This window comes from Halobacillus sp. B29, assembly GCF_052246755.1.
Lineage (GTDB): Bacteria > Bacillota > Bacilli > Bacillales > Halobacillaceae > Halobacillus > Halobacillus halophilus.
Map to the genome: position 1 here is coordinate 1 of NZ_JBQQCM010000007.1, position 115,343 is coordinate 115,343.

Sequence of the window (115,343 nt, forward strand, 5' to 3'; positions counted from 1 at the left end):
TTGACGTACTGGTTGGTTCGTTCAGTTTTCAAAGATCAAAAGTTTTCGTTTGCCGCTTCAAAACAGCGACTTAATAATCATATCATTGTGACTCGTTTAAGTCAACAACTTTTTTAAATGATTTTTTGCTTGCCGTTTCCGGCTTGCCGCTCTGTCTTAATGCGACAAGTAATAATATACCACGCTGAAATAATGTTGGCAACACCTTTTGCATATTTTTTTAATTTTATAGTTTCATAGAAGTATCACTGATGTTTAAAAGGCTGAAATCCCCCTTTAAACAAGTGAAGAGCCAGGGGAATCTCCCTGACTCTTCCTATATTATAATATCCATAGATGAATCGCTGTTAAGGATATTACCCCCGGAACTCCTAATAAAGCTGAAGCAATAGCTGTAAAACCGTTGATAGGAATGTGTAATCCAAATTGTGCTCCAAATAAATTAATGAAAAACAACAAAATCACTGCAATAATTAAACGTGTTACTGCCTGCCCCACCCATTTTATAGGGGCAGAAGGCAAACCTATAATGAGAAGAAAAGGGATGGTCAGCCCTAATAATAGAATAACGAGCACCGGATCCATAAAAAAACCCCCTGTCCAATTATGATTCTCTACAATCTATGAGTCTGGACAGGGGGTTATGAGTAGAACAGTTAAGAAAGTGCATTGAGACCGCGGTGGCGAGCTTCCCTAAGAAGATATAAGTATTTCGATTTAGTAAGGGCGAGTTCTTTCAAACTTTCTTCGGTTGGTTCAATACTTTGGTCAATAATACTGTTCAGGTTTTCCCATTCCTTTTTTAATTGCCTAATGTTCATGAGGAGCTGCTGGTCCATATCTTTAGCTCTTCTTTTTTTTCTACGAAACATGGCAACCACCTTCATCACAGTTCTCTTCTTCCTTCAAGAGCCTTGGACAAGGTTACTTCATCTGCATATTCCAAGTCTCCTCCTACCGGAAGTCCATGAGCAATTCTTGTCATACGTATTCCAGAAGGCTTAACTAACCGGGATATATACATCGCTGTAGCTTCTCCCTCTATATTCGGATTGGTAGCGAGAATTAATTCTTCAATCCCCTCATCTTTTAACCGATTAATGAGACTTTCTACATTAATATCTTCAGGCCCAATGCCATCCATAGGAGAAATAGCTCCATGCAGCACATGGTATTTTCCGCCGAATTCTCTCATCTTCTCCATGGCTATGACATCTTTAGGATCCTGAACTACGCAGATAAGGGTTTGATCTCTGGATTCATCCTGGCAGATCGAACAAGGGTCCTGGTCTGTAATATGACCGCAAGTAGAGCAGTGTGTAAGCTCTCGTTTTGCATTTACTAATGACTTCGCGAAATCCAGCACGTCATCTTCTTCCATTTCTAAGACAAAAAAAGCCAGACGGACAGCCGTCTTAGGGCCGATCCCTGGCAGCTTTGTAAAACTGTCGATCAGTTTTGATATCGGTTCAGGATAATACATGAATACTCCTCCTAGAACATTCCTCCAGGCATACCTTTCGTGAATTCACCCATTGTATCGTTGGTTTTATCATCCACTTGTTTAATAACATCGTTGGTTGCCGTAATAATCAAATCCTGAAGCATTTCTACATCGTCAGGATCGACCACTTCTTCGTTGATAGAAATGTCCGTAATTTCTTTTTTACCATTAGCTGTTACTTTAACCATTCCTCCGCCTGCAGAAGACTCAAACGTCATCTCATAGAGCTCTTCCTGAGCTTTCATCATTTTCTTCTGCATTTTCTGCATTTGCTTCATCATATTGTTCATGTTTCCTCCACCACGCATGGCAATTCCTCCTTAAATATAATCAACTTAGTCTTGTATTTCTATTAAATCATCACCAACAAGCTTGCGTGCCTCTGAGACAAGGGGGTCCTCTTCTTGAGAAGATTCTCCTTCTGTCTCCACACCTTCCTCATTTCCTTCGCCCGGTGCCGCTTTTTGCTTTTGCACAAATTCTTCCCGGACTTCCTGCCAGTTGGCCTCAGGAATAGGAATGATGGCTAACGGCTTCCCTGTAAATTCTGTGAGCAGGGGTTCAATCGTTTTCTGATGCTCAAGTGCTAAAGAACAGTGAATATCGTACCTGAATGCTAATACGAGCGCTTTAGGAGAGGCAGCTCTTGGTTTACTGTTCAACAATGTGGCATGAGCTGGAGCGTTACTTTGTTTTAAAGCTTCCATAAAGTCCGCCCACCGGTTTTGGACCTTCTTAATTTCTTCTTTAGATGCTTCATTTAAAACTTGCCGGATTCGCTCATATGGAACATTATAACTTCTCCTGCCGGATTTTGCAGGTGTGCGCTTTGGTTTTTGAGGAGTCTGCTCCTGCTGAGACTGTACTCCTTTTTGCTTAAGTGAACTTAATTCCTTCTCAAGTTCATTCAGTTTCTTTGAGAGTTCCCTGACGCTTTCAGAATCCTGAACAGGGGCAGAGGCAGGTGCCGCTTCCGGTTTTACTTCTACCATATTAAGTAGAGCAATCTCTATGAATACTTTTGGACTTGTGGTCCATTTCATTTCTTGCTGACACTGGTTCAGTTCACGGATCGCCTGCTGTATCCAATAAGCGGAAAGTTCTCCGGATAATTTACGAAATGTATCATCGGGTATCGCTCGTTCTAAGTTATGCGCCAAATCTGGAGCACTTTGAAAAAGCAGGATGTCCCTCAAATAGTAGATTAAATCAAAAACGAAGCGTCCAGGATCCTTCCCTTGCTGAATTAAATCATCCACAGCTTCTAACGCATCTTTTACTTCATGGTCATGCAGCGCCTGAACGACCTCTGCCAGTCTGCCTTGAGATACCGCTCCTGTAACGGCAAGCACATCTTCAATCGTTACTTCCTCTTCACTATAAGAGACAGCTTGGTCAAGCAGACTTAAGGCGTCCCTCATTCCGCCTTCCGCCGTAAGAGCTACGATCTCTAATGCTTCTTCAGCAATTGAGATCTGTTCGGAAGCTGTTATTCCTTGCATACGTTCAACCATCGCTTTTTGTGAAATCCGTTTAAAATCGAAACGCTGACAGCGCGATATGATCGTTAAAGGAATTTTATGGGGTTCTGTTGTTGCTAAAATAAATATGACATGCTGAGGAGGTTCTTCCAATGTCTTTAGCAGCGCATTAAAAGCTCCCATGGAAAGCATGTGAACTTCATCAATAATATATACTTTGTAAGTTACCGCACTGGGGGCATATTTGACCTTATCCCGGATCTCCCGAATTTGCTCCACTCCGTTGTTAGAAGCGGCGTCAATTTCAATGACATCGGATATGGATCCATCTTGTATGCCTAGACATGCTGAACATTCATTGCACGGTTCCTTGGCAGGGGAACGTTCGCAGTTAACCGCTTTAGCAAAAATCTTCGCAGCACTGGTCTTTCCTGTACCACGAGGCCCTGAGAATAAATAAGCATGAGAAAACTTATCCTGCTCAATGGCATTTTGCAATGTGCGTGTAATATGAGTTTGTCCAACCACATCTTCGAAGTTTTTCGGGCGCCAGACACGATACAAAGCCTGATAGCTCATATAACCGTTCTCCCTTTTTAGTCTCTTCTCCATTATACCTGATTGGAGGTTTGAATGTGAACCTTAGACATTTGAGTGTTTAAGATATTTCCTATATAAAAAGGCTCTATTAACTCTCAGTGTTGATCTTGCAGTTAAGCTCCCATTACTTGAAGACTCAGTTTCGAGACTTTTGAGAGAATTAGGTCCTGCGGGGGACGATTTCGCTTTCCGGCCCTGCACGATGCAGGGTCGATCGACCCTACTTCGTGTAGGGCCGCAGAAAAGCGAGTTGTTTCCGTAGCCAGACCCTCTCTATATCAGCAACGGACCTAAGATATCTCGAAACTGAGTCTTACAGTAACCGGCCCTTTAGTTTAATAAGTCCCTTTTGAAATAACATAACCACGTTTAACAGAACCTATAAAAAAAGCTGTTATGACATAGTATCATAACAGCTTTCTGGGTAGTTCTTTATGTAATGCCGTGCACCCACCTTCGATGGCGAGGCCCCAAGCGTTACTCATGGTTGTGGCTCTATCCAGGCACTCCCGCGGCACACGAGATGATCAGCTTACTGCTGCTTCCTTCCGGACCTGACAGGGTTCACTGGTTCTCGTTGCGCAGGACCTGAATGTCAACACCACTCACATGAGGCAGGCCTTGAGACCTTGCCACCTCGGGTGGGAATTCGGCCTCGCTATAGCGGATTGCGAGTATAGGGCACCGCTACCTCCCCGCTTAGCACGACATTACTATTATATCGAGCCATGACGAATAATGCAATCCTTTTTTAAAAATAATTATAAACTGGATTTATTCTTTTTCTGAGAACGGATTTTCCGAAAGAAATCAGTCAGCATCTGGCCACATATATCCTCCATTAAGCCAGGGACCACCTCTGAGCGGTGGTTAAAACGCTCATCTTCTAACAAATTCATCAAAGTTCCTGCACATCCGGCCTTGGGGTCTTTAGCTCCATAAACCACTCTCGGTATCCGTGACTGTAAAATGGCACCTGTACACATCGGGCAAGGCTCAAGGGTGACGTAGAGGGTACAATCTTCCAGACGCCAACTGCCGATGACTCCGTTTGCCCGCTCAATTGCAATAAATTCTGCGTGGGAAGAAGCTAACTGAGAACTTTCTCTTTGATTATATCCGCGGGCAATCACTTCATCATGATGAACGATCACAGCTCCAATTGGGACCTCTCCCTCAGCTTCAGCTTTTTTAGCTTCTTTTATAGCTAATTGCATATAGTGTTCATCGTTATTCATAGAGCTCTCCTTCTAAAAATGTAAGTGTTATTCCCCTTTTCCTTCTCATACATTTATAAAGATGAGAAAGGAGTGATCTAAATGCAGATCCACGTGGTCCAATCAGGGGAGTCTGTATTTTCGATAGCTAACCTCTATGATAGTACGCCAAATGCGATCATTGATGCAAACGAACTGGAAACTCCGGGTGATCTGGTTGTAGGGCAGGCCATCGTGGTCCCTATTGTTGGTCAGTTTTATTTTGTCCAGCCCGGCGACAGTTTATATTCCATTGCCAGGCGGTTTGGCACAACAGCTGAAGAACTCGCTCGAGTTAACAACCTACAAGTGAACCAGCCTCTTCAGCCAGGTTTCCGTTTGTACATTCCGGAACAACCGCCTGTTAACATCTCAACAAATGCTTATATTGAACCCTTCGGCGGAGAAGTGTCGGATACTTTACAATCATCTGCAGAAAACCGGGCACCTTTACTTTCTTACTTAGCACCATTCAGTTATGAAATTCAGCCTGATGGCTCGCTGAAAGCCCCTCCTCTGGATGATTTTAAAGCGATTGCTGATAACAATGACGCGTCTTTAATGATGGTCGTCACCAATCTAGCTGAAGATGGATTCAGCGCAGAATTAGGCCGGACGATTTTAACGAATGAGGATCTGCAAAATACTTTGCTCGATAATATTATCCAGACGACCCGTGAAATCGGATTTCGTGACGTTCATTTTGATATGGAATTTCTGCCTCCGGAATTAAAAGAAAATTATAACCAGTTTCTAAGAAAAGCGAAAGAGCGTCTATCGGCCGAGGGGCTTCTTATGTCTACAGCCCTTGCTCCTAAAACGAGTGCCGATCAACAAGGCCTGTGGTATGAAGCACATGATTACAAAGCACATGGGGAAATTGCAGATTTTGTGGTGCTGATGACATATGAATGGGGCTACAGTGGGGGACCTCCTCGAGCGGTATCACCTATAGGACCTGTTACAGAAGTCGTCGATTACGCTTTGACCGAAATGCCTGCTGATAAAATTTTGTTAGGTCAGAATCTATACGGCTATGATTGGACTCTGCCTTATGAACCAGGAGGAGAGTTCGCCAAAGCTGTAAGCCCGCAAAGAGCCATTCAGATTGCACGGGAAAATAATGTGAATATATCTTATGATCAGGAAGAACAAGCTCCCTTTTTCACTTATACAGATACGTCTGGAAGTGAACATGAAGTATGGTTTGAAGACGCAAGGTCAATTCAACAAAAGTTCGACCTTATTAAAAATCGAGGATTAAGAGGAATCAGCTATTGGAAACTGGGACTATCCTTTCCACAAAATTGGCTGCTCCTAAGTAGTCAATTTAATGTAGAAAAAAACCAATAATTATTTCCGCTCCAGACAGGGATCAGAGATGTCTTAGGCTGTCTGAAAGCGGAATTTAAAAGCTTACTTTAATCAGAAGGAACAAAAGCAACCACTCTATGGTTGATTTCTGTCTGATGGTAAGCTTCTTTTAATCCTTTCTTCTCAATATCCTCCTTTGAAACCATACGGTAAGGAATCTGTACTTCAAATGAATACTCGAGAGGAAAAGGTCTTAAAGATACCTGTTTTTCGTCTATCCAATGCGGCATGATGCCACCAGGAGCAAAATCGAAGGACTGCCTGAATCCATTTTTAAACCAGGATACTTCCTCTTCCTTAGAAATACCAGGCTCCTGCATGCAGATATACAGAGAAAGGTCATCACAAAATTGCAGCCTTTCAAAATGGAGCTGATAAATATCCTTAGGAATATCCCTTTTCATTGCCTGGTAAAGGTTCTTTTGTCTCTCCTTTTCATCCGCTAAAAAATCACGAATCTCAGGATCCTCACTATCCTCCGAAAAAAAAGATTGATAGTGCATGCTGCAGAGCATCCCAGCATACAGAGACTGATCAGCAGCCTCCTCGATACCTCGCTGATAAGCCTCAAGTTTCTCAGTGAGGGGATAGTCTATAAACGAGTAAGGTCTATTTTTTTCTTCATTCCATATTGGGTCTTTATCCAGAGGAATCCACGCGCGGTCATGCTGGGAAACCGCCCAGTCCGCTTCTTCTCTAAGTTTGGAACGGAGCAAAAAATCTTTCTTCCAGTTTCGTACGATCTGCCCCGAAATCTTAGCGTGTTCATGTTGTTCAATCATTAAAAAATGGTGTTTCTGTTCATTAACAATCATCGACTTCCTCCTTCATCTCTCACTTATGTACAGCTGTTTGTTAGTGCTATACTCTTAACAGAGGTGATCTAAATGAAATTCCCCGTAAAAAAGAATCCCATTCTTATCCTGTTCGTTTTAGCTTTAATACCTCTTGGCATAATTGGACTATTTACAGAAGGCCTTGCCGAAGGGTGGGTCGGTCTTATCATCATGGTTGTTGTCTCCATCCCTCTACTATGGGCACTCATCCGTTCTTACCACGAAATCACCGAAGAGTCATTGATCGTAACGTTTGGCCCTATTATTAAAACCATTCCCCTATCGGAAATTCAATCTGTTACCTACACGTACAATCCCCTCTCCAGTCCAGCCTGGACCTTTAAAAGAATCGCAATCACCCAGTCTCATTATAAAACGATTTTAATTTCAGTACCACAAGATGATAAAAAATTCAAAAAATTGTTGGAAGCTAAATGTCCTTTGGCAAAAATTGAGTTGCCTGTCTATAGAAAATAAGTCACGAGGAAGAGATCCTCGTGACTTATTCTTTAAGGTGATACGATATTTATTTTAGGAGTTTGAGGGATTCTCGATTAAATGCCGGGATATCATCCGGATTACGGCTTGTAACCAGCTGGTTCCCGCAAACCACAACTTCTTTATCTTCGAAGTCTACTCCTGCATACTCCATATCTACAGCAATAGATTTGAAACCTGTAGCTTTACGGCCTTCCAGGGACTTAGCAGTAATTAAAAGCTGCGGACCATGGCAGATCGCAAAGACAGGTTTTTTCTCATCCATGAAATGTTTAGCGAATTTGACGAACTTTTCATCTCCACGTAATTGATCGGGTGAGAATCCACCGGGAATCAATAGGGCATCAAAATCTTCCGGCTTCACATCATCGACAGAAGCGTCAATTTTAACAGTAGCATCGCCCTGCTTACCTGTTACTTCTTTTCCGGCTTCCCATTCTATAGTGGTCACTTCATGACCTTCACGTTTAAACTCATCTACGGGTTTAGTGTACTCTACATCTTCAAACATAGATGTTACGACACAAGCGATTTTACTCATATTCAATCATCTCCTTGAATGACATAGTTAATTTTTAACACATAGGATGTCTTCCCGTATGGGGTAAAGTTAAACCTGTCCGACTTCAAAAAAATGGATAATCAACCTTCGAAATCTTTCATGGAAAACTGCTGAAAAGTGTTGTCCTGCTGATTTTTATATACCGTTCTGCCTGCGATGGTATTGATAATATGGACGTTACGATGCACAGATAGTCCAAGGTTTGTTGCTCCCGCTCCGTGCGAATGGACCAGGTTGGTTAACGTGAAAAAATGGTGATTGCGGTTATCGTTAAAGACCAGCTGATAATCCCTTGTAACCTTAAATACGTTTTCCCCTTCCCATTCAATGGCGTCCTTAAAACGATTCATAAACCATGATGGAATATGAGGCTTGTATCCAAGAGCCAATACTACTTTTTCGGAATGATACGTATAATCGACATCTTCCTGCCATTGCTTACAAGACAGTTCATACCCGTCTTCCACAGCTTCAATTCCCTGAACTTCCGTCATAGGCTGGATAAGAACCCGACTGTCTCTTTGACCGGCTGTCCGGTGGTACAATTTCGTATAAAGCTGAGTTAATGTTTGTGGATCAATTCCATTCCGAAGCGGCTTCAATGTTTCTAATGTCTGCTCCCGCTGCTCAAAGCTCAAGTTATGAAAATAATCAACATAGGATGGGGTGAAAGCCTCTTGAGCAAATTTAGCTTTATCTAAAGAAAACAACCCCCCTGACCTTGTTAGCAAGGTCAACTTCATGTCCTGGCGTTCCTGCTCCTCTAATAAATCAAGGAACACTTCAACGGCACTTTGACCGGATCCTACCACCGTTACATGCTTTGCTTTAAGCAGGTTTTGTTTTTCGAACAAATATCTGCTGGTGTGAAGAACATCTTCATTCGGTAGATCCTCCATACCGTCTAATACGAGAGGTTCGTTTCCTGTTCCCAGAACGACATGTTTCGATTTCACGTATTTTCTTTCACCTGTTGCTTTCTCTTCTACAATCACTTCGTAATGCGGATGCTCGGCATCTTTCTTATCCATAATGTCAAGCACCGTATGTCCGAAGTACAAAGAACCGAGCTGATTCGCTACCCATTGCATATAATCGTTGTATTCCTGTCTTGGGACTTCGAAATGACGGTGGAAAAAGAATGGGAACATCCGGTCATGCTCATATAAGTAGTTCATAAATGTATAAGGGCTTTTTGGATCAGCAAACGTTGCCAAATCAGCGAGAAATGGAACTTGTAAATCCATTTTTTCGATTAACATACCCGGGTGCCATATAAATTCAGGAGTTCTCTCAAAAAATACCGCCTCTATATCGTCTGTCTGATCTGCCAATGCGGCCAGTCCAAGATTGTACGGACCAATGCCAATGCCAATCAAATCATATATTTGTTCATCCATATAATCACTTCCTCTGTAACCATCACTTTACCCTATGATGATTGGTTTGATTCTTTCCAAAGCTGCTCCATAAAGATAACTAAAACTGTTCCTACTAATAAACCATTACTCATTAAGTTTTGCACAATACCCGGAAGTCCCTGGAATACTTCAGTGGGCAGAAACATTAATCCTATTCCTAATAGAAAGGAGACACATAAAATCGTTAATCGTCTTTCATCCAGGTTTTCACTCGCAATATTACTCAGCCCAAGTCCCATTAATTGAACAAACGTTGCTAATAAAGCAGCGTTTGCCACAGGCGAAGGAATGCCGGAAATAAAGGCGACCAGGGGTGGAAAGAATGCGATGACGACCATCATCATAGAAGCGTATAAAAAAGGTCGCTTCCTCTTTTGCCCTGTCAAATTAATAAAGCCTGACGAGGAAGCAAGCGGAACATTCGCAATGGATGAAAACATAGCGGAGACCCCGTGGGTAACTCCTAAAAAACTACTTCCTTGATTGATTTGATTGTATGTAAAAGTCGGCTTTCCATAAATAGAATGGCTGACAGCCACAACCGAGGCTACGATATTGGACAAAAGAATGACAGCTGTTATAAAAGCAAGAGGAATCACATTCCATTCAAAAACAGGGGGGCCCCAGGCCAGCCATTCCGGAACGGAAAATGCCCCAAGGTTTCCCGTATCCTTCGGAGAAGTTCCAATTATGGCTTCATATACAAGCCAGCCGGCTCCAATCCCGAGCAGAACAGCATAACTCCTCAACCATCCTTTTCCGAATATAGACAATCCTAATACTAATAAAAACGTAAGAAAAGCTACAGCTGCCGGACCCACATGGATGGACTCAACCTCCTGCTGAATTCCTAACATTCCCCTCAAAAAAGTACCGCTCAATTGAACGGTAAGTAAAAACAAAAAAGCACCGGTTACGAGAGGTGTAAACACAAATAAAACCCGGTGAGCCAAGCGGAAAACACCGAATATTAAAAGAAAGCCCCCTGTCCATAACATAGCTGCCTGCAGGGTTTGGAGAGTTTCCATATAACTTTTTCCAGCTTCGGCACCCGAGTAGGCCATGACAGCAAATATACTAATCCATAATCCAGCTGGTCCTTCCATAATAGGCAGCCTGTGGCCAAACATTCCCTGTAAGAAAGAGGTTACGCCAACTACAAAAAAAGTGCGCTGCATTAAACCAGCAACTTCCGCAAAATTCAAATTAAAAATTGATCCGATAACGATAGGGAGTGCCACTGCACTTGCCAGTAGAAACACAAACCACTGAGAGGTCTCAAGGGCTGTCCCTGTAGGAGAATTAGGTCGTTCATTCATAGGTACACCTGCATTTTCTATTCAATCATTTTCCTTTAATTTCTTCTATTATACTAACATAGCGTTTCGCTGAATGTCTTAACCGATGCTCTGTGTTTCACGTGAAACACGTTTCTGCATATCTTCAGAAAAAAAGGTGCACACAGAACTCTGTGCGCACCTTGATCATCAGGATTATTTTTCTATTCTTCTAAAGTTGAAGTATCACCGGTAGGCAGCCCAAGCTCCCAGGATTTCAGTAAACGGCGCATAATTTTACCACTGCGCGTTTTAGGGATTGTATCCTTAATTTCAATCTCTCTAGGGGCAGCGTGAGCGCTTAGTCCTTTTTTAACGAATTGACGAATATCTTCAAGTAAATCATCTGATTCTTCATATCCGTCTCGAAGTGTTACAAAAGCTTTAATGATTTCACCACGTTCAGGGTCAGGCTTTCCAATAACCCCTGCCTCCGCTACGGCTTCATGCTCAATCAATTTACTTTCTACTTCAAATGGACCAACGCGTTCTCCGGAAGTATTAATTACATCATCCAGACGTCCCTGGAACCAGAAGTATCCTTCTTCGTCCTGATAAGCACTGTCCCCAGATACGTACCAGCCGTTTAAGAAGTAACTTTCAAACTTCCCTGGATTATTCCAGATGCCACGCATCATGGATGGCCAGCCTTCTTTAATAGCAAGGTTACCCATTTGATTAGGAGGCAGTTCATTCCCTTCATTATCTACGATAGCCGCAACAATGCCCGGGAATGGTTTACCCATTGAGCCTGGACGTATATCCATAGCCGGATAGTTACAGATCAGCATCGCTCCGGTTTCAGTCATCCACCACGTATCATGGATGCGCAGGTCAAAGGCTTTAAGACCCCAGGTAATAACTTCTGGGTTTAGTGGTTCTCCTACACTTAATACATGTCTCAATGTAGAAAGATCGTGTTTAGCAGCGACCTCTTCTCCTGCGCTTAATAGTTTACGAAAAGCTGTTGGAGCTGAATACCAGACTGTAATGTTTTGCTCTGCAATCGTTCCATACCAGTCATCCGCACTGAACCTTCCCCCGCGGATCACGTTTGTTACACCATTTAGCCACGGAGCAAATATGCCGTAACTTGTACCCGTTACCCAGCCAGGGTCAGCTGTGCACCAGTAAATATCATCCTCTTTCAGATCAAGAACCCATTTTCCTGTCTGATAGTGCTGGATCATGGCATTGTGAACATGATAAACGCCTTTTGGCTTTCCTGTAGATCCAGAAGTATAGTGAAGGAGCATGCCGTCCTCGAGGTCTAACCATTCGATATCAAATTCTTCAGAAGCCTGATCCATTTCTTCTTCGAAAGAGATGTAGTTGCCAGGAGCATCTCCTCCAACGAGCACTATTTGCTTCAAGTTGGGCAGATCTTCGACTGGAACCCTGTCTAGAAGATCCGGAGTTGTAACAAGCATGGTTGCTTCACTGTCCTCCAGACGATCTCTTACCGCTTGTTCCATAAACGCCTCAAATAATGGACCTGCAATGGCCCCGATTTTAAGTATTCCAAAGAAAGCAGCATAGAATTCGGGACTTCTGTGCATAAACAGGAATACACGGTCGCCTTTTTCTATATTATGTTTTTTTAATACGTTCGCAAATTGATTACTCTTTACTTTTAAATCTTCAAACGTCAATTTTTCTTCACGTTCAGGTGATGTATAGATTAAAGCTGCCTGATTTTTCTTCTGTGGATCTTCTGCATGTTTATCAATCGCTTCATAAGCGATATTTACATTTCCAGTCTTACTCCATGTGAAATTACTTTTCACATCATCCCAATTGAATTGTTCGTACGTTTCTTTGTAGTTTTCCAAGTTGTGGTTGCCTGATCGAGCTGGTATTGGTTGCATGTCCATAAGATCACCTCATTAGATTGTTTTTTGTAACCGTTTTCTCAAAAAGGGGTAAGAAAACCCTGAAAATTCAAATCAGAGTTTCTTAGATGTTTTCTGAATATTTCATGATTTATTTACTATTCTAGGTTACTTCCATCTATTTTTAAAGTGTTATGCCCAAGAATTTACATAAAAAAGCCGGGAATACGACTGAAATTGACAGTTTTAAAAGGGATTTATATAATAAAAACAGTGTTAGAGCCTATAAAAATAGAGGTTTCTTAGCCACCCCCTCTATAAAAAACTAAGGAAGCTGAAGAACCAAGCCGCAGCCCTTAGGGTTGCGGCTTTAATAATGGAATTAACTTCCACCTCAGGTCATCCAAAAAATGGATGACCTGAGGTGGCCACTATATTTTTGCTAGGAGTGTTTATAATGCCTGGACGTAATGAAGACGATTTAAACCTTTCTCTGCTCGGAAATCAAGGAACGGCCTATTCCTTTGAATATGATCCGGAGGTACTGGAAACCTTTGAGAACCAGCATCCAAACCGTGATTATTTTGTGAAATTTAATTGCCCTGAATTTACGACCCTCTGCCCCAAAACCGGTCAGCCGGACTTTGCCACTGTTTACATCAGCTATATTCCCGACCGTCTAATGGTGGAAAGTAAGTCATTAAAATTATATTTGTTCAGTTTCCGCAATCATGGCGACTTTCATGAGGACAGCATGAACACCATTATGAATGATTTGATTCAGCTTATGGACCCACGTTATATAGAAGTATGGGGGAAATTCACGCCAAGAGGAGGAATTTCCATTGATCCTTACTGTAACTATGGGAAGCCCTCTACTAAATTCGAACAGATGGCCGATCACCGCTTGATGAATCATGATCTCTATCCGGAAAAGATTGATAATCGGTAACGGTAAAAAGGGGGAAGTCTAGATGAGTGAAAAAGATGTCATCGCACGAACCAGTTCGCCAAATACAATTGACTCATTGACTAAAGATTTATATAAATTAGGGGTAAAACCCGGCGATACGCTGCTTGTTCATGTTTCTATGAAGTCCCTGGGCTGGGTCAGCGGCGGCCCGCAGGCCGTTATTCAAGCCTTAATGGACGCCCTTACAAGTGAAGGTACACTGGTTATTCAAACGCATTCTCCTACTTTGTCTGATCCTGCTGAATGGCAGAATCCTCCCGTTCCTGAACACTGGCACGAGACGATTCGCCAGACCATGCCAGCTTATGATCCTGAGAAAACCCCTTCTACTTATTTAGGAGTCATTCCTGAATTATTCCGGAAGTTTCCGAATGTCCACCGAAGTCAACATCCCGCCTTTTCTATTTCAGCCTGGGGTAAGAATGCCAGCGAGATTACTAGTGAACATCCTTTAGATTATTCATTAAGTGATCATTCTCCACTCGGCAAAACTTATCAATTAGATGCAAAGGTGCTTTTATTAGGTACAGGTTATGACACCAATACCTGTTTTCATTTATCAGAATACCGGTCAGGTACTCGTAAACTGAAAGAAAATGGAGCTCCTCTTCAAGTAGAAGAGGCTGCAAAATGGACTGTTTATAAAGATATTGAGTTTGATGATGATTCATTTGAAGAGATAGGAGAGCACTTTGAGAAAGAAAGAATGGTTGTTACCGGAAAAATTGGACAGGCTCACTCCAAATTGTTTTCCATGCCTGAAGCGGTGGATTATGCCGCAGAGTGGTTGAAAAAGAAAGATCATTAAAAAAAGGGTGCCGACTCCGGCACCCTTTCGTTTTTTATTTTTTATCATTTTTATATTGCATATAAGCGACCTGCGTGACAAGGAAGTCTTCCATTCCATGTTTTCCATCAGCCCCGCCAAGGCCTGACTTACGCATACCTGCGTGATACCCTTGCACTTCTTCAAAGTTCTCACGGTTCACATACGTTTCGCCGAATTTCAGTTCATTGACTACGCGCATAGCTTCATTTAAATCATCAGTGTAGACGGAAGAGGATAGACCATATTCCGTATCATTTCCTTTTTCGATAGCCTCATCGAGTGTGTTGAAGGTAGTGATTGGAATAACCGGACCAAATATTTCTTCCTGCATAATCGTCATGTCATGCGTGACATTGGTTAATATCGTTGGTTTATAAAAATAGCCTTGATCCTGATCGCCGCGTTCGCCGCCAGTTTCCACTTTTGCACCTTCGTCTACGGCTTGTTTTACCATACTTTCCACTTCTTCCAGACGATCCTGGCTCACAAGTGGACCTACATCAGCATCTTTATTCTCACGAGGGTTGGCGAGTGTGCAGGATTCAAATTTACTTTTAAGCTGTTCAATTAACTCTTCTGCTTTACTTTCGTGCACATAAACTCGTTCGGCGTTCGTACATGCCTGACCATTATTGGCAAGTCTTGAAGTCAGAATGCTTTCTACAGCAATATCAAGATCTGCATTGGCCGTTACAATAGCAGGCGCTTTGCCACCTAGCTCAAGATTGACCTTGGTAATATTTTGAGCGGCTGCTTCCATGACCTTCGTACCGGCCCCAACGCTTCCGGTCATCGAGATCATGTGTACATTTTTGTGAGACGCTAACGTATTACCGATTTCTGATCCTGTGCCTGTAATCAAGTTATATACGCCTTTTGGTATTTCTTCCATGCCATCAATGATTTTTGTAAATTCCATAGCTGTGTTCGGGGTCTGCTGACTCGGCTTCAGTACAATTGTACAGCCTGTCACAAGAGCGGTAGCTACTTTCCTTGCCAAAATAAACATAGGGAAATTCCAAGGTACAATCCCGGCTACCACCCCGATAGGTTTTTTATAAATGAATATATTTTCATTCGGACGGTCACTTGGAACGACGTCCCCTTCAATTCTTCTCGCCCATTCGGACATATAACGGAAATAATCTATCGCTAAATCAATTTCTCCGCTGGCCAGTTCATAATCTTTTCCTTGCTCTTCCTGTAAAAGATCAATGAATTTCTCGCGATTTTCTTCGATTTGATCGCCAAGCTTTCGTACAATCTTTCCTCGTTCGATATTTGGGGTAAGTTCCCACTCTTTTTGAGCACCAGCAGCAGCGCTTACGGCACTCTCTACATCATTTTTAGTGCCTTTAGGTATTTGAGAAATAACTTGTTCGGTTGCTGGATTAAGAACTTTAATCCATTCATTGCCTTCAGATTCTATATATTGACCATTAATATATAATTGATGTGTCTGCAAGATGATAACCTCCTGATTCGGTATTTATCCAATGCATTCCACCTGTTTACAAATTATAAACAAGCAGATATGTTATCCTTGAAGGTTTAGTAAAAGGGGTATGAACCCTGAGCGATAAGAAAGGAAGGAAAACAATGAAAAAACAAAATCAAATGTTTATCATTCTAGGACTTGTAGGTATTGGCAACATCATCGCATCTATTATTTTACTGTTCACGATTCAAGATCCGTTGGTATCCATGGTTTTATTCGTGTCTGGAATATTCCTCATTATTGGAGGCTATGCAGACCGTAAAGAACGTATAAAGCAGTCAAAACGTAAAGGGTAAGCTAATTTTCCATTAAAAAAAGCCCTGAAATACAGGACTTTATTTCCACTCCAGTATGTAACCTTTCACTGTTTTCTTCCCCTCTTCCCCGCTGTTTTGTACCGCTTCAAAGTAAGGGTATTCGTTGTCTAAGTGATACTGTATGGTCTCCGGTTGCAGATAAAGCTTGTACTCGAGATCATTCACCTTATGCAAAGTTATATCGGGTACAGTGGTTTGATCACCTTCATCTTCCACGAGAAGGATATCAATGTGATCAAAACCATTGGTAATTAAACGATCTTTTAGATTCATATGCGGGATTCCTCCATGAACTTATTCTATTTTACGATACCCCCGTGCACTCCCCGACAAACTTTCCATTATATGTACAAAGCGGGAGAGATTCCCGCCTATTATTTTAATACCCGTAACCACGGCCACCTACATAAGATGCACCAATGATAACCAAAAGGATGAACAATACTACTAGTAGGGCGAAACCGCCACCGTATCCTCCGCTCATTTCATTCCCTCCTCTCTTGCTTACTTTACTACCATATTCAGTTCCGGAAGGGATGACAGGGCAGGAGCGGAGTTTTTTATTTTTGGGCTCTGTTAGCCCAAATTAAGTAACCGTCCACCTTAAAAATCGAAAAATACTCTAAATAAATGGAAGGTTTCTTTTATAGCCTTTACTCATTATATAGGGAAAAATCGTCTTATTCCGAGCCAGGCAAAGTATAAAGACTGGGCAAAGAAAGCCATTCCCCATAAGGGTGCAGGTATAAATTTTGTAGCACGTGCTAAGTTGGCAGCGTCACCAGCCTGCATAGGGGACACGAAACTAATCCACATAATCTCAAAAGCGCTTGTCACCGCTTCTACAAAAACAAGGGATGCTAAAAATACGAGCACATATTCAATAAAGGTCTGGTTACCACTTCGCAACAGCCAGATAAATCCTGCCCCGAAAGTAATGACCCAGAAGAGTCCGTAACCATTTCGCACCCAAAAGACTAGATTAACCGCTAAGAAAGCAAGAAGAATATAAATCATCCACTTATACTGACCCTTGGAAATTAAATAAAAAAAGAGGAATGCAAAAAAAGAAGCAAAGACATAACCTGAAATACTGGTTAGGAAATGACTGATCCATGACGAATGCCCCGTCAATGTGGTGCCAGAAGTGTTAGGAAGCAAAGAAATTCTGCGCACCTCGCCTCCCGTAATGAGGGCCGTTAACGAATGACCACTTTCGTGAATCATTGTGTTCAGAATCGCAAAGTACTTTCCAACTATAGGCATTTGAGTTAGTAACAAAGCCACGATGAGTCCAAGAATAATTTGTGTTTTCATTGGTGAAATCCTTTCTTTTCGTAATATCTTTTCTTTGTACTTCACTTTTCTCGAGCGATATAATGTTCTATAGCGGAAACCACGATAAGGAGGCAGAAAAGATGCAAATAAAGCTGTTACGTTTACTTGCCTTCCTCATTATAATTGTACCATTCGCCGGCTGTTCTGCTTCTTCAGAAGAGAAAAAGAGCTTGACTATTTCAGCAGCTTCCAGTTTAACAGACGTCATGAAAGAACTAATCGATACATATGAAAGTACTCATAACGTTAGCATTCAATTAAATTTTGCCAGTTCCGGCAAACTGGCCCGTCAAATCGAACAAGGAGCGCCTGTGGACTTGTACTTGTCTGCTAATCAAAAGTGGATGGACCAGCTTGAAGCTGATAAGCAGATTGAAGCTGCAACTCGCCGGAACTTCACTTCTAACCTTCTCGTTATAATCGGATCGAAAAGCAATAACGAATTAACATCCTTGCAAACTTTAGCGAATCTTCCACCTGAAGCACAAATAGCAGTGGGAGAACCCGAAAGTGTTCCTGCTGGTTCTTATACGAAACAGGCCCTCCAAAAGATTCATCTTTGGGAGGTAATCGAAGAGCAACTGGTTTTTGCCAGTGATGTACGCCAAGTCTTAACCTATGTAGCATCCGGGAATGTATCTTATGGAATTGTCTACAGAAGTGATGCTAAAATATCAGACCAGGTTAGAGTGCTGACAGAAATCGATCCTGAATTACATAAACCGATCGTGTACCCAGGGGCTATTTTATCAGACAGTACGCACAAGCAAGAAGCCACTGATTTTTTAAACTTTCTCAGTATGAAAGAAGCAAAAGAGATTATGAAAAAACACGGATTTCAATCGTAAGCAGGAAGTGAATGTTGACTATGAGCTATTCTCCTCTATTCTTATCTTTAAAAATTGCAGCCATCGCCACCCTGCTTGTTTTTATAGTCGGGGTTATACTTGCACGAGTCATTTCCAGGAATTTATTTCCCGGGAAAAGTATTCTAGAATCTGTATTTTTACTACCACTTGTTCTACCACCCACCGTAGTAGGTTTCGGCCTGCTTTATCTATTTGGGAAAAATGGAATACTGGGTAAATGGCTAATGGACTGGTTTGGTGTTCAAGTTGTTTTCTCCTGGATAGGGGCTGTTATTGCTGCAGTGGTGGTTTCATTTCCTCTTATGTATCAGAGCGCTTCGGCTGCGTTTCAAAATTATGATTCAAACGTAGAGAATGCGGCTTTAACGATGGGGGCTTCCAGGCTGAAGGTTTTCTTTACGATATCCTTTCCTTTGGCATGGCCGGGACTGCTGGCCGGAACGGTTCTTTCCTTTGCCCGGGCACTTGGAGAATTCGGGGCTACCTTAATGATTGCAGGATATATTCCAGGCCAGACGGATACCATTCCGTTAGCCATCTATTTCGCGGTTGAAGCTGGACGGATGGAGCAGGCAAAAATGTGGGTTCTTATTATTGTAGCCCTGGGCTTTAGTTCTACCTTATGGCTGAATTGGTGGACTAAGCGCAACATCCTTTCATTCAAAAGTAAATCATAGTGGGAGTTCTTATAGATGCTAAAGCTTAATTTTCAAAAACGACTAAATCAATACCTGCTTGATATTAAGGCTTCTTTTCAAAACGAGATTATCATTTTATTTGGCCCCTCAGGCTCTGGAAAAACGACCACTCTTAACTGTATCGCTGGTCTGAGTCACCCGGATGAAGGCCATATTGAGCTGAACGGAGAGAAGCTGTTCGACGGAAGATCTAAAGTTCCGGTTCAAAAACGGCGTATTGGCTACTTGTTTCAGAATTATGCTCTGTTTCCTCATATGACTGTCCAAAAGAACATCCAATATGGTTCCAATGATGATGAATTAGTCCAGCAATTAACTGAAGTAGTTGGTATTCAACATTTGATGACAAGCTACCCTCATCAAATATCAGGTGGAGAAAAGCAGCGAGTTGCCTTAGTCCGCGCTCTTGCTACTAAGCCCAGGGCTTTGCTACTGGATGAGCCATTTTCTTCTCTGGATCGACAAACGAAGGATCAGTGCCACCAGGAACTACTCCGCCTTCATAGCAGGTGGCAAATCCCTATCATCCTCGTAACTCATGAGGAAGAGGAAGCTAGAAAACTAGGAGACCGGATCCTTCCCATTGATCAGGGTAATCTAGGATCTCCAGACGAATTTTGGTAAGGAATCATTTTTTATTATTTTTAAATAATATGTTATGATAAATTCACAAGACATATACTTCTTTAAATACCTGTAGATTAAAGTATTGTCTCTCTCGGGCGTTGGAACTCTGTTCTAACGTCTTTATTTTTGTATAACTTTTCCAAAGTTTGTTTATATTGAATCTAGGATTGTAATTTGTTAACAATAAGAGCAAATGGCTTACTCCTCCTCCACCATTTCTGCAGGTAAATCTGCGGTTTTTTTGTACAAGAAAAGACCCGGCATCCATGGAAGGATGACGGGTCTTTTCAGTTACGATAATAATGCCCCCGGCAGGATTCGAACCTGCGGCACACGGTTTAGGAAACCGATGCTCTATCCCCTGAGCTACGGGGGCAAAAAGCGTACATGTAATATTATACAAAACATTGGCTTGAATGAAAAGTGAATTCTTCTCAAATTCCTTCCTTCCTGTTACTTCAACTCTACGGATATGATAAAATATAGTTTGTCTGTCTGAACGCTCAGGATAGTTATCATTATAAGCCGTTCCCCCAGGTCGCTTTTCTCTATAGTTTGAAAAGATTCGATAGGGTGTGCGTGCTTTTCTTAATTGAGTTTGAAGGAGGAGAAGAGATGGGACATATACCTTTCATTGCGGTTGAAGGGCCCATTGGTGTTGGGAAAACGTCTCTGTCTAAAAAGCTCGCCTCCCAGTTTGATTTTCATTTGCTCAAGGAAATCGTTGAGGAGAATCCGTTTTTAGGCAAATTTTACGACAATATTGAAGAATGGAGCTTCCAAACCGAGATGTTCTTCTTATGCAATCGGTTCAAGCAGCTGGAGGATATCGAACGGAAGTATTTGCAGTTAGAGAAGCCCGTTATAGCCGATTATCATATTTCTAAAAATATGATTTTTGCACGACGTACTTTAAGAGAAGATCAATTCCAAAAGTACTCTCAGATTTTTGACATATTAACGCACGATATGCCGCGTCCGAATATCATTGTTTATCTGCATGCTGGTCTTGATACCCTGTTAGATCGTATTCGTATGCGGAACAGAGATGTTGAAGCTAATATTCAACCCTCTTATTTAGAGCAGTTATCCAGGGACTATGAGGACTTCATGAATCACTTTGAAGCGGCTCATCCTGATATCCCTGTCATTCGATTGAATGGCGATGATATTGATTTCGTAAAACATCAGGATGATTTAAATTATATTGTTGAACTTGTAGAGCAGCACTTAAATAAAGGAGAAGTTATTAAATGAACGCACGTGAACGCTATGGAATACCACATGACAGCGTCATTACAATTGCAGGCACAGTCGGGGTAGGAAAATCTACCATGACCAATGCATTAGCTGATGCCCTTAATTTTCGTACTTCTTTTGAAAAAGTAGAAACCAATCCTTATCTTGATAAGTTTTATCATGATTTTGAACGTTGGAGCTTCCATTTACAGATTTACTTTTTAGCTGAACGCTTTAAAGAGCAGAAAAAAATCTTTGAATATGGCGGTGGATTCATTCAAGATCGTTCGATTTATGAAGATACAGGAATTTTTGCCCGTATGCATTATGAAAAAGGAACGATGTCTGAAATAGATTACCAAACGTACAAGAATTTATTCGATGCCATGGTCATGACTCCCTATTTCCCTCATCCGGACTTATTAATTTATCTTGAAGGATCATTTGATGACGTTGTCGATCGAATTAAAGAGCGAGGACGTCCAATGGAACAGGAAACACCTGTCGAATATTGGGAGGAAATGTTCAAACGTTATGAGAATTGGATTGAGAATTTCAATTCCTGCCCAGTTCTTCGACTGAATATTGCGGACTATGATGTGTTGAATGATGAAAACAGTATTGAACCGGTTATGGAAAAGATAGGACACTTTATCCAGCAATCCCGCAAATGGCGTTCCAGCCACTTACTCACCTAAACAAAAGCCTGAAGAGATTCAAATCTCTTCAGGCTTTTTTTCATGCCTTATGGACGTGTGGATCAGGTAATATATGGGAAAACACATCCATATAGAAAGGAGAATACATTCCATGAAAGATCGATTCATTCCCGTTACATCCGTGGCTAGTGGAACAGAGCAGCCTGTAGCTGCAGATATCCACTGCCTGCCCATCCAAGTGGTAAATGTATGTTTTGTTGGAGATCTTAATCATCCTAAAGATTGGGTACTGGTTGATGCCGGTATGCCAAAATCCGCCGATGATATTATTTCTGCGGCTGAAGATTTATATGGAGAACGGGCTGCACCTAAAGCCATTATTCTAACGCATGGACACTTTGATCATGTGGGAGCTGTAGAAAAGCTGGTGGATTATTGGGAAGTTCCTGTATATGCGCATGAATTAGAAATGCCTTATCTCACTGGTAAAAAAGACTATCCAGAACCAGACACAAGTGTAGACGGAGGGATGGTCGCAAAAATGTCTCGTATATTCCCTAACGAAGGGATTGATTTAGGAGAACACGTTCATCCACTCCCTACAGATGGCACCATTCCCTATATGTCCGAGTGGAAATGGTTGCATACGCCAGGTCATACGGAAGGTCATGTATCGCTCTTTCGTGAAAAGGATCGTTCCCTGATTGTCGGAGACGCCTTTGTTACGGTAAAACAGGAATATTTGTTTAAAGTACTCACGCAACAACAGGAACTAAGTGGTCCCCCGCGTTACTTAACTACGGATTGGAAAGCTGCCTGGGATTCTATAGCTAAACTTGAATCCTTGCATCCTAAAGTTGCTGTAACGGGACACGGTTTACCAATGGCAGGAGCACAACTCAATGAAGAGCTGGCTATATTAAATCAAGAATTTGATAAGATAGCGATACCTGAGGAAGGAAAATTTGTAGATCAGGAGAAGAATTAATCTGCCGGTGCAATAAGATCTGAGGCCGTTTTTTCTGTTCGCAGGAAGATAAGGCCTTTAGAAGTTTGTTAATTACGGTTACGTATTAAAATTTCACAAACTAAAAAAGCAGCCTTCGAAAAGGCTGCTTTTGTTCTATAAATCTCCAATATTATGCGCTATTGTTGATAATAAAATGGCGGAGGAGGAGGGATTCGAACCCCCGCGGGGCGTAAACCCCCTGGCGGTTTTCAAGACCGCTCCCTTCAGCCAAACTTGGGTACTCCTCCGTGTGACCGACAATGAATATAATATCACGGCTGAGTAAGCCCGTCAATATATATTAAAAACTTTTTTTATTTCTGTAGAAAAGAGAGGAATTTTGTCGTTTCATCTTTTCTCATTATAAGAACCTTCACGTGTATAGTCAATTTCCTTAATTCTAAAAGCCTGTTAAACGTCCAACTTAACCTTCCAGTAAAGCTCCCGTGTGTTGAAGACTCAGTTTCGAGACATTGGAGGAGCGGAAGGTCCGGAGGGGGACGATTTCGCTTTCCGCAGGCATGTGCTGAGCTTCCTCGGGCTTAACAGCCCTGCGGGATCTCACCGATCATGTTCCTCCCGCAGGAGTCTACATCGTCCCCCTCCGGACCTGGCCGAATCAGAAACTCGAAACCATTTAAGACGTCGATGGGTTGATGAGAAAAAAGCATGTAATCATGACCTATTTTTATGCTGTAACGATGTGAAATAGCCTGTCATAAAAGCATTTAGGACCGATTAAAAAGGAGAGCATTCTCTCTTATAAAAGCGTCCGTTATTCTCACTCGGCTGGGTTGGTGGGGAAATGACGAGACTCCCATGGGAGAAGGGACTAGGTGAGATCCCACAGGGAGTGAAACGAGCGAGGAAGCTCACCGTTACCCCATAGGAAAGCGAGTTATTTCCCCACCAGCCCCCTCCTCACAGCGTAACGGGCCCAATTTATCTCGAAGCTGAGTCTTCCACAATCCGGCTCTATAGTGTAATAAGACTTTTATATAAACAAACGATAGCGCTTAAAAGCGCGTTAAAAAAGCCGCTCCGGCAAGTTTGCTCGGTGCGGCTTTTTTATAGGATATAGGCTTTATATTATCGAATGAACTCTTTACCACCCATATATGGACGAAGTACTTCAGGGATCTCTACAGAGCCATCCTCCTGCTGATAATTCTCAAGAATCGCAGCTACTGTACGTCCCAGGGCAAGCCCAGAACCATTTAAAGTGTGAACAAATTCCGGCTTTCCTTTCTCTTCACGACGGAAACGAATACCAGCGCGGCGAGCCTGGAAATCTTCAAAATTAGAACAAGAACTGATTTCACGATACGTCTCGTAGCTTGGGATCCATACTTCAATATCGTATTTCTTAGCAGCTGTGAACCCAAGATCGCCTGTACACATGCTCATCACACGGTATGGCAGTTTAAGCATCTGCAGAACCTTCTCAGCATGGCCGGTTAGTTCTTCCAGAACCTGATAAGAATCCTCAGGTTTAGCTAGCTGAACCAGTTCAACTTTATTGAATTGATGCTGGCGGATCAGACCTCTTGTATCCCGGCCTGCAGAACCCGCTTCTGAACGGAAGTTGGTGCTGAAAGCTACAAACTTCTGTGGAAGATTCTCACTGGATAGGATCTCTTCACGATGGTAGTTCGTTACCGGAACTTCCGCTGTTGGCACTAAGAAATAGTCCCAGTCTTCAATTTTAAATGCATCCTCTTCAAATTTCGGAAGCTGTCCAGTCCCTGTCATAGAGGTGCGATTCACAAGTTGAGGAGGGAGCATTTCCTGATAGCCATGTTCATCCGCATGTAAATCCATCATGAAATTCAATAGCGCTCGCTCCAGACGGGCACCAAGTCCTTTGTAGAAAACAAACCGGCTCCCCGTAACTTTAGATGCACGTTCGAAGTCCAGAATATCGAGCTCCGTTGCTACATCCCAATGGGCTTTGGCTTCAAAAGTAAAGGCTGGAAGGTCTCCCCACTTTTTCGCTTCCACATTATCTTCTTCATCTTCTCCAACAGGAACACTTTCATGGGGGATGTTAGGAATAGATAGAAGTAAGGTTTCTAATCGCTCTTCCACGTCTTTGAGTTCAGCATCCAGATTCTTGACCCGATCTCCTACTTCACGCATTTCTTTAATCTTATCATCCGCGTCCTGCTTTTCCTTTTTCAATTGAGATATTTCTTTAGAGACTTCATTACGGCGAGCTTTTAACTCCTCCGTCTCTTGAATCAGCTCCCGGCGTCTTTCATCCAAGTCTCCAAAGGCATCCAATTCGGATAAGTCCTCACCTCGTTTATTCAACTTCTGCTTCACTTCTTCAAAATTCTGGCGTAAGTACTTCATGTCCAGCATGTGGATCCTCCTCATTCATTTAATAAATATAAAAAGCTCCCGTCCCTTGTAAATAAGGGACGAGAGCTTTTTATGCTTCCCGCGATACCACCCAAGTTGAAGATTGAAGATCAATCTCCCGGCTTAACTCATAACGGTGAGCACCGGTTCGACTTACTATTATTCAGTCGAACACTCAAGGATGGATTCACACATCTTTTTCATCAGTTCTCACCAGCCACTGACTCTCTTTAAGAAAAAGGACTATGCTACTAATTCCTATCATCGCGTTATCTATTAGCTATTGTGTCTAATAACACTAGCGGATATTCAATTATAATGCAAGTGATTTTTTAGACTCTTCCACCATTTTAACAAAATGAGCAGTCATTCGATGATCTTCGGTCAATTCAGGATGGAAAGAGCAAGCCAGGTAACCATCCTGCTGGGCCGCTACGATATGTCCGTTATACGTGGCTAATACTTTACCGGATTCACCCACACCTTCGATATAAGGGGCACGAATAAATACGGCATTGTATCCTTCAGCCACACCTTCGATATCGAGATCCACCTCAAAGCTTTCGCGCTGCCTACCGAAAGCATTACGGCGCACCTTAATATCCATCAGTCCTAAATGGACGTCATAAGATCCATCAATTTCTGATGCAAGCAGAATTAACCCCGCACAAGTACCAAAAATCGGCTTCCCTTGTTTTCCGAACTCACGAAGGGGCTCAAGGAATCCGTACTTATCGATAAGTCGTCTGATGGCTGTACTTTCGCCGCCCGGAATGATGAGGCCATCAATATGCTCAAGCTGTTCTACCTTTTTCACTACGACACTTTCTGCACCTGAAGCTTCGATGGAACGTACATGCTCACGAAAAGCTCCTTGAAGTCCTAATACACCGATTGTGGTCATGATGCATGTCTCCTTTAAATCTATCCTGAATCATTCTATAAACGATGAATCAATCGCGGATGAGAACTGTCTCAAGAACCCTGATCCGCGTATTAGTTATTTATTGACTGCGATCCTGCATACGCTGGTCAGCAGCAAGAGTAGACATTTCCATGCCCTTCATAGCTGTGCCCAAACCTCTGGAAAGTTCGCCAATCAATTTGTAATCATCATAATGCGTAGTAGCTTCTACAATCGCACGAGCAAAGCGTTCCGGGTCATTGGATTTGAAAATACCTGAACCTACGAATACTCCGTCTGCACCAAGCTGCATCATCAATGCCGCATCAGCAGGGGTAGCAATTCCACCGGCTGCAAAGTTTACGACAGGAAGGCGTCCGGCTTCACGAATTTCCATAAGAAGATCAAATGGAGCGCCATTGTCTTTCGCATAAACCATTACTTCATCTTCAGATAAACCGCGAAGATGACGGATTTGGGATTGAACTTGTCTCATATGACTGACGGCTTCCACGATGTTTCCTGTACCAGGTTCGCCTTTCGTACGAAGCATAGAAGCTCCTTCACGGATACGGCGGGTAGCTTCTCCCAAGTTACGGCATCCGCATACGAATGGAACGGTATAATCGTCCTTTTTGATGTGATAAACTTCATCGGCCGGCGTGAGTACTTCACTTTCATCGATATAATCGACACCTAAAGCTTCTAGTACACGTGCTTCTGTAATGTGCCCGATACGAGCTTTTGCCATGACCGGAATAGAAACAGCATTCATAACGTCTTCCACGATACTTGGATCCGCCATTCGAGCTACGCCTCCAGCTGCACGAATGTCCGCTGGTACGCGTTCAAGAGCCATTACGGCTACCGCTCCCGCTTCTTCAGCTATTTTTGCCTGTTCAGCATTTACAACGTCCATGATGACGCCGCCTTTTTGCATTTCTGCCATTCCGCGTTTTACGCGATCTGTACCTGTTTGTGACATACTATATTCCTCCCTGAATGGACTGTATATGATCAATCATTTGCATGATGTGAATCCTAAATTGCTTATTTTCTATTGTAACTCAAAAAAGCCTAAAATCCTACCAAATAAATTGGCATTAACTGTTAGAACCAACTTTTCACCATATCGACAGCTCCGGTGAAAATATCGCTAAAGAACTCACCGATTCCGCCTATCATCAGCATAAACCAACTGGATTTTTCAACCGCTCCGGTCGTTACCAAATCTACGGAATTCTGGTTTTCAGATAATAGATTATCATAGGATTCTTCTCCATTGTAAACAAGGGAAGCCGTTCCTACTTTGGCTCCTTTTTCAATAGGGGCCACAAGCTTTCCATCCTCATCCAATTGATCTTCCGAAAGGTTATATTCTATGGAGTATTGGTCCTTTTCCCCATTTTTAACCAGCGTTTGAAGATCCGTATTGGTCTCTACCGCTACCTGATCATCTTTTCCTTTAGCTACTTCAATCTCAGATTCACCTTCCAGTTGATAGCCCGCTTCATACAGCGTCTGTTCCTGGAATTGCTGAAAACCATAATCAAATAATTTCGCTGTCTGTTGGAAACGGGAAGCTCTAGAATCAGTCTTCATAACAACTGCAATAAAACGCTGACCATCTTGTTCAGCTGTCCCTGTAAACGTATTACCAGCAAGTTCGGTGTAACCAGTCTTTAAACCATCAACCCCGTCGTAACCAAACTGTGAGAGGGCACCGGGCATGTCTGGTACCATCCAGTTCCAGTTTGTAATCGTCTGGCCATCAAATTCGGCCGTTGGCTGACTCGAGTAATCTAAAGCTTCAGGATAATCATTAATTAAATGGTAGGCGAGAAGTGCAGAGGATCGTGCTGAGAGCATATTAGTCGCATCAGGGGCTGTCCCTTCAGGATAGTTATCTCCCAGGTGAGAATTATTCAGTCCAGTGGAATTGACGAATTCATAATCAGGCAGTCCCATTTCCTTAGCCTTTTCATTCATCATTTTCACAAATTCCGCTTCTGTCCCTGCAATCAATTCAGCAAGCGTAATGGTCGTGGCATTATCCGAATTAATGGCCATCGCTTTATACAGTTCTTCTACTTTATAATCTTTATTCATTTTCAAGCCGACGCCGGAGAATTCAGCATTAGCCGATATATCGTAAGCGTATTGGCTGATTTGTGTAGTGGTGTCCCAGCTGATGCTCCCCTTCTGGATCGCTTCCATAACGAGGTACTCTGTCATCATTTTCGTCATACTAGCGGGAGGGAGAGTAAGGTCTGCCTCTTTCTCATATAAAATCTTTCCAGAATCAGCATCTACTAGAATAGCAGATTTCGCTTCTACATTAACTGTAGCCGCGTATGTATTCCCTGGATTCATCCAGACTGCGGACATGCTCAAAATAAAGGCCATCATGACGGCCAGGGATGTTTTAAAAACTTGTTTCAACTTTCTCGACCTCCACCCACAAATTATGTATTATACCCTCGTTATTTTATCATATGGCTTAACAAAAGAATAGACAGGGAAATAGTCCCTGTCTATAAAAATTACTCAGATCAAACGGAGTAGTTCGGTGCTTCTTTTGTAATTTGAACATCGTGAGGGTGACTTTCGCGCAAGCCCGCTCCGGTAATTCTCGTGAATTTAGCATCCGTACGCAGCGCCTGGATCGTTGGGGTTCCGCAATACCCCATTCCGGATCGCAAACCGCCCATCAGCTGGTGAAGGGTATCTGCAAGAGGTCCTTTATACGGCATACGTCCTTCGATCCCCTCTGGTACCAGTTTTTTGGATTCCTGACCACTTTGGAAGTAACGATCTTTAGAACCGGATTCCATAGCCCCTACAGATCCCATTCCACGGTAAACTTTAAAACGGCGGCCCTGGAAGATTTCTGTTTCTCCTGGACTTTCTGAGACGCCCGCCAGAAGACTTCCAAGCATTACTGCATGGGCCCCTGCCGCAAGAGATTTTACAATTTCACCTGAATATTTAATACCGCCATCGGCAATAACAGGTTTGTTATATTTTTCCGCTTCCATCGCACAGTCGTGAACCGCAGTAATCTGTGGAATGCCTACTCCAGCAACGACACGGGTTGTACAAATGGATCCAGGACCTATGCCTACTTTGATCACATCGGCACCTGCTTCAATTAGTTCGCGTGTTGCTTCTGGGGTGCCTACGTTTCCGGCGATAATATTCATAGAAGGATACTTGCTTCGAATACGCTTCACTTGGTCGATTACGCCCTGGGAATGGCCGTGGGCCGTATCGATAACTAAAGCATCCACTCCCGCAGAAACAAGTTTATCAACCCTTGTCATAGCATCTGCTGTTACCCCGACGGCAGCAGCGCAGAGAAGACGGCCTTGTTCATCCTTCGCCGAAAGCGGAAATTCGATAACTTTTTCAATATCTTTAATAGTGATTAGACCTTTTAGGATGCCTTCGTTGTCCACTAATGGAAGTTTTTCAATTTTGTATTCCTGAAGAATCTTCCCAGCTTCCTCTAACGTAGTTCCCACAGGTGCCGTTACCAGATTTTCGCTTGTCATCACTTCACTGATGGCCATGGAATAGTTATCGATGAAACGCAGATCGCGGTTGGTAAGGATCCCCACCAGCTTCTGTTCTTCTTGATTATTCACAATCGGCACACCTGAGATTCTGAATTTACCCATGAGGTGCTCCGCATCGAAGACCTGATGTTCAGGAGTCAAAAAGAAAGGATTCGTGATCACTCCGCTTTCGGAACGTTTTACACGATCGACCTGCTCAGCCTGCTCTTCGATGGACATATTTTTGTGAATGACACCGAGACCGCCCTGTCTCGCCATTCCAATTGCTAGACCTGCTTCTGTGACAGTGTCCATTCCAGCACTAAGAACGGGCATATTCAGTTTTAAGGTAGGCGAAAGCTCTGTAGCTAATGAAACGTCACGAGGCAATACATCTGATTTGGCAGGGAGTAGAAGGACATCATCGAACGTTAAGCTTTCTTTTTCAAATTTATCTGCACGCATGCTTGATCTCTCCTTTTATTCAAATAATTTGGGTAAAGGTGGGGAATAATAACCGATAACTACGCAAATTACTTTCTTATTGTTATTTACAATACGACAATGACTGTTGTTTTTCAACCATAAAAAAATCCCATAAATCCCCTGTCTGGACTGCTTTCCAGACGCTTTCACGGAGCACGATGTAGTTAAAGCGCTTTCTGCTTTGCTTGCAAAAATGAGGATAAACTTGATGAAAGGAGAGGCGCTCCCATGCTTAAGGAAGAAACCATTCTTAATTACTTACAAGTTACCGCTCACACCAGACCATTTTTACTGGCCTGTTACGAAAAAACAAACAACCCGAAAGCTTCTCACCATGCTTATCAGAACGCGGAACGATTTATATATGGTTTAAATCTGGGAAGTGACTACTGGGAATCTGCAAAATCGACTCCACTGAGTGTCCAGCCGCTCCTTTTTTATTATGGACTCAATCACTACTTAAAAAGCTGCCTTCTAACGGTAGATCCAGGTTACCCTGCTACGGCGAAGGTTTTAGCTCACGGTTTGTCGACCAGAAAAAGAAAGAAACAGCATTACCGCTTTTTAGAGGATGATATTCGAGTCCAGCCCCATGGATTATTTCCTCATGCGGCGAACCATCTTTTTCAATTTACATCGTCAAAAGAAAAAATCTCTATGGATGAATTATTACGTCCCTTAGAAGCTATGGCTCCCATTTATGCATTTAAAGATTTGGAAAGTACGCATGTAGATGAACCATGGCCTCCGCTACTCGCTTATTTTGCCGTTCTGTATAACTTAAGTATGCTAGTTCGTTACGAGGGTGAATGGTGGGGAGAAATGCAGCAAATGAGGGACCGGGAAGACTATGTATTTATCATCGAATTTTTAAAGAGTGCCAGCGAACAGATCCCTGTGTTAATCTCTGCATGGTTAAAAGACCAGCTGACATCTGTTCTTTGATATCAGCTGGTCTTTAATTACTCCAAAATCTCTTCTATATGTAGGTGCATATGTTCTTTTAAGTGATAAATTTCTCCATCTTCTTCTAAGCGAATCATAGGTCTTGTAGGATGGGTATGGTCTACAAAGACAATCTCCGCCCGTTCATTGTTGGACAACCTTACCTTTGTCCCTGTTGAATAATTGGTCATTTCTTTGACTAACACTTGAATAATGGTGTGATCATAGCGTCCGAACTGTTCCTTAAGAACATTCTCAAGGACTTTAAATGGAGAATGCTTTTGGCGATACACACGTTCTGAAGTCATGGCATGGTACATATCACTAACCGCAACAAGCTGACTATAGGGATGAAGTTTGGTATGGTTCAGTCCAAGAGGATAACCGGTTCCGTCCAATCGCTCGTGATGCTGTAAAATAGCAAGCTTGGCGGGGCGGCTCAGTGCCTGAATGTTTTCTACCAGACGGTAAGAGTGTGCAGGATGGTGTTTAATTTGTTCAAATTCCCGTTCTGTGAGCGGAGCCTCTTTATCGATTACATGTTGATCGACCTTCGCCATTCCGGCATCACTGAGTAACCCTGCAAGTCCTACTTGAATCCACTCCCCGTACTCATAGTCCATTTTGCAAGCTAAATAAGAGGCCAGAACACTCATCGCTACACTATGGTGATATAGGTAATCCCAGCTTGAGGAATAATGATGAAGTCTGAAAATCACATGCTTCTCCTGAACAGCACTTTCTAACAAAGGGACCATTTCTTTACGGATCGCTTTAATATCGAGGGATTCTCCTGCCCGCCACTCGGAAAACCATTTCTTATAGGATTCAACGGCATGTAAGTACTGGTCGTGAAAGGTAACGTTCTCACTTGACTCATTGAACCCTGAAGGCTGTGTTTCGATCGCTTCATCATCTACTGGTTCTTCAGGAACAAAAGGAGAACCGTCTGAAAGTTTGTTCGCAACTTCTACGGATTCAATTAGAAACTTCTTTAACACTTGAATATGTATAGGATAAACCAACGTGTTTTTAGGGATAATTGGATTTTTAGTACGCCCCACTACATCTTTTGTTATTAAACAGCCCGTGACCAATTGGGAAGGGTGCACCCGCATATCATTTTCCACCTCTCTTTAAAGGAGTATAGCTATAAAGTGAACTAAAATTTCTAAAAAAGCTCTGTCAAACCCCGTGTTGACCCTTACACTTAGTTCCCGGTTTTGTAAGAATCCTTTTCGAGATGTTTGATGGGAGGAAAGGTCCTTCGAGGAACGACTCGCTTTCCGCGGGCATGCGCTGAGCTTCCTCAGGCTGACGCCTTCCGGGATCTCACCTGTCATGTTCATCCCGCAGGAGTCTCGCCGTTCCCCTACGGACCTTGCAAAATCAGAAGCTCGAAACCACTTAAAGCATCACCTGCGTAATGAGGGATTAGACCAGGTGATTGTGCACCTATTTTCAGGATGTAACGATGCACAATAGCCTTTCATAAAAGCATTTCATACAGATTAAGGAGGAGAACTATCTCTTCTGGAAGGATCCGTTCGCAAAATTATAGTTGGGTTGGTGGGGAATTGGGAGACTCCCATGGGAGAAGGGATTAGGTGAGATCCCGCAGGGAGTGAAACGAGCGAGGAAGCTCACCGTTCCCCCATAGGAAAGCGAGTTATTTCCCCACCAACCCTAATTCTTCTTTCGCAACGGACCCAAAACATCTCGAAATCTAGTCTTATAGTACACGGTACTATAACGTAATAAGCCTTTTATGTACATCCACAATAACGGTTAACAAAGCCTTAAAAAAGCCGCCTGCCGTAAAATTCGACAGGCGGCTTGGCATTTCCCAGCAAACAAGGGGATTATTCTTCAGAAGTATCCCCCACTTCTGGAGTTTCCTCTGATGATGTTTCTTTATCTTCGTTCTTTTCAATTGCTTCTTCAATGATTTCTTCTTCTTCTTTTTCTGATTCCACACGAGCTACCGTGGCTACTTCTTCCCCGTCTCCAAGACGGATCAAGCGTACACCTTGAGTGTTCCGTCCAGTTTCAGAAATGCTTTCAAGCGGCATCCGGATCAGCACTCCACTTTCCGTGATAATCATGATATCTTCTTCACCATTCACGGCCTGGGTGGCAACAACATAACCATTTTTCTCGGTAAGGTTACACGTAATAATTCCTTTACCACCCCGATTGGTAATGCGGTAATCCGTTGCCGGTGTCCGCTTCCCATACCCTTTACTTGTGACGGTAAGAACCTGCAGGTCGTCCTCCAGGATTTCCATAGATACAACGCGGTCGTCGTCTCTAAGCGAGATCCCCTTCACACCTGCAGCTGTACGGCCCATTGCACGGATCTGATCTTCGTTAAACCGGATGAGATAGCCATTTTTGGTACCAATCATAATATCCTTTTGGCCATCTGTCAGTTTCACGGAAATCAATTCGTCGTCTTCCCTCAGTCCGAGTGCAATCAGACCGCCGCGGCGGATGTTCGCAAATTGGGAGAGGGTCGTCCGTTTGGTGATCCCGTTCCTAGTTGTAAATAGAAGGTACCAATCGTCGACAAAGTCTTCTACGGTAATGACGGCGTTAATCCACTCATCCCGCTCAATATTCAGCATATTGATAATTGGAATCCCTTTAGCTGTTCGGCTGAATTCAGGAACTTCATAGCCTTTAGCCTTATATACTTTTCCTTTATTGGAGAAGAACAGCAGTGTATTGTGTGTGGAAGTGGACAGTAGATGTTCCACAAAGTCCTCTTCGTGTGTGCCCATTCCTTGTACACCACGTCCGCCTCTTCGCTGTGAACGGTACGTGTTAGCAGGGAGACGTTTGACATAACCTTGATGCGTCAAGGTTACAATGACCGTTTCCTCCGGTATTAAGTCTTCGTCTTCAATAAAGTCACTGCCGCCCAACAAAATTTCAGTACGACGTTCATCGTTAAAGCGTTCTTTTACGTCTTCAAGTTCTTCTCGGATAATTTCCAGAACTTTCTCTTCATCAGCAAGGATTGCTTTCAATTCAGCAATAAGCTTCATGAGATCCTGGTATTCGTTTTCAATCTTTTCACGTTCTAAACCAGTCAGACGTTGAAGACGCATATCCAGAATAGCTTGAGCCTGGCGATCGGACAGCTCATAACGCTCCATTAAACCACTTTTGGCAATCTCAGTCGTTTGTGACTCACGAATGAGCGTAATCACTTCGTCTAAATGGTCGAGAGCTACTCGAAGCCCTTCCAGGATATGAGCTCTCGCTTCCGCTTTACGAAGTTCATAAGCAGTTCGACGCTTGATGACTTCTTTCTGGTGCTCCAAATAGTATTCCAGGCACTGTTTCAAGTTCAATACTTTTGGATGACCTTTAACCAGAGCCAGCATATTAATACCAAATGTGGATTGAAGAGCCGTCATCTTGTAGAGGTTGTTCAACAGCACATTTGGATTAGCATCCCGTCGTAATTCGATCACGACGCGCAGACCATTACGGTCGGACTCGTCCCGAAGGTCCGTAATGCCGTCAATTTTTTTGTCGCGGGCAAGATCTGCTATTTTCTCGACAAGACGAGCTTTGTTCACCTGATACGGAAGCTCCGTAACAATTAAGCGTGCTTTCCCATTCGCCTGTTCTTCGATTTCTACATTTGCCCGGACGGTAATGGATCCTTTTCCAGTTTCATAAGCTTTTCGAATACCGCTTAGTCCAAGGATTTTCCCAGAGGTTGGAAAGTCTGGACCATAGATGTGGTTTTCCATCAAATCCTGAATGGTAATATCCGGATCTTTACTGACGGCAAGTACAGCATCGATCACTTCACCCAGCTGATGAGGAGGAATATTCGTAGCCATCCCTACTGCGATACCTGAACCACCGTTTACCAGTAAGTTCGGGAATTTGGCAGGTAAGACAAGAGGTTCCTTTTCCGTACCGTCATAGTTGTCATCATAGTCAATTGTATCTTTATTGATGTCTCGCAAAATCTCCATAGAAATTTTGGACATTCTTGCTTCCGTATAACGCATAGCGGCAGCGGCGTCGCCGTCTACAGAACCGAAGTTTCCGTGTCCGTCCACGAGCATATAACGGTAGTTGAAGTCCTGAGCCATACGCACCATCGTATCGTACACAGCCGAATCACCGTGCGGGTGATATTTACCGATAACCTCCCCTACAATACGGGCAGATTTTTTGTGAGCTTTATCGGAATGCATGCCTAAATCATGCATTGCATACAAAATCCGGCGGTGTACAGGTTTCAAACCATCACGGACGTCAGGCAAGGCACGTGCCACAATAACACTCATGGCATAATCCAGGAAGGATGTACGCATTTCCTGGCTTATATTAATTTCCTGCACGCGTGGGCGTTCGGGTTGATCCACCATTCTTTTTACCTCCTAATAACCTATAAGGGGAGAAAAGCTCAACAGAGCCTTTCCCCATCCATTTACACTGTTTCTATTTTTATTGTGACTACCATTTTGTTTATTTCTTATACATCCAGGTTCTGGACATATTGAGCATTTTCCTCAATGAAGTTACGGCGTGGTTCTACCTTGTCCCCCATCAGAATATCAAAGGTTTCGTCTGCTCCAATCGCGTCTTCCAGACTCACTTGAAGCAGTGTCCTTGTCTCGGGATCCATTGTGGTTTCCCAAAGTTGTTCCGGGTTCATCTCTCCTAAACCTTTGTAACGCTGGACGCCTGGTTTTGGAGAGTTTGGCAGCTCTGCAAGCATGGTATCAAGCTGCTTATCACTATACGTATAATAAACGGCTTTCCCTTGCTGAATTTTATAAAGAGGCGGCTGGGCGATATAAATGTAGCCATGTTCAATCAAAGGACGCATATAACGGTAAAAGAAGGTTAGAAGAAGCGTTCGAATATGAGCTCCGTCCACATCAGCATCCGTCATAATGACGATTTTATGGTAGCGGGCTTTAGAAATATCGAAATCTTCTCCGATTCCTGTACCGAGCGCTGTAATAATCGCACGAACTTCATTATTTGATAGGATTTTATCTAAGCGAGCTTTCTCTACGTTAATAATTTTCCCGCGCAAAGGAAGAATCGCCTGGAAATGTCGGTCCCGACCCTGTTTCGCAGACCCTCCGGCTGAGTCACCCTCAACCACGTAGATCTCTGAAATACTGGGATCTTTAGACGAACAGTCCGCTAATTTACCAGGTAGGTTGGAAACTTCAAGCGCATTTTTGCGGCGAGTAAGCTCACGTGCTTTCTTTGCAGCCATACGGGCTCTCGAAGCCATTAGACCTTTTTCCACTACAATTCTTGCCATGTTTGGATTTTCAAACAGGAATTTGGAGAAGCCTTCTGAGAATAGCGCATCGGTAACCGTACGCGCTTCACTGTTTCCAAGCTTCGTCTTTGTCTGTCCTTCAAATTGAGGATCAGGGTGCTTAATCGAAATAATAGCCGTCAATCCTTCACGGACATCATCTCCAGTTAAGTTCGGATCCGTATCTTTGAACATATTATTTTTACGCGCATAATCATTAATTACACGAGTGAGTCCGGTTTTAAAGCCGGATTCGTGGGTTCCGCCTTCGTACGTATGAATATTATTCGCATACGAATAAAGATTGCTCGCGAAGCCATCATTATACTGAAGGGCGATTTCAATAGAAATGTCATCCTGTTCACTTTCTATGAAAAATGGTTCGTGGAGCACTTCTCTCGTACGGTTCAAATGCTCGACATAAGAGCGAATACCACCCTCATAATAATAGCTTACCGGCTCTTCATCTGTACGTTTATCTTCAATCGAAATCGTTAAGCCGCGATTCAGAAAAGCAAGCTCTCGTGTACGAGTAGCCAGTGTTTCAAAGTTATATTCAACGGTTTCGGTAAAGATTTCTTCATCCGGTTTAAACTGAATGCGTGTTCCAGTAATTTCTGTATCTCCGATGACTTTCAAATCTTCTTCCGGCACCCCGCGGTGGAAAGCCTGGTAGTGAATCTTGCCATCACGGTGGACGAATACTTCAAGTTTTGATGATAAAGCATTTACAACGGATGCCCCTACACCGTGGAGTCCTCCAGAGACTTTATAACCTCCGCCTCCAAATTTCCCTCCGGCGTGAAGAACCGTCATAATGACTTCTACTGCAGGACGTCCTGTCTTTTCCTGAATCCCTACAGGAATTCCACGGCCGTTATCTGTCACGGAGATGCTGTTATCTTTCTCAATCATCACTTGGATCTGGTCACAATGACCTGCCATCGCTTCGTCAATACTGTTATCTACAATTTCCCATACAAGGTGGTGCAGTCCTTTTTCGTTCGTCGAACCAATATACATTCCCGGGCGTTTACGAACCGCTTCCAGCCCTTCCAGTACCTGTATCTGGCTCTCATCATAGGATTCTTTTTCAATTATGTCTTCCTTCATGGTACTCACCTACATTTCTCAAGTGGTTTTACTTATGAACTCTATTACGGACGATCTTCTCTTACCCACCTGACTCTTCTGAGAAGTCTTCCAGTTTATTTAACGTGGTCTTCATATTGGCCCTCTTCTTTAAAGTGAATACGGAAAGCGGGCTGAAATATATATAATCATTTGTAATGACGATGGCTTTCACATGATCTTCTTCTGTTTCCACCACGCGTCTGTTTTTCCGCTGATTAAAAATCATTTCCTCGATAATAGAGGACGATGCCATCAAACTGTGATCGATAATCGCTACCACATCTTTTGATTGGATGACATGATCGTCACCGATATGAATGAACAATTTGCCACCTCATTTCTCTACTTCGATCGTTCCTTCTCTAACATGAAAGATCTCTGCATGCTTCAAAGCTTCATGTTCAATTCCATCTATACTAGTCGTTGAAACAAAGGTTTGAACTTTCCCCTGGATGGTATGAAGCAGATGGGACTGCCGGTAATCGTCTAGTTCGCTGAGCACATCATCCAACAGAAGAATGGGGTACTCGCCCACTTCACTATGAATGAGTTCAATTTCTGCGAGTTTCAAAGACAGGGCGGTTGTTCTCTGCTGGCCCTGGGAACCATAGGTCTGAACATCTTTTCCATTCACATAAAATATAAGATCATCCCGGTGAGGACCTGCAAGCGTAGTTCCCCTTTCAATTTCCTTTGTTTCAATTTCTGAAAATTTTTCCATGTATATTTTCTTTATTGTGTCCAAATTCATATCCTCTGATACTTTGACACTTGCATTATAAGAAATATCAAGTTTTTCTAGTTTGCGGCTTATTCCTTCATGAATGGGAGTAGCCCATGAACGGAGCAGCTGCATAAACTTAAACCTTCGATCCACAATCGTCGCTGCATGCTCCATCAACTGATCCGTCAATACGCCAAGCATCGTCCGGTCAGCGTGAGGCTTACGCTGCAAATCTTTCAGCAGATGATTACGCTGACGGAGGATCTTTTGATATTGTCCTAAATGATAGATATACGTCGGTTGAATCTGTCCGATTTCCATGTCGATAAACCGACGACGCACCTGAGGGCTTCCCTTGACCAGGTTAAGATCCTCAGGTGCAAACATAACGACATTCAAAGCACCTATGTAGTCACTAAGGCGCTTTTGTTCAATATGATTTAATTTCGCTTTTTTCCCTTTGGTCGAAATGACAATCTCGAGAGGAAAACGGCGATTCCGTTTAAATATACTCCCTTTTATTTTACCATACTCGGCGTCCCATTGTATTAATTCTTTATCCCTCGGGGTCCGGTGTGATTTTGTAAAGGCTAAAGCATAGATCGCTTCCATCAAATTGGTCTTTCCCTGGGCGTTTTCACCAATAATGACATTTATCTTATGATCGAATGTCAGGGACAATTGATCATAATTCCTAAACGACCGAAGCGACAGCTCATGAATATACATAAGTCAGGTTCATTTCACCTTATTCTTCACGTACAACCGTGAAGCTGCCAAACTCTTCTATTTCGACTGTATCTCCCAGGTAAAGCTTACGCCCACGACGGTTTTCCAACTCTCCATTTACAAAAACTTCAAATTCACTAAGGAATAATTTAACCATTCCACCAGATTCCACAACGTTGGATAATTTTAGAAACTGACCAAGCGGGATATATTCCGTTGATATTTCAATACGTTCGCTCATTTTCATTCACCCTATTCCATGAATTCACCTTCTTTTTATTTTACTAAAGATGAAGGTGTAAGAAAAGTCCAAGAGATTTATTCTGTTTCAGCGGCTCACCATAAGAAAAGGCACCGCTATGATTTTCATAACAGCGCCACTTTTAAACTAGTACTATATTCGAATGACTGACATACCTTTTATACTAACACGTTTTTTATAAATCAGTAGGTGCGGACGGGCAGGATCAGCTGGAGAATTTGTTCGTCATCTACTGGACGAATTAAGAAAGGACGCATCGCTCCAGTGAATTCTACTTTTACTTGATCATAATCCACAGCTTTTAAAGCATCCATCATATATTTAGCACTAAAAGAAATCTTTAGATCTTCTCCGTTTACATCATCTGCTGTTACTTCTTCAACCACATTTCCTACTTCAGGGGAGTTACCTGTGATTTCAAGGTGGTTGTTTTCTTTCGTAACTAAACGAACGACGTTATTACGATTTTCTTTTGCTAATAGAGATGCCCTGTCGACAGATTGAAGCAATTCTTTCGTGTCGATTTTCACAATTGTTTTGCTTTGCTCAGGAATTAAACGCGAGGTCTCTGGATAATTCCCTTCCAGAAGTCTGGATAAGAAGTAAAGGTGCTTCGTACGGAACAATACCTGGTTCTCCGTGACACTTACTTCGATCGTATCTTCTGAATCATCAAGAATTTTATTCAGTTCAGTTAAGCTTTTACCTGGAATGACGACCGGAGGCAGATTCTTGCCTTCTGGATGCTCCAATGGAATCTTCCTGGATGCCAGACGATGGCTATCCGTTGCAATAAACTCGAGTTCTCCATTTTCAATACGTACATGAACGCCTGTCAAAATAGGCCTTGTTTCTGAAGTCGATACCGCAAATACAGTTTGACGAATTAAATTCTTTAATAGATCAATAGGCAGCTCAAAGCTATCCTCGGTATGCAACTGAGGTAGTTGTGGATATTCTTCAGGGTCCTGTCCATTCAAATGGAATTCAGCATTACCTGAGCGAATGGTAACATTTCTGTAATTATCACTTTCAATTTCAACGGTGTTTTGTGGAAGTTTACGAACGATATCAGGGAAATACTTAGCCTGGAGTACTAGGCTCCCTGGTTCAATGTTCTCAACATAAACGATTCCATCTTCTTCTTGTGGAATAAAAGATTCAATCGAGATATCTGAATCACTTCCGGTCAGTTTTACGCCTTCTTCACTAACTTCTAATTTCATTCCAGTCAAAATAGGGATGGTCGTTCTTGATGAAATAGCTTTCATGACATCCTGAACGCTTTGCATCAACTGCTCCCGCTGAATTATAAATTTCATGAATACCTTCCTCCTAGTGAACCTATATTATATATTTATTTTTTATTAATAAACCGTAATAGTAATAGTATGCGCTGTGGATTTGTGGATAACAGGATTCAGACCAAACAAACCAAGGTTATCCACATGTGTATAAGTTGTTGATGGATGTGGTACGGTTATTCACATTATCCACGTTACGTTTTCAGCTGCTCTTTAATTTCATCCAGTTCTTTTTGAAGCTGCTGATCGGCTGCGACCATTTTAGAAATCTTCTCATGAGCATGGATGACTGTCGTATGATCACGGCCTCCAAATTCTTCACCAATTTTCGGTAAAGAAAAATCGGTTAACTCTCTTGATAGATACATAGCGATTTGACGCGGAAAAGCAATGGTTTTAGTCCGCTTTTTCGCTGGAAAATCTTCTAATCTAACATTATATTTCTCTCCAACCATTTCCTGAATGGCTTCAATTGTAATGACTTTAGGCTTAGAGCTTGGAATGATATCTTTTAATGCTTCAGCTGCCAGAGAAGCATTAATATCACGATTAATCAAAGACGAATAAGCGACCACTCGAATAAGAGCTCCCTCCAGCTCACGAATGTTTGTATCGATTTGATTCGCAATGTAGAGCATGACTTCGTTTGGAATATCCAGCCCTTCTGCCTTGGCTTTCTTACGCAGAATGGCAATCCGCGTCTCTAAATCCGGCGGCGTAATGTCCGTAATCAATCCCCATTCAAAGCGGGAGCGCAGCCGATCCTCAAGAGTCGGTATTTCTTTAGGCGGACGATCACTGGAGATTACGATCTGTTTGCTTTCCTCATGAAGTGTATTAAACGTATGGAAGAACTCTTCCTGGGTCTGTTCTTTACCTGCAAGAAACTGAATGTCATCAATTAAAAGCACGTCTACACTGCGGTACTTATTACGGAAGTTGACGGCTTTATTGTCTCGAATCGAATTAATAAATTCATTGGTAAACTTTTCAGATGATAAATAAACGACTTTCGCATTTGGATTATGATCCAGGACATAATGGCCAATCGCATGCATCAGGTGTGTTTTTCCCAGTCCGACCCCACCATAGATAAACAGCGGATTGTAAGCTTTTGCCGGTGCTTCTGCCACCGCCAGAGATGCTGCGTGGGCGAAGCGGTTTCCTGAACCGATCACAAACGTATCAAACGTATATTTAGAGTTGAGCATACTTTGCGGTGTCTCTTCATTCCCATTATTCTTCACATCAGGAACCTTCTTGGACGACAGCTTTACATCATCCATCGATTCTTCTTTCGTTTCCGGAATAATAAATTTTGTATCTAACTCCGCTCCAGTCACTTCATAGAGCGTTTCCGTAATCAATCCCTCATATTGATTCTCAAGCCAGTCTCTGGCAAATTCATTCGGAGCTACAATGGTCAAGGTATTTTCGTTAAGAGAATCAGCTTTGGTAGCCTTCAGCCATGTTTCAAAGCTTGGCTTACTGATTTTTTCTTTAATATGCTCCAAGGTGTTATTCCAAAGTTCGTGTATGTTCTCCAAATTGTTTCACCCCTTTCTCTATAAATGGAAAACAAAAAAACCTTTCGTTCTCTTTTTCGAACGTAGCAAAAGGATCGAAAGGTTGTTGTATAAGTTTTGTATACTCTTTATCGTTAGAAAACTTCTAATTTCAATGTGGATGTGAGATTCGCGACATACAAGACTTATAGAAAGTTATTTTCATTATCCACATTCCTGTGCATAAAAGCATATACAAGTGTGTTAATAAATGTCCACACGTTATCCACAATCTGTGGAAAAGATTTTAAGCACTCAGAAGTCATTCACGCTTAAACACAAATATAATACCAAATAAAAACTGGAGTTGCAATGATTTAGGGGAACTTATCCACAATTACCACACCTTGTAGACAACAACTATCCACAACACTATATTTTGTGAATACCTTGTCGATATTTGGTGTGGACAGTCAGCTGGAGTCGAAAAAAATATACACACAGCCTGTGGATGTTCGCTGAATGTATTTTATTCTCGCTTATTTCGCTAAAAAAATCAACGAGGTGTTATAGTACACAAACTGTTATATAACGGAGTAGATTCAAGTGGATCTAGAGGAGAAAGTGAAAAGGACATTGACAGAATGAAGATACGTTGCTTATAATTATTAGGACTGCCTTTTAGAAGTAAGTTATGGAATTATTCCTCAGGAGGTGTATATATAATGAAACGCACATTTCAACCAAATAATCGTAAGCGCAAAAAAGTACACGGCTTCCGTACGCGCATGAGCAGCCCAAACGGCCGTAAAGTAATTGCTCGTCGTCGTCGTAAAGGAAGAAAAGTTTTATCAGCATAGGCCACTGAAAACCTCAGTGGTCTTTTTTTCTAGTTAAGATTGTCTTGCGGAGTCGGGTCTCTACTATGAGATCCACTGCGCTTTTCTAATGTTCAGGGCGTGAAGGTCTGACTGGCAACTAGCGCTTTATATTTTTGGAGGGAGTTCTATGAAGAAAGAATATCGAATTAAAAAGAATGAAGAATTCCAAAAAGTATTTCAGCACGGTCAGTCGTTCGCGAACCGGCAACTCGTCCTTTACTATTGGAAGAAAAAAGACCAGGCTCATTTTCGAATCGGCCTCTCTGTCAGTAAGAGGATTGGACCTGCAGTGGTTCGAAACCAGGTGAAACGTTATTTAAGACAAGCCTTTCACGAACTGGAAGACCAAATCCATCCTCAGTATGACTTTGTGATTATTGCTAGAAAACCAACCAATAATATGAACTTTCATGAAACGAAAAAAAGCTTGATCCATGTTCTATCAAGATCAAAGCTATTGAATAAGAAAAAATAAGCCATCATCTTATAGAATTATTCTATGAAATAATGCTACACTGATGTATGGATAAAAAATAATTTTTAATGAATAGCCAGAGGGATTCAGTAAGGAGGAAGGAACGTTGCGTAACAAAATAATAGCATTGCTTGCCATGGCAGGTGTGCTTACGTTCTTATCCGGGTGTACCCAGGTCAATCAGGATATCACCGAGGATAGTACAGGATTCTGGAATGAATATATTGTTTTTCCATTATCTAAGACGCTCTTGTATTTCGCAGATCTGACAAACGGAAGTTTTGGATTGGCGATTGTAATCGTAACCATTATTATCCGAGTATTGTTACTGCCGTTAAACGTTAAACAGTTAAAAAGTTCAAAAGCTATGCAGGAAATTCAGCCGGAACTTAAAGAATTACGAGAAAAATATTCTTCTAAGGATGCACAGACCCAGCAAAAACTTCAGCAGGAAACGATGCAGCTTTTCCAGAAAAATGGTGTTAATCCATTGGCAGGCTGTCTGCCTATTATTGTGCAAATGCCGATATTGATTGGTTTCTACCATGCTATTATGAGAACATCTGAGATTCAAACTCACAGTTTTCTATGGATGGAATTAGGGCAATCTGATCCATTCCTTGCGATTCTTACAGCAGCTACCACATTCCTACAGCAGAAGCTGATGATGGCGGGAGGAGCAGCAGCTCAAAACCCGCAAATGCAGATGATGATTTACATCATGCCGCTAATGATCGGTACATTTGCATTCTTCTTCCCATCAGCCCTTGCGATCTATTGGATTGTAGGTAACATCGTTATGATTCTTCAGACCATTTTTATTCGTAAGCCAATGATGAAAGATGCGACGGGAGGAGCAGGTGAGTGAAGCAAATAACTGCTACTGGCACCACAGTTGATGAAGCGGTCCAATCAGCACTAGAACAATTACAAACATCGAAGGACCAGGTTCAAGTAGATGTCATTGATGAAGGTAAAAAAGGATTTCTTGGTTTTGGTTCAAAACCGGCAATCGTAAAAGTATCTATTCAAAAGAATCCAGTGCAGGATGCCGAATTATTCATCATAGAAGTAGCAAAGCAAATGGGTGCTCCTGTACAAGTAAAAACAGAAGTAAAAGACCGTGATATTGCCATGCAGCTCGAGGGTGAGAAAATCGCCATGCTCATTGGAAAACGCGGTCAAACCTTAAATTCACTGCAATATTTAACTCAACTCGCCGTTAATCGGGAATCCGATCAGTTTTATAACGTTATGCTGGATGCAGAAGGTTATCGGGCAAGACGAAAGGAAACGCTTGAAAACCTGGCTAAGCGATTAGCGGAAAAAGCGATTTCCTCTGGTAAAGAGGTCAAGCTCGAGCCTATGCCTTCCTATGAACGGAAGATTATTCATTCGGCTCTTCAAAACCATAAAAAAGTCGTAACTGATTCCGATGGAAATGATCCACGTAGACATGTGGTCATACGTCCTTCCTAAAGAAGTTACATGTACACTGAAAACTTCTGCCAATCATCGTTGGCAGAAGTTTTTTTATGGGATTTTTTTCGTGAATCCAGTATTATAGAATGGTTCTTTAGAACGTTAGTATTGGTTTTTTCGCTAAAAAACTTTTTAAACTAAAGGGCCGGTTACTGTAAGACTCAGTTTCGAGATATCTTAGGTCCGTTGCTGATATAGATAGGGGCTGGCTACGGAAACAACTCGCTTTCCTGCGGCCCTACACGAAGTAGGGCCGGAAAGCAAAATCGTCCCCCGCAGGACCTAATTCTCTCAAAAGTCTCGAAACTGAGTCTTCAAGTAATGGGAGCTTTTCTTTAATAATCTGTACGGAGATTTAAATGAGCCAGTTGAATAATGAGTTATACACATGTGGATAATGAAATTAAAGGGGAAACGGCTTTGAGAGGTTGTTGATATCTTTTCAATTACCGGACTGATATGATATTCTATTAAGTTAGTGACTACAATAAATTCTACTTTGTGGATAAATATAAAATAGCAACATGAGGAGGTGAGCGCGTGTGGAAACAGATACGATAACTGCCATATCTACCCCTATGGGAGAAGGAGCCATAGCAATCGTTCGACTTAGTGGTCCTCAAGCTGTCTCTATAGCTGGAGATTTGTTTCGTGGAAAGGATTTAAACGAAGTCGACTCCCACACGATGCACTACGGTAAAATAATAGATCCTGATACGGGAGAGACAGCAGAAGAAGTAATGGTTTCCGTTATGCGTGCGCCTAAGACTTTTACGAGGGAAGATATCGTTGAAATTAACTGCCACGGCGGTCTGGTTTCAGTGAACCGTGTCCTTGAAATCGTCTTAGCAAGTGGAGGACGCCTGGCCGAACCTGGTGAATTTACGAAGCGCGCGTTCTTAAATGGCCGGATTGATTTGTCTCAGGCAGAAGCCGTGATGGATTTGATTCGTGCGAAAACGGACAGGGCTATGAACGTTGCTCTAAAGCAGATGGACGGACGACTATCGAACCTTATTCAGCAGCTAAGACAGAAACTGCTTGAAACCTTAGCTCACGTAGAAGTAAATATAGATTACCCTGAATATGATGACGTCGAAGAAATGTCTCATGAAATGATGGAGCAAAAGACAAAAGAAGTCCACGCGGAAGTTTCAAATCTTCTGCAGACCGCCCGTCAGGGGAAAATTTTAAGAGAAGGCTTAGGAACGGCCATTATCGGCCGGCCTAACGTCGGAAAATCGTCCTTAATGAATACACTGGTGCACGAAAACAAAGCGATTGTGACGGAAGTTCCGGGAACGACTCGTGATGTGATTGAGGAATATGTCAATGTTCGCGGAGTTCCGCTTCGTCTGATCGACACGGCTGGTATTCGGGAAACCGAAGATATTGTCGAAAGAATAGGCGTGGAACGATCCAGACAAGTATTAGAGGAAGCCGATCTCATCCTTCTTGTGTTAAACTATGGAGATGAGCTGAATGATGACGATAAGCAGCTATTTGAAGCCCTTCGTGACATGAATATTATTGTTATTGTTAATAAAATGGATTTGGAACCAAAATTAGATATCGATCAGGTGAAAGAATTTGCTGGAGATAATCCCGTAATTTCTACCTCGCTAATTCATGAAAAAGGAGTAGATCAGCTTGAAAATGCGATTGCCGATACCTTCTTTGAAGGGGAGCTGGATGCGGGAGATATGACGTACGTATCCAACGTCCGCCACGTGCAGTTGCTCAAGCAGGCCAAGCAAGCCCTTGAAGATGCCCAGAACGGTATGGAAATGGGAGTACCGCTCGATGTGGTGCAGATTGACGTCACAAGGACGTGGGAAATTCTTGGTGAAATTATCGGAGATACCGTGCACGAAAGCTTGATCGATCAGTTGTTTTCACAGTTTTGCTTAGGGAAATAAACAACAACAAAGGAGAGACAATAAATGACTTATGATGCTGGGCATTATGACGTAATTGTAATCGGTGCCGGTCACGCAGGGGTAGAAGCTGGTCTTGCAGCAGCCCGCAGAGGCGCCAAAACGTTAATGCTTACTCTCAACCTGGATCTGGTCGCTTTCATGCCGTGTAACCCTTCGATTGGCGGGCCGGCAAAAGGAATCGTAGTTCGTGAAGTGGATGCACTTGGCGGCGCTATGGGTAAAGTAATTGATAAAACGCACATTCAAATGCGTCTGCTGAATACAAGAAAAGGTCCTGCCGTACGAGCACTGAGAGCTCAGGCGGACAAACCACTTTATATTAAAGAAATGAAGAGAATTCTAGAAAATCAGGAAAACTTGACGCTTAGACAGGGAATGGTTGAGAAGCTGCTTGTCGAGGACAATGAAATCAAAGGAGTCGTTACAGAAACAAAAGCAGCTTACTATGCTCCAACGGTTATTGTAACGACGGGAACGTTCATGCGTGGACGTGTCCTGATTGGAGACCTCTCCTATGAGAGCGGTCCTAATAACCAGCGTTCTACGGTTTCTCTTTCCGAGCAGCTGGAGGAACTGGGAATTAATATGGTCCGCTTTAAAACGGGTACACCAATGCGGGTAAACAGCCACACGGTTGATTATTCCAAAACGGAAATCCAGCCGGGCGAAGAGGAACCAAGATCGTTTTCTTATGAAACGACAGAGTTCATTACGGATCAAATTCCTTGCTGGCTGACTTATACAAACGAAGCAACTCACAAAATTATTGATGATAATTTAACGCTGTCTGCGATGTATTCAGGCGCTGTCCGGGGAACAGGTCCACGTTATTGCCCTTCTATTGAGGATAAAATCGTGCGCTTTAATGATAAACCAAGGCACCAGATTTTCCTGGAGCCGGAAGGTCGCGATACAGAAGAAGTGTATGTACAGGGTCTTTCCACTTCCCTGCCTGAGTATATACAGAACGAAATGATGAGGACCGTACCTGGACTTGAGAATGCGGAAATCATGAGGGCTGGCTATGCCATTGAGTACGATTCCATTATCCCGACTCAATTATGGCCAACTATGGAGACGAAGCAAATTTCCGGACTGTTTACCGCTGGACAATTAAACGGAACTTCCGGTTACGAAGAAGCGGCCGGTCAAGGGCTGATGGCAGGGATTAATGCAGCTGCGAAAGCACTGGATCTCGAAACATTAATTCTCGACCGCTCAGAAGGCTATATCGGCGTTATGATTGATGATCTCGTGACCAAAGGTACCGACGAGCCATATCGTCTTCTCACGTCTCGTGCAGAATTCCGCTTGATGCTTCGCCATGACAACGCAGATATACGTCTGCTTGAAAAAGGATACGAACTAGGGTTAATTCCAGAAGAACGCTATCAGCGCTTCCTTGAGAAAAAACAGCAGATCGATGAAGAAAAAGCCCGCTTAGATAAAGTCATTCTGAAGGAAACAGAAGAAGTTCAGGCTGTCATTGAAGAAGCGGGAGGCACCCGCTTGAAGGAAGCGGTACGTGCCATTGATTTACTGAAGCGTCCTGAAATGAAATACAGTCACCTGGAGCGTCTAACCCCTAGTGAGGTCTCACTACCGGAAGATGTGAAGGAACAAGTAGAAATTCAGGTTAAATACAGCGGGTATATTAAAAAAGCGCTCGAGCAAATCGATCGTATGAAGAAGATGGAAACGAAGAAGATTCCTGAAGACATTGATTACGATGACATTCATGGACTTGCTACAGAAGCTCGCGACCGTCTCAAAGAAGTACGACCATTATCTGTGGGGCAGGCTTCACGTGTTTCCGGAGTTAACCCGGCTGACGTGTCTATATTACTTGTTTATATCGAACAAGGAAAAATCGCTCGCGTATCGGGTGAATAAAACGAAAGGATGGAAGCATGGATATTAACACCTTTCTCGAATCGCTTAAGAACCAGGGTATTGAATTAAGCGAACATCAGCAGCAACAGTTTCACAAGTACTTCGAAATCCTTGTGGAATGGAATGAAAAAATGAATCTCACAGCGATTACGGACAAGGAAGGTGTTTATCTTAAACACTTCTATGACTCTTTGACCGCTTCGTTTTATTATGATTTTACCAAGCCCTTACGAATTTGTGATGTGGGAGCCGGAGCCGGCTTTCCAAGTCTGCCGCTTAAAATTGTGTTCCCGCACTTGAAAGTGACGATTGTCGATTCATTAAAGAAACGAATCACTTTTTTGAATCACTTAGCCCACGAATTAGGGTTAGATGACGTGGCTTTTTACCATGATCGTGCCGAAAATTTTGGTAAAAACGCGAAATTCCGAGAAGGTTATGATCTTGTCATGGCTCGAGCTGTTGCTCGAATGTCCGTACTGAGTGAATTATGTCTGCCTTTAACCGCTAAAGGCGGGCATTTCATGGCTATGAAAGGACCTAACCTGGCCGATGAAATGGAAGATGCAGCGCTTGCTATCCAAACAGTCGGAGGAGAGGTGGAAAACGTGCATACGTTCACCCTTCCTGAAGAGGATAGTGAAAGAAATATTGCGATTATCGAAAAGCGCCGGAAAACACCTAAGAAATATCCGCGTAAAGCGGGTACTCCAAATAAAGCACCGATTCAGTAATCGAATCCCCCTTACGCTCTAAGGAGCCGAAGGGGGGTTTTTGTCTCATGGTTTTATTAAGAGGGTAGAAGTATAGAAGAAGGGGGACGCCATGATGAAAATTGTTGTACTATCAGACACTCATATGCCTAAAAAGGGGAAGTCTCTACCGGGGAGGTTAGTTGGGGAACTGCCTTCAGCTGACGCCATTATTCATGCCGGAGACTGGCAGACGAAGGAAGTGGTTGAAGAGCTGAAAGGGTATGGTCCACCCGTCTACGGCGTTTATGGAAACGTAGATGGGAAAGACATTCAATCCGTTTTTCCTTATAAGCAGACGATTGAGCTGAATGGTTTTCGAATTGGGCTGATTCACGGTCATGGAGAGAAAAAAACGACGGAGAAAAGGGCGGTCGAAGAATATAAAGGTGAGGAAGTGGACCTCATTATTTTTGGTCATTCTCATCTGCCGCTGACCCGCTACGTGAATAAAGTGATGTTATTTAATCCAGGGTCTGTCACAGATAAACGGAAAATGCCTTATTACTCGTTTGGTATTCTCAGGCTTGAAGAAAACATTCACGCCGAGCATGTTTTCTTCACCTAGAGACTTAACAAAGACCTCCTGCTCCCTATTTCCCAGAGCTGGAGGTCTTAGCCTGACAGGTCGGACAGTAATAACACCGTCTGGAAGCTGCCTTGTATTTAATGATTTCTGTTCCATCAATGCGGCATGGCTGACCTTCACGGTTAAATACCCAGTGCCGATATTGATATCGCTTTGATCCCTCCGATTTTAAACGGTGAGCAAGTTCAAGATTATTCGTAATTCCTTTATGCTCATAAGAACGCCACATGAGTTCTATACAGGCATCGGCTGCTTTTCTAAGCTGCTCTTCTGTGCAATCATCCGGTCTGAGTTCAGGATGAATGTTCGCACAAAACAAAATTTCACTCCGCAGATAATTCCCGACTCCAGCGATAAAAGCCTGATCTAATAGTAATGAACTCCATTTTCTTCTACGGAACCTTTTATCTTTAAATCGCTCTACCAGCTCTTCACTCGTAACGGATTCATTTAAAAGGTCTGGACCGACTTTGGCTATAAAAGGATGTTCTTCTACTTCCTCATCCTTTAACACCTCTATGTCAGATGCACTGTAAAGCAGCGCTGATTTCTTTTCGTTATGAATGGCAAGCCTTAGCTGACGGTTGGTCTTCGGATAATTATAGGCGTTTCGGACGTACCATTTTCCGTATAACTGATTATGAGAATAGATGGTTAAGCCTTGATCGAATCGGATCAGCATGGCCTTTCCACGGGTTTCAACCCGCTTAATCATAGCTCCTTGAAACATAGCTTCATAATCCTGAAGCTGTTCAAACGCAAAAGATATCTCAAGCACAGGGCGGCCGATCAACGCTTTTTCCACGTGATCAGCCGCCCTTCTTATTTCTGGACCTTCTGGCATATACAGTTCTCCTCTCTTCTTCTATTTATTGTGTAAAAGAAGAGAGCTTTTAGCAAGAAATAACGCTTTAGCTGGAAGTGTACAGTCCGCCATTGATGTGGATAAACTGGCCAGTCATGTACGTGGAGTCATCGGAAGCAAGCAACACATAACTTCCTACGTGCTCTACTGGCTGACCAGGACGGCCCATTGGCGAGTTGGTACCAAACTGTTCCACTTTGTCTTCTCCAAAGGTAGAAGGAATTAATGGGGTCCAGATTGGGCCAGGCGCCACTCCATTTACCCGGATTCCTTTATCCACGAGCTGTTTGGCCATGGAACGTGTAAAGGCTACTACAGCGCCTTTCGTTGCGGTATAATCGACAAGCTGCGCATTCCCGGTATAAGGGTTAATGGAAGCAGTATTGATAATGGAGCTTCCTTTTTTCAAGTGAGGAATCGCTGCTTTTGTCATATAGAAAATGGAATGGATATTCGTTTTGAATGTGCTTTCCCATTGCTCTGCCGTAATATCCATTAAATCCTCGGTTGGATGCTGTTCAGCTGCATTATTTACTAGAATGTCGAGCTGACCCAGTTCATTGACTGTACGTTCAACAGCGTCCTTACAAACGGATTCTTCTCCTACATCACCAGGAATTAGAATAGCGCGGCGACCCTGCTCTTCTATTTGTTTTTTAGTATATTCCGCATCTTCGTGTTCTTCGAGGTAGGAAATCGCAACGTCTGCTCCTTCTTTGGCATAGCCAATGGCTACCGAACGACCGATTCCGCTGTCTCCTCCTGTGATTAGAGCTACTTTGCCGACTAATTTATTTCCGCTTTGATAGTCTTCATCTGCTTGAAGCGGCTGAGGGTCTAATTGACCTTCCACTCCAGGTTGTTTTTCCTGTTCCTGTTTAGGCTGACCTTGAGTTTGCTTTTGTGAACGATCCATATTGAAATCCTCCTTTTGTTTTATCACTATAATATTATAATACCCTCATTCCACAATTAGGAAAAAGGTAAACAAAAGAAAGGAGTTCTTACACTTTCTATAGAAAAATGCTTGTATGGATTCATCATCAACTCTTTTATCGTTTTCTGTCGATTGGACAGAATGCTGTGGAGTGATCAGCCTCAAGAATCATGTAAAGTATTCTAATCTGGCTTCAGGAAAGTACTGCTCAATATATCCGCCTAGTACCTCCTGCATTTCTTTTTGTTCATCTTTCTGGTAAACATATTTTCCGATTCCATAACGTCCCCATTTATATTTTCGCTTTTCTTCGTCCATTTCAAGCTTGGTCATCGGATAATTTTTCTGAATAACGCGCTTGGCCGGCTTTGTAAAACGATGTTGAATCAGTTCGAAGGTAAGATCTTTTGTTGCTTGTTCCGGAAGCTTATCATACAGCTTCTCAAACAAAATTCGATAGCCTTCTTTCCAATCCTCGTAAAGATAAATAGGGGCGATGATAAATCCTAAAGGATAACCAGCTTCCGCTACTTTTACCGCTGCTTCAATTCGATCATCCAGACGAGAGGTACCCGGCTCCAAGTATTTGATTACGTAATCAGCATTCATACTGAACCGGAAACGTGTACGGCCATTGTGTTTCGCATCAAGCAAGTGATCAACGTGTGCGAATTTGGTTACAAAACGTAAGCGCCCATGCTCAGACTGACCAAAATATTCGATCGCCCGTTTTAAAGTGTGGGTGAGGTGATCGACGCCAACGATATCAGAGGTACAGGAAGCTTCAAACCTTGTTTCTTCCGGTGCCCGCTCTTTCATATAGGCTTCCGCCGCTTCAAACACCTCTTCGACATTTACATAGGTGCGGATATAAGGTTTACTGCCCATGGTCGTTTGTAAGTAGCAATAATGGCAGTGGCCCATGCACCCTGTCGCAAAGGGAATGGCATACTCTGCAGAAGGTTTGGAGGTGTCGAATTTCAAGGTTTTTCTCACACCTACCACCAGTGTGGATTTCGCCATCCGGTATTTCTGAAAATCATTTTCTCCTGGTAAATTGCGGACTTGGTTATGGGATGTGGTCTCGCGAATTTCAATACCCATACCTTCAAATTTTTCTTTCAGTTCTTTACCTAGCGGGTATTTGAGAGCTCCGGGTTCGATGTAAACAAGTTCGGGTACAAATGGCTTTACCACTGCAGTCCCTCCGGTTCAATCCCGCCGCCAAATGTATCATGATAGGCGCGTTCAGCTTCACCTTGTGAGGCATAGACAGCTATTTCAGAATCCAGTGGGAAATACGTTTCATATAGAAAAAGGGCTAAATCACCTGGATTTTCTGGATCTTTCACGACGGCTGCTTCCTGTACATTGGCCACATCATACGTATGCGGGTTGCGATAGATAACATAAACAATATCTCCCGCACGATAGTTGGGTTGTTGAAATTCCATAACCACACCTGCTTTCCATAGTTTGTGTTCATTTTTCCACAAAACCTGAAATTTATTAGACAAATGCTTTATTTTCGATTTTAATAAAAGAGTTCTTACACTAAAGGGCATGGTTGTGGAAGACTCGATTTCGAGTTAAAGTGAAGGTCCTGCGAGGGAGGATTCGCTTTCCGTGGGCATGTGCTGAGCCTCTTCAGGTTTCACCTTCCGGGGTCTCACCAGGAAAGCGAGACCTCCGCCCACGATCCTAAACATCTACAGATAGTTCGAAACGGAGTCTTCAAGTTTCGTGAACTTATCTGAAATAATTAATATTATGCTTTTAATTAAAAAGGGGTTTTTTACTATGAATTGGCCGCTAACAACCGAACGTCTGAATTTACAACCGTATGAGGTATCTCAAGCAGAGCGAATGACAGAGCTTGCCGGGGACAAAGCTGTGGCAGCTACCACCTTCGTTCCTCATCCCTATACTTTGGAAGATGCCCAAAACTGGATACGTACACATGAAGAATGGATCAAGGAAGGAAAAGCTTATCCTATGGCTATGGTATTGAAATCAGCAAATGAGCTGGTGGGGACGATGACGCTGAGAGTGGATCATAAACACAAGAAAGGCGAGCTTGCTTATTGGGTTGGGAGAGCTTATTGGGGGAAGGGATATGCCTCGGAAGCGGCCGCCCGAATGGTTGAGTATGGTTTTGAAACCTTGAATTTACATAGAGTGTGGTCTGCAGCCATGAATGAAAACCCAGCTTCTGCCAGGGTGATGCAAAAGGCTGGATTGAGTTATGAGGGGACATTGAAACACGATATCTACCACAGGGGTGAATACAAGGATATTGATGTTTATGGGATGATTGCTGAAGAATATCATTCATGAAAAGCTTACATACCAAATAGAAACAGCTGGTGACCTGTAGTCATCAGTTGTTTTTTTATTTATTTTGTATGCCCAGAGACGGTTGCTCCTAATTTCTAAACGCTTATTTATTTCAGAAGTGATGAGAGCTATGAGATTTCGTATATTTCCCAGGAAATATACGAAATCTTTTTTTATTTTGGTTAAATTATTTGTTTTCTTTTTGCTTTACTTTTTATGGAGAGGTTTAAAAGGAAGTGTTGTGCTCTTATCCCTGTTAATTTTAGGTTAAATGGGAAAGCTTTTCTCCTGTATTGCCTAGCGATATAGGAGAAAAGTTTTTCATATATTTTGAGACCATTACTATGCCAAGCGAGATACTCGGGCTTCTGTAAGAGTTAAAGTGAGCGTCAAACAGCAGGTACACGAACGTATTGACCAGGATTACTGGACGATAAGCCAGACTTTGTCTATGATTTTATTGAAAAGTGCCAATGTCTAACGAATGTTATAAAAAAGTGTCGAGAAAATCGAGCAGGCTAGTATAAGAATAAACGTATTTCTCACACGGTCCATATCAAATTAGGAAATCTTCTCGGACCAAAGTATTTTTATTTGGAAAAAATTATACGTGTCTAACAAGCTACTGCATCAGGCTGATATAGAGGCGTACATATAAGCCCTTGAACGAATAGGTGGGCTGAACCAGCTTTATGGGCATATCCTGACCTTGCATCTAAGAGAGTGTGTGACGAACCCCTTTGTCATAGTGGCGCTACTCAATCTTTCGCCACCCTTATGGAGCAACCTCTGCAGATTATTCTTCTAGCCTGGATAATGGAGGAGGGCCTATGGCAGGAAGGGAAATGTACACTGAGGTATGGAGGAAACAATACTTGTGATTAATGGAGCTCTTTCTAGATAATAGCGATAAATCCAGGTTGCCAGATTGATATTCAAATTTTCAGGTAGATATAATATCTTATTTTTTGCAGGTCAACTTAACTTATTAAAAAAAGAACCCCTCATCTAAGAGGAGTTCTTTTAAGATTGATTATTTGTACATTAATATTTTACCTACCGTACCATCTTTACTTTGACCAGTTACACGGAACTTCAGACCGTAGTCAGGAACATCGCGTCCTGCATCTACTAATCCTTCATTCAAGTAGTTTTCGCTGTCATCGAATAATGGTGTGCGTTTAGTGAAGTTATCTTTGATTGTATCCCCGTAGCTGCTATTCGTATAGTCAATAAACATTTTTTCTGTTTTATCTAAACTGAATGCAGCATCATGAACTTGGAAGCGTGTACTAGCTACGTCTCCATTCCCCCATTTAACGGTGTGTTGATCGGCATCAACAACGCCTACAAAGCCATTACCAGGGTGAATACCTGTCCAGTTTTCACTGTATTGCTTATCGATATACCAGACCACTAGCCCATCGTCGAACGTCATTAAGCTGTCACCACGGCGGATGTTGGCAAGACCTTCATCAACACCATTGTGGCTGCGCCATTCAAGCAGGTAGTAATGGTCAGAGCGTTTAATACCATCATTTTTCGTGAAACCATCCAGATTAAACTTAGCATCACCTTCAGCATCGTCGAACACGACTTCTTCTCCATCAACAACGATGGATAGATCATCAGCGTACAAGCCAGGATTCGATACTGCACCATCCGTTACATATTCAATGGCTACTTCGACTTCTTGTCCTGCATATGCAGACAGATCGAAGGAAGCATCAATCCAGCCATCGGACGAACCTGTAATTCCATTTCCATCATTAACATCATATGGATCTTCATTTGTCGTAATATCACTTGCAATTGGCTCTCCATCAACCGTTACATATGCATAATCCCAGTCTTTTTCAATGTCATACCACGTTTTAAAATTAAACTCGGCAGAAGTGGCATCAGTTAAATCTACCGTTTTCGTCAAATAATTATGCAAGTCATCCGCACTTCCGGAGAAATATTGATACTCTCCGCTTGCCGGCTCGTTAATAACCGTTTCTTTTTGCGGCAGAGTTACTTTCACTGTGTCATTATTTGTTCCTTTGGTCACAGCTTCGTCGAGAAGAACTTCTGTCCCTTTTTCAGTGATGTCTTCTACATCTAATTCTGTCCCAGTTAACCAGTTTCCTTGCGTCCCTTCATTATCCACGACAGCAGAAGTCTGCAGCATTTCTTTCATATACGGGCTGAATCCAGTCGGCATCGTACCTGGAATATCTCCTGCCCAGCTTCCGCTCGACATAATCGACCAGTAACTGACCGGCTCTCCAGCACCGGAATACTGAGTATCGTACTCATCCGGCAAACCTAAATCGTGGCCAAATTCATGGGCCATGACCCCTACTGCCCCGTCTTCTGGTTCAATGGTATAATCGTAAGCAGCCATAGAGCCGCCCCAATAAGGGACTGTAGCTTCCGTACCTGGAATTGAAGTCACTCCGCCCAGATTCCAGCGGTGAGACCAGATAGCGTCAGAACCTAGAGATCCTCCCCCGGCTTCTTCACCCACGCCGGAGTGGATAACCATCAAGTGGTCAACAAGTCCGTCTGCTTCCAAATAGTTTCCATCACCATCTAAATCATAACGATCCCACTGGTCGTAGTCAGCAATATCTACACTTGGATCGGCTGCCGCTGCCTCAAGCGCTTCCTTCACAAGTCCGCGAGCATTGACGTCACTGTCATCTTCTGTCGGATAGTTTCCACCGTATGCTGCAGCGGGTTGACTTGCTGTGTACCAGCCCGCCACATCCCCTTCCACAGAGTAACTGCCGCCGGATTGCTTCTCATAGTACTGTTTCATGGACTCGTAGTTTTCGCCATCTGGACCTGTCCAGCCGCCGTCACCGAACAGCATGTCCTGATAATGCTCGCTAGAGTAAGCATCTTCGCCTTCATAGTACATATCGGTTTCATCAGCTGTCATGGAGTTATGAGGCTTGTCCGGATAATCAATGAGCAGGACAAGGACTTTGTCTGTACGCATCTCGCCATCATAAGCTTCTTCCTCTACGGAATCCGGAGCATTTTTCTTCGCCTGGCCCAGTTTATTTCCTTTTCCATTGGTTAAGCTGTTATTTTTCATTTCGCCCTGAAGCTTTTCTTTCGCTTCTTTGGCTTCATCGCTTAATTCGCCAGTATCCTTCTTAGCAGCTTCAGATTTCGCTTTTAGGAATTTGTTTAATCCTTTTTGAGCTTCTGAAGGACTTGCGTCTGGAGCAATTTTTCCGTCCTCTTTCAACATCTCAATTAGTTTTTCATCATTCGCAATTGCGAGATCAAATGGTGATCCCTCGTGCGAATGCGATTTATGTAAATCTTCGCCTGCATCTTGATTTACTGTGCCTGCACTTGCACTTACGGGCCCGAAGGCTAATGTAAGGGCTAAAGCAGATATGATCATTCTCCCCATTTTCTTCAAATTAATGTCTCCCTCCACATTTTGTAAAAATAAGCTACATTTACAAATCTACCAAAATTACAAAATTAATCAATATATTATTTTTAATTTTCTAAAAATAATGAATAGTGCCCAGGAGCGGATTTAAAGCGTTGAAGTATAGCAGTGAATCCAATATAAGAACACCGATAAAAGGTGTAAAATTACATGATTCGTTATAATGTGATATTATTTTACTGAAATAAAATTAGAGGACGCGGTTTATCCCTGACTACAGATAAAGAAGTAGGACATTAATACTGTATACCGAAGACCTATATAAGAAGAAAACAGCCCTTCCCTATGGAAATGGCTGTTTTTTTCTGGAAACTAATAGATTTCACTGAGCTCCAATTATTCTCTTCGGCCGAATAGGAATGGAAACACCGATTAAAGCGATAACGGCACAAGCCAGGAACATCGGTGTAAATCCTGCAAGTGCGATACCGCTTACTGTCGTGAAAATCAGTAAATCAAATCCTGAATCAAGAATCGATAGTAAAGAAATAGTCGTTGCCCGCACGTTAGATGGGATCAAGTCGTTGGATAGTTGAGAATAAATAGGATAGCGAATGGCGCTCACCAATTTAAGGATGACAATGACTCCAAGAATCACCCAAAGGTAAGTATTAAATAAGGCTGCTAGTGTGAGCCCAATTACTGCGAGCATTCCTGTAATCCCTAATAAAAGAATACGGTTTATTTTACTGGTCATCCATCCAATTGATCGTGAAGCAATAAAACCTATGAAACCCGCGGCCGCATAGACGATTCCAATCCAGTAAACCGGAAGACCCGCATCGACGAGCAGCTTTTGATCGAATTTCTCAAATATCGCTGTAGCGGGTATAAATACGAGCGATATGTTTATAAACATCCATAATACTTGAGGGGTTTTACGGATCGCTTCTACCCCTGCCCATATCTGCCGGAGCGGCGGCTGTTGATCCCCTTCTTGCTGGGGCGGGTTTTTGATCGACAGCAGTAAAAAGAACTGAACTGTCATAAAAGCCAGACTTAAGCCAATCAGCAGCTGAAATTGATGTTCCGTTAAATCTTTAGCGATCAAAGCCCCTATAATGACCGCGATGATCGAGACGATAAATGTAGCCGAACCAATTTGCCCGATCGCTTTATCCATAAATCTTTCTTCGTTCGAGAGTTTAAGAGATTCATAAATAAGGGCCTCGTCTGCTCCACTAAAAAAAGTAGCGGTAAAACCAGTTAGAAAACTGCTTAGGAAAAACACCCAGGGTTCAAAGGCGACCAGTAATAAACTATGGCTGACAATAGCGAGTGCCGATCCTATTAAAAAAGCTGTTTTGGGTCCGTAGCGGTCCGCCAGTACCCCGGTCGGAATTTCACCTGCAAGGACGCCAATGCTGAAAAAGGTTAAGACCAGAAGAATTAAGGACTCATCGAGACCCCTTTCGAAGTAAAAAAGTGTAAGCACCGGTTGTATGAAGCGTACACTTCCAAACAACTCTGCCCAAAATAGAAAACGAATGTTGTGAGCGGCTAATGTATTCTTTTGCAAAATGTTATCCTCCTGCTATACAGTAATAGGTCTGGTATAGATACAGGAGTAAAAAGCTTGCAGTGATTTTGGATTAATAGTTAGCTTGCTTTCACCCCTGCCTCTGAATGGGAAAATAAGATGAAAGTTTTTTGCATGATTGTTTCCTCCCTGGTTCGCTGTTATAAATTTTAGTTCCCTTTCTGGAAAAAAACCTCTCCTTTTAAGCAGAACCTTCAAAGATACATATTCATCAGGAACTCGTTTATTCCTGCCTGACTTTGGATCATAAAATGAGCCGGATGACTGCTGCACTTTAATTTTACAGCTATTGTTTGAAGGAAAACTCAGGAACAGGTAAGCTATAATCAGAAGTTTTCTTGGAAAATATATCGACGAAATCTGCTAATAACATCTGGACTTTTATGAGAAATAATCCTTATTGAATGCCTTGATCACCTGGTTATCTGTGCTTTTTCGACAACGGGAATGAATAATTCTTCTTTCCTTACGATACTTTTACTAGAATAAATATGATAAAATAGATAGAGAGTTAAAACGGCATATATGTGCGCAGCAGCCGAAAAGCCTGCGGCGCTTTTTCTATTTCAATTTTTAAGGAAAATATTAATGAGCATAAGCTCGATCGTATAAAGGTGGTGTCTGATCGTGTTACATCCTTTTGGTCGTTTGTTCGGATTAGGGGACAAACCGGAACAGGAATCTGAAGATAACAACAGTGAAGAAGGCTACAGTCCTGATGAAGTCATGCAGGTCCCGGTAGCTCATATTCAGCCGAACCGTTATCAGCCCCGAGCGATTTTCAACGATGAGAAGATCAGCGAACTTGCCCAGACGATACATACGCATGGGATGATTCAGCCGATTGTTCTCCGTCGGATAGATGAGGAAAATTATGAACTGATTGCAGGAGAGCGCAGATGGCGTGCCGTCCAAACGCTTGAGTGGGAAACGATTCCTGCGATCATCCGTGATATGAATGATTCCCAGACGGCGTCTGTCGCTCTTATTGAGAATCTGCAAAGGGAAGAATTAACGGTCATTGAAGAAGCTATGGCTTATGCCAGACTGATTGAACTTCATGAACTGACGCAGGAAGCCCTGGCCCAGCGGTTAGGAAAAAGCCAGTCAACGATTGCCAACAAGATGCGTTTGTTAAAATTGCCTGAATCCGTTCAACAGGCGATTATGGATAAAAAAATTACAGAGCGCCATGCAAGAGCCCTTATTGGAGTTAAGGATCCCGAATTGCAGGAAACGATATTGTCTGAAATCATTGAAAAGCACCTGAACGTTAAGCAGACGGAAGAGCGGATCGCTAAGCTGAGCGAACCTAAACCGAAAAAGAAAAAGCCGACTCTTAAAGGTGTAAATAAAGATATGAGAATTGCCATGAATACGATTCGGCAGTCGCTCACGATGGTTTCGGATACAGGGATCGACTTAGAAACCGATGAAGAAGATCATGATGATTATTATCAGATTACGATAAAAATTCCTAAGAAAAAATAATGAACGGTTCTACCCATCTTGCCTTTCGCAGAGATGGGACTTTTTTTAACTCTTCACCCCGTTTTTTCAATATAATGGTAAAATAAAAGAAAAGTAGAACAAGATAAAGGCTATCCATCGATTATTCCCCGTTATAGCCAGTTGAGGGAAGTTTCAAGTCAGGGCAAGTCCGTGATTTTGCATAAATCGCAGTCTTACGTAATGGAAGTCTATTTAGAAACAGTAAAGGAAGTGATCGCGAATGGCGAAAGGGTCAGGTAAAGAGACTCAAGCAGTTTCTCAGGAGATGGAGCGTAAAGAGGAAGAGCAAATTCAGGAAATTCCAGTCCACGAATGCCGCCCTAATCCGTATCAACCCAGAAAACATTTTACCGATGAAGCCATCCAGGAATTGAAGGAATCAATCGAGGAACATGGCATTCTTCAACCCCTGATCGTAAGAAAAAGCATTAAAGGCTTTGAAATCGTGGTCGGTGAACGAAGGTTCCGCGCGGCGAAGCGTGCGAACCTGGAGACGGTTCCCGCCCTGGTCCGTGTATTGACGGATGAACAGATGATGGAACTCGCCCTTCTGGAGAACTTACAACGGGAGGATTTAACCCCGATTGAAGAGGCCAAAGCCTACCAGAATTTAATGAATGAGCTTTCTTTAACTCAGGAACTACTCTCGAAGAGGTTAGGAAAAAGCCGTTCTCATATTGCTAATCTCGTCCGGCTGTTATCGCTCCCGGTGGAAGTAACGAGAAAAATAAACGATGGAACTTTATCCATGGGACATGGTCGGGCACTACTTGGATTAAAAAACCGTGAGCAAGTGATCGCTCTTGCCTCAAGGATTGAAAAAGAAGCTCTTAATGTTCGTCAGGCGGAGCGGCTGATTTTTGAAAACAACAAAAAAGATCGGACTGAGAAAAAGAAGCCGACTGCTAAAGATATCTTTATAAGAGATCGGGAAGAGAGTCTCAGAGAGCGTCTAGGCACAGAAGTTACCATTCATAAAGGAAAACAAAAAGGAAGAATTGAAATTGAGTTTATGGATGAAGAGGACCTGGAACGTATTTTACAGTGGTTTGATAAAGACTCATAAAGCAGACCTGGTGAAGCAGACCGGGTTTTTTTGTTGCTTATAAACAATGGTGTTTCACGTGAAACAAAAAATCATAGGAGAGAATCTCATGGTATTGTTAGGTACATTTGTGAATGGTTTATGTATTATTGTTGGTACACTTCTAGGGCTGTTTTTCACTAAGATTCCCGAGCGTTATAAGGAAACTGTCATGAGCGGTGTGGGGCTTGCTGTTATATTAATAGGTCTTCAAATGGCCTTTGAAACGGATAACATTGTGATTGTGCTATTGAGCTTATTAACTGGAGCGATTATTGGGGAAGCTGTACATTTAGAAGATAAGCTTGAGTACATAGGAAGATTCATTGAACGAAAGTTTACCAAACCCGACCAGGAGTCCAGTATGGCGCAAGGGTTTATTACGGCTTCCCTTATTTTTGTTATAGGGGCGTTATCCGTCATAGGAGCCCTGGACAGCGGTCTTCGTAATGACCATGAAGTTTTAATAACTAAAGCCATCATTGACGGGTTTGTATCGCTCGTTTTAACGTCAACACTTGGAATTGGTGTCATTTTTTCTGTTATTCCTGTTGTGTTGTATGAAGGGTCTATTGCGTTATTAGCCACTCAGATTAACCGCTGGATCCCACAGGATATGCTGGATTTGTTCATCATGGAAATGACAGCTACTGGAGGCCTGCTGATTGTTGCCATTGGTCTTAACTTATTAAAATTAACGAAGATTCGTGTAGCCAATCTATTACCCTCCCTTCTGATGGTCGGGGTAGTGTTCTATATTTTCCAATGGTTCTAAAAGCTGCTGATAAGTCTTTATAAGGCTTATGAGTAGCTTTTTTTATGGATGAAGATCCTATTTACTTCATGGTTTTAGGCAGACGACTGATGGTGCCTTTGAATGTCGTTATGGGTGCGGATTCCATTGTATGTTTCACGCGCTTAGCGTCTGACAATTGAATAGCTGCTGCGACTTTAGCGGCCATCTGCATGACCGTATGAAGACGAGTGTTTTGTAACACGACATGTTCCATGAATCCACTCACATTCACCATCCCGCTAATATGCAGGTCTCCTATAGGGGGAAGGTCCTTTTTTAAAGCGGATCCCGGCGAAATGGATCCTTTCCCAAGCACCACAGAACCTACCGACGCCGACTTACCTAAACACGCATCTACCGCCAGAATATAAGGATGGTTGTGGGTTCGTTTAATCCGATTTATTTGTTCAATTAAATTAAGGGCATGCAAAGGTTCTTCCAGCGTCCCATAGAGGTGAAAAGTTTCTAACGTTTGCTGCTTTAGCATCGAACCGACAAGTGGTCCAAATGCATCGCCCGTGGAGCGGTCCGTTCCGATACAAGCAATGACGATCTTCTTAGAGGGAGGCAGCCATTCTTTCAAATGCAGACTAAGGGTCTCACTCATTCCAGGATCCTCTGTTTTAAGACGTCTTTCTTCATTCGAGAACTTGTCTTTAAAATTCATAGCTTCTCCTCCACACACATAGTAGTAACAGTATATAAGGTTGTCCGTCGTTCTATACGTGGCAAATACATAGAGGTGGAGGATCGTTCATGATAAAAGCTGGGATTAAGTGGATGTTTTTGATTGTAGGAACGATGATTGGGGCAGGTTATGCTTCAGGGAGAGAGCTATGGCAATTCTTTGGACAGGACAGCAGCCTGGCTATCCTTTTGTTTTGCATCATGTTCATTCTGTGTTGTGCCGTCATTATGAAGATCAGCTTTAAGAAGCAGAGCGGTGATTATTTACCTGTCCTGCGGGCGATTGTAGGAAAGCATTTAACAGGGATTTATGATTGGATGATCATCATCTATCTATTTACGATGACCGTGATCATGCTGGCAGGAAGCGGAGCTACCTGGCAGGCCTTTCATTTTTCCTACCGCTTCGGAGTCATGGCACTTGTCGTACCTATGATCCTTTTATTTGTATGGGATGTAAAAGGAATCGTCACGGTAAACAGTGTGGTGCTTCCCTTATTAATTATCGGTCTTGTGTTTGTTTTAATTATTTTCATTAACGATCAGCAACTTGAACTGTTTGGTCATCTTCATGAAATCACCAATTGGATGTCCGCCTTTCCTTTTACGGCTCTTAACATCCTTCCTTTAATTGCTGTGCTCGGGGCTATAGGGAACCAGGTGAAGCGTAAGGGCGAGATTTGGATTGCTAGTGCAGGGAGCGGAGTGATTCTTGGAGTCATCTCCTATCTTTATAATCAAAGTTTAATTGAGATTTCAGATGAGATTATGCTCTACGAGATTCCTTTATTCGCCATATTAAAACACTATCCGTATGAGATGATGCTGTTTATGTCCGTGATGCTCTGGATTGCCATTTTTACGACGGCTGTATCTGGTACTCTTGGACTTGCCACCCGCTTCCGGAATTATTTAAAGCAGCCTCTTTGGATTGTGGCGCTGGCCACTGTGGCTGTGATGCTTCCCTTTACATCATTCGGATTTTCTACGCTGGTGGAGTACTTATATCCACTGTATGGAATTCTAAATTTATACGTCCTTTTCTCTCTTCTTATTTATCCGTTACGTTCGCGATTCAAAATTCGCTGAAAACCTGTTAAAATGAATTTCATATTCATAGTCGTACAGGAGGGGAAGCGTTGAAAGCGGACGAAGCTGTGCAGGAAGCTTTAACCAGGTGGGAGGAAGCAGTAAATTATGTGACAGGGCCTGAATTATGGACTGCTCTAGCTCTAGGAGCCCTGAAAATCATCTTTATTCTGTTAATCTCGTTATTAGTGATCCGCATAGGAAAGCGAGTAATCTCGCAGTTTTTTGAAAATCGGCGGCGAGGACCTTTTAAAATTACTCAGCGCCGGGAAGCTACATTAAAAAAATTGGTGATTAACGCTTTGACGTATGTGGTGTATTTTGTCTCGTTTATTATGATATTGGAAGCTTTTACTTTAGATGTAGGCGCTTTGCTCGCAGGTGCAGGTATTGCCGGACTCGCCATCGGCTTTGGAGCCCAGAACCTGGTGCGCGATATCATTTCCGGCTTTTTCATCATTTTCGAGGACCAGTTTTCCGTAGGTGATTATATTCGGACATCTGGCGTCGAAGGTTTTGTTGAAGAGGTAGGCATCCGTACGTGTAAAGTCAAGTCCTGGACAGGTGAGGTTCACATCCTGCCTAATGGAAATGTCACTCAGGTTACGAACTTTTCCATCTATAATAGTATCGCCGTGGTGGACGTAAGTATTGCGTACGAAGAGGACATAGCACAGGCCGAGCAAGTGATTCTGGATCTGATGAAAGAGCTTCCCGCTCGTTATGAAGCCATGCTCGATGTACCAGAACTTCTTGGAGTACAAACCTTAGGAGCTTCAGATGTTGTCATGAGGATTATCTCCGAAACCCAGCCAATGGAACATTGGGTAATCGCTCGTGCCATCCGGAAAGAAGTAAAAAACCGTCTGGACGAAAAAGGAATTGAAATTCCATTCCCACGTATGGTTATGTATTCCCGTGAAGATGATAAAGCTTTACAGGAAGTGAATGAGTAAAAAATGAGGAGGGAACTCCATGGCAGACAAAAATTACGAATTGAATGATGTCGTTCAGATGAAGAAACCTCATCCGTGCGGGGAAAACCGCTGGAAAATCATTCGTATGGGAGCAGACATTCGTATTAAGTGTGAAGGCTGCGGCCACAGTGTCCTTATCCCTCGGAAAAAGTTTGAATCCAAAATGAAGAAAAAGCTGGAACCTTCCGAACAGTAGATCTTTAGCCTTGAAAAGCTCCCTGAAATAGGTGGGCTTTTTAATTTTGTACGGATAAGTTTAATCAAACCTGAAAAATGGATAGAATGAACTTAATAAATCATAAGCAACAAGCCCTGTCTTTTGCTTTTCCACAGGTTGTTATTTTCAGACACAGTATCTATAATTGATATGACTAGCATGCATGTATGTAAATCCTTAAGGAGTGAAAGTCTTATATGGCACTAACAGCAGGAATCGTAGGTTTACCGAACGTAGGGAAATCTACGCTATTTAACGCAATTACACAAGCAGGAGCTCTGTCGGCCAACTATCCGTTTGCCACAATAGATCCGAACGTAGGGATCGTGGAAGTACCGGACAGTCGGCTGGAGAAGCTGACCGAGCTTGTTAAACCGAAGAAAACCGTACCTACCGCATTTGAATTTACCGATATTGCCGGCATTGTTAAAGGAGCAAGTAAAGGTGAAGGACTTGGTAACCAGTTCTTATCCCATATCCGCCAGGTCGACGCGATCTGCCACGTAGTCCGTGCGTTTGAAGATGAGAACGTGACGCACGTGTCAGGTGAAGTCGATCCCATCACTGATATTGAAACGATCAACCTGGAGTTAATTCTTGCCGACCTCGAAACAGTTTCCAAACGAATGGACAGAGTAGCTAAGATGGCTCGTCAAAAAGATAAGGATGCTGTAGCGGAATACACGGTTCTTGAGAAACTGAAAGAATCATTAGAGGAAGAAACCCCGGCTCGCGCTGTTGAATTCAGTGATGATCAGGAAAAAATCGTAAAAGGCCTTCATTTGCTAACTTCTAAGCCCATTCTCTATGTGGCGAATGTCAGTGAGGATGAAATTGGAGAAGGGGATAATGAAAAGGTTAAGCAAATCCGTGAATTTGCAGCAAAAGAAAATGCAGAAGTCATTGTCATCTGTGCAAAAATTGAATCTGAGATAGCCGAGCTTGATGGAGAAGAAAAAGAAGAGTTTCTTGATGATCTTGGGATTGAAGAATCCGGCCTGGATCAGTTAATTAAAGCGACGTACAACCTTCTTGGGCTGGCCACCTACTTCACGGCTGGTGAGCAGGAAGTAAGAGCCTGGACCTTTAAAGAAGGAATGACGGCTCCACAGGCTGCCGGAGTCATTCACACGGACTTTCAGCGTGGTTTCATTCGTGCGGAGACAGTGTCGTATGAAGACCTGGTTGATGCAGGCACCATGGGTGTTGCCCGTGACCGCGGCCGTGTTCGTTTAGAAGGAAAAGAGTATTTAGTGAGAGATGGCGACGTTATACACTTCCGTTTTAACGTATAAGCGAGGATCCTTCCGTTTTAGTATTGTATTTCTTGGACAACTTTGTTATAATACTACATTGTGAGTAATTAAGAAAAGATTACTCCTTGCTCTTATCAGGAATAGGAGCCGTTAAGTCCATAAGGAGGTGAAAACGGATGAGTAGAAAATACGAAATCATGTATATCATCCGCCCAGATATCGAGGAGGAAGCTAAAACAGGAATCATTGATCGTTTCAGCAATATCCTTCAAGATAATGGCGCGGAGGTAGAAGAAGTTAAAGAAATCGGCAAGCGTCGTCTTGCTTATGAAATTAACGACTACCGTGATGGTATCTATGTAACAGTCGACTTCAACGGTACACGTGAAGCGATTAATGAATTCGACCGTCAAGCGAAGTTCACGGATGATATTATCCGCCACATCGCAGTACGCGAAGATGACAAATAAGGAGTGGTTCTGATGTTAAATCGTGTCGTATTAGTCGGCAGATTGACGAAGGATCCTGATTTACGCTATACGCCAAACGGAGTGGCCGTCGCCAACTTCACCATTGCGGTGAACCGCCCATTTTCTAATAATCAAGGTGGTCAGGACGCAGATTTTCTTAACTGCGTGGTCTGGAGACGTGCTGCAGAAAACTTAGCCAATTTTATGAATAAAGGCAGTCTTGTAGGAGTGGATGGACGATTACAGTCCAGAAGCTTTGATAACCAGGAAGGCAAGCGTGTATTTGTAACAGAAGTAGTTGCAGATAGCGTACAATTCTTAGAATCCAAAGGAAGTTCTTCCCAGGGTGGAAGTAATCGTGGAGGCTCAGGATACCAGGCAAATCAGAATCAACAACCATCCGGAAATAATTTCGGATCGAACAACAACAATAACAACAATCAACGAGATGAGGATCCATTCGCAGATAATGGAGAGCCCATCGATATATCAGATGATGATTTACCATTCTAATTAAGAAAGAGGTGAATGCGACATGGCACGTCGTGGACGCGGAAAACGTAAAAAGGTGTGTTTCTTCACAGCTAATGGAATTACACACATCGATTACAAAGATGTTGACCTACTAAGACGTTTCGTTTCTGACCGAGGAAAGATTCTTCCTCGCCGAGTAACTGGAACTTCTGCTAAATATCAGCGTAAATTGACTAAAGCAATCAAGCGCGCTCGTATTATGGCTCTATTGCCTTACTCTACTGAATAGTAGCGTTACTAAAAACCGTGAAGTCTATTTTAGACTTCACGGTTTTTTTATATTCAGGAAAGCTGCATAAGCGCGCGTAGTTCATCCCTGTTCGAGACAAGATCTTCTAAAGTATAACCATCGAGAACTTGAAAGAAGGCCTGCAGCGCATCTCTCAGAACGTGTCTAAGCTTACAGGCAGGTGTAATGACACATTCATTCGTCTGGCAGTCAAAGCACTCTAGTAAATAAAAATCATCCTCCATTGAGCGGACAACTTTTCCGATGTTAATGTCTTCAGGCTTATGGGCAAGCTTAATTCCTCCAGAACGTCCCCGCACCGTATGAATAAGCTCTAATTTATTTAATTCGTGGATAATCTTCCCTAGATGATTTTCGGAGATATTAAATACCTCAGAAATCTCTTTTTTATTGGCAAGCTGACCTTCTTTCTTAGCAGCTGTGAAAATTAATACTCGCAGAGCATAATCTGTATATTTTTTTAAACGCATAGGTCAACCCTCACTCTTCTTTTATTTAATCTTATCATAGCCATGATTCCGATGTCTTATTTTCAGATTTTTTTAGCACATTAACGGAATTGTCATAATTGATGTATTTATTATACACCTTTTTATGTATAATAAAGATATATTATAAATACATCTTTTACGGAGGGGTTTATATGTCTACACAAACCAATCAATTATTAAGTGACCATACGATTAAAGTGATCAAATCAACTGTACCTGTGTTAGAGGAACATGGAGAGGCTATTACGACACATTTTTATCAGCAGCTATTTTTAAATCATCCTGAACTGAAGAATATTTTTAACCAGACCCATCAGAGAAAAGGAGACCAGCCCCGTGCGCTGGCTAACACGGTTTATGCTGCAGCTAAGAACATTGAACACCTGGAAGCTATTCTGCCGAGGGTTAAACAGATTGCTGAAAAACACCGGAGTTTGAACGTCCTGCCGGAACACTACCCCATTGTAGGCGAATATTTGCTGAAAGCTATTAAAGATGTACTTGGAGATGCCGCAACGGACGAAATTATACAGGCCTGGGGGGAAGCTTACGGGGTTATAGCGGATGTATTCATTCAAGTAGAAGATCGTATGTATAAGGATGTACGCCAACAGACCGGGGGATGGACAGGATTCCGTGATTTTAAAGTGATTCAAAAGAAAGTAGAAAGTGATGTGATTACATCTTTCTATTTACAGCCGGTCGATGAACAGCCTCTAGCCGATTTTAAGCCTGGCCAATACTTAACGATTAAAGCTGAGATTCCTGGAGACGATTATGACCACTTACGTCAATATAGTCTTTCAGAGGCTCCAGGCACTCCTTATTACCGTATTAGTGTCAAAAGGGAAGAAGGAAACCAGGAGGTACCGGAAGGCAAGGTTTCGAACTGGCTGCACAGCCATGTAAGCGAAGGTGATATGATTCCAGTCAGTGCACCAGCCGGAGATTTTTATCTAGATGCAGATACCGACAAGCCGCTCGTCCTGTTGAGCGGAGGCGTGGGGCTCACACCGATTTTGAGCATGGGCAGAGCGGTTCAGGACTTGCAGCCTGAGCGGGAAGTGTATTTTATTCATGCTGCTCAGAACGGATCGGTCCACGCATTTAAGAAAGATATGCAGACCATGGGGAGTAAAACGGTAACCAAAATTATTTATGCGCAGCCGACAGAGGATGACCGTCTGCACCAATCATTTGATAAAGAAGGATATGTGGATCTTCCATGGTTAAAAGAAGCGGTCCCTCAGGATAGCGAGTTTTATTTCTGTGGTCCTGAAGGCTTTATGAGGGCTGTCAATCAGGCCCTGAAGGATTGGGATGTATCCGAAGATAGCATTCACTATGAATTCTTCGGCCCTCAGGGAGTTCTATAAGTTTTATTACACCGGTATTAGCTTCCAGCTGGAGCAAGTCGCTGGTCAAGCCGGTTTACGAGATTCATAAATCCGTGGATAGCTGGCCCGCTCAGAAGGGTGATAAGAATGGTCCCCACTCCAATGGCACCGCCAAAAAGAGCGGCAACTATGACCAACAGGATACTGATGAGTACTCGGGAAGTGGTAATAGTCCACCCTGTCAGCTTACGGACTACCAGCATCATCCGGTCAAAAGGATTTGGCGCGAAATCGGCTTGAAGGTTGATCGCAATACCTAAGCTTGCAAATAAAATACCAGTCAGTAAACAAAGAATTTGAGCTATAAGGTTTGGTGATAACATCAGGTCGTTTGACCGGATGATCCACAGCCATAGATCAATTCCAATACCGGTTAGAAGTGAGGTTGCAAGCGCCAATAGTTCAGGACGTTTCCGCTGTGCGGCTGCATTGAAAAGAATGATCGTTAGACCGACCACGATTTCCCAGCTGCCGATGGTTAAACCAAAAGACCTGTATAACCCCACAAGTAGTGCATCAAAGGGAGAGGTACCTAAATGTGATTCAATGGTCAGGGCAATGCCTAACGTTAAGAGAATAATTCCTAAAGAATAATATAAACCTCTTTGCCAGATTCGTAACATAGTCCCTCTCCCTTCTTAATATCCGATTTGATGTTTTGATGCTAGTCACTATAACGCTCAGAAGCTCAAGTTACAAGAGATTTGCACGTAAAAAAGGCCAGGAGGCATGCCTCCTGGCCTTTTCACTATTCTGATTAATTTTCTACGTGAGCCCATTTGAATTCAAATTCAGGACCGGTAGAGGTGGTGAATACCCCTTTAATGTTAGGTCTGAATAATTGAGCTTTAGCATCCTGATAGATTGGAGCAACGGCTTGATCTTCTTCGAGAAGCAGTTTCTCAGCTTCCATGAACGTTTCAAAACGTTTCTCCGGCTGCTGTGCATATTCTCCGTTGGCTTTTTCAATAAGAGAATCGTATTCTTCACTTGAATAGTTCATATTATTGTTTTGTCCGTCGGTCACATACATGTTCAAGTAGGTGTTAGGGTCTACATAGTCAGGACCCCAGGTAGCAGCTTCCATTTCAAATTCAGAAGCACTGTCACGACGTACACGTTCTTTAAATGGTACTTCCATAACATCAATCGTTAAGCCATCCAGCTTAGATTCCAATTGGTCTTTATAGTAGGCCAGAGTTTTCTTCGAAGTTCCGGTATCATCCCCGAGAAGCTCGATCGTTACAGAATCTGTTCCTAAAGCCTCAAGCGCTTTATTCCAGTGTTCTTTTGCTTTCTCTTCATTCGATTCTACAAGCGGTCCCTGGGCTTCACGGAAATCTGTTTCGCTTCCAGGCATAGAAACGAAGTTTGAAGGAACATAGCCTTCTGCAGGCACAGATCCATCATTTAATATCACATTGACTAGATCTTCACGGTTAATTGCATAGGAAATCGCTTTACGAGCATCGGCATTCGCCAAAGCTTCGTTTGCTTCCTGGTTAAATTTAAAGAAGTATAAGTATGGTTTCTTCACGACTTCAAATGCTTCGTTACTACGATACTGATCAACAAACTCAGCATTAAGTTCTGTCTGATCGATTTCTCCAGACTCATACAGGTTTACCCCTGTAGAAATCTCTTTAATGACTTTAGCGTTAATGGTTTCAAGTTGAACCGTTTCAGCATCCCAATAATCTTCGTTCTTCACAACTGTCCAGCCTTCACCATGATTCCATTCAGTCATCTTGAATGGACCGTTCGATAATGTATGTTCGGCTTCTGTAGCGAAATCTTCGCCTTTTTCTTCTACGTAACTTTGGTTAATTGGCATAAATGTAATAAATACAGTCATCGATTTGAAATAAGGTACAGGTTTTTCAAGTTCTACTTCTAATGTTTTATCATCTACTGCAGTGACGCCCAGTTCTTCTGGTTCCACTTCTCCATTACTGACGGCAGTAGCGTTTTTAATAATTCCTCCAAGGAAGTACGGTCCATACTCAGAACCTGTGTCCGGGTTAACAGCTCGTCTCCATGAATAGACGAAATCATTGGCTGTTACTTCGTCTCCGTTCGACCACTTAGCGTCACGAAGTTTGAATGTCCACGTAAGGCCATCATCGCTAACCGTTCCTTCTTCAGCCATTCCTTCTGTAAGGTTACTGTTTTCATCTAGGCGGTAAAGACCTTCCAGTGTTTCGCCGGCCCATTGGAATCCGACTGAATCGGTAATTAAGGAAGGATCCATGCTTGGGATTTCACTTTTAGCTGTTACGGTAATGGTTTGATCGCCCGAAGCATTCCCTTCTGAGCTTTCTTCTGTGTCATTTCCACCTTCACTAGACTCCGATGAGCTCTCTTCGCCTCCACCGCTGCATGCTGCTAATACAAAAATGAGCATAAGTGTGAAAAGCAACCAGATTTTGTGGTTTTTTCTCAAGTGTAACTCCCCCTAATTTTTCAAATATATGTACTTTTTGAATTATACAGATAATTATGAATTTTTTCAACGTAATTTTTTTGTAAAAACTGAGGAAAAAAGCATCATTACTGAAAATTCAAATTAGATTGACAACACTAATTCTTTTGATAGGATAAAGGAATATCATTTCTTTTTCTAATGAGCAAACGACTAATAATAGGAAAAGAGAATAGAATTTGATGAGAAGGGTGGTTCTAGAAATGAACCGGGAATGGGATTTGTTGCATACACCGGGTCCGACGCCGATTCCGCCAAGTGTCGATCGGGCCATGATCCAGCCAATGATTGGTCATAGAGGACAGAAATGTAAAGACTTAATAAACAGAATTACTCCGCGCCTAAAATCCATTTTTGGTACCTCTCAGGATGTGCTTCTGCTTACAGGAAGCGGCACGTCTGCCCTGGAAGCAGCTGTAGTGAATACCACGAAGCCGGGAGATGAAGTCATCGCTGTGGTTGCCGGTTCTTTCGGTGCGCGCTTTGCGCAGATCTGTGAGTCCTACGAGCTGAATGTCCATCGTATTGAATTGGAATGGGGAAATGCTGTTCAAGTTTCTCAGGTGGAAGAAGCGCTAAAGGCTCATCCTGAGACGAAGGCGGTTTTTCTCACTCATTGTGAAACGTCTACAGGGGTTATGCATCCCGTTGAAGAAGTAGCCAAAAGCGTTAATAAGATCAGTGATGCTCTAGTGCTTGTAGATGGTGTGTCATCTATTGGCGGAGCCCGTATTGAGATGGATCAGTCTGGAATCGATCTCTTAGTGACAGGATCTCAAAAAGCTATGATGCTCCCTGCAGGTCTTGCTTTTGCAGCAGTCAGTGATCGTGCCTGGGAGGTTATTAATGATAATGATCGACCACGTTTTTACTTAGATTTAAGAACCTATAAGAAAAAACTGGGTGACGGCCAGACACCTTTCACCCCGGCTTTATCTCTTTTATTTGGTTTAGAGGAAGTCTTGAATTTAATAGAAGAAGAAGGTCTGGACGAGGTGTTTGAGCGTCATCAGCTTATGAAAAACATGACGCGCGAGGCTTGTAAAGCTCTTAACCTTCCATTACTGGTGGACGATGAGAGTGCTTCTACAACCGTTACCTCTATTCAACCCGCTACTTTTAATGCAGAACAATTCAGAAAGCTTGCGAATGAAGAATTCGGACTGATGGTGGCTGGTGGACAGAACCATATGAAAGGTGAAATTTTCCGAATTGGCCATATGGGCTATTGCCGTCCGGCAAATGTTCTTCAGTATGTAAGCATTTTAGAAGTTATATTGAAACGATTGAACCATGATTTTAAACCTGGGGCTGGCGTTGTCGCCGCACAGGAAGTTTATCTCAATCACACCAGGGAGGGAAAATAATGTACCGCGTGTTAATCTGTGACCCTTTAAGTGAAGAAGGAATCCGTCCTTTACTGGATGCGGAGGATGTGGAAGCCATTGCAGATCCTTCTCTGAGCCATGAAGAGCTGCTTGAGGCCGTAAAGTCTGTGCAAGCTATTATTGTTAGAAGCCAGACACAAGTAACCAGAGAAGTGATTGAACATGCCGAAAACCTGCAGGTGATCGGACGTGCTGGCGTTGGCGTGGACAATATTGATCTCGATGCGGCAACAGAACATGGTGTCGTTGTGGTAAATGCTCCTGATGGAAATACCATTTCCACAGCAGAACATACGATGGCTATGCTGATGTCTCTCGCGCGTAATATTCCTCAAGCCTATCATCAATTACAGCAAAAACGATGGGAAAGAAAGAAATTCGTCGGGGTCGAGCTTAAAGATAAAACGCTCGGCGTGGTCGGTTTCGGAAGGATCGGAAGAGAAGTGGCTCAGCGCGCTAAAGGCCAGAGAATGAAAGTCATCGCCTATGATCCATTTCTTAATCAGGAAAAGGCTGATAAAGCCGGTGTAGATCACGGAACTCTACAGGAAGTACTGCAGCAGGCAGATTTCTTAACAGTTCATACACCTTTAATGGAAGAAACGAAGCATTTGATTGATCGTGAAGCCATTCAGCTTATGAAACCTGGTGCCAGGATTCTGAACTGCGCCCGCGGCGGGATTGTTGATGAAGATGCGCTTTATCAGGCTATTCAAAGTGGGAAAATTGCCGGAGCTGCGCTTGATGTGTTTGAAGAAGAGCCGGCAACCGAGCACCCTCTTCTTTCTCTTACAGAAGTCGTTGCTACCCCGCACCTGGGAGCAAGCACGGTAGAGGCTCAGGAAAATGTTGCGACCGATGTAAGTTACGACGTATTAGAGCAATTAAGAGGCGGAACGGTAAGAAACCCTGTTAATATGCCTTCCGTTTCTTCAGAAATGATGGAGCAGCTCTCTCCATATTTCAAGCTGTCTGAACGCCTGGGTGCTTTCTTGTCCCGAGTAGTGGAAGGGACGCTTGAGCGCGTAAGTGTGTATTATTCAGGAGAACTGACAGACGTGGATACCACCCCGCTTACCAGAATCGCGGTTAAAGGAATTCTGCGCCGACACATTGGGCAGCGTGTGAACGACGTAAATGCCTTTAAAACAGCTTCTGATAAGGGAATTATCATCAATGAGCAAAAGTCGACCTCAACCAAAGGGTTTACGAACTTGCTTACTGTTGAAATTGAAACGGATCAGGAGAAACGAAGCATCGCAGGTACTTTGTTAAATGGTCTTGGAGCCCGTATTGTCCAGCTGGATCAATACTCCATTGACGTGGTTCCAGATGGGAATCTAATTGTTATCCATCACAAAGACCAGCCTGGTGCCATCGGACGTGTAGGTAGTCTTTTATCCGAGCACAATATGAACATTGCTACCATGCAGGTAGGCAGAACCAACCAGGGCGGAGACGCTGTTATGGTTCTGACCGTGGACAAAGAAGTGGAGTCCGAGTGTCAGGATCGGCTGGGAGAAATCACGGATATTAATAAAGTTCAGTGCTTAACTCTATAAGGTAGAATCTATTCCCGGGGACCTGGTCTCTGGGAATTTTTTATTTAGATGTTGAGCGTTAATTAAGAAACTTATTAAACTAACGGGCCGTTTAGTTGAAGACTCAGTTTCGAGATATCTCGGGTCCGTTGCTGATATAGAGAGGGGCTGGCTACGGAAACAACTCGTCTTGTTCCATCACCCAGACACTCGAGACATAAGCCGCTCATCGACGGATTGAAAAACCGCAATCCTTTTGATGGTCGGCTTATGCTGGTCGTGTCTTTCGGGTGATTCCACATTTGAACACTTTCCTGCGGGGGAACTGGCAAGCCTCCTCAGTCGTTATCACTCCTTGTGGGGTCTCGCCTAGCTCCTTCTCCCGCGGGAGTCTCGTCGTTTCCTCTGCCACCCGATGATGGAATAGTGAATGGACCTTTCTAAAGGCAAATTCATCATCCTGAATTTGCCTTTAATGCCTCTACAGTAAGGATTATCCAACGAACACGCTCACTGTTATAGGTTTATCCCCACCATAATTTAGAGCGTTTCATACATGATTTCGAGCTCTCTGTATCGCAAGGTCCGGAGGGGGACGATGAAGACTCCTGTGGGATGAACATGATCGGTAAGATCCCGGAAGGCGAAGCCTGAGGAAGCTTACCACATGCCCACGGAAAGCGAAATCGTCCCCCGGAGGACCTTCCGCTCAACAAATGTCTCGAAACCAAGTCTTCCAGTAATGGGAGCTTTTCTGTTAGAACAGATTCTAGTCCTATAGAATCACAAAAAAGTTTAATTCGTCTTGTTTTTGGTAACAGAAGAGTAGCGAAACTCTCTATATAAGAGGAAGAGGAGGAGATGAATTGACCAAGAAATATGATGCTATTGTGATCGGTGCTGGACATAATGGACTAATCTCAGCTATCCAGCTGGCAGAAAAAGGGTGGAAAGTACTGGTCTTAGAAAAGTCATCGAAACCCGGAGGTGCATCTAAGTCCGGAGAAGTGACGGAGCCTGGTTATGTTCATGATTTATATGCGATGAATGTTGGTTTATTTTTAGGGTCGCAATTTTATCAGGAATACGAAGAAGAAATGCAGCGCTTTGGTTTTGAACCCGTAGTAAATGATAAGCCTTACGCCAGCGTCTTTCCTGATGATACAGGGATAGGAGCCTATCTGAATCGTAAGGAAATGTTCAAAAGCCTGGCCTATCATTCGACCAATGATACGTATGCCTGGAAGGACCTGAGCCAATATTACGATCAAACGACTCCTCACTTTATGCCGCTCATGCAGATGGAACTTCCCTCCTATGAAGCCTGGAAGCACGTAATGAAGTCCATGAAACAGCTTAAGTTAAATGGACTGATGGAACTGGGAAGCCACTTGCTGCAATCACCACGCGAATTTGTAGATCACTGGTTTGAAAGCGATAAAGTAAAAGCGATGGTAGCCCCTTGGGGACTTCATTTGGATTTTGGTCCTGATGTCTCTAACGGAGCGGTTTTTCCGTTCCTGGAATCCATTTTGAATCAGCGGAACGGCATGGCTTTTTCCAAAGGTGGCATCCAGACTATGATTGAGAGCATGGTCAAAATGCTTGAAATCCGGCTTGGTGAGATAAGGACGGAAGCATCCGTAGAACGAGTACTCGTCGAAAGTGGTCAGGCCTATGGAGTGGTCCTCGAAAATGGAGAGGAAATCATAGCCGAAAAGGCTGTTATAGGAAATGTAACACCTACCCAGATGGTGAACCGGCTGCTAGACGAAAACGAGGTTCCGGATCACTATTTTCAAGAAGCCGATAGTTACCGCTATGGACCGGCGACGATGATGATTCATCTCTCCCTGGACGAACCTCTTCAATGGAAAGCGGGAGAGAAATACTCAGAATTTGCTTACGTTCACATAGGTCCTTATGTGGAAGACTTAGCAAGAACTTACACGCAGGCTATGAATGGAGAGCTTCCTGACAGTCCCCTCCTAATCGTCGGACAGCCGGATGTTATGGACGATACCCGCTCCCCGGAAGGGAAATCGACGCTCTGGATTCAAGTAAGGGCCCTCCCTTCTCACGTGAAAAAAGACTCGCTGGGTGAAATTGAACCAGATGAGTGGACCAATATTAAAGAAGCTTATGCGGACCGGGTTATAGAAAAGCTGTCTGCCTATACGCATAACAGTAAGTCCGCCATTCGAAAAAGGACTGTACTCTCCCCCGCAGACCTGGAGGTTGATAACCCGAACCTTGTCGGTGGAGATAGTGTAAGTGGAAGTCATCACCTCTTCCAAAACTACGTATTCCGACCGGTTCCAGGCTATTCCCGTTACAAGACGCCTATTGATCGATTATATATGGTAGGAGCTGCAACCTGGCCTGGAGGTGGATTGAACGGAACCTCTGGGTGGCTGCTTGCTGATAAACTATAAGAAACGTGCCCTGGAAGAAATTCTTCCAGGGCTTTTTACGTGATGTGCTTGAAACCGCTTGTATGTACACCCTTTTTACAATTTAATTTCAATGCTTTGACTTTCAGCGGAAGACTTGTTAAATTAAATTCCGACCTAAACAATCAACATTAATAAGGAGGTCTGGTGTATGTCAGAGAAAAAAGCAACCCCATCGTCACCTCGAAGATTATTATTTCGGATATTAGATGGCATTGAGTGGCTCGGAAATAAGCTTCCGTCTCCACTTCTTCTGTTTGCAATATTAGCCCTTATTGTAGTTATTATATCGGGTATATTTTCTTCTGTGTCCGTGACGAACCCTACGTCAGGAGAAGTCATTCAAGTTAAAAACTTATTCAGCCTAAGCGGCCTGGATTATATTTTTAACAGTGCCGTTGAAAACTTTATAGGATTTCCGCCGCTTGGAGCCGTGCTCGTAACGATGCTCGGGATTGGTTTAGCGGAACAAACCGGATTAATTAATTCTTCATTAAAAGGAATTGTATTTTCTTTCCCGAACCGATTGCTTACAGCAGCTCTAGTATTCGCCGGTGTCATGTCCAGTGTAGCCGTCAATGCTGGGTATGTGGTCCTTCCACCACTCGGCGCTGTACTTTTTCTAGGACTAGGACGACACCCGCTAGCTGGTCTGGCGGCTGCGTTCGCAGGTGTATCAGGAGGATTTGGAGCCAATCTGGCCCTCACTTCCACTGATGCCGTGCTGCAGGAATTAACCGTTGAGGCCACACGAACGCTTGACCCTGCCTATGCGGAAACGATTACTGTAACCATGAACTACTTCTTTGCGGCAGTTTCTGTGCTGCTGGTAACGATCGTAGGTACGCTTGTGACAGATAAGATTGTCGAACCTCGATTAGGTCGTTATGAAGGTGGAGAAAACGGAGAGATCGACGAGCTTACCTCTCTTGAAAAAAGAGGGATGCGTCTGGCTGGTATAGGATTTCTGTTTACATTTCTCTTAATGGCCTATCTATCGTTTGGCCCGCTGCGCGGTGAGGGGGCTTACATCGATTCACCATTCTTTAATGCCCTGGTTTTCGTTATTTTCATTTTATTCCTTGTTCCAGGATTGATTTATGGAATTGTGGTAAAAGAGATTAAAAACGATAAAGATCTTACGAAGCTGTTAGGTAAAACAATGGCCAGCATGAGTGGATATATTGCCCTTGCTTTTACGGCCGGTCAATTTATTGCTTATTTCCGTGAAACGAATCTCGGAACTGTGATCGCTTTTAAAGGAGCGGATTTCTTAAATTCTACAGGATTTGATGGAATTGGTCTTATTCTGACGTTCCTTGGGTTGACTATGGTTGTGAACTTCTTTATTGGAAGTTCTTCAGCAAAATGGACGATCTTAGCCCCTGTGTTTGTCCCGATTATGATGAATCTTGGCTATTCTCCTGAGTTTACAACGCTGTTGTACCGGATTGCTGACTCAGTGACGAACATGATTACGCCGCTGCTTCTTTATTTCCCGGTAATTATAGCTTTTGCTCAGCGCTATGATAAGAAACTAGGTATTGGAACGTTAATTTCCATGATGATTCCTTACTCAGTCGCATTCCTGCTAGCTTGGCTGGTTATGCTGCTGGTTTGGGTACTGCTCGGTATTCCAGTAGGACCAGGAGCTCCTATCAGTTATTAATAGGATGACTTACGATTAACAAAGCAGACTTCCTTCAAGAGGAAGTCTGCTTTTTCATTGGCGCTTCAACATCGTAGGTAATTTCCATGATCAACTTAGTAAACTAACGAGCTGGTTAGTTGAAGACTCGATTTGGAGATATTGGATGGAGAATGGGGCTCCAGGGAACGGCTCGCTTTCCGTGGGCATGTGGTGAGCTTCCTCGGGCTTAACAGCCCTGCGGGATCTCACCGATCATGTACATCCCACAGGAGTCTTCGCCGTTCCCTTCCGCCCCTTTGCGATCATGGAGCGCTCGAAATCTCTGCATAATAGCCTTCCAATAAACAAGGATCATCTATAATCGACCCTAAATTTTAATGGTTTACGTGTAGGAACCATGTACTAGAAGCATTTTAGGCAGATACACTATGGCTCCTGTCTCCTATAGTAAGGGTCCATCCACTAGAGGTCGTTAGGGTGGCGGAGGAAACGACGAGACTCCCGCGGGAGAAGGAGCTAGGCGAGACCCCACAGGGAGTGAAACGACCGCGGAGGCTTGCCAGTTCCCCCGCAGGAAAGTGTTCAAATGTGGAATCACCCCGAAAGACACGACCAGCATAAGACGACCATCAAAAGGATTGTGGTTTTTCAATCCGTTGATGAGCGGCTTATGTCTCGAGTGTATGGGTGATGGAACAAGACGAGTTGTTTCCGTAGCCGCCCACCCCTTTTTTGGCAAAGGACCCGATTTATCTCGAAATCAAGTTTTCAACAAACGGGAGCTTATCTGAAAGAAGCAATATCGATTTTGATAGTAGTTAATGGGCCACCACTCCTGATAAAAAAAGAGCCGGTTTCTCCGGCTCTTTTTAATTTTCCTATTTATTTAAGAGGGTGGACGGAAGCCTCGCGGTTCGTAAATACGTGGACTTGCTCATATCCAGCAGATTTTGCAAGCTCCACGGCTTCTTCATATCGGTGCCCTACATGATCCGGTTTATGAGCATCCGAACAGAGAACGATTCCAACACCAGCATCTTTACAAATTTGCAGCAATTCAGGATCCGGGTACATTTCTCCGACCGGCTTTCTGAGACCAGCCGTACTGATTTCAATACATGTACCTGTAGAAGCCAGTGCTTCAGCTGCTCGTTTATACTGTTCACGAAGGAATTCCTGGTCGTCAGGACGGTAGCCAAACACTTTAATGACATCAATGTGACCGACAAAATCAAATAAGCCGGACTCTGCAAGCGTAACGACGCGGTCGAAGTATTGGCGGTAGACTTCATAGAGATCCCTTTTCTCATACTCATCACGGAAAGTAGCAAGGTCAATCCCCCACTCTCATCAATCCAGTGTACGGAGCCAATAACATAGTCAAAAGGACGCTCAGAAATAAAAGCTTCCATTTCTTTTTCTTTGCCGGGCATATAATCCATTTCAATGCCCATTTTGATCGTCAGACCTTCCTTTTCAGCCTGGTCAAACATATTCTGATAAGTACTGAAATCGAGAGTTCGGCGGTTTTCCACCCACGGATTAGAGAGGATCGGTCTCGTCTCTTGAAAAAAGTAGGCGTGTTCGGAAATGCCCAGCTCTTGTATTCCTTCTTCTTTCGCTTTTTCGATGTAAGTTTTTAAATAATCGACCTCAAGGTTACCGGTTTCGGCCATGTGTACATGATAGTCAGTCCGCATGATCATCCTCCTAAAATTCGCAATATTACATTTAATCATATCAGACAACAGACATTTCTACCAAAATCGTCAATTTCTATAAGAAGAATGAGAAGAATAGGAAAAACGATATATGTTAAAATAGATAAGCTAGTAGTTGGATGATAGAAATAGAGGTGTTTATGGAAATGAATGACACAAAAAGAATTACGGAAGGGGCTTTAATGACAGGCGTTTATCTGCTATTGTTATTGGTAATTATTTTCATGCCAATCTGGCTTGGACCTGTCCTGTTATTTACGCTTCCCGTTCCTTTCATATTTTACAGCTATCGACATAATTGGAAAGCAGGAGCTTTAATGTTCATAGCTGCCTTATTGTTTACCCTGCTATTTGGTCCGGTTTTTTCGATGTTCACTTTATTAGCTGGGGTGGGCGGAGTCTTCTTAGGCGGAGCTCTGCATAATAAACAATCTTCCTTGGAGGCATGGGCTGCCGGGTCAGTCGGCTTCAGTATCGGCACAGCCGGTATTTATCTGGCTTCTCAGTTATTGTTCGGTGTGAACTGGGGGGAGCAGATCAGAAACAGTCTGAATGATGCTTTAGCCAGAACAGATAATATGCTTTCTAATATGCTCGGGGGCGAGAATACGGAGGAGCAATTAGGAGCGGTAGAAGAGCTGGTTGAATTTTTACCGGATATTATTCCGAGCATCCTTGTTATGACAGGGATTGTGTTTGCTTTTGTGAGTCAGTGGCTTGCGTATAAGGTGATTAATCGAGTGGAGCAAAAGCAATTCCGTTTTCCTCCTTTTAAAGAATTTAAGCTGCCGACCGCGGTTTTATGGTATTACTTTTTTGCATTGATTTTGACGTATATTCCTACGGAAGAAGAAGGAATGCTCTATTTAGGAGCGATCAACGTATTCACGTTAGCTGGCGGCCTTCTAGTACTGCAAGGTTTTTCTTTTATCTTTTATTATGCAGAAGTAAAGAAGTGGTCAAAGGCCATACCGGTAATAATTGTAGTTATTTGCCTTTTACTTCCACAAATACTACTGTATCTTGTGCGAATCTTAGGTATAATTGATATAGGATTTTCCTTGAGAGAACGGATACAAGGAAAGAAATGACGAGCTCGTATAAGATGGTAGGAGCTGAATGGAATGCCTAACTTTTTTAAAAAGCCAACTATGAGCGGACATTTATGGATCATTTATGTGATTTCCTTATTCCTGCTTGCCTTTATTTGGTATTATCAGTGGACGCTTGGGATGATGATGACGCTGTTTTTAGCAGCCTCGATCTTCTACAGTGTCCGAACTGAGCAGAACATGATTAACGAAACGGAAGAATATATATCGACTCTTTCCTACCGGGTGAAAAAAGTAGGGGAAGAGGCGCTGCTTGAGATGCCTATCGGAATTATTTTATTTAGTGAAAACTATAAAATTGAATGGGCTAACCCTTACATGAATAGGTTTACAAAGGATGACACCATCGTAGGTAAATCTCTTAAGCAATTATCTGACCAGTTAATTGCACCTATTAAAGAAGATGAGAGCGAAGTCTGGATTACAGTAGGGGACTACAAACTTCAGACGATTATTAAAAAAGATGAGCGGTTACTCTATTTATTTGATCGTACGAAACAAACGGAGATTCATAATCTCTATAAAAACGAACAAACTGTTCTGGCCATTATATTCCTGGATAATTATGAAGAAATTACGCAGGGAATGGATGATACGGCCAAGAGTCATATAAACTCCCAAGTTACCTCTATTTTAAATAGATGGGCTGGGAATTATGGAATCTACTTGAAGCGTACGTCTCAAGAACGCTTTGTGGCGGTCATGAACCAGGAAATCCTGAAAAAATTAGAAAAAGCTAAATTCGAAATCCTTGATGATGTCCGTGAGCTGATCACAGATCAGAACGTGCCTCTTACGCTTAGTTTTGGTATCGGCGTTGGTCCAATCAGTCTTCCGGAGCTGGGAGAACTATCTCAGTCCAGCCTGGATCTTGCTCTCGGGCGCGGCGGTGATCAGGTTGCGATCAAGGATGATACAGGAAAAGTACGGTTCTATGGCGGTAAGACGAATCCAATGGAAAAAAGGACGCGTGTTCGTGCCCGTGTTATTTCCCACGCAATGAAAGAATTGGTCCAGGAAAGTGAAAAAGTTCTGATTATGGGGCATAAATCACCGGATATGGACTCGGTCGGGGCTTCCATCGGGATTCTGAAAATTGCTCAGGCCAATGATAAACAGGCAGCCATTGTTCTTGACCCAAATGATATTGATACAGGCGTTCAGCGTATGATCGAAGAAATTGAGCAGGATGAAGAGCTATGGCAGTACTTTATCCCGCCGGAAGATGCTCTGGAAATGGTGACGAATAACTCCTTGCTGGTAGTCGTGGATACGCATAAGCCTTCCTTAGTCATGGAAGAGAAACTACTTTCCAAAACCGAGCATGTGGTCGTAATTGACCACCACCGCCGGGCAGAAGAGTTTATCTCTGATCCTACACTTGTCTATATGGAACCATATGCTTCTTCGACAGCGGAATTAGTAACGGAATTGCTGGAATACCAGCCTAAGAAACTTAAGCTTTCGATGCTTGAATCCACTGCTCTGCTTGCAGGGATTATTGTCGATACGAAGAGCTTCACGCTGCGGACCGGATCACGGACATTTGATGCTGCTTCTTATTTGAGATCAAAAGGAGCTGACACGGTCCAGGTTCAGAAGTTTATGAAAGAAGATCTGGATGTTTATATCCGAAGAAGTAAGTTAATTGAGCGAGCGGAAGTGTACCGGGACGGCGTAGCCATATCAACCGGGAATAAAGGGGAAACCTATGGCCCCGTCATTATTGCACAAGCTGCCGATACACTCCTCACGATGAGTGGGGTTGTCGCATCCTTCGTTATATCTGAGCGTAAGGATGGGCGTATTGGAATCAGTGCCCGTTCTCTAGGCGATATTAACGTTCAGGTTCTTATGGAACGAATGAATGGAGGCGGCCACTTAACGAACGCCGCTACTCAGCTTGAAGACACAACGATTGAAGATGCGAGAGCATTATTGCAAGATATAATTGACGAGTATTTTGAAGGGGGAGACACAGAATGAAGGTAATTTTTAATCAAGATGTAAAAGGTAAAGGTAAAAAAGGCGAAATCAAGGACGTATCTGATGGGTATGCCCGCAACTATCTTCTTAAAAATAACTTAGCGGTTGAAGCGACTAAAGGGAACGTCCAGGCTCAGAAAGCGATTGATGCCAAGCAGGAGCAGAAAGCCCAGGAGGAAATCGATGAAGCCGAAAAGCTGAAAGAAACCTTAAAAGATATGGAAGTCAAACTAACGGCTAAGTCCGGCGATAATGGTCGTCTGTTCGGCTCTATTACAAGCAAACAAATTGCCGAAGAATTGAAGAAAGCTCATAATATCAAAATCGACAAACGAAAAATCGAACTGGATGATCCGATCCGTAACCTTGGTTACACGAATGTACCGGTAAAGCTTCACCCTGAAGTAACGGGTACGATTCGTGTTCACATCGAAGAAAAATAAACGACCTGATTATGATCTGAATTTTCGTTTATGAAGCATCTATTATGAGCGCCTGGCCTTTTAACCCTCAGCACGATTGGAACATGTGTGTGAAGCAGTGAAGGGTCGGGTGCTTATATTTTGTTTTGAACCAACCAGAGGAGGAACAGCTAGTGAGTGAAGTATGGAATGACCGCACGCCGCCCCATAATATTGAAGCTGAACAGGCGGTACTGGGTGCGGTCTTTTTAGAACCTGAAGCCATGTCCACTGCCTCAGAATATTTGCTGCCCGAAGACTTCTACCGTGCCAGTCATCAGCGGATTTTTGAAGTCATGATGACGCTGGCTGATAAAGGAGAACCCATTGACCTGGTGACGGTGACTTCGGCTTTATCTAATAATAAAGTTCTTGAAGAAGTGGGTGGAGTCTCTTATCTTACCGATGTAGCAAACTCTGTACCCACGGCAGCCAATATTACGTACTATACGAAGATTGTCAGCGAGAAATCAACGTTAAGAAGTTTGATCAGGACAGCCACGAACATCGTAACTACCGGATATTCGGAAGAAGAAGATTTAGAGGATGTCCTGAATTCAGCTGAAAAAGATATTCTGGAAGTTTCCCAGCGAAAAAACTCCAGTGCTTTTAAAAGTATTAAAGACGTACTAATCGATGTTTACGATAATATCGAACAGCTTCACAATCAAGAAGGCGGCGTAACCGGAATTCCGACTGGTTATCGTGATCTTGACAATATCACCTCCGGTTTTCAGCGAAATGACCTGATCATCATCGCAGCCCGTCCTTCTATGGGTAAGACAGCCTTTGCTTTGAATATTGCTCAGAATGTGGCTGTTCATACAGAAGAAAATGTGGCCATCTTCAGTTTGGAGATGGGAGCGGATCAGCTGGTTTCCCGTATGCTTTGCGCGGAAGGGAACATTGATGCGCAGCGGCTTCGTACAGGCCACATGGAAGCAGAAGACTGGAATAAGCTGACCATGGCGATGGGGAGTTTATCGAATGCCGGAATTTATATTGATGATACACCTGGTATCCGTGTGAGTGAAATTCGCTCTAAATGCCGACGATTAAAGCAAGAACACGGTCTTGGTATGATCCTTATCGATTATCTTCAATTAATTCAGGGAAGCGCTAATTCCAAGGAAAACCGACAGCAGGAGGTTTCTGAGATCTCACGTTCCTTGAAGGGGCTCGCGCGTGAGCTTAACGTTCCTCTTATTGCCTTATCACAGCTGTCACGTGGCGTAGAATCCCGTCAGGACAAACGTCCAATGATGTCCGACCTGCGTGAATCAGGGTCGATCGAGCAGGATGCCGATATCGTTGGCTTCTTATACCGTGATGATTATTACGACCAGGAATCGGAGAACCAGAACATTATTGAAATTATTATTTCCAAACAAAGGAATGGCCCGGTCGGTAACGTCGAACTTGCCTTCGTGAAAGAGTATAACAAGTTCGTAGATTTGGACCACCGCTATAGCGAAGCAGACATTCCTCCGGCCTAATTCTTATCATGTAAAAAACCCCCGCCAGAAGCTGATCATCAGCTCCCGGCGGGGGTTTTTGTCTGACTGATATTTCCACCTCAGGTCATCCATATATTGGGATTGATTATTTTAGCCAATGATAGATGGCCTGGGCTACACCGTGGCTGTCGTTGTGGGCGGTTATAAAATCACTGGCTTCTTTTACTACGTCTTTCGCATTTGCCATGGCCGCACTGTGACCGGCCGTATGAAGCATGGAAAGGTCATTGGGGCTGTCTCCAATCGCAGCGGTTTCGCTGATTGAAAGGTCCAGATGGGCGGCTAGCTTTTGCAGGGCGAGCCCTTTAGACGCATCTTTATGCTCAAACTCAAAGTTATGGTTGGCTGAACTGACAAGGGTAAGATCGGGGTTCGATTCAAATGTGCGCCAGCCTTTGTCTAGCTTTTCCTGTTCAAATGAAAAGGCCAGGATATTATACACAGGCGATCCCGACTCTGTAATATCCTTGTATGAATCAACATGATAAAATCCGGTCTGGCTGAATTGCTTTTCAAGGGCTTGTTCAAGCTCTTCTAAATCAGCCTCGGGATTGGCACTCTTGATGCGATCCATTTCTATTTGTAAGAGCCTGTGTCCATTTTGAGGGGTTAAGATGGAAGAATCACTGAATACTTCGTAATAGTATTGTTCCTGTTCCAGCCAGCTTAATATGGCGTCCGCGTCTTTTTCTTCGATTGGTACAGAATCGAACAGCGTGCCGTTCGGGCGGTGAATAGTAGCTCCGTTCGCCCCAATGACCCAGGTGGTGAGGTCCGTATGAGCAAATACCTCCCGGACATCGAACTCAGCCCGTCCAGTAGCAACCACAACTTCAACTCCTTGCTGCTGGGCGTATTTTATAGCCTTTATATTCTCCTCGCTAATTGTGTGGCTGCTGTTTAGCAGGGTACCGTCTAAATCAATCGCAATTAACTCCATATGTCTTTCTCCTCCTCTGTTACAAGTAATTCTACGTGATTAATTTCAAGCAGTTCGCGGAAATTCTGGGCAGGTGTGCGATCCGTAATCATAGCGTCAATATCTTCTAATGTAGCGAACTGAAAGAATTCCGTTACTCCCATCTTAGTGTGGTCGGCAAGCACAATTACCTCTCTCGCCTGTTCCATCATCTTGCGCTTCACCATGCCATCCTCTTCATGACCAATGGTCAAGCCTTGCTCTGATATACCTACTACACCTATAAATGCCTTATCGACGTGATACTGGTTTAGTTTTTCGATGGTAGATGTTCCGTACAGAAAACCATGTTCTTTATGAAGCTGCCCGCCAAGAAGATGAATTCTGAGATGATCTTTACCTGACAGAATTTCAGCCTGGTGAATGGAATTCGTGATGACGGTCATTTCCGTGTTTTCCAGTTCTCCCGCACATGCCTGCACAGTGGTAGAAGTATCAAGAATGACGGTATCACCTGGTTCCAGGAGAGATGCGGCACGTTTTCCAATTTCTCTTTTTTCACTAGATACGCTGTGGAGACGGTGCCGATAATTTTTAATTTCAGGGCTGGTTCCAGGTGAGATCGCTCCACCTCTGGTGCGGACAATCGCTTTTTTATTTTCTAATTTAACAAGGTCTCTTCTTGCGGTATCTCTGGATACATTAAATAACTCACAAATTTGATCCACGGAAATCCGCCGATTTTCGTCTATGTAATCCACGATTTCCACCAATCGCTCTTCCTGATACATCGATTCCCTCCCTGTACGTATTATATAAGTCATCATAAGTCAGGAAGGATAATATTTCAATCCTTATAAGTAAATGTAAGCATTTATAATGAAATACGGTTTGTGATAACCGAACTATTAAATGGATTATTTGGTTTATTGTTCGGGAATTGCGTTGACTTGCAAGGATATCATTGGTAAACTGACGGTGGAAATAATATAAAACAAATTTTTGGCGGAGGTGCCTTATGTCGTCAGTAGTTGTAGTCGGAACCCAATGGGGAGACGAAGGAAAAGGCAAGATAACCGATTTTCTATCACAAAATGCCGAGGTTGTTGCACGTTATCAAGGTGGAAACAATGCCGGGCATACAATCAAATTTGATGGCGTTACTTATAAATTACATTTAATACCTTCTGGAATCTTTTTTAATGATAAAACTTGTGTGCTGGGCAATGGAATGGTCATTGATCCTAAAGCGCTGCTTGAGGAACTGAAATACTTACATGATAAAGGAGTATCTACAGAAAACCTACGAATCAGCAACCGCGCGCACGTCATTCTTCCTTACCACTTGAAGCTCGATACCCTGCAGGAAGAGCAAAAAGGTGCGAATAAGATTGGCACCACGAAAAAAGGAATCGGACCGGCCTATATGGACAAAGCCGCACGTATGGGCATTCGTATAGCTGATCTGATGGATAAGGAAAGCTTTAAAGAAAAGCTGGAACAGAACGTGGAAGAAAAGAATCGTTTGTTTGAAAAAGTTTATGAAACGAAACCGTTTACGGTCGAGGAAATCCTCGAAGAATACTATGAATACGGACAGCAAATCGAAAAATATGTCTGCGATACCTCTGTTGTGTTGAATGACAGCCTGGATGAAGGCCGCCGCATTCTATTTGAAGGGGCTCAGGGAGTTATGCTTGATATCGATCAAGGAACCTATCCTTTCGTTACCTCTTCCAACCCAATTGCCGGTGGAGTCACGATTGGTTCCGGTGTCGGCCCGTCTAAGATCAAGCATGTAGTCGGGGTGTCTAAAGCTTATACGACCCGCGTAGGAGACGGTCCTTTTCCAACCGAACTGGATAATGAGACGGGTGATCAGATTCGTGAAGTCGGGAAAGAATACGGCACCACGACAGGAAGACCCCGCCGTGTCGGCTGGTTTGACAGCGTAGTGGTCCGCCATGCCCGCCGTGTGAGTGGTATTACAGACCTTTCCCTTAATTCTGTCGACGTATTAACGGGTATTGAGACGTTGAAAATTTGTACTGCTTATAGGTATAGAGGAGAAATTATGGAAGAATTCCCGGCAAGCTTAAAAGTTCTCGCTGAATGTGAACCGGTATATGAAGAGCTGCCGGGCTGGACAGAAGATATTACCGATGCCAAAACATTGAGTGATCTTCCAGTCAATGCACGCAATTACATCGAACGAGTTTCACAGCTTACGGGGATCCCTCTTTCTGTATTTTCTGTAGGACCGGATCGTAACCAGACCAATGTTGTACGGAGTGTTTACAGCGAATAAATGGAGTTAATACGCCTGACTTGGCTAAGTCAGGCGTATTTTGCTTATGATAAGAAGAGAAGGAGAGTGTTTCACGTGAAACAAATATGTGTATTTGCGGGTTCAAGTGCCGGGCACAACCCAGCGTATACGGAAGAAGCCAAGAAACTCGGAAAAGCCTTTGCTGAAAAAAATATTGAGCTGGTGTACGGTGGAGCAAAAAGCGGATTAATGGGTGTACTTGCCGACAGCATACTTCAGCAGGGAGGAAAGGTCACGGGAGTCATGCCTACCGAGTTATTTGACCGTGAAATCGTCCACACGGAACTAAGCAGCTTTATTGAGGTGGACACGATGCATGAGCGAAAAGCAAAGATGAGTGAACTTGCGGACGGGTATATTGCACTCCCCGGCGGTTTTGGAACGTTTGAAGAATTATTTGAGACCGTGAGCTGGGCTCAAATAGGGCTGCACAAAAAACCAGTGGCTTTGTTCAATATTGAAGAGTACTATACCCCTTTAAAACGACTAATTGAGCATGCTATTGAGGCAGGATTTGTTCCTGAAAGCAATCGGAGCATCCTTGTAGATTCCTCTGACCCGTATGAACTGTTAGACAAGCTGAATACCTATCCTTCGAGCGATCAATAAAAAAAAGACCAGCGATGGTCTTTTTTTACACATTAATGGTTTTGACAAATGAAATTCCCAGATAGCGGTACGTCACATTGATCCGTTCAATCGGGGTGTCTTCTGTTATGCTTAAACCGTAGATCCTGGCAGGATTTTCAGAACCCGCTTTTGCCTGCTTGGAGAATGGTATAGGAGCGCTTTTTGGTTCGAGTGCAATCGTCTCGTAGTCTTTCATTCCGTATTCTTCCTCATAAGGCTGATAAGTATCTGTGATGATAAAACCTTTCGTAGAGTTACTGACCTGCATGCGCACCTTCGCAGGCGCCTGATTTGCATTTATCGAAACGTCGGTAATGTGGATGTTCCCTAATAAATGTTTGTTTCCGAGGGCCACAATAACAGATAGCTTGTCAGTTGTCGTTCCAATCGAACCCTGCGTCAGGGGCGGATTCAATTTTAAATAGCCGAGCACGGTAATCAATAAAATAATAAGTACAAAAGAAATAGCCCGTAATGTTTTCTTCAAAAGGATCCCTCCTTCCTAAAAAGTAGTCTTGTAAAGATTATATGTGAGCTTGCATGGATGATATGAAAAGCGAAATACGTCCGGTACGAAAAAATAGTATTGCGCACGATATATGCATGTGATATGATGTTAAACGTCGCAGTAAGAAAGCCGTCATGGTCCGGTAGTTCAGTTGGTTAGAATGCCTGCCTGTCACGCAGGAGGTCGCGGGTTCGAGTCCCGTCCGGACCGCCATTGCTATTATAACATGTACAAAGTTAGAAATTTAACGAATATACGTGAATAGTTTTTGACAAATAAATGCTTTTTTACTTAATGAACGTGCTGAAAATCGTTCAACTGCGAATGAATAAGAAGATCTCTGGTTCAGCCGCTAGTGTAAATGTCGAAAATTAGCTGGGTTGAGTGAACAAAGAAGAAAACTTTATAGTACGGCTCGGTAGCTCAGTCGGTAGAGCAACGGACTGAAAATCCGTGTGTCGGCGGTTCGATTCCGTCCCGAGCCACTCTTTGTTAAAGTCTGCGATAAACTCGCAGGCTTTTTTTATAGTGAAATTATGCAATTCTTTCTTCTGTTACTAATCTTTTCATATAGTTAAATGAAAAGATTGGAATTCTAGTATATTCTACCATGTTTTTGGGCATGCAAAAGTCGGAAATATTAGCATTTGTACCTGGTTTTGGTAAGTATATGATAAGAATATTACATTTTCTATCCCCTGTTTTATTAATAATTTTCATATGATAGGTTTATTAAGTGAAAATATTAATAATAATGATAATAAAATAGATAAATAGATTCACAGGGGGAAAGGAAATGAAGAAAGATAGAAGAGCGGTTTTGTCAAAGGCCGCTTTTACAGGAGCGCTGGTATTAAGCTTAACGGTGGGGACAGCTTATGCAGATAAGAATTTAAATGCGGTGTATCAGGTATATGTGGATGATGAATCTATCGGAACCGTAGAAAAAAAGGAAGACATTCAGGCCTTTATCGAGGATCGTGTGCATCGAGCGGAAATCACATATAGCGAAGAAGACCTTAAACTGAACGAAGATATTACCTTTACGCGTGAGAAAAATCTTTCGTCTGAGAGCAATAAAGCGAAAGTGCTGGACCAATTAGAGGAATCGATTTCCGTTTCTGCTGAATCCGTTCAAGTAAACATAGATGATCAAACGGTCGCTCACCTTTCTGCCGAGGAGGAAATAGAGGAAGTTAAACAGCGGTTGAAAGAAAAATATGTGGAAGAGAACATTCTTACTCAATTAGAGTCCAAAGATTCGAAAGGTAAACCAATAGAGAAGGAAGAAGGTGAATCCGGCATTTTATCGGTTGAGCTCAGCCAAGAAATGAAAGGAAAGACCTTGGAGGTTCACCCTTCCCAAATATCTTCAGTCTCACAAGCCGTGCAAGAGGTGAAAAATGGAGTTGTGGTGGAAAATAGTGATGAAAGCCAGGGAGGAAATAAACCGATTGAGGGGGAAGTTTCCGAACCTCTGACCGAGGTAGTCGTAAATGAAAAAGCTGTTAAAGAACAAACCATAGAGTCTTCCCGAAAGATTGTAGAAACCAACGATCTATTAAAAGGGGTGACAGAAACAAAACAAGAAGGCAGCGATGGAAGAAAAGAAATCTATACCTTGATTACCAAAAAGAATGGAAGCGTGGAGACAAGAGAAACCTTGAAAGAAGAAGTGGTGGAAGAACCTGTCGAAGAAGTTATTCTTAAAGGAACGAAAGTCGTCCCTTCCCGTGGTACAGGTACTTTCGCCTGGCCCGCAGTTGAAGGAACGATTACGAGCCATGTGGGTGAAAGATGGGGAAGGTATCATAAAGGAATTGATATTGCAGGTGTGGAGGACCGTACGATCAAGGCTGCTGATAACGGAGAAGTCGTTACGGCTGAATATCAGAGTGGGTTTGGCAATAAAGTCGTAATTGATCATAATAACGGATATGAAACGATTTATGCTCACCTTGATTCGATTGACGTGGAGGTAGGAGAGACCGTTCGAAAAGGAAACAAATTAGGTGTTATGGGAACGACCGGCAACTCCACGGGTGTTCACTTGCATTTTGAAATTCACAAAGATGGAAAACTCGAGGATCCAGCTTCATTTTTCAAATAACGCCGTTCTATTTCCGAGATGATATTAAAGAAAAAGCTCCCGATACTGGAAGACTTGATTTCGAGATATTTGTTGAGCTTAAGGTCCTCCGGGGGACGATTCCGCTTTCCGCGGGCATGAGGTGAGCTTCCTCGGGCCTAACAGCCCTGCGGGATCTCACCGATCATGTTCATCCCGCAGGAGTCTACATCGTCCCCCTCCGGACCTTGAGATATATGGAACTCGAAATCTCTGTTCGAAACGCGCCGGTTTATGAGGGAGATAAACTTCTAACAATAAGCGTGTACGTGTAGATCATTCCCTCTATAGAAGCATTGAGGACGATCAAGTACCAACTATCACCTATAGAAGGGTCCGTTCACTCTTCAATCACAGGGTGGCGAAGGAAACGACGAGACTCCCACGGGAGAAGGAGCTAGGCGAGACCCCACAGGGAGTGAAGCGACCGAGGAGGCTTGCCAGTTCCCCCGTAGGAAAGCGAGTTGTTTCCGTAGCCAGCCCCTCTCTATATTAAGCAACGGATCCAAGATATCTCAAAACGGAGTCTTACACAATCCGGCCCTATTGTGCTGTAAGCATAAGGAAAAATCAATAAGAATTTTGAATAGAGCGTTCTAGTCAGAAGCCGCTGTGGCGTGTTGGTCACAGCGGTTTTTTGGTAGAGAAAATTATGTTTTCTGAATACATTTTTCATAACTTTTTATTAGAAAAAGACATTTTTCCATAAATAAGTTAAAATAATAGATGGTAAAGAAGTCGAGGAAAGGGATGTGACAGTGTATGGCACTGAAGATCTTAGTTGTAGACGATGAAAAGCCAATTGCAGATATATTGAAATTCAATTTAGAAAAAGAAGGATATGAGGTCGTGTGTGCCTATGATGGCGATGAAGCCATTCAAAAAGCAGACGAAGAAGACCCGGATTTAATTCTATTAGATATTATGCTTCCGAATAAAGACGGAAACGAAGTCTGCCGGGAAGTACGCAAGAATCATAATATGCCGATTATTATGCTGACAGCCAAAGACGCTGAAATAGATAAAGTCCTTGGACTTGAAATGGGTGCCGACGATTACGTAACCAAACCATTCAGTAATCGCGAACTGATTGCCAGAGTCAAAGCTAATTTGCGGCGCCAGCAGCAGGAGCCGGAAGACAGCTCCCAGCAGCCAAAAGACATAACGATCGGAAGATTATCGATTCATCCAGATGCTTATACCGTAACGCGTGACGGCTCTTACATTGAGCTGACTCACCGTGAATTTGAATTATTACATTACTTAGCCCGTCATATCGGACAGGTCATGACGCGTGAGCATTTACTGGAGACCGTCTGGGGCTACGACTATTACGGAGACGTGAGAACCGTAGACGTAACCGTGCGTCGCCTGCGCGAGAAGATCGAAGAAAATCCAAGTAATCCTGTCTGGATCGTTACCAGACGCGGAGTTGGTTATTATTTAAGAAATCCAGAGCAGGAGTAGTGTTTTCATGAAGAAAGTAGGTTTTTTTCAGTCCGTCAGACTGAAGCTGATTCTCGTTTATATTCTGCTTCTTCTATTAGGCATCCAAGTGATTGGTGCCTATTTTGTTGAGAGGCTCGAAAATAACCTGACGGAAAACTTCACAAATTCTATTGAAGGCCGCTTAAATTCACTCACGTACAGTCTCCAAAATGCGTTTGAGGCAGAACGAGGCGAGGGTGATCCCTCTTTACAGGCCGATGTAGAGGGGCTGATCAATGAATTCAATGGTTCCGATATTAAAAAATTACAAGTGATTGAAAAGTCAGGGCCGAATATTATTGCCTCGTTTGAAAGCGGCAGTGATGGGCAGGGAAACGTCGGAAAAAAAGTAACTGATTCAAGAATTACCAAAGTGTTTATTCTGGGTGATACAGATCCGCGAACCGTACAGGAGGAAGGGACAAACAACCGCTTGTATGTCGGAGAAAAACCCATTACAAACGAAGCTGGGGAAATTGTAGGGGTTCTCCATTATCAAGCTCGCATGAATAGCATCTATGAACAATTGGAGTCGATTAACAGTATATTTGCCAAAGGAACTCTTCTTGCTATAACGGTTACTGCCTTGCTTGGCATTCTGGTGGCCAGAACCATCACCAAGCCCTTAACTGAGATGAAAAAGCAGGCTCAAATTATGGCTACCGGTGATTTCTCCCAAAAGGTCGATGTAAAAGGAAATGATGAAATTGGTCAGCTCGGTCTAACGTTTAATGATCTGAACGATAAGCTGAAATTAGCCCAGGCGACAACTGAAGGAGAGCGGCGAAAATTAAGTTCCGTTTTGTCGAATATGTCGGATGGTGTTATCGCCACAGACCGTGTCGGAGCGATTATATTAATGAACGCTCCAGCCTCGAGGCTGATCGGTCAGACGTTTGAAGAAGTCCAGGGCCAGTCATTAATTGATGTACTCGATCTGAGTGATCAAATGGAGGATATCTCGGAAGTGGAAGAAGCAGGATCGATGATCATTGACCTCAGCAGTGAAGACAAACACTTATTAATTAAAGCGAATTTCTCGGCTGTTGAGGACGAGAATGAAGAAATGGACGGGTTTATTTCGGTGATTAGTGACGTTACCGAACAGGAGAAGGTAGAGCAAGAACGCCGGGAATTCGTGTCCAATGTTTCCCATGAGCTGCGTACACCGCTGACGACGATGCGGAGTTACATTGAGGCATTGAATGATGGAGCGTGGCAGGATCCGGAGATTGCTCCGAGGTTCCTTGATGTTACCCAAACTGAAACCGATCGTATGATACGCTTAGTCAATGATTTGCTGCAATTAACGAAGATGGACCATAAGGAAACCACCTTGATGAAGGATCGAGTCGAATTTGTCGGCTTCTTCAATCATATTATTGATCGATTCGAGATGAATAAAGATGAAAACATGACGTTTGAAAGAAATCTTCCTAAGAAAAACATGTATGTCTGGATGGACAAAGATAAATTAACACAAGTGTTGGATAACGTTATTTCCAACGCTGTCAAATATTCGCCTGAAGGCGGTACAATCCGCTTTGATGCGTACTCTACCAGAAAACAGCTGCGAGTGAGTGTGACCGATCAAGGTATTGGAATGCCGGCAGATACAGTCGATAAAATCTTTGATCGATTTTACCGGGTAGATAAATCACGCGCCAGAGAAATGGGCGGAACCGGTCTTGGTCTCGCTATTGCCCGGGAAATGATTGAAGCCCATCACGGCAAAATCTGGGCAGAGAGCCGAGAGGGTAAAGGAACCTCTGTACACTTTACACTTCCGTTAATGAGTCAGAAGCGGAGGGGAAATTCATGAACATAGAAACAATGAAGTCCGTAATTTTGGTGATACTAATTGCTTTAAGTCTATTGTTATCTGTCGCTTTATGGAACTATCAACCGAGCAGTGAAGTGGTGGAAGAAGGAGAAGAAGTGATCGATACCACGGAATTGGATGGAGAAGAGAACGATTTAGTAAGCCTTGTGGAGCCGGAGCAGTTCGTCTTTCACGAAATCGGAAATTCCTATGCATACAAGGATCCCCAGAAGAAATCGGATATGTACGACAGGATAAAGCAGTGGGAACTATTGAATGTGGATGACACTCCAGAGCAGCCAAATTTTGAAAGTAATCGTGTTGTGGAAGCTGTTTTCCCTGAGGAGCTTCCTTTGAAAGTCCTGGAAAATATTTTTACAGTAAACTCAGGAGAGCTTTCAGAGACCGAAGGATTTAACCGACTGTTCTTTGTACACGGTCATGATAGTAACTCCTCTTATTATGAGGTACTGGCTGTAAACACAACGGATGATGCAGCGCCCGCCAAACTTCAGGCTATCATTGATGAAGATGACGGCAGACAATTATTTGATGAACTGGATAACAAAGATGACTTAATAGAGCAGATTGCATTGGATGGTTCAATCTCTCTCTTGGAAAATTCGGAAATCGAAAACAATGTCTATCTTCCTGAAGATCGCACTACTTTTCCAGAAGAAGTATTACAGACCACCCCGATTCCGCTCGTTCCGATTCAAAACGACCTTTTCCCGGGAAATGCTGTGGTCTCATCATCCACAATCTCCGGACATCGGCGCCTGGCTACCACAGACAGAAGATTGGATATCCTGGATAATGAAACGAGACTAAGATATGAGTATATGATTCCGAACCGCGCTAACCCAAGTCCAATGTTTGAGTATGAGTTACTAACCAGGAGTTTAAGTGATGTTAATAACCATGTGGGCTGGACCAATATGTTTTATCTGGACAGCATTTCTTCGACTATGGAAGAAGCTACTTATCGGATGCACTTCAATGGGCTGCCTATTCTTTCAAGCGATTCGGATATAGAAATTATGTCTATCAAATATGAACAAGATTCTATTCAGGAATATGTCCGTCCACTCGTCACTTTTGAACGCTATCCTTATGATAATACGGCTTCGGATGAGCTTGTTTCAGGAGTAGAAGTTAGGGAGTTTCTTAATGAAACCGATCAATATGACATCGAAGAAATAGAAGGTTTGAAAATAGGCTATCAGTTAAAGGAACAACGCCCAAATCTTGCTTACTCCCTGTTTCCTAGATGGTTTATCAAAATTTCTGGCAGCTGGAGCCCTTTGGAAATGGAAGAGATGTCTCAAAATGAAGAAATATCCTAGGAAGGGGGCGGGTGATTATGCAATGGGGACAGATTAAAGTTCTATTTATTCTCAGCTTTTTAATCCTGGACCTTTTTCTACTTCAACAGTTTCTGGAAAAGCAGCAGACTTCAGAAATAGGTCCTATAGCTACGGCTAATGAGGAGGACTTTGAAACGGAGCTTGAGAATAATGAGATTACCGTTTCCTGGGATAATATCCCTTCAGAAACCCCTTCCGTCCCTCAAACGATGACATCTGGCGGGAAATTTTCAGAGGGAGTCCTTTCCCAAATTCAAGGTCTGAAAGAGGGAGACCAGCAAAATGTGGTTGTACAGGAAGATATGATTTTAAAAGGAGAACTGAATGAATCGGTGGAAATAGATGAGGAAAATATAGAGAATCAGGTGAACAATATCGTTCCTTTCAGCAATCAGTACGAGCTGTGGAATTGGAACGAAGAAGAAGGCGTATTGTTGTTTTTCCAGAAAAAGAATGATCGTACGATTTTCTTTAATACCAGAGGCTTCTTAATGCTTGAAGTTAAGGACGGAGAAATAACGAATTATGTGGCAACTCTATTGTCTTTTTCGGACACAGAGGAAGAGGACACACCTTCGACGATTCAGGATCCACAGCTGATTCAACCGCGTAAAATTATTCAGAAATTGATGGACGAAGACCAACTGACTGCTGGTGACGAGGTGACCAGCATGGAAATTGGTTACTACAATAGTATTAATCTAGTGCCGGGAGAGGAAAATGGCCCTCAAGTATTCGCTCCAACGTGGAAAGTAACGGTAAATGGAGAAGAAAACCTGTTTGTCTTTGCAATAACGGGAGCCATTATTGATAACAATGAGTCAGACTTTATTCAAAGAGTAAAGAGCTCTTTTGACTTAAATGTGGGTAATGAAGGAGAAACTTCCTTGCCTCTTATGGATAATGAAAATAGCAACGAAGAAACAAACAATGGAGTGTCTAATGAATGACTATACGTATGAGTGTACTAGCTTCAGGCAGTACAGGTAATGCTTTTTATATAGAATCTGGGGACGAAAAGATTTTAGTCGATGCAGGATTAAGCGGGAAGCGTATCGAAAGTTTATTGCAGCAAGTGAATATTGATCCAAGTGACTTGTCCAGGATTTTAGTGACGCATGAGCATAGCGACCATATCAAGGGACTTGGAATTATGGCAAGACGTTATAATCTCCCTGTCTATGCGAATGAAAAAACATGGCACGCCATGGAAGGGCATATCGGTAAATTGTCATTGGATCAGAAATTTCATTTTAATATGGAAGAAACGAAGACGTTCGGCAAGCTTGATATAGAATCATTTGCGGTCTCGCACGATGCCGCGGATCCTATGTTTTTTACCTTTCACCAGGACGGAAAAAAAGTAGCTCTCGTAACGGATTTGGGCTATGTATCTGAAAGAATTAAAAAAACGGTGGAAGATGCCGACGCTTATATTTTTGAATCCAATCATGACGTAAGTATGCTCCGCATGGGACGATATCCGTGGAATGTAAAACGGCGTATATTAGGAGATTCCGGTCACGTCTCGAATGAAGATTGCGCTCTCGCCTTAACCGATATCCTGACGGACCGCACGCAGCGCATCTATCTGGCTCACTTGAGTCTGGACAATAATATGAAGGACCTGGCACGCATGTCCGTTAGAAACATTTTAGAAGAACGGGGATTCCACATCGGCTCTCACCTTGAGCTTCATGATACGGATCCGAAGCAGGCGACTCCAATTTATGAGGTATAACAGCGTTTTATTTTTGGTAAAACAGGAAAGAATACGTGAGTAGATCATAAACGAGCGAAGAAAGGATGGGTGAAGCCGCGTGGGTTACTATGATGACCACTCCCCAGCTGCCCAGCAGAAGAACAGTCGAAGACGTTGGGTCATGCCTACCATTGTAGGCGTGATCCTTGGTGCAGTTTTAATCTTGTTAGCACTTCCAGCTCTAGTTCAAACCGAATTACTTCCTTATGAGATTACCATTCCTGAAGATGACAGCGGACTGGTCGATGATGACCAGGGTCTTACAGGAGATACGACGAAAAATGTAAAACTTGATGTGACTTCACAAATTACAGATGTTGTAGATAAAGTGACTCCTTCTGTCGTAGGCGTCGTTAATATTCAATCTCAGCAGAATTTCTGGGAACAGAATGGTTCCAGTCAGCAAAGCAACGTAGGGTCAGGCGTCATCTACAAAAATGAAGATGGAACGGCTCATGTTGTGACCAACAATCACGTAATCGAAGGGGCCAGTGAGATTGAAGTGGTTCTGGCCGATGAAACAAGAATTAAAGCTCAGCTTGTCGGGAGCGATGTATTTACAGATCTAGCGGTACTTAAAATGCCTGGGGATCAAGTGAAGCATACGATTGAACTAGGAAATTCAGAAAACCTTAAAATCGGTGAGCCCGCGATCGCCATCGGTAACCCATTAGGACTGCGTTTTTCCGGATCGGTCACGCAGGGGATTATCAGCGGCAAGCAGCGTGCCATTCCGCAGGACTTTAATGGGGATGGTTTAGAAGATTGGCAGGCAGAGGTTATTCAAACGGACGCGGCCATTAATCCAGGAAACAGCGGCGGAGCCTTAATCAATATAGAAGGACAGTTAATAGGAATCAATTCTATGAAGATTGCTCAATCGGCTGTGGAAGGGATAGGATTCGCTATTCCAATTGATACAGCTAAGCCGATTATTGATGAACTCGAACAATATGGACAAGTGAACCGTCCTTATATTGGTATTGAAGCTTATGGATTAAATGAAGTTCCTAGCTCGGAGTGGGAAGGTACGTTGAATTTACCAGAGGAAGTTGAAGGCGGACTGTATATACGAAGTATTAAACAGATGTCGCCGGCAGCTAAAGCTGGATTGCAGCCACTTGATGTGATCACTTCGCTTGATGGCAACCAAGTGAAGGACATTATTGATCTTCGGAAATACTTGTACAATGAAAAAGATGCCGGAGATGAACTGGAGATCACGTACTACCGGGATGGTGAAAAAAATACGACGACTGTAACCCTTGGTTCACAAGAATAGAACGTGAAAAAGAGGTATCCTTAAAAACTAAACCAGTTGAGGATATCTCTTTTATTGTCGAAAAACCTCATATTTTTGTCCACAGCCTGTGAATAGTGTTCTGGATAAATAGCATATATGGTGGCGAACGTAAATTCTACTACCATATACCCCTCCCAAATTGTGCATATGTGGATAGTTTTGTGGATAACCTGTTTACATCAGGGGAAAACCTGTGAATATTAGAAAATTACCAATAATTGTGCATAAGTCTGTGGACAATTGTGGGTAACTAAAATCGTTAGTGACTTTTTTCCACATGTGGATGACTTTTGACTCTTATTTTGTGAAGGGCATGTAAGGATCATGAATCCTTCGTAAAAATCGTGAAAATAAATGGAGAGTAATTTTATCCTGTTGTTGTAGTTGGACTCCTCATTTTCTAACGATTTACGAAAGTGTGGATAAATATTATTTAGGCGTTGATAGTCGAAACTTCTTCCGGTAGTAACGAGTAAATCCAAAAATCAGTGGCGTCAGGACGATCGTAGGTAAAAACCACAAGAAAATACTGATCGATGAAATGTTTAATAAGCGCGGGGCTCCAAAAACGGTGAAGGCGGTAATGGTGGCGATGGAACATCCGATTAAGTTGCCAAAGTGTTCAAAATACCAGTGCATTTTTGTTTGTGGAGGAGTCAGCCAGTATTTGAGCTGTCCATAACCTAAAAATAGTCCAATTACCGGGAAGTACTGTAATAATGGAAACTGATTTACCCATCCAATCACCATCGTAATAATCGAACTGAAAACGAGTACGAATGAGATCCCTGTGTCCAGACTTAACAAACTTCTTCTTCTGGTCCTTCGCTTGAACCTCAGCACCCGGATTCCATTCCAGGCCGTGGAGGCGCTGAGAACAGCTATAAAGAGCAGAAAGAAAGCGAAAGATTTTTCTGCTGCGTTTCGTGAAGCATCAAATCCGATCCGATAAATCCCCATATAAAAAGCAGTAGCTGCTACGTTCCCCATGGCCCACACATATATCCAGCCCACACGTCTATGAATCATTCCCCCTTTCTTCGTAACTAAAGGAATCCAAAACACGATAAGCGCCGTAAACCCCGCCAGAATATGAAGATATAATACTATTTGAAATATACTCATTCCGTAGTCCCCTCCCCTTTTACTGTTACTTTATTTATACCATAAGAAGCAGGTCAATCGTCTTAGTAATTCATCTATTTCCATCTTCCTGAATTGTTTCGTACAATAACAGAAAAGGAGGAGATAACATGATTGATTTAAGGAGTGATACCGTAACGAAGCCTACCCGCGCCATGCGTGAAGCTGCTTTTGAAGCAGAGGTAGGGGATGATGTATATGAAGAGGATCCCACTGTGAAAAAGCTTGAGAATCGAGCAGCTGAACTCACGGGGAAGGAAGCCGCACTATTTGTTACGAGCGGTACGCAGGGGAACCAAATCTCCGTGCTGACCCACTGCCAACCTGGAGATGAAGTTCTCATGGAAGCAAATGCTCATTTATTTTTATATGAAGGAGCGTCCATGTCTGCCCTGGCTGGTGTTCAGCCGAGAACGCTGCAAGGTATTAGAGGGGCGATGAACCCTCACGAAGTAAAAGCAGCGATCCGGCCTGATGATATTCATTTTCCGGAAACGGGACTAATCTGTCTGGAAAATAGTCATAACAAAGCCGGCGGAGCGATTCTTCCTTTAGAAAATATGCAGGAGATTCATCGAATTGCACAGGAATCCGGTATTCCGGTTCACCTGGACGGGGCCAGGTTGTTCAATGCTTCGGTGGCTTCGGGCGTTCCGGTGAAAACGTATGCCGAACAGACGGATACGATTCAGTTCTGTTTATCGAAAGGGCTGGGAGCTCCCGTTGGTTCCATTATTGCAGGGTCTGAGGACTTTATCCGTAAAGCCCGCAAGTGGAGAAAACGTCTCGGCGGAGGCCTGCGTCAAGTAGGGATCATTGCGGCTCCGGGTCTAGTGGCGCTGAATGACATGGTGGATCGGCTGGCGGAAGATCACGAGCATGCGAAGCAGTTAGCGGAAGGATTAGGAAATATAGAAGGGCTGGAAATTGAGAATAACGTAGATACGAATATCCTTTTAGTCAATGTGGAAGGACGGGGGAAGACCTCGCATGAATTTCTCGAGGAGCTGAAGGGTCAGGGCGTTCTTGCTGTACCGTTTGGACCTTACACGGTGAGGTTTGTGACTCATTATGATGTCTCGGGCGAAGATATCGACCTTGTCATCGAACGAGTACATCGATGCTTATAATTCATGGAAATGTACATATTGAGCGGCGTTCCATCATAAGGTGAAGTATGAGATCACCTGGAGACAGTTCATCAGTCAAAAGAGGGACTCGAAAGTTTACACTTTGGAGGTGAGTTCCATGCCGGAACTTGAGACTGGTCAAAGTACGAAAAAGAATCTGTCAGCCGCCCAGCATCACATTTTTGCTGAAATGTTTCATAAGGACCGCTTTGTGGACGGTATTCCATTGGATGAACTCAGTAAGCATGTCAGAAAGTCTAAATCCTATAAAAAAACCACTAAGCGAATGAAATGACCTCCCCTCACCCCTTTGGAGAAATCCAGAGGGGTTTTTTTGAGGAATCTATTAAGGCTGTTTGCAGTTGCAGGGGCTTGTTTCAAGGCCGAAAATCCTTACAAATGGTAAAAGAGCTCATGTTAAATCGATTGAATAGAACCTGTAATCGTTTCACTAATTGTAATAAAATGACAATTCAGGTTTATCGACAACCTAAATAATGGTATTAAAGAAGAAGAGAAGAGCTCAGAGCAGTTCTCTTCTATTTAATGAAGATGGGAAAGGGGCCAGGCTATTCGACATGCTCAGGTTTACGATGGGGAAGGTGACTCTTTGAAGAGTGCATGTATGAGGAGTGACCGAGTGGGAAGGAGGGGGACTCGTGCAAAGCGGCTTAGTTAAAACGATTATTATTGTAGTGATTATTTTGCTGATCATTGCTGCACTCCTATATGCTCTTGGAATTGCCGGTTTCGTAAGCAGGTAAGGGTCACAGGTTCCTATTTTTGTAATAAAACGAACGTTAATGTGATTTTTATTATTTTTGTTCGTTTTTTAGTTGATTGTGTGGCATGAGTCTGCTATATTATCACAGTAGCCCAATTACATAGCCCAACTCGTATATTCTCGGAAATAAGGTCCGAGCGTCTCTACCCGGTTCCCAATGAAAGAACTGGACTACGAGTTAAAGTGCACCCATATTCAGCAGGTTTCTTATGGTTTGGTTTACCACACTTTAGCCGTGGTGTGCTTTGACTTTGTAGGTCTAGAAGGTAGAGATTTCTCTGCTTTTCTAGGCCTTTTTTTATGGACTGAGTAAGAGATTTCGATGAGCGTGTGAGGGTTCAGAAAGCTATTATTATATTCGTTAAGGAGAGATTTATTTTGATGAAAAAATACGCTTCACTCGCTATTATTTCTATTCTATTCGTATCATTACTTGCGGCATGCTCATCATCCGAAGAGGCAGCGGCCGAAGATGAAGAAAGTGCGCAGCAGCCTATTATCGTTCAAGGTCCAATGCCGATTGAAGCGGAAAAATTCGCTGAACGCCTAGAAAATGTGGAAGAAGAAAAATCGGGATCGTTCGTTTTTTATAAAGGAACTGTGAATGATTATCCTGTGATTGTAGCCAAGACAGGGAAAGGGATGGAAAATACAGCAGCAGCTACGGCCATCGCGATTGAAAAGTATGATCCGGCCGCGATTATTAACCAGGGTACATCAGGCGGACACGATCCGAACCTGCATGTCTATGACATTGTGTTAGGAGAACGAACGACAAATATCGGATCACTGAAAACAGGAAGCAGAGAAGATGGAGAAGGGATCGCTCCAAAAGAATGGATTCCCATGGACCTCATGGCTTCTGAAGGAAGCGCAGGAGAAGATCCGGATGCAGAAAACATTCGGTACTTTGAAGCGGACGAAGAACTTCTTGCCGCGGCTCAGGCTGTGAAAGATGTTCACGAGAAAGGAAAAGTGGTTGAAGGTACGATTGGCTCGGCGGACGTCTGGAACAATGAAGTGGATCGTATTCAATGGTTCCATGAGAAGTACGGAACTTCTGTCGAGGAAATGGAAGGCGCGGCCGGCGCGCAGATCGCCAAGGCTTATGATGTGCCTTTCTTAGGTATCCGCATCCTTTCCAACAACAAAGTTAACGGCGGAGAGTACGATCCGAATACAGCGGAAGCGAACCAGGCTTATGTGTATGAAGTCGTAAAAGAATATATCACTACCCAAACAGGCGAATAAGATAGGAAAAGCCCCTGGTCAAGCTGCTAAACTGACCAGGGGCTTTCTTGTATTCTTCATATCTTTTAGAGAGCGGCTTGCAGCCCAGTTTTATTAATAAAGTTCCAGGGCTTATTAAAGTGCGGCTGGAAGAAGAAATCCACGTAGCCGAGTTCTTCCACCGTCATTCCGCTCTGGATGCAGACACTCATCGTATTGATCGATTGCGTAACGTCTGCTTTGGAAATCACCTGTGCACCCAGTACCCGGTGGGTGGCCGGGTCAAACGTGACTTTTAACTGTACGTGTTCAGCGGTCGGCATAAAGCCTGGGCGATGGTTATCTTGATTTTGTGTGATAATGTGAAATGATTCACATTATAAACTATGAAACTATTATATAAGCAGAACGAATAAATAGCAAGAGTTTTGTTCAGTATTTCACATAATTGGTACTTGGTATTTTTTGGCACCTCAGGTCATCCAGATTATTCCTGTTTGTGATACATTAGAGGGTAGACGATTATCTGGAGGAGGAATGGGTGTGGATGTAAAGTTTCAGACGGGTTCGAAGCGGTTTAATTACCGGGCTGCGGGCATTCTGATCGAACAGGATCATGTGTTACTACATAAGCAAGCGGGCGACCAGTACTGGGCGCTGCCAGGGGGCAGAGTCGAGCTTGGTGAACAGGCAAGAGACACGATCGTCAGGGAAATGAACGAAGAACTTGGATATGAGGTGGACGTCGCCAGTACTCCGTGGATCGCAGAGAATTTCTTTCACTATGATGGACATCACTATCATGAGCTTGGCTTTTACTTCGTTTTAAGTTCTGATCGGTCTCATTTTCAAGAAGGGCCTTTCCACGGACTGGAAGGGGAGCGGCTCATCTATCAATGGATTCCGGTTACGGAATTGCACGAGATCATCGTACAGCCTGAATTTCTGACTGCTGGCCTGCACAGGCTGCCAGAACATACGGAGCATGTGGTTGTTGCGAATTAAAACTTTTCTATTCGTGCTGCTCATCCTGGCTGTCCTCCCGGGGTGCACCTCGGAAGTGCCACTTTATGATTACGATCGAAGTTTAGTCGTTGAGAAGTCCGATAAGTTACCTGAAGATGCCCTACTCCCTAAACAGCTGCCTTTTAAAGTGACCGACATTCAAGTGAGCAATGAGATGGCTGCAGGGCAGATCACAGCGATCTCTTTCCAAAATAAACACAACAGCGTAGTAAGCCTTCTGATTAGTGAAGTTGGCTGGAATCCGGGTGTTTCTTATGAATCCGAACCGATTAAAATATCAGATGAATGGATGGGAGAATACATTTTGGAGGACGATGGACACACTATTTTATGGAAAGATGAGAATCTCTCCTACCGATTCAATTATGTATCGTTTTCCAATGAAGATGATCTTTCCAGGGAACAAGTCCTCCAGGTGATCAGGCAATTTGAACCTCTGCCCTAATCTTGTGACCGGGAGCCTTTTGTTCTAAAATGATTTCAAAGCTCGTACAATAAGGGGCAGAAAACTTCCGGAGGTGACGAAGTGAAGAAACGATTTCTCACTTGGACACTCATACTATTTGCAATTTATGGCGTCCTTATAGGTCTATACTTATTTCAATGGGCCGAGTTTGGTGTACCCGAAGCTTATCAGGGGACATCTGCTGACCCGGCCACTTTTATGACGGCAAAAGAGCTCGCGCAGAGTCAGGACTATTCCCGTTACAAAGATTTTCTCTATTTTGTCAGTCTGCCGCTTGAGTGGATCATTTATTTAGGTGTGATGATCTTTGGAATATCCACGGTTTTTAAACAGTCCAGCGAGCGAGTGTCCCGTTTTTCGATTGTACATATCCCGGTGTATGTCCTGCTTCTTTCCACATTAACCTGGATGCTTACCTTTCCGGTTGATTACATAAGCCGCAGGCTTTCGCTCAGCTATGGCATATCCACACAGACGTTTTCCGACTGGATGAAAGATGAGTTAATCAGCTTCTGGGTGGGCTATATCATTATGGCGTTGCTCATTACGGTTTTGTACACGCTGATGAGAAAGTTCGAAAAGCGCTGGTGGCTGTACGCCTCGATTTTAATGATGCCGTTTTTAGTATTCATGATGTACCTCCAGCCTGTGGTGATTGACCCGCTGTACAATGAGTTCTCCGATCTGAAAGATAAAAACTTAGAAGCAAAGATTCTGAGCCTTGCTGATGAAGCGAATGTGCCAGCTGAACGGGTCTATGAAGTTAATATGTCCGAGGAAACAAACAGCATGAACGCTTATGTGAACGGGATTGGATCCAATTTAAGAATTGTCCTCTGGGATACGACGCTTAACCGCCTGCAGGAAAAAGAGGTGCTGTTCATTATGGCGCATGAGATTGGCCATTATGTGATGCATCACCTGTATTGGAACCTGTTCGGAGCGGTCGCTGCCGCGTTCATTGGACTTTATCTGGCGTATCACCTCATGAAATATTCAGTACGTAGGTGGGGAGATAAACTAAACATTAAATCGGTTTCGGATATAGCCGGACTCCCTGTACTCTTCATCATTCTGTCATTACTTAGCTTTGCAGCCACACCTGTTGAGCTTGCGATTTCGAGAAATGCCGAGATGGATGCAGACGTGTATGCGATTGAAATGACGCAAAATCCAGAAGCGGCGGTCGGCGCATTCCAGGAACTTACGGTGAACGGACTTAGTGAAGTAAATCCTCCAGCATTAGTGAAATATCTGCGCTACGGTCATCCGACCATGATGGAGCGTATTCACCTGCTCGAACAGTACCAGCAAACCGAATAAAGAGAACAACCAAATAAACCCACCTCAGGTCAACCAGATTCTGGATGACCTGAGGTGGGTTTATTTGGATCTCCGGCATACGGGTTGACACTGTATTGTAAGCGCTTTATTATTGTATGTAACGGGTTACATGTAATCGAAATTTAATAAAATCTTTATTTTTTTTATGAATATGTAACGGGTTACACATATTTAAAAAAGAAAGCAGACGATGTATATGCCTACGATTAAAGATGTTGCCAAACTGGCTGAAGTGTCTACAGCTACCGTCTCCAGAGTGTTGAATGGGAACGGATATGTTCACAGTGAAACGAAGGAGCGAGTGGCTGAAGCCATCAAACAACTGAATTACCGGCCGAATGATGTGGCACGCATCTTATTTAAAGGACGGTCCAAAATGATTGCCCTATTCGTGCCAGACATTATGAACCCTTACTTCCCTGAATTAGCACGCGCTGTAGAAGATATGACCAACCAGCATGGCTTTACCTTTGTGCTATGTAATACAGACGATGATCTGAATAAAGAAATCACGTATTTAGAAGCGTTAAAACAGAAGTCGTTAGATGGAATTATTGTGGTTTCAAGCACAATGACTGAAGAGTATATCCAGAATATCGATGTCCCGGTCATTGCGCTAGACCGAATCCTGCATAGATCGATGGCCTCGGTTACGGTAAATAACCGGGAAGGCTCCCGGCAGGCGGTCCAATATTTAAAAGACTTAGGCTGTCAAAGAATCGCTCATATATCCGGTCCGGAGCAGGCAAGCAACGCGAATCAGCGCCTCCAGGGTTACTTAGATGTAGTCGAAAAAGAAAACTGGTTCAAGGAGTGCTACATTGAGCCGGGGGAGTATCACTTTGAAGAAGCCAAGAAGGCTACAGAAAGACTCCTCACCAGACACCCGGAAATCGATGGCCTGTTCGTGGCGAATGACCTCATGGGAGTGGGCGCAATTAAAGCGGCGGAGTCGCTGGGAATAAAAATCCCCGATCAGCTTTCTGTGATTGCTTTTGACGGAATTACCCTTGGCGAAACAACCACGCCGACGTTAACGACCATGGCTCAGCCGATTTACAAAATAGGAGCGAGAGCTGCAGAATTACTCATTCAGCAAATAGAAAAACAAGATCATGAAGCCCAATCAGAAGAATTCACAGTGGAACTCGTAGAGAGAGATTCGACGAGACGAAAGGAGGACCATCCATGACAAAGAAACCTAAGGTAACGGTGATCGGAAGCATTAATATGGACCTCACCGTTCAGACGACGATCATGCCGAAGCAGGGAGAAACGGTCCTCGGGGACAATTTCGCAACCTATCCAGGCGGAAAAGGCGCGAACCAGGCGGTGGCGGCCGCCAGGCTCGGCGCTGATGTACAGATGCTTGGAGCGGTCGGTAACGATGTGTTCGGTAAAGACCTCGTTCATCACCTGCAAAACGAAGGCATTGATACTTCAGCAATTGCCAGGTCTGAGAAGGAAGCGACGGGAACCGCGACGATTATCCTCTCGAATCAGGATAACCGCATCATTGTAGCGGCAGGCGCAAATAAGGAAGTCACGCCTTCTTATATTCAGGACCATCTGGAACGGATTCAAGAGAGCGATATCGTTCTTACTCAGCTGGAAATTCCGCTCGAAACGATCACCTATCTTTCTGAACTGAAGAAGGATCTAGACGTTCCTATGATCCTGAATCCAGCACCTTATCAGCCGCTTCCTGCATCTGTCATCGAGGCCTTTGATTATCTCACGCCGAATGAAACAGAAGCCGAGCTGTTCAAAAAAGAATTACAGGAAGACCGGTCTGAAGATAAGTGGATCACGACAAGAGGATCAGAAGGCGTCACCATTTATAAAGATGGAGAGCTCGTCACGGTTCCAAGCTATGATGTGACCGTGGAAGACACGACAGGGGCAGGCGATACCTTCAGTGGTGCCCTCGCTACGCAACTGGCGGAAGGTTACTCCATCGAGCAAGCCGTTCAAACCGCCAACGCCGCAGCCGCCCTTTCGATTATGAAAAAAGGGGCACAGAGCGGCATGCCTGATCAAGCAAGTGTAGAGCAGTTTTTAAGAGATCAGGGGGGTTCATCATTATGAAAAAGCATGGCATCTTAAACCGGGAAATCGCTTCGATTCTAGCGAGACTTGGTCACACCGATACGATTATGATAGCCGACTGCGGGCTTCCGATTCCTGAAAAAACTCGCTGTATCGATGTTTCTTTGAATCTTGGAACCCCTGATCTATTAACCGTATTGCGTGCCGTTACGGGCGATATGAAAATCGAAAAGGCTACGCTGGCGGAAGAAATTCAAACCAACAATCCAACGGTGCATCAGCAGGTATCCGATTGTTTAGCCGACATTCCGAAGCATTACACGACCCATGAAAATCTGAAAAAGCACTCCAAAAATTCAAAAGTCATTATTCGTACGGGAGAGGCTACCCCTTTCTCAAACGTTCTATTACAATCCGGAGTCATTTTTTCATAAAGCGAGGTGAATAACATGTCTGAGCAGCCTTTTGTCGTCATGAACGATATCGATAAATCCTTTTCCAGCAACCAGGTTCTTAAAAAAGTGAATTTCTCCGTGAACCCAGGCGAAGTCCACGCGCTCATGGGTGAGAACGGAGCCGGGAAATCGACACTAGTCAAAATCCTGACGGGCATTCACGCGAGAGACGGAGGTTCTATTCAGGTGAACGGCGAAGATATCTCTTTTTCCAATCCTAAGGAAGCGGAAAAACAGGGAATCGTGGTCATTCACCAGGAGTTGAACATTATTCCTCACTTAACCGTTGCTCAAAATATGTTCTTAGGAAAAGAAATCACCTGGCGCAACACCGGGATTCTTCAGAAAAAACAAATGCATAAACAGACGCTGGAGAATTTGAAAAGACTGGGCGTTACGTCGATCGATCCGAATGAAAATGCCGGGGATTTATCCGTTGGTAAACAACAGATGATCGAAATAGCCCGGGCGATCTCGACGAACGCCAAGATGATTATTATGGATGAACCTACGGCGGCCTTAACGGACCGGGAGATCGAAAGCCTGTTTGAAGTGATCGATTCCCTAAAAAAACAGGGAGTCAGCATCGTTTATATTTCTCACCGAATGGAAGAAATCTTTAGGATTTGCGACCGGATCACCGTCTTACGGGATGGTGAGTACATCGGAACGGAAGAGGCATCGAACACCTCATTTGAAGCCATCGTTAAAATGATGGTCGGACGGGAGCTGGGTGAGCGTTTTCCAACCCGGGATGAAGTGAACGGCGAAGTTATTTTCCAGGTGGAACATCTCGCGAGGAGTAAATGGTTTAATGATGTCAGCTTTGACGTACGCGCAGGAGAAATTCTTGGAGTGGCCGGGCTGATGGGTGCCGGCCGGACCGAAATTATGGAAACGATTTTCGGTGCCGTGAAGAAAAACAAAGGCAGCATTTACTTGAACGGAGAGCCGCTGACCGTGAAACATCCGAGTGATGCGATTAAGGCAGGCATCGGATTTATTACCGAAGACCGTAAAGACGAGGGACTCGTACTAAACTTATCCATTCGCGAAAACATCGCGTTGTCAAATATGAAAGCGATTTCTAATAAAGGGTGGATCAATTCCACGAAGGAAAACGACCTCATTGATGACTTAATGAAGCGGCTCCATGTCCGGACGACAGGACGGGAACAGGAAGTGAAATCGTTAAGCGGCGGTAATCAGCAAAAAGTGGTGATCGCGAAATGGCTGGGCATCCAGCCCAAGGTGCTTATCCTGGACGAGCCGACCCGCGGCGTGGATGTCGGAGCGAAGAAGGAAATCTATCACATTATGAATGAACTGACGGAGCAGGGAGTCGCCATCATCATGGTGTCTTCCGAATTACCAGAGGTTCTCGGCATTAGTGATAGGATCATGGTCATCCACGAAGGAAACGTCTCCAAAATATTTAATCGTGGAGAAGCCACTCAAGAAAAAATTATGCAAGCGGCGACGGGGGGAGAGACAGGATGAAGAACATGGTGGTCAACAACTTTGCTAAATTAGGTCCCTTAATCGGACTTCTGCTCATTATGATCATTCTTGGTTTTGTGAGTGATAACTTTTTCACGCTAGACAACTTATTGAATTTACTCAGACAAATATCGATTAACGCCCTGATCGCGTTTGGAATGACTTTTGTCATATTAACGGGAGGCATTGATTTATCCGTTGGTTCCATTCTGGCATTCGGGAGTGCTCTTACGGCCGGAATGTTATCCAGCGGCATGGATCCACTGTTAGCCGTGTTTATTGGCTTGCTCGCAGGACTTGCGATGGGAGCCTTCAATGGTCTCGTCATTACGAAAGGGAAAGTAGCTCCCTTTATCGCAACACTGGCTACGATGACGATTTTCCGCGGAGCAACATTGGTTTATACGGATGGACGTCCGATCACCGGACTTTCTGATAGCTTCACTTTTGAAATGATTGGAAGAGGTTATGTGTTCGGGATTCCTTTCCCGGGTGTACTAATGATCCTTATTTTCTTCGTCCTATTTCTAATTCTGCATAAAACCGTTTTTGGTAGACAAGTCTATTCCGTAGGTGGAAATGAAGAAGCTTCGATTTTATCAGGAATTAAAGCCGACCGCGTAAAAATCTGGGTGTATTCCCTGACAGGAATGCTGTCCGTCCTTGCCGGAATTATTCTGACCAGCCGCTTAAACTCGGCCCAGCCTACGGCAGGGACCATGTATGAACTGGATGCCATTGCAGCTGTCGTACTCGGAGGCACCAGTCTTGCCGGCGGACGAGGCCTGATCAGCGGAACCTTAATCGGTGCTTTGATTATCGGCGTTCTGGATAACGGCTTGAACTTAATGAACGTGTCATCCTTCTATCAGCAGATTGTCAAAGGCGGCGTTATTCTGCTTGCTGTGCTGCTTGATCGAAGGTCTAAATAAAGGGACATGATGTTTTGCTTAAAGCATGATGACATATAAAAAACAGGGAGGAAGAAAAAATGAAAAATTGGATGAAATTATTTGGCCTTTTTGCTTTATTGTTGTTGGTCGTCGCTTGTTCTACGGAGCAGCCGGGAAGCTCTTCCGATGATGCAGAAGGGGATGGCGGAGATTCGGGTAATGGAGACGATACCACGAAAATTGGTTTATCCATTTCCACGCTAAACAATCCGTTCTTTGTTGCTTTGCGTGACGGAGCAGAAGCTGCAGCAGAAGAAGCCGGCTATGAAATTACTACGTCCGACGCTCAGAATGATGCAGCCACACAAGCCAGTGATATTGAAGACCTATTGCAGCAGGATATCGATGTATTGCTCGTGAACCCGGCGGATTCTTCAGCGATCGTGTCCTCGATCGAATCGGCCAATGATTCAGGCGTTCCCGTGATTACGGTAGACCGTACAGCTGACGGCGGTGAGGTCGTGACCCACATTGCTTCTGATAACGTCGAAGGTGGAGAAATGGCAGGCAATTTCATTGCCGAACAGCTTAATGAAGAAGGACAAGTTGTAGAACTGGAAGGAATTCCTGGCGCATCTGCCACCCGTGAAAGAGGAGAAGGCTTCCACAACGTGGTAGACTCCATGGATGGCATTGAAATGGTCGCCAACCAATCCGCTAACTTTGACCGTTCAGAAGGACTAACCGTTATGGAAAACATCCTGCAAAGTACAGATAGTCTTGATGCTGTCTTCGCTCACAATGACGAAATGGCCCTGGGAGCGGTCCAAGCTCTAGAATCCAATAACATGCTGGAAGATGTAACAGTGGTAGGCTTTGACGCTACCGATGACGCCCGTGCCGCTGTTTCAGAAGGAAGAATGGATGCAACCGTTGCCCAGCAGCCGGAACTGATCGGCCAGAATGCGATCGACGCAGCGGGCAAAGTAGCTCAAGATGAAGAAGTAGAAGAATTCATCCCAGTCGAACTTCAACTCGTAACTGAATAAGAACAGGATAAGGTAAAAACTACCACCTCAGGTCATCCATTATATGGATGACCTGAGGTGGTTAATTATGGATAATAGCGCCTTAAACTCTTCGAGATTAGTCTTTCATGTGAAGAATCGTGTTAATGTTTTGTAAAGAATTTATAGAACTATATATAAGCGTTGAATTATATAAGTGAATGCTTATATAATGTGAGTGAAGTTTACTTGTTCATTTTTCGACATGAAAACAGAAGACACACAAGATATATACTCATATGAAGGAGCATTTTAATGAAAATTATTATAATAGGTTCGGTAGCAGCTGGAACGTCTGTAGCTGCGAAAGCACGAAGAAACAGTGAGGACGCTGAGATTACGATTTATAATGCGGACTACGATATTTCGTATTCTATATGTGGAATTCCGTATTATTTAGGCGGCGAAGTGGAAGAACTCGAAACCCTTACCCCAAGGGACGCAGCCTGGTTCAAGAAGCGGTACAATGTCGATATTCACACACGCCATGAAGTTACTAGTATTGATTATGAAAATAAAAAAGTGATCATTAGGGATCTGGAAAATGATGAGGTGAAAGAAGATTCCTTTGATAAGCTGGTGTTAGCCACAGGTTCTTCTCCTGTCACGCCGCCGATTCCTGGTGTGGAGCTGGATCATGTATTCCAAGTTCGTACGATTCAGAATGCATTTTTCATCGACCAATATATGCAATCGAATAACCCGGCGAAAGCAACGATTATTGGTGCTGGTTTTATTGGACTGGAACTTGCGGAGCAGCTAAAACATAAGGGAATGGACGTAACCCTCATCCAACAGGATGCGCAGGTCATGTCCCACCTTGATAAAGATGTGGCTTCAAGGGTTGAAAAAGAACTCGAAGATCATGGGATCAACCTTATGGTGAATGAAACGGCAGAAGAGATCACATGTAACGTAGTTCGCACGCATTCTGGCGTAGAAGTAGAGTCAGACATGGTCTTTTTAGCCATCGGCGTTCGTCCCAATACAAAACTTGCCAAGGAAATCGGAGCTGAGGTGGGACCTACAGGTGCTATCGCTGTAAAAGCAAATATGGAAACGACGATTCCCGATGTATATGCAGCAGGTGATGCAGCGGAAAGCTTTTCAGTTATCACAAATGAACCGATTTACCGTCCTTTAGGTTCAACGGCGAATAAAATGGGGAGAATTGCCGGGGACGCCATAACGGGCGGTTCATTAGAACACCGGGGAATCCTTGGCACTGGCATTTTAAGAGTCTTCCATCTAGCGGTTGGTCAAACCGGCTTGAGTGAGCGAGAAGCGCTGGCTCACGGCTATGATATTGAAGTTTTGCACAATATCAAACCTTCCAATGCCGACTATCTAGGTGGTAAAGAGATGGTGATCAAAGCAATTGCCGATCGGGAAAGTGGACGTCTTTTGGGCGTTCAAATCGTAGGAGAGCGCGGGGTAGATAAAAGAATTGATGTGTTTGCTACGGCGATGACCTTTAAAGCGAAAGCGGAAGACTTGTTCCATTTGGATTTAGCGTATGCGCCGCCATTCAGCACTACAAAAGACCCCGTGATCTATACAGGAATGGCGCTCGATAACGCCATCACGAATAAAAATAAATTAATGACGCCAGAGCGGCTAAGCACACTGATTGAGAGTGAGCAGAAGCTTCAGATCATTGATACTCGTGCCCCTCATCAATATGAGAAATCAAATGTGCCAGGTGCCGTTAATATTCCGTTAGCTCAGCTTAGGACACGTTTAGATGAGTTGGATCCAAGCGTTACAACCATCACGTACTGCAACAAAGGCGTAA

Annotated in this window: 104 protein-coding genes, 4 tRNA genes, 1 other RNA gene, 2 pseudogenes, 1 riboswitch and 1 other annotated feature (1 of these 113 running past the window's edge); of the genes and pseudogenes, 64 read left to right on the forward strand and 47 right to left on the reverse strand. The window is 43.3% G+C overall.

Going from position 1 to position 115,343, the window contains the following annotated elements; translation table 11 throughout:
* Positions 1–321 precede the first annotated feature (321 nt).
* From ACTWP7_RS10260 to tadA, 7 genes are all read right to left on the reverse strand, one after another.
* Entirely contained in the window at positions 322–585 is a 264-nt protein-coding gene (locus tag ACTWP7_RS10260; RefSeq protein WP_089754231.1) for a pro-sigmaK processing inhibitor BofA family protein, read from the reverse strand.
* Between the two features lie 71 nt (positions 586–656).
* Complete coding sequence (locus tag ACTWP7_RS10265) at positions 657–872, reverse strand: YaaL family protein (RefSeq protein WP_443123103.1); 216 nt, start codon at positions 870–872, stop codon at positions 657–659.
* 14 nt (positions 873–886) lie between these two features.
* Complete coding sequence (gene recR, locus ACTWP7_RS10270; RefSeq protein WP_014641334.1) at positions 887–1,483, reverse strand: recombination mediator RecR; 597 nt, start codon at positions 1,481–1,483, stop codon at positions 887–889.
* Positions 1,484–1,494: 11 nt separating this feature from the next.
* Complete coding sequence (locus ACTWP7_RS10275) at positions 1,495–1,812, reverse strand: YbaB/EbfC family nucleoid-associated protein (protein WP_014641333.1); 318 nt, start codon at positions 1,810–1,812, stop codon at positions 1,495–1,497.
* A gap of 27 nt (positions 1,813–1,839) precedes the next feature.
* On the reverse strand, positions 1,840–3,564 hold the full coding sequence (gene dnaX, locus ACTWP7_RS10280; RefSeq protein ID WP_443123104.1) for a DNA polymerase III subunit gamma/tau: 1,725 nt from the start codon (positions 3,562–3,564) through the stop codon (positions 1,840–1,842).
* 463 nt (positions 3,565–4,027) lie between these two features.
* Positions 4,028–4,293: signal recognition particle sRNA large type (gene ffs / locus ACTWP7_RS10285), an RNA gene on the reverse strand.
* Between the two features lie 53 nt (positions 4,294–4,346).
* Positions 4,347–4,823, reverse strand: a complete 477-nt coding sequence (tadA, locus tag ACTWP7_RS10290) for a tRNA adenosine(34) deaminase TadA (RefSeq protein WP_443123105.1) — start codon at positions 4,821–4,823, stop codon at positions 4,347–4,349.
* An 81-nt stretch (positions 4,824–4,904) separates the two neighbouring features.
* Between tadA and ACTWP7_RS10295 the strand changes: the two genes are divergently transcribed.
* Positions 4,905–6,194, forward strand: a complete 1,290-nt coding sequence (locus ACTWP7_RS10295; RefSeq protein ID WP_443123106.1) for a LysM peptidoglycan-binding domain-containing protein — start codon at positions 4,905–4,907, stop codon at positions 6,192–6,194.
* Between the two features lie 68 nt (positions 6,195–6,262).
* Here the strand turns inward: ACTWP7_RS10295 and ACTWP7_RS10300 are convergent, their stop codons facing one another.
* Positions 6,263–7,030: a DUF3891 family protein gene (locus tag ACTWP7_RS10300; RefSeq protein ID WP_443123107.1), complete on the reverse strand. Its 768-nt coding sequence runs from the start codon at positions 7,028–7,030 to the stop codon at positions 6,263–6,265.
* A 72-nt stretch (positions 7,031–7,102) separates the two neighbouring features.
* Between ACTWP7_RS10300 and ACTWP7_RS10305 the strand changes: the two genes are divergently transcribed.
* A complete protein-coding gene (locus ACTWP7_RS10305) occupies positions 7,103–7,528 on the forward strand; it encodes a PH domain-containing protein (protein ID WP_443123108.1) in 426 nt (141 codons plus the stop codon).
* A gap of 49 nt (positions 7,529–7,577) precedes the next feature.
* On the opposite strand, the gene ACTWP7_RS10310 is transcribed toward ACTWP7_RS10305, so the two are convergent.
* The 4 genes from ACTWP7_RS10310 to acsA all read right to left on the reverse strand — a co-directional run bounded on the left by ACTWP7_RS10310 (position 7,578) and on the right by acsA (position 12,743).
* Complete coding sequence (locus ACTWP7_RS10310) at positions 7,578–8,090, reverse strand: type 1 glutamine amidotransferase domain-containing protein (RefSeq protein ID WP_443123109.1); 513 nt, start codon at positions 8,088–8,090, stop codon at positions 7,578–7,580.
* Positions 8,091–8,191: 101 nt separating this feature from the next.
* On the reverse strand, positions 8,192–9,511 hold the full coding sequence (locus tag ACTWP7_RS10315; RefSeq protein ID WP_443123110.1) for a lysine N(6)-hydroxylase/L-ornithine N(5)-oxygenase family protein: 1,320 nt from the start codon (positions 9,509–9,511) through the stop codon (positions 8,192–8,194).
* Between the two features lie 32 nt (positions 9,512–9,543).
* On the reverse strand, positions 9,544–10,851 hold the full coding sequence (locus tag ACTWP7_RS10320) for a purine/pyrimidine permease (protein ID WP_443123111.1): 1,308 nt from the start codon (positions 10,849–10,851) through the stop codon (positions 9,544–9,546).
* 182 nt (positions 10,852–11,033) lie between these two features.
* Positions 11,034–12,743, reverse strand: a complete 1,710-nt coding sequence (gene acsA, locus ACTWP7_RS10325; RefSeq protein ID WP_443123112.1) for an acetate--CoA ligase — start codon at positions 12,741–12,743, stop codon at positions 11,034–11,036.
* A gap of 415 nt (positions 12,744–13,158) precedes the next feature.
* Between acsA and queF the strand changes: the two genes are divergently transcribed.
* A complete protein-coding gene (gene queF, locus ACTWP7_RS10330; RefSeq protein WP_014641323.1) occupies positions 13,159–13,653 on the forward strand; it encodes a preQ(1) synthase in 495 nt (164 codons plus the stop codon).
* Positions 13,654–13,675: 22 nt separating this feature from the next.
* Positions 13,676–14,482 (forward strand): aminoglycoside N(3)-acetyltransferase, encoded by an 807-nt coding sequence (locus tag ACTWP7_RS10335; protein WP_443123113.1) that lies wholly within the window; start codon positions 13,676–13,678, stop codon positions 14,480–14,482.
* A gap of 34 nt (positions 14,483–14,516) precedes the next feature.
* Here ACTWP7_RS10335 and aldA read toward each other — a convergent pair whose 3' ends face one another.
* A complete protein-coding gene (gene aldA / locus ACTWP7_RS10340) occupies positions 14,517–15,968 on the reverse strand; it encodes an aldehyde dehydrogenase (protein ID WP_443123114.1) in 1,452 nt (483 codons plus the stop codon).
* Positions 15,969–16,102: 134 nt separating this feature from the next.
* On the opposite strand from aldA, the gene ACTWP7_RS10345 reads away from it, so the two are divergent.
* The gene (locus ACTWP7_RS10345; RefSeq protein WP_014641320.1) at positions 16,103–16,297 is read left to right on the forward strand and encodes a hypothetical protein; all 195 of its coding nucleotides are present in this window, start codon (positions 16,103–16,105) and stop codon (positions 16,295–16,297) included.
* 39 nt (positions 16,298–16,336) lie between these two features.
* Here ACTWP7_RS10345 and ACTWP7_RS10350 read toward each other — a convergent pair whose 3' ends face one another.
* The 3 genes from ACTWP7_RS10350 to ACTWP7_RS10360 all read right to left on the reverse strand — a co-directional run bounded on the left by ACTWP7_RS10350 (position 16,337) and on the right by ACTWP7_RS10360 (position 17,635).
* Positions 16,337–16,591: a hypothetical protein gene (locus ACTWP7_RS10350; RefSeq protein ID WP_014641319.1), complete on the reverse strand. Its 255-nt coding sequence runs from the start codon at positions 16,589–16,591 to the stop codon at positions 16,337–16,339.
* 106 nt (positions 16,592–16,697) lie between these two features.
* Complete coding sequence (locus ACTWP7_RS10355; protein ID WP_087946016.1) at positions 16,698–16,802, reverse strand: YjcZ family sporulation protein; 105 nt, start codon at positions 16,800–16,802, stop codon at positions 16,698–16,700.
* 176 nt (positions 16,803–16,978) lie between these two features.
* Positions 16,979–17,635 (reverse strand): M50 family metallopeptidase, encoded by a 657-nt coding sequence (locus ACTWP7_RS10360; RefSeq protein ID WP_443123115.1) that lies wholly within the window; start codon positions 17,633–17,635, stop codon positions 16,979–16,981.
* Positions 17,636–17,736: 101 nt separating this feature from the next.
* On the opposite strand from ACTWP7_RS10360, the gene modA reads away from it, so the two are divergent.
* The 3 genes from modA to ACTWP7_RS10375 are packed head-to-tail and all read left to right on the forward strand — an operon-like array spanning position 17,737 to position 19,847.
* On the forward strand, positions 17,737–18,504 hold the full coding sequence (gene modA, locus ACTWP7_RS10365) for a molybdate ABC transporter substrate-binding protein (protein ID WP_443123116.1): 768 nt from the start codon (positions 17,737–17,739) through the stop codon (positions 18,502–18,504).
* A 20-nt stretch (positions 18,505–18,524) separates the two neighbouring features.
* On the forward strand, positions 18,525–19,202 hold the full coding sequence (gene modB, locus ACTWP7_RS10370) for a molybdate ABC transporter permease subunit (protein ID WP_443123117.1): 678 nt from the start codon (positions 18,525–18,527) through the stop codon (positions 19,200–19,202).
* Between the two features lie 15 nt (positions 19,203–19,217).
* Entirely contained in the window at positions 19,218–19,847 is a 630-nt protein-coding gene (locus ACTWP7_RS10375; RefSeq protein ID WP_443123118.1) for an ATP-binding cassette domain-containing protein, read from the forward strand.
* Positions 19,848–20,153: 306 nt separating this feature from the next.
* Here the strand turns inward: ACTWP7_RS10375 and ACTWP7_RS10380 are convergent.
* Positions 20,154–20,226 (reverse strand) — tRNA-Arg (locus ACTWP7_RS10380).
* 239 nt (positions 20,227–20,465) lie between these two features.
* Here ACTWP7_RS10380 and ACTWP7_RS10385 point away from each other — a divergent pair.
* The 3 genes from ACTWP7_RS10385 to ACTWP7_RS10395 all read left to right on the forward strand — a co-directional run bounded on the left by ACTWP7_RS10385 (position 20,466) and on the right by ACTWP7_RS10395 (position 22,736).
* The gene (locus ACTWP7_RS10385) at positions 20,466–21,107 is read left to right on the forward strand and encodes a deoxynucleoside kinase (protein ID WP_014641314.1); all 642 of its coding nucleotides are present in this window, start codon (positions 20,466–20,468) and stop codon (positions 21,105–21,107) included.
* Complete coding sequence (locus tag ACTWP7_RS10390) at positions 21,104–21,787, forward strand: deoxynucleoside kinase (protein WP_089754189.1); 684 nt, start codon at positions 21,104–21,106, stop codon at positions 21,785–21,787. Before ACTWP7_RS10385 ends, ACTWP7_RS10390 begins: the two co-directional genes overlap by 4 nt.
* 112 nt (positions 21,788–21,899) lie before the next feature.
* On the forward strand, positions 21,900–22,736 hold the full coding sequence (locus tag ACTWP7_RS10395; RefSeq protein ID WP_443123119.1) for an MBL fold metallo-hydrolase: 837 nt from the start codon (positions 21,900–21,902) through the stop codon (positions 22,734–22,736).
* A gap of 176 nt (positions 22,737–22,912) precedes the next feature.
* Here the strand turns inward: ACTWP7_RS10395 and ACTWP7_RS10400 are convergent.
* The 6 genes from ACTWP7_RS10400 to guaB all read right to left on the reverse strand — a co-directional run bounded on the left by ACTWP7_RS10400 (position 22,913) and on the right by guaB (position 30,047).
* Positions 22,913–23,005 (reverse strand) — tRNA-Ser (locus ACTWP7_RS10400).
* An 841-nt stretch (positions 23,006–23,846) separates the two neighbouring features.
* Complete coding sequence (gene serS, locus ACTWP7_RS10405) at positions 23,847–25,121, reverse strand: serine--tRNA ligase (RefSeq protein WP_443123120.1); 1,275 nt, start codon at positions 25,119–25,121, stop codon at positions 23,847–23,849.
* 52 nt (positions 25,122–25,173) lie between these two features.
* Positions 25,174–25,395 (reverse strand) — a binding site (T-box leader).
* 39 nt (positions 25,396–25,434) lie between these two features.
* Positions 25,435–26,025, reverse strand: coding sequence for a pyridoxal 5'-phosphate synthase glutaminase subunit PdxT (pdxT, locus tag ACTWP7_RS10410; RefSeq protein WP_443123121.1), 591 nt, complete (start codon positions 26,023–26,025; stop codon positions 25,435–25,437).
* 100 nt (positions 26,026–26,125) lie between these two features.
* Complete coding sequence (gene pdxS, locus ACTWP7_RS10415) at positions 26,126–27,010, reverse strand: pyridoxal 5'-phosphate synthase lyase subunit PdxS (protein WP_443123122.1); 885 nt, start codon at positions 27,008–27,010, stop codon at positions 26,126–26,128.
* Between the two features lie 125 nt (positions 27,011–27,135).
* A complete protein-coding gene (locus ACTWP7_RS10420; protein ID WP_443123123.1) occupies positions 27,136–28,467 on the reverse strand; it encodes a serine hydrolase in 1,332 nt (443 codons plus the stop codon).
* Between the two features lie 110 nt (positions 28,468–28,577).
* Positions 28,578–30,047, reverse strand: coding sequence for an IMP dehydrogenase (gene guaB, locus ACTWP7_RS10425; protein WP_443123124.1), 1,470 nt, complete (start codon positions 30,045–30,047; stop codon positions 28,578–28,580).
* 249 nt (positions 30,048–30,296) lie between these two features.
* Here guaB and ACTWP7_RS10430 point away from each other — a divergent pair, with 249 nt between their 5' ends.
* Positions 30,297–31,013 carry a YaaC family protein gene (locus tag ACTWP7_RS10430; RefSeq protein WP_443123125.1) on the forward strand — a complete coding sequence of 239 codons (717 nt, stop codon included), beginning with the start codon at positions 30,297–30,299 and terminating at the stop codon, positions 31,011–31,013.
* Between the two features lie 17 nt (positions 31,014–31,030).
* On the opposite strand, the gene ACTWP7_RS10435 is transcribed toward ACTWP7_RS10430, so the two are convergent.
* The 8 genes from ACTWP7_RS10435 to dnaA all read right to left on the reverse strand — a co-directional run bounded on the left by ACTWP7_RS10435 (position 31,031) and on the right by dnaA (position 42,024).
* Positions 31,031–32,131, reverse strand: coding sequence for an HD-GYP domain-containing protein (locus ACTWP7_RS10435; RefSeq protein WP_443123126.1), 1,101 nt, complete (start codon positions 32,129–32,131; stop codon positions 31,031–31,033).
* Between the two features lie 744 nt (positions 32,132–32,875).
* Positions 32,876–35,410, reverse strand: a complete 2,535-nt coding sequence (gene gyrA / locus ACTWP7_RS10440; protein ID WP_443123127.1) for a DNA gyrase subunit A — start codon at positions 35,408–35,410, stop codon at positions 32,876–32,878.
* A 107-nt stretch (positions 35,411–35,517) separates the two neighbouring features.
* Positions 35,518–37,437, reverse strand: a complete 1,920-nt coding sequence (gyrB, locus tag ACTWP7_RS10445; RefSeq protein WP_443123128.1) for a DNA topoisomerase (ATP-hydrolyzing) subunit B — start codon at positions 37,435–37,437, stop codon at positions 35,518–35,520.
* A gap of 61 nt (positions 37,438–37,498) precedes the next feature.
* On the reverse strand, positions 37,499–37,783 hold the full coding sequence (gene remB / locus ACTWP7_RS10450; RefSeq protein WP_443123129.1) for an extracellular matrix regulator RemB: 285 nt from the start codon (positions 37,781–37,783) through the stop codon (positions 37,499–37,501).
* 9 nt (positions 37,784–37,792) lie between these two features.
* Positions 37,793–38,911 carry a DNA replication/repair protein RecF gene (gene recF, locus ACTWP7_RS10455; RefSeq protein ID WP_443123130.1) on the reverse strand — a complete coding sequence of 373 codons (1,119 nt, stop codon included), beginning with the start codon at positions 38,909–38,911 and terminating at the stop codon, positions 37,793–37,795.
* Between the two features lie 19 nt (positions 38,912–38,930).
* Positions 38,931–39,152 carry a S4 domain-containing protein YaaA gene (gene yaaA / locus ACTWP7_RS10460; protein WP_014641301.1) on the reverse strand — a complete coding sequence of 74 codons (222 nt, stop codon included), beginning with the start codon at positions 39,150–39,152 and terminating at the stop codon, positions 38,931–38,933.
* Positions 39,153–39,355: 203 nt separating this feature from the next.
* Positions 39,356–40,495, reverse strand: coding sequence for a DNA polymerase III subunit beta (dnaN, locus tag ACTWP7_RS10465; RefSeq protein ID WP_443123131.1), 1,140 nt, complete (start codon positions 40,493–40,495; stop codon positions 39,356–39,358).
* A 176-nt stretch (positions 40,496–40,671) separates the two neighbouring features.
* Positions 40,672–42,024, reverse strand: a complete 1,353-nt coding sequence (gene dnaA / locus ACTWP7_RS10470) for a chromosomal replication initiator protein DnaA (RefSeq protein ID WP_443123132.1) — start codon at positions 42,022–42,024, stop codon at positions 40,672–40,674.
* 683 nt (positions 42,025–42,707) lie between these two features.
* Here dnaA and rpmH point away from each other — a divergent pair.
* The 8 genes from rpmH (at position 42,708) to ACTWP7_RS10510 (ending at position 49,973) form a co-directional block, all read left to right on the forward strand.
* A complete protein-coding gene (gene rpmH, locus ACTWP7_RS10475; protein WP_014645390.1) occupies positions 42,708–42,842 on the forward strand; it encodes a 50S ribosomal protein L34 in 135 nt (44 codons plus the stop codon).
* A gap of 148 nt (positions 42,843–42,990) precedes the next feature.
* Positions 42,991–43,338, forward strand: coding sequence for a ribonuclease P protein component (gene rnpA, locus ACTWP7_RS10480; protein WP_014645389.1), 348 nt, complete (start codon positions 42,991–42,993; stop codon positions 43,336–43,338).
* Positions 43,339–43,444: 106 nt separating this feature from the next.
* Positions 43,445–44,206: a YidC family membrane integrase SpoIIIJ gene (gene spoIIIJ, locus ACTWP7_RS10485; RefSeq protein ID WP_014645388.1), complete on the forward strand. Its 762-nt coding sequence runs from the start codon at positions 43,445–43,447 to the stop codon at positions 44,204–44,206.
* Entirely contained in the window at positions 44,203–44,817 is a 615-nt protein-coding gene (gene jag / locus ACTWP7_RS10490; protein ID WP_443123133.1) for an RNA-binding cell elongation regulator Jag/EloR, read from the forward strand. The genes spoIIIJ and jag overlap by 4 nt, the downstream gene beginning before the upstream one ends.
* Positions 44,818–45,362: 545 nt before the next feature.
* Entirely contained in the window at positions 45,363–46,739 is a 1,377-nt protein-coding gene (mnmE, locus tag ACTWP7_RS10495; RefSeq protein WP_443123134.1) for a tRNA uridine-5-carboxymethylaminomethyl(34) synthesis GTPase MnmE, read from the forward strand.
* A gap of 24 nt (positions 46,740–46,763) precedes the next feature.
* Positions 46,764–48,653: a tRNA uridine-5-carboxymethylaminomethyl(34) synthesis enzyme MnmG gene (gene mnmG / locus ACTWP7_RS10500; protein ID WP_443123135.1), complete on the forward strand. Its 1,890-nt coding sequence runs from the start codon at positions 46,764–46,766 to the stop codon at positions 48,651–48,653.
* 17 nt (positions 48,654–48,670) lie between these two features.
* Positions 48,671–49,387, forward strand: coding sequence for a 16S rRNA (guanine(527)-N(7))-methyltransferase RsmG (rsmG, locus tag ACTWP7_RS10505; RefSeq protein WP_443123136.1), 717 nt, complete (start codon positions 48,671–48,673; stop codon positions 49,385–49,387).
* Between the two features lie 94 nt (positions 49,388–49,481).
* Positions 49,482–49,973 (forward strand): metallophosphoesterase family protein, encoded by a 492-nt coding sequence (locus ACTWP7_RS10510; RefSeq protein ID WP_443123137.1) that lies wholly within the window; start codon positions 49,482–49,484, stop codon positions 49,971–49,973.
* Between the two features lie 25 nt (positions 49,974–49,998).
* Here ACTWP7_RS10510 and nei read toward each other — a convergent pair whose 3' ends face one another.
* From nei to ACTWP7_RS10530, 4 genes are all read right to left on the reverse strand, one after another.
* Positions 49,999–50,838, reverse strand: coding sequence for an endonuclease VIII (nei, locus tag ACTWP7_RS10515; protein WP_443123138.1), 840 nt, complete (start codon positions 50,836–50,838; stop codon positions 49,999–50,001).
* 67 nt (positions 50,839–50,905) lie between these two features.
* Positions 50,906–51,775, reverse strand: a complete 870-nt coding sequence (locus tag ACTWP7_RS10520) for an SDR family oxidoreductase (RefSeq protein ID WP_443123139.1) — start codon at positions 51,773–51,775, stop codon at positions 50,906–50,908.
* 189 nt (positions 51,776–51,964) lie between these two features.
* On the reverse strand, positions 51,965–52,993 hold the full coding sequence (gene splB, locus ACTWP7_RS10525) for a spore photoproduct lyase (protein WP_443123140.1): 1,029 nt from the start codon (positions 52,991–52,993) through the stop codon (positions 51,965–51,967).
* A complete protein-coding gene (locus ACTWP7_RS10530) occupies positions 52,987–53,250 on the reverse strand; it encodes a transcriptional regulator SplA domain-containing protein (RefSeq protein ID WP_014645378.1) in 264 nt (87 codons plus the stop codon). Before ACTWP7_RS10530 ends, splB begins: the two co-directional genes overlap by 7 nt.
* 346 nt (positions 53,251–53,596) lie before the next feature.
* Here ACTWP7_RS10530 and ACTWP7_RS10535 point away from each other — a divergent pair, with 346 nt between their 5' ends.
* Entirely contained in the window at positions 53,597–54,133 is a 537-nt protein-coding gene (locus ACTWP7_RS10535) for a GNAT family N-acetyltransferase (protein ID WP_443123141.1), read from the forward strand.
* A gap of 1,033 nt (positions 54,134–55,166) precedes the next feature.
* Here ACTWP7_RS10535 and ACTWP7_RS10540 read toward each other — a convergent pair.
* Both ACTWP7_RS10540 and ACTWP7_RS10545 read right to left on the reverse strand, forming a co-directional pair.
* Positions 55,167–57,548, reverse strand: coding sequence for an immune inhibitor A domain-containing protein (locus ACTWP7_RS10540; protein WP_443123270.1), 2,382 nt, complete (start codon positions 57,546–57,548; stop codon positions 55,167–55,169).
* A 367-nt stretch (positions 57,549–57,915) separates the two neighbouring features.
* Positions 57,916–59,112: an MFS transporter gene (locus ACTWP7_RS10545; RefSeq protein ID WP_443123142.1), complete on the reverse strand. Its 1,197-nt coding sequence runs from the start codon at positions 59,110–59,112 to the stop codon at positions 57,916–57,918.
* Between the two features lie 648 nt (positions 59,113–59,760).
* Here ACTWP7_RS10545 and noc point away from each other — a divergent pair.
* The 3 genes from noc to ACTWP7_RS10560 all read left to right on the forward strand — a co-directional run bounded on the left by noc (position 59,761) and on the right by ACTWP7_RS10560 (position 62,504).
* The gene (gene noc, locus ACTWP7_RS10550; RefSeq protein WP_443123143.1) at positions 59,761–60,624 is read left to right on the forward strand and encodes a nucleoid occlusion protein; all 864 of its coding nucleotides are present in this window, start codon (positions 59,761–59,763) and stop codon (positions 60,622–60,624) included.
* Positions 60,625–60,865: 241 nt separating this feature from the next.
* Positions 60,866–61,711: a ParB/RepB/Spo0J family partition protein gene (locus tag ACTWP7_RS10555; RefSeq protein WP_443123144.1), complete on the forward strand. Its 846-nt coding sequence runs from the start codon at positions 60,866–60,868 to the stop codon at positions 61,709–61,711.
* 88 nt (positions 61,712–61,799) lie between these two features.
* On the forward strand, positions 61,800–62,504 hold the full coding sequence (locus ACTWP7_RS10560; RefSeq protein ID WP_443123145.1) for a DUF554 domain-containing protein: 705 nt from the start codon (positions 61,800–61,802) through the stop codon (positions 62,502–62,504).
* Between the two features lie 61 nt (positions 62,505–62,565).
* Here ACTWP7_RS10560 and yyaC read toward each other — a convergent pair whose 3' ends face one another.
* On the reverse strand, positions 62,566–63,192 hold the full coding sequence (gene yyaC / locus ACTWP7_RS10565) for a spore protease YyaC (RefSeq protein ID WP_443123146.1): 627 nt from the start codon (positions 63,190–63,192) through the stop codon (positions 62,566–62,568).
* A gap of 89 nt (positions 63,193–63,281) precedes the next feature.
* Here yyaC and ACTWP7_RS10570 point away from each other — a divergent pair, with 89 nt between their 5' ends.
* The 7 genes from ACTWP7_RS10570 (at position 63,282) to rpsR (ending at position 67,984) form a co-directional block, all read left to right on the forward strand.
* The gene (locus ACTWP7_RS10570) at positions 63,282–64,301 is read left to right on the forward strand and encodes a YkvI family membrane protein (RefSeq protein WP_443123147.1); all 1,020 of its coding nucleotides are present in this window, start codon (positions 63,282–63,284) and stop codon (positions 64,299–64,301) included.
* 50 nt (positions 64,302–64,351) lie between these two features.
* Positions 64,352–65,257, forward strand: a complete 906-nt coding sequence (locus ACTWP7_RS10575; protein ID WP_443123148.1) for a mechanosensitive ion channel family protein — start codon at positions 64,352–64,354, stop codon at positions 65,255–65,257.
* 19 nt (positions 65,258–65,276) lie between these two features.
* Positions 65,277–65,474 carry a DUF951 domain-containing protein gene (locus ACTWP7_RS10580; protein WP_089750468.1) on the forward strand — a complete coding sequence of 66 codons (198 nt, stop codon included), beginning with the start codon at positions 65,277–65,279 and terminating at the stop codon, positions 65,472–65,474.
* A gap of 218 nt (positions 65,475–65,692) precedes the next feature.
* Positions 65,693–66,790 carry a redox-regulated ATPase YchF gene (gene ychF / locus ACTWP7_RS10585; RefSeq protein ID WP_014645362.1) on the forward strand — a complete coding sequence of 366 codons (1,098 nt, stop codon included), beginning with the start codon at positions 65,693–65,695 and terminating at the stop codon, positions 66,788–66,790.
* 137 nt (positions 66,791–66,927) lie between these two features.
* A complete protein-coding gene (gene rpsF / locus ACTWP7_RS10590; protein ID WP_014645361.1) occupies positions 66,928–67,221 on the forward strand; it encodes a 30S ribosomal protein S6 in 294 nt (97 codons plus the stop codon).
* A gap of 12 nt (positions 67,222–67,233) precedes the next feature.
* Positions 67,234–67,734, forward strand: a complete 501-nt coding sequence (gene ssb / locus ACTWP7_RS10595; RefSeq protein WP_224894886.1) for a single-stranded DNA-binding protein — start codon at positions 67,234–67,236, stop codon at positions 67,732–67,734.
* A gap of 22 nt (positions 67,735–67,756) precedes the next feature.
* Positions 67,757–67,984, forward strand: coding sequence for a 30S ribosomal protein S18 (gene rpsR / locus ACTWP7_RS10600; protein WP_014645359.1), 228 nt, complete (start codon positions 67,757–67,759; stop codon positions 67,982–67,984).
* A gap of 53 nt (positions 67,985–68,037) precedes the next feature.
* On the opposite strand, the gene ACTWP7_RS10605 is transcribed toward rpsR, so the two are convergent.
* Positions 68,038–68,475, reverse strand: coding sequence for an Rrf2 family transcriptional regulator (locus ACTWP7_RS10605; RefSeq protein WP_224894884.1), 438 nt, complete (start codon positions 68,473–68,475; stop codon positions 68,038–68,040).
* A 173-nt stretch (positions 68,476–68,648) separates the two neighbouring features.
* Between ACTWP7_RS10605 and hmpA the strand changes: the two genes are divergently transcribed.
* Positions 68,649–69,872 (forward strand): NO-inducible flavohemoprotein, encoded by a 1,224-nt coding sequence (gene hmpA, locus ACTWP7_RS10610; RefSeq protein WP_443123149.1) that lies wholly within the window; start codon positions 68,649–68,651, stop codon positions 69,870–69,872.
* Positions 69,873–69,889: 17 nt separating this feature from the next.
* On the opposite strand, the gene ACTWP7_RS10615 is transcribed toward hmpA, so the two are convergent.
* Entirely contained in the window at positions 69,890–70,516 is a 627-nt protein-coding gene (locus ACTWP7_RS10615) for a YczE/YyaS/YitT family protein (RefSeq protein WP_443123150.1), read from the reverse strand.
* A 134-nt stretch (positions 70,517–70,650) separates the two neighbouring features.
* Positions 70,651–72,336 (reverse strand): peptide ABC transporter substrate-binding protein, encoded by a 1,686-nt coding sequence (locus ACTWP7_RS10620; protein ID WP_443123151.1) that lies wholly within the window; start codon positions 72,334–72,336, stop codon positions 70,651–70,653.
* A gap of 242 nt (positions 72,337–72,578) precedes the next feature.
* On the opposite strand from ACTWP7_RS10620, the gene ACTWP7_RS10625 reads away from it, so the two are divergent.
* The 4 genes from ACTWP7_RS10625 (at position 72,579) to ACTWP7_RS10640 (ending at position 79,426) form a co-directional block, all read left to right on the forward strand.
* Positions 72,579–73,742 carry a pyridoxal-phosphate-dependent aminotransferase family protein gene (locus ACTWP7_RS10625; protein ID WP_443123152.1) on the forward strand — a complete coding sequence of 388 codons (1,164 nt, stop codon included), beginning with the start codon at positions 72,579–72,581 and terminating at the stop codon, positions 73,740–73,742.
* Positions 73,742–75,325 carry a phosphoglycerate dehydrogenase gene (serA, locus tag ACTWP7_RS10630; RefSeq protein ID WP_443123153.1) on the forward strand — a complete coding sequence of 528 codons (1,584 nt, stop codon included), beginning with the start codon at positions 73,742–73,744 and terminating at the stop codon, positions 75,323–75,325. Before ACTWP7_RS10625 ends, serA begins: the two co-directional genes overlap by 1 nt.
* 845 nt (positions 75,326–76,170) lie before the next feature.
* Positions 76,171–77,739 carry a phytoene desaturase family protein gene (locus ACTWP7_RS10635; RefSeq protein WP_443123154.1) on the forward strand — a complete coding sequence of 523 codons (1,569 nt, stop codon included), beginning with the start codon at positions 76,171–76,173 and terminating at the stop codon, positions 77,737–77,739.
* Positions 77,740–77,908: 169 nt separating this feature from the next.
* Positions 77,909–79,426, forward strand: a complete 1,518-nt coding sequence (locus tag ACTWP7_RS10640; protein ID WP_443123155.1) for an AbgT family transporter — start codon at positions 77,909–77,911, stop codon at positions 79,424–79,426.
* Positions 79,427–80,290: 864 nt separating this feature from the next.
* Here ACTWP7_RS10640 and ACTWP7_RS10645 read toward each other — a convergent pair.
* Positions 80,291–81,108: pseudogene (locus ACTWP7_RS10645) on the reverse strand (histidinol-phosphatase).
* Between the two features lie 167 nt (positions 81,109–81,275).
* Between ACTWP7_RS10645 and ACTWP7_RS10650 the strand changes: the two are divergent.
* The 4 genes from ACTWP7_RS10650 to dnaB all read left to right on the forward strand — a co-directional run bounded on the left by ACTWP7_RS10650 (position 81,276) and on the right by dnaB (position 86,184).
* Positions 81,276–82,220, forward strand: a complete 945-nt coding sequence (locus tag ACTWP7_RS10650; protein ID WP_443123156.1) for a YybS family protein — start codon at positions 81,276–81,278, stop codon at positions 82,218–82,220.
* Between the two features lie 33 nt (positions 82,221–82,253).
* Entirely contained in the window at positions 82,254–84,227 is a 1,974-nt protein-coding gene (locus ACTWP7_RS10655; protein WP_443123157.1) for a DHH family phosphoesterase, read from the forward strand.
* Positions 84,224–84,670 (forward strand): 50S ribosomal protein L9, encoded by a 447-nt coding sequence (gene rplI / locus ACTWP7_RS10660; protein WP_089750437.1) that lies wholly within the window; start codon positions 84,224–84,226, stop codon positions 84,668–84,670. The genes ACTWP7_RS10655 and rplI overlap by 4 nt, the downstream gene beginning before the upstream one ends.
* 152 nt (positions 84,671–84,822) lie before the next feature.
* Complete coding sequence (dnaB, locus tag ACTWP7_RS10665) at positions 84,823–86,184, forward strand: replicative DNA helicase (protein WP_014645346.1); 1,362 nt, start codon at positions 84,823–84,825, stop codon at positions 86,182–86,184.
* A 106-nt stretch (positions 86,185–86,290) separates the two neighbouring features.
* Here dnaB and ACTWP7_RS10670 read toward each other — a convergent pair whose 3' ends face one another.
* Together ACTWP7_RS10670 and ACTWP7_RS10675 are read right to left on the reverse strand one after the other, a co-directional pair.
* Entirely contained in the window at positions 86,291–87,145 is an 855-nt protein-coding gene (locus tag ACTWP7_RS10670) for a Cof-type HAD-IIB family hydrolase (protein ID WP_443123158.1), read from the reverse strand.
* Positions 87,136–87,915, reverse strand: coding sequence for a DeoR/GlpR family DNA-binding transcription regulator (locus ACTWP7_RS10675; RefSeq protein WP_443123271.1), 780 nt, complete (start codon positions 87,913–87,915; stop codon positions 87,136–87,138). Before ACTWP7_RS10675 ends, ACTWP7_RS10670 begins: the two co-directional genes overlap by 10 nt.
* Positions 87,916–88,142: 227 nt before the next feature.
* On the opposite strand from ACTWP7_RS10675, the gene ACTWP7_RS10680 reads away from it, so the two are divergent.
* Positions 88,143–89,432 carry an adenylosuccinate synthase gene (locus tag ACTWP7_RS10680; RefSeq protein ID WP_014645342.1) on the forward strand — a complete coding sequence of 430 codons (1,290 nt, stop codon included), beginning with the start codon at positions 88,143–88,145 and terminating at the stop codon, positions 89,430–89,432.
* A gap of 75 nt (positions 89,433–89,507) precedes the next feature.
* A complete protein-coding gene (locus ACTWP7_RS10685) occupies positions 89,508–90,062 on the forward strand; it encodes a TIGR00730 family Rossman fold protein (protein WP_443123159.1) in 555 nt (184 codons plus the stop codon).
* A gap of 25 nt (positions 90,063–90,087) precedes the next feature.
* On the opposite strand, the gene ACTWP7_RS10690 is transcribed toward ACTWP7_RS10685, so the two are convergent.
* Positions 90,088–90,570 (reverse strand): hypothetical protein, encoded by a 483-nt coding sequence (locus ACTWP7_RS10690; protein WP_443123160.1) that lies wholly within the window; start codon positions 90,568–90,570, stop codon positions 90,088–90,090.
* 157 nt (positions 90,571–90,727) lie between these two features.
* Between ACTWP7_RS10690 and ACTWP7_RS10695 the strand changes: the two genes are divergently transcribed.
* The 9 genes from ACTWP7_RS10695 (at position 90,728) to ACTWP7_RS10735 (ending at position 100,440) form a co-directional block, all read left to right on the forward strand.
* Positions 90,728–90,804 (forward strand) — tRNA-Asp (locus tag ACTWP7_RS10695).
* Positions 90,805–91,003: 199 nt separating this feature from the next.
* Positions 91,004–91,076, forward strand: a tRNA-Phe gene (locus ACTWP7_RS10700).
* A 311-nt stretch (positions 91,077–91,387) separates the two neighbouring features.
* Positions 91,388–92,701 (forward strand): peptidoglycan DD-metalloendopeptidase family protein, encoded by a 1,314-nt coding sequence (locus ACTWP7_RS10705; RefSeq protein ID WP_443123161.1) that lies wholly within the window; start codon positions 91,388–91,390, stop codon positions 92,699–92,701.
* A gap of 780 nt (positions 92,702–93,481) precedes the next feature.
* The gene (gene yycF / locus ACTWP7_RS10710; protein WP_443123162.1) at positions 93,482–94,186 is read left to right on the forward strand and encodes a response regulator YycF; all 705 of its coding nucleotides are present in this window, start codon (positions 93,482–93,484) and stop codon (positions 94,184–94,186) included.
* Between the two features lie 7 nt (positions 94,187–94,193).
* The gene (walK, locus tag ACTWP7_RS10715; protein WP_443123163.1) at positions 94,194–96,029 is read left to right on the forward strand and encodes a cell wall metabolism sensor histidine kinase WalK; all 1,836 of its coding nucleotides are present in this window, start codon (positions 94,194–94,196) and stop codon (positions 96,027–96,029) included.
* The gene (locus ACTWP7_RS10720; protein ID WP_443123164.1) at positions 96,026–97,375 is read left to right on the forward strand and encodes a YycH family regulatory protein; all 1,350 of its coding nucleotides are present in this window, start codon (positions 96,026–96,028) and stop codon (positions 97,373–97,375) included. Before walK ends, ACTWP7_RS10720 begins: the two co-directional genes overlap by 4 nt.
* A 17-nt stretch (positions 97,376–97,392) precedes the next feature.
* Positions 97,393–98,346, forward strand: a complete 954-nt coding sequence (locus tag ACTWP7_RS10725) for a two-component system regulatory protein YycI (protein ID WP_443123165.1) — start codon at positions 97,393–97,395, stop codon at positions 98,344–98,346.
* Positions 98,343–99,137: an MBL fold metallo-hydrolase gene (locus tag ACTWP7_RS10730; RefSeq protein ID WP_443123166.1), complete on the forward strand. Its 795-nt coding sequence runs from the start codon at positions 98,343–98,345 to the stop codon at positions 99,135–99,137. Before ACTWP7_RS10725 ends, ACTWP7_RS10730 begins: the two co-directional genes overlap by 4 nt.
* A 79-nt stretch (positions 99,138–99,216) precedes the next feature.
* Positions 99,217–100,440, forward strand: a complete 1,224-nt coding sequence (locus ACTWP7_RS10735) for a S1C family serine protease (RefSeq protein WP_443123167.1) — start codon at positions 99,217–99,219, stop codon at positions 100,438–100,440.
* A gap of 450 nt (positions 100,441–100,890) precedes the next feature.
* Here ACTWP7_RS10735 and ACTWP7_RS10740 read toward each other — a convergent pair whose 3' ends face one another.
* Entirely contained in the window at positions 100,891–101,586 is a 696-nt protein-coding gene (locus ACTWP7_RS10740; RefSeq protein WP_443123168.1) for a DUF2306 domain-containing protein, read from the reverse strand.
* A gap of 128 nt (positions 101,587–101,714) precedes the next feature.
* On the opposite strand from ACTWP7_RS10740, the gene ltaE reads away from it, so the two are divergent.
* The 3 genes from ltaE to ACTWP7_RS10755 all read left to right on the forward strand — a co-directional run bounded on the left by ltaE (position 101,715) and on the right by ACTWP7_RS10755 (position 104,769).
* Positions 101,715–102,734: a low-specificity L-threonine aldolase gene (gene ltaE, locus ACTWP7_RS10745; RefSeq protein ID WP_443123169.1), complete on the forward strand. Its 1,020-nt coding sequence runs from the start codon at positions 101,715–101,717 to the stop codon at positions 102,732–102,734.
* 118 nt (positions 102,735–102,852) lie between these two features.
* Positions 102,853–103,029, forward strand: coding sequence for a hypothetical protein (locus tag ACTWP7_RS10750; RefSeq protein ID WP_158512396.1), 177 nt, complete (start codon positions 102,853–102,855; stop codon positions 103,027–103,029).
* A 579-nt stretch (positions 103,030–103,608) separates the two neighbouring features.
* Positions 103,609–103,712: riboswitch (purine riboswitch) on the forward strand.
* A 187-nt stretch (positions 103,713–103,899) separates the two neighbouring features.
* Entirely contained in the window at positions 103,900–104,769 is an 870-nt protein-coding gene (locus ACTWP7_RS10755) for a 5'-methylthioadenosine/S-adenosylhomocysteine nucleosidase (RefSeq protein WP_443123272.1), read from the forward strand.
* Between the two features lie 65 nt (positions 104,770–104,834).
* Here ACTWP7_RS10755 and ACTWP7_RS10760 read toward each other — a convergent pair.
* Positions 104,835–105,092 (reverse strand): annotated as a pseudogene (locus ACTWP7_RS10760) (NADH oxidase); the annotation flags it as partial.
* A 193-nt stretch (positions 105,093–105,285) separates the two neighbouring features.
* On the opposite strand from ACTWP7_RS10760, the gene ACTWP7_RS10765 reads away from it, so the two are divergent.
* The 10 genes from ACTWP7_RS10765 to ACTWP7_RS10810 form a co-directional block, all read left to right on the forward strand.
* Positions 105,286–105,753 (forward strand): NUDIX hydrolase, encoded by a 468-nt coding sequence (locus tag ACTWP7_RS10765; RefSeq protein ID WP_443123170.1) that lies wholly within the window; start codon positions 105,286–105,288, stop codon positions 105,751–105,753.
* Complete coding sequence (locus ACTWP7_RS10770) at positions 105,740–106,219, forward strand: hypothetical protein (RefSeq protein WP_443123171.1); 480 nt, start codon at positions 105,740–105,742, stop codon at positions 106,217–106,219. The genes ACTWP7_RS10765 and ACTWP7_RS10770 overlap by 14 nt, the downstream gene beginning before the upstream one ends.
* An 81-nt stretch (positions 106,220–106,300) precedes the next feature.
* On the forward strand, positions 106,301–107,563 hold the full coding sequence (locus ACTWP7_RS10775; protein ID WP_443123172.1) for a M48 family metallopeptidase: 1,263 nt from the start codon (positions 106,301–106,303) through the stop codon (positions 107,561–107,563).
* 217 nt (positions 107,564–107,780) lie between these two features.
* Positions 107,781–108,776, forward strand: a complete 996-nt coding sequence (locus ACTWP7_RS10780; protein WP_443123173.1) for a LacI family DNA-binding transcriptional regulator — start codon at positions 107,781–107,783, stop codon at positions 108,774–108,776.
* Positions 108,773–109,672 (forward strand): ribokinase, encoded by a 900-nt coding sequence (gene rbsK, locus ACTWP7_RS10785; RefSeq protein WP_443123174.1) that lies wholly within the window; start codon positions 108,773–108,775, stop codon positions 109,670–109,672. The genes ACTWP7_RS10780 and rbsK overlap by 4 nt, the downstream gene beginning before the upstream one ends.
* Positions 109,669–110,067, forward strand: coding sequence for a D-ribose pyranase (rbsD, locus tag ACTWP7_RS10790; protein WP_443123175.1), 399 nt, complete (start codon positions 109,669–109,671; stop codon positions 110,065–110,067). Before rbsK ends, rbsD begins: the two co-directional genes overlap by 4 nt.
* A 15-nt stretch (positions 110,068–110,082) precedes the next feature.
* On the forward strand, positions 110,083–111,588 hold the full coding sequence (locus ACTWP7_RS10795) for a sugar ABC transporter ATP-binding protein (RefSeq protein WP_443123176.1): 1,506 nt from the start codon (positions 110,083–110,085) through the stop codon (positions 111,586–111,588).
* Complete coding sequence (locus tag ACTWP7_RS10800) at positions 111,585–112,520, forward strand: ABC transporter permease subunit (RefSeq protein WP_443123177.1); 936 nt, start codon at positions 111,585–111,587, stop codon at positions 112,518–112,520. Before ACTWP7_RS10795 ends, ACTWP7_RS10800 begins: the two co-directional genes overlap by 4 nt.
* 59 nt (positions 112,521–112,579) lie before the next feature.
* Positions 112,580–113,530 (forward strand): D-ribose ABC transporter substrate-binding protein, encoded by a 951-nt coding sequence (locus ACTWP7_RS10805; RefSeq protein WP_443123178.1) that lies wholly within the window; start codon positions 112,580–112,582, stop codon positions 113,528–113,530.
* A 273-nt stretch (positions 113,531–113,803) separates the two neighbouring features.
* Positions 113,804–115,343, forward strand: the 5' portion of a protein-coding gene (locus ACTWP7_RS10810; protein WP_443123179.1) for an FAD-dependent oxidoreductase. The gene runs 98 nt beyond the window's last position; 1,540 of the gene's 1,638 nt are visible here — the first part of the coding sequence; its start codon is at positions 113,804–113,806; its stop codon lies off the right edge, out of view.

Bases quoted from the DNA above. Each gene is read 5' to 3' on its own strand.
- ACTWP7_RS10750 (WP_158512396.1), top strand. From the start codon at position 102,853: ATGCCGGAACTTGAGACTGGTCAAAGTACGAAAAAGAATCTGTCAGCC.
- ltaE (WP_443123169.1), top strand. From the start codon at position 101,715: ATGATTGATTTAAGGAGTGATACCGTAACGAAGCCTACCCGCGCCATG.
- ACTWP7_RS10795 (WP_443123176.1), top strand. From the start codon at position 110,083: ATGTCTGAGCAGCCTTTTGTCGTCATGAACGATATCGATAAATCCTTT.
- ACTWP7_RS10435 (WP_443123126.1), bottom strand. From the start codon at position 32,131: ATGCGGGTGCACCCTTCCCAATTGGTCACGGGCTGTTTAATAACAAAA.
- queF (WP_014641323.1), top strand. From the start codon at position 13,159: ATGCCTGGACGTAATGAAGACGATTTAAACCTTTCTCTGCTCGGAAAT.
- ACTWP7_RS10345 (WP_014641320.1), top strand. From the start codon at position 16,103: ATGAAAAAACAAAATCAAATGTTTATCATTCTAGGACTTGTAGGTATT.
- yyaC (WP_443123146.1), bottom strand. From the start codon at position 63,192: ATGAATTTTAAAGACAAGTTCTCGAATGAAGAAAGACGTCTTAAAACA.
- ACTWP7_RS10720 (WP_443123164.1), top strand. From the start codon at position 96,026: ATGAACATAGAAACAATGAAGTCCGTAATTTTGGTGATACTAATTGCT.
- ACTWP7_RS10705 (WP_443123161.1), top strand. From the start codon at position 91,388: ATGAAGAAAGATAGAAGAGCGGTTTTGTCAAAGGCCGCTTTTACAGGA.
- ACTWP7_RS10765 (WP_443123170.1), top strand. From the start codon at position 105,286: ATGGGTGTGGATGTAAAGTTTCAGACGGGTTCGAAGCGGTTTAATTAC.
- ACTWP7_RS10740 (WP_443123168.1), bottom strand. From the start codon at position 101,586: ATGAGTATATTTCAAATAGTATTATATCTTCATATTCTGGCGGGGTTT.
- ACTWP7_RS10755 (WP_443123272.1), top strand. From the start codon at position 103,900: ATGAAAAAATACGCTTCACTCGCTATTATTTCTATTCTATTCGTATCA.
- pdxS (WP_443123122.1), bottom strand. From the start codon at position 27,010: ATGTCACAAACAGGTACAGATCGCGTAAAACGCGGAATGGCAGAAATG.
- ACTWP7_RS10655 (WP_443123157.1), top strand. From the start codon at position 82,254: ATGCCTAACTTTTTTAAAAAGCCAACTATGAGCGGACATTTATGGATC.
- gyrA (WP_443123127.1), bottom strand. From the start codon at position 35,410: ATGGTGGATCAACCCGAACGCCCACGCGTGCAGGAAATTAATATAAGC.
- serA (WP_443123153.1), top strand. From the start codon at position 73,742: ATGTACCGCGTGTTAATCTGTGACCCTTTAAGTGAAGAAGGAATCCGT.
- ACTWP7_RS10670 (WP_443123158.1), bottom strand. From the start codon at position 87,145: ATGGAGTTAATTGCGATTGATTTAGACGGTACCCTGCTAAACAGCAGC.
- ACTWP7_RS10395 (WP_443123119.1), top strand. From the start codon at position 21,900: ATGAAAGATCGATTCATTCCCGTTACATCCGTGGCTAGTGGAACAGAG.
- ACTWP7_RS10540 (WP_443123270.1), bottom strand. From the start codon at position 57,548: ATGGGGAGAATGATCATATCTGCTTTAGCCCTTACATTAGCCTTCGGG.
- ACTWP7_RS10675 (WP_443123271.1), bottom strand. From the start codon at position 87,915: ATGTATCAGGAAGAGCGATTGGTGGAAATCGTGGATTACATAGACGAA.
- ACTWP7_RS10725 (WP_443123165.1), top strand. From the start codon at position 97,393: ATGCAATGGGGACAGATTAAAGTTCTATTTATTCTCAGCTTTTTAATC.
- ACTWP7_RS10355 (WP_087946016.1), bottom strand. From the start codon at position 16,802: ATGAGCGGAGGATACGGTGGCGGTTTCGCCCTACTAGTAGTATTGTTC.
- ACTWP7_RS10375 (WP_443123118.1), top strand. From the start codon at position 19,218: ATGCTAAAGCTTAATTTTCAAAAACGACTAAATCAATACCTGCTTGAT.
- ACTWP7_RS10295 (WP_443123106.1), top strand. From the start codon at position 4,905: ATGCAGATCCACGTGGTCCAATCAGGGGAGTCTGTATTTTCGATAGCT.
- ACTWP7_RS10275 (WP_014641333.1), bottom strand. From the start codon at position 1,812: ATGCGTGGTGGAGGAAACATGAACAATATGATGAAGCAAATGCAGAAA.
- ACTWP7_RS10300 (WP_443123107.1), bottom strand. From the start codon at position 7,030: ATGATTGTTAATGAACAGAAACACCATTTTTTAATGATTGAACAACAT.
- ACTWP7_RS10310 (WP_443123109.1), bottom strand. From the start codon at position 8,090: ATGAGTAAAATCGCTTGTGTCGTAACATCTATGTTTGAAGATGTAGAG.
- gyrB (WP_443123128.1), bottom strand. From the start codon at position 37,437: ATGAAGGAAGACATAATTGAAAAAGAATCCTATGATGAGAGCCAGATA.
- ACTWP7_RS10780 (WP_443123173.1), top strand. From the start codon at position 107,781: ATGCCTACGATTAAAGATGTTGCCAAACTGGCTGAAGTGTCTACAGCT.
- ACTWP7_RS10805 (WP_443123178.1), top strand. From the start codon at position 112,580: ATGAAAAATTGGATGAAATTATTTGGCCTTTTTGCTTTATTGTTGTTG.
- ACTWP7_RS10570 (WP_443123147.1), top strand. From the start codon at position 63,282: ATGATAAAAGCTGGGATTAAGTGGATGTTTTTGATTGTAGGAACGATG.
- ACTWP7_RS10530 (WP_014645378.1), bottom strand. From the start codon at position 53,250: ATGGAATTTCAACAACCCAACTATCGTGCGGGAGATATTGTTTATGTT.
- rbsK (WP_443123174.1), top strand. From the start codon at position 108,773: ATGACAAAGAAACCTAAGGTAACGGTGATCGGAAGCATTAATATGGAC.
- ACTWP7_RS10315 (WP_443123110.1), bottom strand. From the start codon at position 9,511: ATGGATGAACAAATATATGATTTGATTGGCATTGGCATTGGTCCGTAC.
- acsA (WP_443123112.1), bottom strand. From the start codon at position 12,743: ATGGACATGCAACCAATACCAGCTCGATCAGGCAACCACAACTTGGAA.
- ACTWP7_RS10615 (WP_443123150.1), bottom strand. From the start codon at position 70,516: ATGTTACGAATCTGGCAAAGAGGTTTATATTATTCTTTAGGAATTATT.
- ACTWP7_RS10560 (WP_443123145.1), top strand. From the start codon at position 61,800: ATGGTATTGTTAGGTACATTTGTGAATGGTTTATGTATTATTGTTGGT.
- pdxT (WP_443123121.1), bottom strand. From the start codon at position 26,025: ATGACCACAATCGGTGTATTAGGACTTCAAGGAGCTTTTCGTGAGCAT.
- rpmH (WP_014645390.1), top strand. From the start codon at position 42,708: ATGAAACGCACATTTCAACCAAATAATCGTAAGCGCAAAAAAGTACAC.
- ACTWP7_RS10385 (WP_014641314.1), top strand. From the start codon at position 20,466: ATGGGACATATACCTTTCATTGCGGTTGAAGGGCCCATTGGTGTTGGG.
- ychF (WP_014645362.1), top strand. From the start codon at position 65,693: ATGGCACTAACAGCAGGAATCGTAGGTTTACCGAACGTAGGGAAATCT.
- mnmG (WP_443123135.1), top strand. From the start codon at position 46,764: ATGACTTATGATGCTGGGCATTATGACGTAATTGTAATCGGTGCCGGT.
- ssb (WP_224894886.1), top strand. From the start codon at position 67,234: ATGTTAAATCGTGTCGTATTAGTCGGCAGATTGACGAAGGATCCTGAT.
- guaB (WP_443123124.1), bottom strand. From the start codon at position 30,047: ATGCGTGCAGATAAATTTGAAAAAGAAAGCTTAACGTTCGATGATGTC.
- rpsF (WP_014645361.1), top strand. From the start codon at position 66,928: ATGAGTAGAAAATACGAAATCATGTATATCATCCGCCCAGATATCGAG.
- modB (WP_443123117.1), top strand. From the start codon at position 18,525: ATGAGCTATTCTCCTCTATTCTTATCTTTAAAAATTGCAGCCATCGCC.
- ACTWP7_RS10390 (WP_089754189.1), top strand. From the start codon at position 21,104: ATGAACGCACGTGAACGCTATGGAATACCACATGACAGCGTCATTACA.
- ACTWP7_RS10535 (WP_443123141.1), top strand. From the start codon at position 53,597: ATGAATTGGCCGCTAACAACCGAACGTCTGAATTTACAACCGTATGAG.
- recF (WP_443123130.1), bottom strand. From the start codon at position 38,911: ATGTATATTCATGAGCTGTCGCTTCGGTCGTTTAGGAATTATGATCAA.
- nei (WP_443123138.1), bottom strand. From the start codon at position 50,838: ATGCCAGAAGGTCCAGAAATAAGAAGGGCGGCTGATCACGTGGAAAAA.
- recR (WP_014641334.1), bottom strand. From the start codon at position 1,483: ATGTATTATCCTGAACCGATATCAAAACTGATCGACAGTTTTACAAAG.
- ACTWP7_RS10650 (WP_443123156.1), top strand. From the start codon at position 81,276: ATGAATGACACAAAAAGAATTACGGAAGGGGCTTTAATGACAGGCGTT.
- ACTWP7_RS10625 (WP_443123152.1), top strand. From the start codon at position 72,579: ATGAACCGGGAATGGGATTTGTTGCATACACCGGGTCCGACGCCGATT.
- modA (WP_443123116.1), top strand. From the start codon at position 17,737: ATGCAAATAAAGCTGTTACGTTTACTTGCCTTCCTCATTATAATTGTA.
- ACTWP7_RS10430 (WP_443123125.1), top strand. From the start codon at position 30,297: ATGCTTAAGGAAGAAACCATTCTTAATTACTTACAAGTTACCGCTCAC.
- ACTWP7_RS10335 (WP_443123113.1), top strand. From the start codon at position 13,676: ATGAGTGAAAAAGATGTCATCGCACGAACCAGTTCGCCAAATACAATT.
- ACTWP7_RS10580 (WP_089750468.1), top strand. From the start codon at position 65,277: ATGGCAGACAAAAATTACGAATTGAATGATGTCGTTCAGATGAAGAAA.
- tadA (WP_443123105.1), bottom strand. From the start codon at position 4,823: ATGAATAACGATGAACACTATATGCAATTAGCTATAAAAGAAGCTAAA.
- ACTWP7_RS10640 (WP_443123155.1), top strand. From the start codon at position 77,909: ATGTCAGAGAAAAAAGCAACCCCATCGTCACCTCGAAGATTATTATTT.
- ACTWP7_RS10605 (WP_224894884.1), bottom strand. From the start codon at position 68,475: ATGCGTTTAAAAAAATATACAGATTATGCTCTGCGAGTATTAATTTTC.
- walK (WP_443123163.1), top strand. From the start codon at position 94,194: ATGAAGAAAGTAGGTTTTTTTCAGTCCGTCAGACTGAAGCTGATTCTC.
- rplI (WP_089750437.1), top strand. From the start codon at position 84,224: ATGAAGGTAATTTTTAATCAAGATGTAAAAGGTAAAGGTAAAAAAGGC.
- dnaN (WP_443123131.1), bottom strand. From the start codon at position 40,495: ATGAAATTTATAATTCAGCGGGAGCAGTTGATGCAAAGCGTTCAGGAT.
- dnaX (WP_443123104.1), bottom strand. From the start codon at position 3,564: ATGAGCTATCAGGCTTTGTATCGTGTCTGGCGCCCGAAAAACTTCGAA.
- yaaA (WP_014641301.1), bottom strand. From the start codon at position 39,152: ATGAGCGAACGTATTGAAATATCAACGGAATATATCCCGCTTGGTCAG.
- ACTWP7_RS10680 (WP_014645342.1), top strand. From the start codon at position 88,143: ATGTCGTCAGTAGTTGTAGTCGGAACCCAATGGGGAGACGAAGGAAAA.
- ACTWP7_RS10360 (WP_443123115.1), bottom strand. From the start codon at position 17,635: ATGAAAACACAAATTATTCTTGGACTCATCGTGGCTTTGTTACTAACT.
- ACTWP7_RS10260 (WP_089754231.1), bottom strand. From the start codon at position 585: ATGGATCCGGTGCTCGTTATTCTATTATTAGGGCTGACCATCCCTTTT.
- ACTWP7_RS10800 (WP_443123177.1), top strand. From the start codon at position 111,585: ATGAAGAACATGGTGGTCAACAACTTTGCTAAATTAGGTCCCTTAATC.
- ACTWP7_RS10730 (WP_443123166.1), top strand. From the start codon at position 98,343: ATGACTATACGTATGAGTGTACTAGCTTCAGGCAGTACAGGTAATGCT.
- serS (WP_443123120.1), bottom strand. From the start codon at position 25,121: ATGCTGGACATGAAGTACTTACGCCAGAATTTTGAAGAAGTGAAGCAG.
- rnpA (WP_014645389.1), top strand. From the start codon at position 42,991: ATGAAGAAAGAATATCGAATTAAAAAGAATGAAGAATTCCAAAAAGTA.
- ACTWP7_RS10320 (WP_443123111.1), bottom strand. From the start codon at position 10,851: ATGAATGAACGACCTAATTCTCCTACAGGGACAGCCCTTGAGACCTCT.
- rpsR (WP_014645359.1), top strand. From the start codon at position 67,757: ATGGCACGTCGTGGACGCGGAAAACGTAAAAAGGTGTGTTTCTTCACA.
- rbsD (WP_443123175.1), top strand. From the start codon at position 109,669: ATGAAAAAGCATGGCATCTTAAACCGGGAAATCGCTTCGATTCTAGCG.
- ACTWP7_RS10350 (WP_014641319.1), bottom strand. From the start codon at position 16,591: ATGAATCTAAAAGATCGTTTAATTACCAATGGTTTTGATCACATTGAT.
- hmpA (WP_443123149.1), top strand. From the start codon at position 68,649: ATGTCTACACAAACCAATCAATTATTAAGTGACCATACGATTAAAGTG.
- ACTWP7_RS10510 (WP_443123137.1), top strand. From the start codon at position 49,482: ATGAAAATTGTTGTACTATCAGACACTCATATGCCTAAAAAGGGGAAG.
- rsmG (WP_443123136.1), top strand. From the start codon at position 48,671: ATGGATATTAACACCTTTCTCGAATCGCTTAAGAACCAGGGTATTGAA.
- ACTWP7_RS10520 (WP_443123139.1), bottom strand. From the start codon at position 51,775: ATGGATCGTTCACAAAAGCAAACTCAAGGTCAGCCTAAACAGGAACAG.
- ACTWP7_RS10305 (WP_443123108.1), top strand. From the start codon at position 7,103: ATGAAATTCCCCGTAAAAAAGAATCCCATTCTTATCCTGTTCGTTTTA.
- ACTWP7_RS10555 (WP_443123144.1), top strand. From the start codon at position 60,866: ATGGCGAAAGGGTCAGGTAAAGAGACTCAAGCAGTTTCTCAGGAGATG.
- yycF (WP_443123162.1), top strand. From the start codon at position 93,482: ATGGCACTGAAGATCTTAGTTGTAGACGATGAAAAGCCAATTGCAGAT.
- ACTWP7_RS10265 (WP_443123103.1), bottom strand. From the start codon at position 872: ATGTTTCGTAGAAAAAAAAGAAGAGCTAAAGATATGGACCAGCAGCTC.